98 protein-coding genes, 1 tRNA gene and 1 pseudogene (1 of these 100 running past the window's edge) are annotated in these 115,343 nt (G+C 46.8%); 47 read left to right on the top strand and 53 right to left on the bottom strand.

All coding sequences use genetic code 11. The features are described 5' to 3' along the window. The 5 genes from ABY044_RS01675 to ABY044_RS01655 all read right to left on the bottom strand — a co-directional run. On the bottom strand, positions 1–1,561 hold the 5' portion of the coding sequence (locus tag ABY044_RS01675) for a PAS domain S-box protein (protein WP_373017483.1). It extends 740 nt beyond the left edge of the window; only the first 1,561 of its 2,301 coding nucleotides appear in the window; it begins with the start codon at positions 1,559–1,561; its stop codon lies off the left edge, out of view. A 38-nt stretch (positions 1,562–1,599) separates the two neighbouring features. Then, positions 1,600–2,796 (bottom strand): class I SAM-dependent rRNA methyltransferase, encoded by a 1,197-nt coding sequence (locus ABY044_RS01670; RefSeq protein ID WP_373017724.1) that lies wholly within the window; start codon positions 2,794–2,796, stop codon positions 1,600–1,602. Positions 2,797–2,891: 95 nt separating this feature from the next. Next, complete coding sequence (gene gcvH / locus ABY044_RS01665) at positions 2,892–3,281, bottom strand: glycine cleavage system protein GcvH (RefSeq protein ID WP_373017481.1); 390 nt, start codon at positions 3,279–3,281, stop codon at positions 2,892–2,894. Positions 3,282–3,360: 79 nt separating this feature from the next. After that, on the bottom strand, positions 3,361–5,214 hold the full coding sequence (locus tag ABY044_RS01660) for a diguanylate cyclase (RefSeq protein ID WP_373017479.1): 1,854 nt from the start codon (positions 5,212–5,214) through the stop codon (positions 3,361–3,363). A gap of 171 nt (positions 5,215–5,385) precedes the next feature. Then, a complete protein-coding gene (locus tag ABY044_RS01655) occupies positions 5,386–5,991 on the bottom strand; it encodes a LexA family protein (RefSeq protein ID WP_373017722.1) in 606 nt (201 codons plus the stop codon). Positions 5,992–6,080: 89 nt separating this feature from the next. On the opposite strand from ABY044_RS01655, the gene ABY044_RS01650 reads away from it, so the two are divergent. Then, positions 6,081–7,433 (top strand): Y-family DNA polymerase, encoded by a 1,353-nt coding sequence (locus tag ABY044_RS01650; protein WP_373017477.1) that lies wholly within the window; start codon positions 6,081–6,083, stop codon positions 7,431–7,433. 204 nt (positions 7,434–7,637) lie between these two features. After that, positions 7,638–8,756, top strand: coding sequence for a ferrochelatase (gene hemH, locus ABY044_RS01645; RefSeq protein ID WP_373017475.1), 1,119 nt, complete (start codon positions 7,638–7,640; stop codon positions 8,754–8,756). 58 nt (positions 8,757–8,814) lie between these two features. On the opposite strand, the gene ABY044_RS01640 is transcribed toward hemH, so the two are convergent. The 3 genes from ABY044_RS01640 to ABY044_RS01630 all read right to left on the bottom strand — a co-directional run bounded on the left by ABY044_RS01640 (position 8,815) and on the right by ABY044_RS01630 (position 14,683). Next, positions 8,815–12,807 (bottom strand): EAL domain-containing protein, encoded by a 3,993-nt coding sequence (locus tag ABY044_RS01640; protein WP_373017473.1) that lies wholly within the window; start codon positions 12,805–12,807, stop codon positions 8,815–8,817. Between the two features lie 127 nt (positions 12,808–12,934). Continuing rightward, positions 12,935–13,654, bottom strand: a complete 720-nt coding sequence (gene folM, locus ABY044_RS01635) for a dihydromonapterin reductase (RefSeq protein WP_373017471.1) — start codon at positions 13,652–13,654, stop codon at positions 12,935–12,937. A 42-nt stretch (positions 13,655–13,696) separates the two neighbouring features. After that, positions 13,697–14,683 carry a YbgA family protein gene (locus ABY044_RS01630; RefSeq protein ID WP_373017469.1) on the bottom strand — a complete coding sequence of 329 codons (987 nt, stop codon included), beginning with the start codon at positions 14,681–14,683 and terminating at the stop codon, positions 13,697–13,699. Between the two features lie 121 nt (positions 14,684–14,804). Between ABY044_RS01630 and ABY044_RS01625 the strand changes: the two genes are divergently transcribed. Both ABY044_RS01625 and msrA read left to right on the top strand, forming a co-directional pair. Next, positions 14,805–15,335 carry a peroxiredoxin gene (locus ABY044_RS01625; RefSeq protein WP_373017467.1) on the top strand — a complete coding sequence of 177 codons (531 nt, stop codon included), beginning with the start codon at positions 14,805–14,807 and terminating at the stop codon, positions 15,333–15,335. A 223-nt stretch (positions 15,336–15,558) separates the two neighbouring features. Then, positions 15,559–16,893 carry a peptide-methionine (S)-S-oxide reductase MsrA gene (msrA, locus tag ABY044_RS01620; protein WP_373017465.1) on the top strand — a complete coding sequence of 445 codons (1,335 nt, stop codon included), beginning with the start codon at positions 15,559–15,561 and terminating at the stop codon, positions 16,891–16,893. A gap of 88 nt (positions 16,894–16,981) precedes the next feature. On the opposite strand, the gene ABY044_RS01615 is transcribed toward msrA, so the two are convergent. After that, on the bottom strand, positions 16,982–18,265 hold the full coding sequence (locus ABY044_RS01615; protein WP_373017463.1) for a mechanosensitive ion channel family protein: 1,284 nt from the start codon (positions 18,263–18,265) through the stop codon (positions 16,982–16,984). A 43-nt stretch (positions 18,266–18,308) separates the two neighbouring features. Here ABY044_RS01615 and ABY044_RS01610 point away from each other — a divergent pair, with 43 nt between their 5' ends. Next, positions 18,309–18,845: an ATP-dependent zinc protease gene (locus ABY044_RS01610; protein WP_373017461.1), complete on the top strand. Its 537-nt coding sequence runs from the start codon at positions 18,309–18,311 to the stop codon at positions 18,843–18,845. 6 nt (positions 18,846–18,851) lie between these two features. Here ABY044_RS01610 and ABY044_RS01605 read toward each other — a convergent pair whose 3' ends face one another. From ABY044_RS01605 to ABY044_RS01545, 13 genes are all read right to left on the bottom strand, one after another. Further along, positions 18,852–19,424 (bottom strand): mechanosensitive ion channel domain-containing protein, encoded by a 573-nt coding sequence (locus tag ABY044_RS01605; protein ID WP_373017459.1) that lies wholly within the window; start codon positions 19,422–19,424, stop codon positions 18,852–18,854. Positions 19,425–19,473: 49 nt separating this feature from the next. Next, positions 19,474–22,152, bottom strand: coding sequence for a diguanylate cyclase (locus ABY044_RS01600; RefSeq protein ID WP_373017457.1), 2,679 nt, complete (start codon positions 22,150–22,152; stop codon positions 19,474–19,476). 297 nt (positions 22,153–22,449) lie between these two features. Continuing rightward, on the bottom strand, positions 22,450–23,289 hold the full coding sequence (locus ABY044_RS01595; RefSeq protein ID WP_373017455.1) for a MerR family transcriptional regulator: 840 nt from the start codon (positions 23,287–23,289) through the stop codon (positions 22,450–22,452). Between the two features lie 56 nt (positions 23,290–23,345). Continuing rightward, positions 23,346–24,785: a deoxyribodipyrimidine photo-lyase gene (locus ABY044_RS01590; RefSeq protein ID WP_373017453.1), complete on the bottom strand. Its 1,440-nt coding sequence runs from the start codon at positions 24,783–24,785 to the stop codon at positions 23,346–23,348. A 4-nt stretch (positions 24,786–24,789) separates the two neighbouring features. Further along, the gene (locus ABY044_RS01585; protein WP_373017451.1) at positions 24,790–25,662 is read right to left on the bottom strand and encodes a TIGR01777 family oxidoreductase; all 873 of its coding nucleotides are present in this window, start codon (positions 25,660–25,662) and stop codon (positions 24,790–24,792) included. A gap of 94 nt (positions 25,663–25,756) precedes the next feature. Next, positions 25,757–28,063, bottom strand: a complete 2,307-nt coding sequence (locus tag ABY044_RS01580; protein WP_373017449.1) for an EAL domain-containing protein — start codon at positions 28,061–28,063, stop codon at positions 25,757–25,759. Between the two features lie 27 nt (positions 28,064–28,090). Further along, positions 28,091–31,096: a PAS domain S-box protein gene (locus ABY044_RS01575; RefSeq protein WP_373017447.1), complete on the bottom strand. Its 3,006-nt coding sequence runs from the start codon at positions 31,094–31,096 to the stop codon at positions 28,091–28,093. A 280-nt stretch (positions 31,097–31,376) separates the two neighbouring features. Then, entirely contained in the window at positions 31,377–31,925 is a 549-nt protein-coding gene (locus ABY044_RS01570; RefSeq protein WP_373017445.1) for a hypothetical protein, read from the bottom strand. Positions 31,926–32,183: 258 nt separating this feature from the next. Beyond that, positions 32,184–32,260: transfer RNA gene (locus ABY044_RS01565), tRNA-Arg, on the bottom strand. A 259-nt stretch (positions 32,261–32,519) separates the two neighbouring features. After that, on the bottom strand, positions 32,520–34,022 hold the full coding sequence (locus tag ABY044_RS01560; protein ID WP_373017443.1) for a thymidine phosphorylase family protein: 1,503 nt from the start codon (positions 34,020–34,022) through the stop codon (positions 32,520–32,522). 126 nt (positions 34,023–34,148) lie between these two features. Then, positions 34,149–34,805 carry a DUF2202 domain-containing protein gene (locus tag ABY044_RS01555; protein WP_373017440.1) on the bottom strand — a complete coding sequence of 219 codons (657 nt, stop codon included), beginning with the start codon at positions 34,803–34,805 and terminating at the stop codon, positions 34,149–34,151. 168 nt (positions 34,806–34,973) lie between these two features. Beyond that, positions 34,974–35,453 carry a JDVT-CTERM system glutamic-type intramembrane protease gene (gene mrtJ / locus ABY044_RS01550; RefSeq protein WP_373017438.1) on the bottom strand — a complete coding sequence of 160 codons (480 nt, stop codon included), beginning with the start codon at positions 35,451–35,453 and terminating at the stop codon, positions 34,974–34,976. Positions 35,454–35,580: 127 nt separating this feature from the next. Then, positions 35,581–37,701: a choice-of-anchor O protein gene (locus ABY044_RS01545; protein WP_373017436.1), complete on the bottom strand. Its 2,121-nt coding sequence runs from the start codon at positions 37,699–37,701 to the stop codon at positions 35,581–35,583. 310 nt (positions 37,702–38,011) lie between these two features. Here ABY044_RS01545 and ABY044_RS01540 point away from each other — a divergent pair, with 310 nt between their 5' ends. Further along, positions 38,012–39,154 carry a YeeE/YedE thiosulfate transporter family protein gene (locus ABY044_RS01540; protein ID WP_373017434.1) on the top strand — a complete coding sequence of 381 codons (1,143 nt, stop codon included), beginning with the start codon at positions 38,012–38,014 and terminating at the stop codon, positions 39,152–39,154. 67 nt (positions 39,155–39,221) lie between these two features. Here ABY044_RS01540 and ABY044_RS01535 read toward each other — a convergent pair whose 3' ends face one another. The 4 genes from ABY044_RS01535 to ABY044_RS01520 form a co-directional block, all read right to left on the bottom strand. Then, positions 39,222–39,842 (bottom strand): LemA family protein, encoded by a 621-nt coding sequence (locus ABY044_RS01535; protein ID WP_373017432.1) that lies wholly within the window; start codon positions 39,840–39,842, stop codon positions 39,222–39,224. Positions 39,843–39,936: 94 nt separating this feature from the next. Beyond that, positions 39,937–41,124: an organoarsenical effux MFS transporter ArsJ gene (gene arsJ, locus ABY044_RS01530; protein ID WP_373017430.1), complete on the bottom strand. Its 1,188-nt coding sequence runs from the start codon at positions 41,122–41,124 to the stop codon at positions 39,937–39,939. A gap of 80 nt (positions 41,125–41,204) precedes the next feature. After that, complete coding sequence (locus ABY044_RS01525) at positions 41,205–42,227, bottom strand: ArsJ-associated glyceraldehyde-3-phosphate dehydrogenase (protein WP_373017720.1); 1,023 nt, start codon at positions 42,225–42,227, stop codon at positions 41,205–41,207. A 102-nt stretch (positions 42,228–42,329) separates the two neighbouring features. Continuing rightward, positions 42,330–42,677, bottom strand: a complete 348-nt coding sequence (locus ABY044_RS01520) for an ArsR/SmtB family transcription factor (protein WP_373017428.1) — start codon at positions 42,675–42,677, stop codon at positions 42,330–42,332. Between the two features lie 131 nt (positions 42,678–42,808). Here ABY044_RS01520 and ABY044_RS01515 point away from each other — a divergent pair, with 131 nt between their 5' ends. The 3 genes from ABY044_RS01515 to folE2 all read left to right on the top strand — a co-directional run bounded on the left by ABY044_RS01515 (position 42,809) and on the right by folE2 (position 46,336). Further along, the gene (locus ABY044_RS01515) at positions 42,809–44,161 is read left to right on the top strand and encodes an FAD-dependent oxidoreductase (RefSeq protein WP_373017426.1); all 1,353 of its coding nucleotides are present in this window, start codon (positions 42,809–42,811) and stop codon (positions 44,159–44,161) included. 18 nt (positions 44,162–44,179) lie between these two features. Further along, a complete protein-coding gene (locus ABY044_RS01510) occupies positions 44,180–45,244 on the top strand; it encodes a GTP-binding protein (protein ID WP_373017424.1) in 1,065 nt (354 codons plus the stop codon). Positions 45,245–45,376: 132 nt separating this feature from the next. Next, positions 45,377–46,336 (top strand): GTP cyclohydrolase FolE2, encoded by a 960-nt coding sequence (gene folE2, locus ABY044_RS01505; RefSeq protein ID WP_373017422.1) that lies wholly within the window; start codon positions 45,377–45,379, stop codon positions 46,334–46,336. A gap of 219 nt (positions 46,337–46,555) precedes the next feature. On the opposite strand, the gene ABY044_RS01500 is transcribed toward folE2, so the two are convergent. Together ABY044_RS01500 and ABY044_RS01495 are read right to left on the bottom strand one after the other, a co-directional pair. Further along, a complete protein-coding gene (locus tag ABY044_RS01500) occupies positions 46,556–47,647 on the bottom strand; it encodes an MBL fold metallo-hydrolase (RefSeq protein WP_373017420.1) in 1,092 nt (363 codons plus the stop codon). A gap of 67 nt (positions 47,648–47,714) precedes the next feature. Beyond that, on the bottom strand, positions 47,715–48,818 hold the full coding sequence (locus ABY044_RS01495) for an AI-2E family transporter (RefSeq protein WP_373017418.1): 1,104 nt from the start codon (positions 48,816–48,818) through the stop codon (positions 47,715–47,717). 45 nt (positions 48,819–48,863) lie between these two features. Between ABY044_RS01495 and ppnN the strand changes: the two genes are divergently transcribed. Both ppnN and ABY044_RS01485 read left to right on the top strand, forming a co-directional pair. Then, positions 48,864–50,234, top strand: coding sequence for a nucleotide 5'-monophosphate nucleosidase PpnN (ppnN, locus tag ABY044_RS01490; RefSeq protein WP_373017416.1), 1,371 nt, complete (start codon positions 48,864–48,866; stop codon positions 50,232–50,234). Between the two features lie 21 nt (positions 50,235–50,255). Then, on the top strand, positions 50,256–51,470 hold the full coding sequence (locus ABY044_RS01485; protein WP_373017414.1) for a DEAD/DEAH box helicase: 1,215 nt from the start codon (positions 50,256–50,258) through the stop codon (positions 51,468–51,470). Positions 51,471–51,607: 137 nt separating this feature from the next. Here the strand turns inward: ABY044_RS01485 and ABY044_RS01480 are convergent, their stop codons facing one another. The 4 genes from ABY044_RS01480 to ABY044_RS01465 all read right to left on the bottom strand — a co-directional run bounded on the left by ABY044_RS01480 (position 51,608) and on the right by ABY044_RS01465 (position 56,480). Next, positions 51,608–52,381 carry an EI24 domain-containing protein gene (locus ABY044_RS01480; protein WP_373017412.1) on the bottom strand — a complete coding sequence of 258 codons (774 nt, stop codon included), beginning with the start codon at positions 52,379–52,381 and terminating at the stop codon, positions 51,608–51,610. A 2-nt stretch (positions 52,382–52,383) separates the two neighbouring features. Beyond that, the gene (locus tag ABY044_RS01475; protein ID WP_373017410.1) at positions 52,384–53,754 is read right to left on the bottom strand and encodes an NAD-dependent succinate-semialdehyde dehydrogenase; all 1,371 of its coding nucleotides are present in this window, start codon (positions 53,752–53,754) and stop codon (positions 52,384–52,386) included. A gap of 18 nt (positions 53,755–53,772) precedes the next feature. Then, positions 53,773–54,978 carry an EAL and HDOD domain-containing protein gene (locus ABY044_RS01470; protein WP_373017408.1) on the bottom strand — a complete coding sequence of 402 codons (1,206 nt, stop codon included), beginning with the start codon at positions 54,976–54,978 and terminating at the stop codon, positions 53,773–53,775. Between the two features lie 158 nt (positions 54,979–55,136). Next, positions 55,137–56,480, bottom strand: coding sequence for a dihydroorotase (locus ABY044_RS01465; protein WP_373017406.1), 1,344 nt, complete (start codon positions 56,478–56,480; stop codon positions 55,137–55,139). Between the two features lie 185 nt (positions 56,481–56,665). On the opposite strand from ABY044_RS01465, the gene yidD reads away from it, so the two are divergent. From yidD to ppx, 3 genes are all read left to right on the top strand, one after another. Next, positions 56,666–56,974, top strand: coding sequence for a membrane protein insertion efficiency factor YidD (gene yidD / locus ABY044_RS01460; RefSeq protein ID WP_373017404.1), 309 nt, complete (start codon positions 56,666–56,668; stop codon positions 56,972–56,974). Positions 56,975–57,101: 127 nt separating this feature from the next. Further along, the gene (ppk1, locus tag ABY044_RS01455; protein WP_373017402.1) at positions 57,102–59,222 is read left to right on the top strand and encodes a polyphosphate kinase 1; all 2,121 of its coding nucleotides are present in this window, start codon (positions 57,102–57,104) and stop codon (positions 59,220–59,222) included. Positions 59,223–59,415: 193 nt separating this feature from the next. Then, positions 59,416–60,921, top strand: a complete 1,506-nt coding sequence (gene ppx, locus ABY044_RS01450; protein WP_373017400.1) for an exopolyphosphatase — start codon at positions 59,416–59,418, stop codon at positions 60,919–60,921. A 61-nt stretch (positions 60,922–60,982) separates the two neighbouring features. Here the strand turns inward: ppx and ABY044_RS01445 are convergent, their stop codons facing one another. After that, positions 60,983–62,074 (bottom strand): NADP oxidoreductase, encoded by a 1,092-nt coding sequence (locus ABY044_RS01445; protein WP_373017398.1) that lies wholly within the window; start codon positions 62,072–62,074, stop codon positions 60,983–60,985. Positions 62,075–62,175: 101 nt separating this feature from the next. Then, complete coding sequence (locus tag ABY044_RS01440) at positions 62,176–62,682, bottom strand: hypothetical protein (protein ID WP_373017396.1); 507 nt, start codon at positions 62,680–62,682, stop codon at positions 62,176–62,178. A 151-nt stretch (positions 62,683–62,833) separates the two neighbouring features. On the opposite strand from ABY044_RS01440, the gene nfo reads away from it, so the two are divergent. The 4 genes from nfo to ABY044_RS01420 all read left to right on the top strand — a co-directional run bounded on the left by nfo (position 62,834) and on the right by ABY044_RS01420 (position 65,752). After that, positions 62,834–63,673: a deoxyribonuclease IV gene (nfo, locus tag ABY044_RS01435; RefSeq protein WP_373017394.1), complete on the top strand. Its 840-nt coding sequence runs from the start codon at positions 62,834–62,836 to the stop codon at positions 63,671–63,673. A 113-nt stretch (positions 63,674–63,786) separates the two neighbouring features. Beyond that, a complete protein-coding gene (pyrE, locus tag ABY044_RS01430; protein ID WP_373017392.1) occupies positions 63,787–64,425 on the top strand; it encodes an orotate phosphoribosyltransferase in 639 nt (212 codons plus the stop codon). 39 nt (positions 64,426–64,464) lie between these two features. After that, entirely contained in the window at positions 64,465–64,977 is a 513-nt protein-coding gene (locus tag ABY044_RS01425; RefSeq protein ID WP_373017390.1) for a histidine phosphatase family protein, read from the top strand. 145 nt (positions 64,978–65,122) lie between these two features. Beyond that, positions 65,123–65,752: an OmpA family protein gene (locus tag ABY044_RS01420; protein WP_373017388.1), complete on the top strand. Its 630-nt coding sequence runs from the start codon at positions 65,123–65,125 to the stop codon at positions 65,750–65,752. A 162-nt stretch (positions 65,753–65,914) separates the two neighbouring features. On the opposite strand, the gene ABY044_RS01415 is transcribed toward ABY044_RS01420, so the two are convergent. From ABY044_RS01415 to ABY044_RS01400, 4 genes are all read right to left on the bottom strand, one after another. Next, positions 65,915–66,676 carry a sulfite exporter TauE/SafE family protein gene (locus tag ABY044_RS01415; RefSeq protein WP_373017386.1) on the bottom strand — a complete coding sequence of 254 codons (762 nt, stop codon included), beginning with the start codon at positions 66,674–66,676 and terminating at the stop codon, positions 65,915–65,917. Positions 66,677–66,816: 140 nt separating this feature from the next. Further along, a complete protein-coding gene (locus ABY044_RS01410) occupies positions 66,817–67,626 on the bottom strand; it encodes a mechanosensitive ion channel family protein (protein WP_373017383.1) in 810 nt (269 codons plus the stop codon). 32 nt (positions 67,627–67,658) lie between these two features. After that, positions 67,659–68,555 carry an acetylglutamate kinase gene (gene argB, locus ABY044_RS01405; RefSeq protein ID WP_373017718.1) on the bottom strand — a complete coding sequence of 299 codons (897 nt, stop codon included), beginning with the start codon at positions 68,553–68,555 and terminating at the stop codon, positions 67,659–67,661. Positions 68,556–68,625: 70 nt separating this feature from the next. Further along, positions 68,626–69,111, bottom strand: a complete 486-nt coding sequence (locus ABY044_RS01400) for a YajQ family cyclic di-GMP-binding protein (RefSeq protein ID WP_373017381.1) — start codon at positions 69,109–69,111, stop codon at positions 68,626–68,628. A 168-nt stretch (positions 69,112–69,279) separates the two neighbouring features. On the opposite strand from ABY044_RS01400, the gene ABY044_RS01395 reads away from it, so the two are divergent. Further along, positions 69,280–70,470, top strand: a complete 1,191-nt coding sequence (locus ABY044_RS01395; protein ID WP_373017379.1) for an aminotransferase class I/II-fold pyridoxal phosphate-dependent enzyme — start codon at positions 69,280–69,282, stop codon at positions 70,468–70,470. Between the two features lie 91 nt (positions 70,471–70,561). On the opposite strand, the gene ABY044_RS01390 is transcribed toward ABY044_RS01395, so the two are convergent. Next, the gene (locus tag ABY044_RS01390; RefSeq protein ID WP_373017377.1) at positions 70,562–71,941 is read right to left on the bottom strand and encodes a phosphomannomutase/phosphoglucomutase; all 1,380 of its coding nucleotides are present in this window, start codon (positions 71,939–71,941) and stop codon (positions 70,562–70,564) included. A gap of 311 nt (positions 71,942–72,252) precedes the next feature. Between ABY044_RS01390 and ABY044_RS01385 the strand changes: the two genes are divergently transcribed. Together ABY044_RS01385 and ABY044_RS01380 are read left to right on the top strand one after the other, a co-directional pair. Beyond that, on the top strand, positions 72,253–72,756 hold the full coding sequence (locus ABY044_RS01385) for a molybdopterin-dependent oxidoreductase (protein WP_373017375.1): 504 nt from the start codon (positions 72,253–72,255) through the stop codon (positions 72,754–72,756). Then, positions 72,753–74,684, top strand: a complete 1,932-nt coding sequence (locus ABY044_RS01380; protein ID WP_373017373.1) for a putative bifunctional diguanylate cyclase/phosphodiesterase — start codon at positions 72,753–72,755, stop codon at positions 74,682–74,684. The genes ABY044_RS01385 and ABY044_RS01380 overlap by 4 nt, the downstream gene beginning before the upstream one ends. A gap of 55 nt (positions 74,685–74,739) precedes the next feature. Here the strand turns inward: ABY044_RS01380 and dut are convergent, their stop codons facing one another. Continuing rightward, entirely contained in the window at positions 74,740–75,201 is a 462-nt protein-coding gene (dut, locus tag ABY044_RS01375) for a dUTP diphosphatase (protein WP_373017371.1), read from the bottom strand. A 409-nt stretch (positions 75,202–75,610) separates the two neighbouring features. Here dut and ABY044_RS01370 point away from each other — a divergent pair, with 409 nt between their 5' ends. From ABY044_RS01370 to ABY044_RS01330, 9 genes are all read left to right on the top strand, one after another. Further along, positions 75,611–76,714, top strand: coding sequence for a polyamine ABC transporter substrate-binding protein (locus tag ABY044_RS01370; RefSeq protein WP_373017369.1), 1,104 nt, complete (start codon positions 75,611–75,613; stop codon positions 76,712–76,714). 97 nt (positions 76,715–76,811) lie between these two features. After that, positions 76,812–77,942 carry an ABC transporter ATP-binding protein gene (locus ABY044_RS01365; RefSeq protein ID WP_373017367.1) on the top strand — a complete coding sequence of 377 codons (1,131 nt, stop codon included), beginning with the start codon at positions 76,812–76,814 and terminating at the stop codon, positions 77,940–77,942. A gap of 5 nt (positions 77,943–77,947) precedes the next feature. Continuing rightward, positions 77,948–78,859: an ABC transporter permease subunit gene (locus ABY044_RS01360; RefSeq protein ID WP_373017365.1), complete on the top strand. Its 912-nt coding sequence runs from the start codon at positions 77,948–77,950 to the stop codon at positions 78,857–78,859. Next, a complete protein-coding gene (locus ABY044_RS01355; RefSeq protein WP_373017363.1) occupies positions 78,856–79,689 on the top strand; it encodes an ABC transporter permease subunit in 834 nt (277 codons plus the stop codon). Before ABY044_RS01360 ends, ABY044_RS01355 begins: the two co-directional genes overlap by 4 nt. Positions 79,690–79,853: 164 nt before the next feature. Next, on the top strand, positions 79,854–80,267 hold the full coding sequence (gene arfB / locus ABY044_RS01350) for an alternative ribosome rescue aminoacyl-tRNA hydrolase ArfB (protein WP_373017361.1): 414 nt from the start codon (positions 79,854–79,856) through the stop codon (positions 80,265–80,267). Between the two features lie 27 nt (positions 80,268–80,294). Then, positions 80,295–81,014: a pseudouridine synthase gene (locus ABY044_RS01345; protein WP_373017359.1), complete on the top strand. Its 720-nt coding sequence runs from the start codon at positions 80,295–80,297 to the stop codon at positions 81,012–81,014. Between the two features lie 114 nt (positions 81,015–81,128). Beyond that, complete coding sequence (locus tag ABY044_RS01340) at positions 81,129–81,833, top strand: type 1 glutamine amidotransferase (protein ID WP_373017357.1); 705 nt, start codon at positions 81,129–81,131, stop codon at positions 81,831–81,833. Positions 81,834–81,950: 117 nt separating this feature from the next. Further along, the gene (locus ABY044_RS01335; protein ID WP_373017355.1) at positions 81,951–82,463 is read left to right on the top strand and encodes a DsrE family protein; all 513 of its coding nucleotides are present in this window, start codon (positions 81,951–81,953) and stop codon (positions 82,461–82,463) included. Positions 82,464–82,494: 31 nt separating this feature from the next. Beyond that, the gene (locus ABY044_RS01330; protein ID WP_373017353.1) at positions 82,495–83,151 is read left to right on the top strand and encodes a hemolysin III family protein; all 657 of its coding nucleotides are present in this window, start codon (positions 82,495–82,497) and stop codon (positions 83,149–83,151) included. A gap of 41 nt (positions 83,152–83,192) precedes the next feature. On the opposite strand, the gene ABY044_RS01325 is transcribed toward ABY044_RS01330, so the two are convergent. Beyond that, a complete protein-coding gene (locus tag ABY044_RS01325; RefSeq protein ID WP_373017351.1) occupies positions 83,193–83,417 on the bottom strand; it encodes an SHOCT domain-containing protein in 225 nt (74 codons plus the stop codon). Positions 83,418–83,747: 330 nt separating this feature from the next. Between ABY044_RS01325 and ABY044_RS01320 the strand changes: the two genes are divergently transcribed. Together ABY044_RS01320 and ABY044_RS01315 are read left to right on the top strand one after the other, a co-directional pair. Next, a complete protein-coding gene (locus tag ABY044_RS01320) occupies positions 83,748–84,203 on the top strand; it encodes an RDD family protein (RefSeq protein ID WP_373017349.1) in 456 nt (151 codons plus the stop codon). Between the two features lie 47 nt (positions 84,204–84,250). Then, on the top strand, positions 84,251–84,886 hold the full coding sequence (locus tag ABY044_RS01315; protein ID WP_373017347.1) for a YchE family NAAT transporter: 636 nt from the start codon (positions 84,251–84,253) through the stop codon (positions 84,884–84,886). 63 nt (positions 84,887–84,949) lie between these two features. Here the strand turns inward: ABY044_RS01315 and betT are convergent, their stop codons facing one another. The 3 genes from betT to coaBC form a co-directional block, all read right to left on the bottom strand. Next, positions 84,950–86,932 carry a choline BCCT transporter BetT gene (betT, locus tag ABY044_RS01310; RefSeq protein ID WP_373017345.1) on the bottom strand — a complete coding sequence of 661 codons (1,983 nt, stop codon included), beginning with the start codon at positions 86,930–86,932 and terminating at the stop codon, positions 84,950–84,952. Between the two features lie 99 nt (positions 86,933–87,031). Beyond that, the gene (locus ABY044_RS01305) at positions 87,032–88,153 is read right to left on the bottom strand and encodes a hypothetical protein (protein WP_373017343.1); all 1,122 of its coding nucleotides are present in this window, start codon (positions 88,151–88,153) and stop codon (positions 87,032–87,034) included. 152 nt (positions 88,154–88,305) lie between these two features. Next, positions 88,306–89,520, bottom strand: coding sequence for a bifunctional phosphopantothenoylcysteine decarboxylase/phosphopantothenate--cysteine ligase CoaBC (gene coaBC, locus ABY044_RS01300; protein ID WP_373017716.1), 1,215 nt, complete (start codon positions 89,518–89,520; stop codon positions 88,306–88,308). A 122-nt stretch (positions 89,521–89,642) separates the two neighbouring features. Between coaBC and ABY044_RS01295 the strand changes: the two genes are divergently transcribed. Beyond that, complete coding sequence (locus ABY044_RS01295) at positions 89,643–90,143, top strand: helix-turn-helix transcriptional regulator (protein WP_373017341.1); 501 nt, start codon at positions 89,643–89,645, stop codon at positions 90,141–90,143. A gap of 44 nt (positions 90,144–90,187) precedes the next feature. On the opposite strand, the gene ABY044_RS01290 is transcribed toward ABY044_RS01295, so the two are convergent. Together ABY044_RS01290 and ABY044_RS01285 are read right to left on the bottom strand one after the other, a co-directional pair. Further along, positions 90,188–91,450 (bottom strand): FAD-dependent oxidoreductase, encoded by a 1,263-nt coding sequence (locus ABY044_RS01290; protein WP_373017339.1) that lies wholly within the window; start codon positions 91,448–91,450, stop codon positions 90,188–90,190. 3 nt (positions 91,451–91,453) lie between these two features. After that, a complete protein-coding gene (locus ABY044_RS01285) occupies positions 91,454–92,521 on the bottom strand; it encodes a cytochrome c (RefSeq protein ID WP_373017337.1) in 1,068 nt (355 codons plus the stop codon). A 568-nt stretch (positions 92,522–93,089) separates the two neighbouring features. Between ABY044_RS01285 and ABY044_RS01280 the strand changes: the two genes are divergently transcribed. Next, the gene (locus ABY044_RS01280; RefSeq protein ID WP_373017335.1) at positions 93,090–96,464 is read left to right on the top strand and encodes a mechanosensitive ion channel domain-containing protein; all 3,375 of its coding nucleotides are present in this window, start codon (positions 93,090–93,092) and stop codon (positions 96,462–96,464) included. Here ABY044_RS01280 and ABY044_RS01275 read toward each other — a convergent pair. Further along, entirely contained in the window at positions 96,461–96,847 is a 387-nt protein-coding gene (locus ABY044_RS01275; RefSeq protein WP_373017333.1) for an acyl-CoA thioesterase, read from the bottom strand. The two genes, ABY044_RS01280 and ABY044_RS01275, sit on opposite strands and share 4 nt — an antisense overlap. A gap of 62 nt (positions 96,848–96,909) precedes the next feature. On the opposite strand from ABY044_RS01275, the gene radC reads away from it, so the two are divergent. The 10 genes from radC (at position 96,910) to ABY044_RS01225 (ending at position 105,976) form a co-directional block, all read left to right on the top strand. Beyond that, a complete protein-coding gene (gene radC, locus ABY044_RS01270; RefSeq protein WP_373017331.1) occupies positions 96,910–97,593 on the top strand; it encodes a DNA repair protein RadC in 684 nt (227 codons plus the stop codon). Between the two features lie 174 nt (positions 97,594–97,767). Continuing rightward, the gene (locus tag ABY044_RS01265; RefSeq protein ID WP_373017329.1) at positions 97,768–98,403 is read left to right on the top strand and encodes a DUF1461 domain-containing protein; all 636 of its coding nucleotides are present in this window, start codon (positions 97,768–97,770) and stop codon (positions 98,401–98,403) included. A gap of 380 nt (positions 98,404–98,783) precedes the next feature. Next, entirely contained in the window at positions 98,784–100,664 is a 1,881-nt protein-coding gene (locus ABY044_RS01260) for an alkaline phosphatase PhoX (RefSeq protein ID WP_373017327.1), read from the top strand. A gap of 120 nt (positions 100,665–100,784) precedes the next feature. After that, positions 100,785–102,512 carry a hypothetical protein gene (locus ABY044_RS01255; RefSeq protein ID WP_373017325.1) on the top strand — a complete coding sequence of 576 codons (1,728 nt, stop codon included), beginning with the start codon at positions 100,785–100,787 and terminating at the stop codon, positions 102,510–102,512. A 216-nt stretch (positions 102,513–102,728) separates the two neighbouring features. Continuing rightward, the gene (gene rpmB / locus ABY044_RS01250; RefSeq protein ID WP_028485768.1) at positions 102,729–102,965 is read left to right on the top strand and encodes a 50S ribosomal protein L28; all 237 of its coding nucleotides are present in this window, start codon (positions 102,729–102,731) and stop codon (positions 102,963–102,965) included. A gap of 10 nt (positions 102,966–102,975) precedes the next feature. After that, positions 102,976–103,128 carry a 50S ribosomal protein L33 gene (gene rpmG, locus ABY044_RS01245; protein ID WP_028485767.1) on the top strand — a complete coding sequence of 51 codons (153 nt, stop codon included), beginning with the start codon at positions 102,976–102,978 and terminating at the stop codon, positions 103,126–103,128. Between the two features lie 301 nt (positions 103,129–103,429). Continuing rightward, the gene (locus tag ABY044_RS01240) at positions 103,430–103,777 is read left to right on the top strand and encodes a hypothetical protein (protein WP_373017323.1); all 348 of its coding nucleotides are present in this window, start codon (positions 103,430–103,432) and stop codon (positions 103,775–103,777) included. Further along, entirely contained in the window at positions 103,764–103,943 is a 180-nt protein-coding gene (locus ABY044_RS01235) for a hypothetical protein (RefSeq protein WP_373017321.1), read from the top strand. Before ABY044_RS01240 ends, ABY044_RS01235 begins: the two co-directional genes overlap by 14 nt. Positions 103,944–103,976: 33 nt before the next feature. Then, entirely contained in the window at positions 103,977–104,447 is a 471-nt protein-coding gene (locus tag ABY044_RS01230) for a hypothetical protein (RefSeq protein WP_373017319.1), read from the top strand. Continuing rightward, positions 104,444–105,976, top strand: coding sequence for a dynamin family protein (locus ABY044_RS01225; RefSeq protein WP_373017317.1), 1,533 nt, complete (start codon positions 104,444–104,446; stop codon positions 105,974–105,976). Before ABY044_RS01230 ends, ABY044_RS01225 begins: the two co-directional genes overlap by 4 nt. 181 nt (positions 105,977–106,157) lie before the next feature. On the opposite strand, the gene ABY044_RS01220 is transcribed toward ABY044_RS01225, so the two are convergent. Both ABY044_RS01220 and ABY044_RS01215 read right to left on the bottom strand, forming a co-directional pair. Further along, a complete protein-coding gene (locus ABY044_RS01220) occupies positions 106,158–108,767 on the bottom strand; it encodes a diguanylate cyclase (RefSeq protein WP_373017315.1) in 2,610 nt (869 codons plus the stop codon). A gap of 231 nt (positions 108,768–108,998) precedes the next feature. Continuing rightward, a complete protein-coding gene (locus ABY044_RS01215) occupies positions 108,999–109,184 on the bottom strand; it encodes a hypothetical protein (protein WP_373017313.1) in 186 nt (61 codons plus the stop codon). 169 nt (positions 109,185–109,353) lie between these two features. Here ABY044_RS01215 and mutM point away from each other — a divergent pair, with 169 nt between their 5' ends. Beyond that, a complete protein-coding gene (gene mutM / locus ABY044_RS01210) occupies positions 109,354–110,202 on the top strand; it encodes a bifunctional DNA-formamidopyrimidine glycosylase/DNA-(apurinic or apyrimidinic site) lyase (RefSeq protein ID WP_373017311.1) in 849 nt (282 codons plus the stop codon). A 78-nt stretch (positions 110,203–110,280) separates the two neighbouring features. Here mutM and modC read toward each other — a convergent pair whose 3' ends face one another. The 4 genes from modC to ABY044_RS01190 form a co-directional block, all read right to left on the bottom strand. Further along, positions 110,281–111,369: a molybdenum ABC transporter ATP-binding protein gene (gene modC, locus ABY044_RS01205; RefSeq protein ID WP_373017309.1), complete on the bottom strand. Its 1,089-nt coding sequence runs from the start codon at positions 111,367–111,369 to the stop codon at positions 110,281–110,283. Between the two features lie 3 nt (positions 111,370–111,372). Beyond that, positions 111,373–112,068, bottom strand: coding sequence for a molybdate ABC transporter permease subunit (modB, locus tag ABY044_RS01200; RefSeq protein WP_373017307.1), 696 nt, complete (start codon positions 112,066–112,068; stop codon positions 111,373–111,375). Positions 112,069–112,194: 126 nt separating this feature from the next. Next, entirely contained in the window at positions 112,195–112,956 is a 762-nt protein-coding gene (modA, locus tag ABY044_RS01195) for a molybdate ABC transporter substrate-binding protein (RefSeq protein ID WP_373017305.1), read from the bottom strand. 93 nt (positions 112,957–113,049) lie between these two features. After that, positions 113,050–113,859 carry a TOBE domain-containing protein gene (locus ABY044_RS01190; protein ID WP_373017303.1) on the bottom strand — a complete coding sequence of 270 codons (810 nt, stop codon included), beginning with the start codon at positions 113,857–113,859 and terminating at the stop codon, positions 113,050–113,052. A 134-nt stretch (positions 113,860–113,993) separates the two neighbouring features. Here ABY044_RS01190 and ABY044_RS01185 point away from each other — a divergent pair, with 134 nt between their 5' ends. Further along, positions 113,994–114,938, top strand: coding sequence for an HPP family protein (locus tag ABY044_RS01185; protein ID WP_373017301.1), 945 nt, complete (start codon positions 113,994–113,996; stop codon positions 114,936–114,938). Positions 114,939–115,047: 109 nt separating this feature from the next. Beyond that, positions 115,048–115,343: pseudogene (locus tag ABY044_RS01180) on the top strand (hypothetical protein); the annotation flags it as partial.

Genomic DNA, 115,343 nt, shown 5'->3' with positions numbered 1-115,343 from the left:
CACCGTCCGGCCGATTGTACTTGATTGCATTTGACAAGAAATTAAGCAGCACTTGTTTAACTCGGGTTGAATCGGCATACACATCCTGATTGCAATTTTCCTGCGACACATGACTGACCTGAATCCCGCTACGCTCGGCCATCGGCTGTATCGTCGACAAAGAACTTTCGATAACCGATTTCATATTCACCCGATTCAACGTCAGTGACAAAGACCCCGTTTCAATTTGGGAAAGCTCCAAAACCTGGTTGATCAATTCCAACAAATGTTGTCCGGATTGACGAATATTCTGCAACTGTCGAGCCTGTTTGTCCGTCAGTTCGGAATTTGCCAACAATTCGGAAAATCCTAGCACCGAATTCAGCGGCGTTCTCAATTCATGACTCATACTCGACAAGAATTCCGACTTGGCACGGTTGGCCGATTCCGCTTCCTGCTTGGCTTTTTCCAGTTCGGTTAATTTCTGCTTAAGCGCTTCTTCAACGTCCTTAAGTTCGGTGATATCGATCGCTGAAACCAAAATACCCTTGACGCCCCCTTTCTCGTCAAAAATAGGGAACTTATCGGTTCTCACCCACATCTTTTTATGCAAGGTTTCGAACGGCTCAACAATACCGATTTTAGGCTTTTGACTTTGAATAACTTCCAAATCCGCCTGGTAATAAGATTTTGCGGTATTCGGCCACAGCTCTTCACTACTCTTTCCTTCCATCTCGAAAGAAGGCAGCCCAAACCATTTCGCCGCAGTCGGATTGGCTTTGATAATGTTATTCCGGGTATCCTTATAGAGAATCATCGCCCCGACCGAATCCAGCAGTAACTGCCACTCCAGTTCGCTCGCTTCCGCTTGCAGTTGCGCTTTTTTCAAACCGGTCACATCAGTTCGGATCGAAATAAAATGCTCGATTTCATTATCTTGGTTAAAGATCGGTTGAATCGTTGATTCCACCCAATATAAATCGCCCTGTTTATTGCGGTTACAGATGGTGCCGTGCCATGTCTCACCGTTAACAATCGTGTGCCAGACTTCTTTGAAGAACCCCTTCACCTGAAGGCCGGAATTCAATATCGCATGATCTTCTCCAATCAACTCTTCCAAAGTGTAGCCGGAAATTTCAATGAACTTAGGATTGGCGGAAATGATCGTTCCGTAACGGTCGGTTTTGGACACAATTGCATGATTATTGACCGCAAACATATCTCCCCACGTATTGGTGAGAAAATCACTTGAATAGCGGTCAAGCAACCCGTCGTCTTTGGTTAAATTATCAATCGCCGTACGCAGAATAGGCTTAAGCTGATTGATTGCAACGTCTTCGTTGAAAGCGTCCCCCATAATCAAGGGGTAACATTGTTTAAACGCATCCCGTGCTTCTGCAAAGTGCTGCTGAGCCGCCTCCGGCAATGCTTCAAACAACTCCGAAGCCATTTTCAACTGAGTTCCAAGCGCATTGATCAAACGCGGCTTAGGCGAGTTGAAACAGGCCAACTTATCGCAAATGATGTCGATGGCATAGACTTCATTAGCAATAAAATTGGGAACTTGGTTGCCTGTTTTCATCTGCATTCCTTAACTTGTTTCAACCGTCGGCGATCAATCTACCAACTCTGCGACACTTTGAAGAAAAACGACTTCAAATACTCGGTTTCAGGAATGGCCGGGTGAACCGGATGATCGGGTCCCTGATGCCCTTGGTCAAATAACTGTACCTGACGATCGATATGCCTCGCGGCAGACTGTACCTGAGTCAGAAGATGATCCCTGCTCATGTGATGCGAACAGGAAGCGGAAACCAAAACACCGTCGATTTCCAATAATCGCATCGCGATTTCATTAATGCGTCGATAACCTTCCGCGCCCTGCTTTAAGTCTTTCTTACGTTTTACAAACGCCGGAGGATCGACGATGACCACGTCAAACTTGTCCGCCTCCAAACGCAATGCATTCAGCACGTCGAATGCATTTCCTTGAATAAGGGTCAGCTTGTCGGACACGCCGTTCAAGGCCGCATTACGCTCAACACCGTCCAATGCCGATTCGGAAGCGTCCACACAAGTGACCGACTCGGCTCCGGCTACGGCCGCTTCGATACCCCAACCACCTAAATAACTGAACACGTCCAATACGCGCTTACCCTTCACCAAATCTTGCAGACGTTTACGCGCCATACGATGATCATAGAACCAACCGGTTTTTTGGCCGCCTTCGACCGGAATTACAAATTTGGCACCGTTCTCGACAATCACGATCTCTTCGGGCAAGCTACCTACGGCGACCTCTTCATACAGCGGCAACCCTTCCAGCTCGCGGCTCTTGGTGTCGTTGCGCAACACGACCGCCTGCGGATGATATAAATTCTCCAAGACCTGGACGATATCGTCTTTGACCGCTTCCATACCGGCTGTCGTGATTTGCACCACAAACACATCGCCGAAACGATCGATTACCAAGCCCGGCAAGCCGTCACTTTCGCCGAATACCAGGCGGTAATAAGGCTCGTCAAAATTCAGTTCACGCAAAGACTGGGCAGCCTGTATACGACGTTTTAAGAACTTTGCATTCAATTCGACTTTGGCGCTACGGCTTAATAAGCGCGCACAAATCAAGGTATTCGGATTGACATACCCCATCCCCAAAGGCTTTCCGTTTGCAGCCTCGATGATTACCTGCTGTCCCGCCTCAAAATCTTTCAACGGAGTGACATGGTTATCCACCTCATTGCTGAAAACCCATAAATGGCCTTGTTTGATTCGGCGCTCTTCATTTTTCTTTAATCGTAAACTGGCTAACATTATTTTTATGCAACATCACTTAAAATTTCATGGACTAAAAACACAACATGCACCGCTCGGGTGCATGCTGACATATACGCACTGAACACTTCGCGGTTTTAGGCGTTATCGATCAACTCTTGATATTCGCTATCCGACAACAAATCATCCAACTCACTCGGATCATGAGGGGCAATCTTAAACAACCAACCACCGTCATAAGGTTCGTCATTGATCAATTCCGGTTCGTCTTCCAACGCCTCGTTAATTTCTACAATTTCGCCACTGACGGGAGCGTAAATCTCCGAAGCGGTTTTAACCGACTCCAACGACATGACATCTTCTTCGGCCGATACATCCGTCCCCAATTCCGGAAACGTCACGCTCATCAACTCGCCTAAAGAATCCTGAGCGAAGTCGGTAATCCCGACAACCGCATTTCCGTCTTCGTCTATATATACCCACTCATGGGTTTGGGCATATTTTAAATGGCTTGGTAAAACACTCATTCTCATTCTCCAACAACAACAAATTTATCGCAGAATAATACCATTAATGCGACTGACACAACTTAAAAAGCGGGCATTTTTAAGAATTATGTTCAATTACTTCGGTTACCACTTCCACTCGATTACGCCCATTCTGTTTGGCTTTATACAACGCCTGATCCACTCGTTTCAAAAACGTCTGTTCGCTATCCCAACGCGTCAGCTCGGTCACGCCGAAACTGATCGTAATCTTGGCCGGTACGTCGGATGTCGTTAACGAAGCGATATGCTCTTTCAACCTTTGAGCCAGTTGTTCCGCTTCTTGAGCCCCCGTTTCCGGCAGGATCACCAAAAACTCCTCCCCGCCATAACGGCATAAAATGTCGGTACTACGCAACAACCCCTGAATGGCCGTCGTAACCGCAACCAACACCTTATCCCCCACATCATGCCCGTACACGTCGTTAATGCGTTTGAAATGGTCGATATCGTACATAATCAACGAAACCGCTTTTTGATAACGTCGAGAACGCAAAATCTCCCGTTCCAACGATTGGTTGCAAGCCAAACGGTTTCCCGCTCCCGTCAATTCGTCGGTCACGGCCAACACCCGCAGCTCTTTCTCGTAAGCCTCTACCTGAGTGATATCCTGCATTAATACGTTATACAATTTTCCTTTAACGCCACTCATACGTTTGACCTTCACTAAGAAGGTATGGGGAACACCATTCCGTACAATTTTGACTTTATGCGACTTGTCCGGATGTTTCAAGACATAATCCAGCCAATACAGGCCATTCATTTTCTTATTTAAGAACCCTTCTTCCTCTTCAAACGCATCGCTGATGCAATCATGTTTTTGCAATAAGCTTTCTACACTGTCAAAATCGCTGAAAAAGTCCAGGAAGTGTTGATTAACGTCGACGCCGTGCCGGTCGTTGGCGATATAAATAATGTCCGAAACCGAATCGATAATTTGTCTGAAATATCGTTTTTCGCGATCCGAGTGAGATTTACTGACATAGATCACAAACAACAATAACAGTAATAAAATCCCGCTCAGGCTGATAACCAAATACTTCTGCAATACCCAAACGGCCTGACTGAAATCGATCCGCGCAATATCGGTAAAAGCCAACCAGTAAGCCAGCTCCTCTCCCCGACTGTTTTTAACCGGATAAACCGTCACCACGTAAGGCGGCATTAAGGCATAGTCCCGAATCGACACCATCTGATCCGCACCGGTCTTTTTCAGGAGTTGCAGCAAGTCGGGATCCGCACCGGAATTCGTCACATAATATCCGTCCACAAACTGTCCGGTAATGGCTTTAGTCAGCTGCGGCTGAAAACGTTTATCCGTCAGTAAAATGGATTTAACGCCGTCCTGTTCCTGCAGTCGCTCCACCAAAGGATCGAATTGAGTAATGACCTCCAACAATCCCAACATTTGATTTTTATCGTTAATCACCGGCACCATTGATTTAAACGAAATCGTAAAACGGCCGACACTGATCGTTTGTTTCGGCTTCGGGTCTCGCAACATCGCCGCCATTTCCGGGCGAATAGCCGCTAAATCGTCTCCCGTCTTATCGGTCCAACTTCGATAAATGCTGTGACCTTTTGCGTCGATCAGCTGTACCCAAAAATCTTTAAAGCCGTCATGCTTATTAATTTTCTCCACCAAACCGGTCAATTTTTGGTGTAAAGCGTCATTCGGACGAACAAGCAAAACTTCGATAAACGGATTTTCCGAAAGACTCATTGCCAGCGTCATTGAAGCATGCTGCTGATTGCGGATTAGCGATTGAATTTGTGTATGATTCTGCTGCTGATACTCGACAAAAACCTGATGTTTTAATTTTTGCTCCGCATAGTCGTAAACATACTTGACGACCACCAACGCAAAAACCAGCAAGATCAGCAACACCAATACAGAAGTTAAATACTTCCTCACAAATCCCACCATTTTGTTATGGATAATAGCCACCATTCTGCGCTCAGAAAAAAAAAGATTCAACCCTTAACGCAATCAAATTACTTAATACTTACATTGAATTAAGAATGCTTATAAAGCAAAAATCCCGTTCCCTTAATCTATCGCCGTCGATCCGCCTTAAAGATATGTTCAAAACTGCGAAATCGTCGCCGTTACCACTCCCCATATCACCATATCCGCTTCTTCCCTTACTAAAATCGGAGGATAATTGTCATTCTCCGGCACCAACCAGGTTCCGGTGGATTTCACCGACAGGCGTTTCACCGTCAGTTCACCGTCCAACGCCGCAATCACTATTTTGCCGTCAGAGGGTTGTATGCTGCGATCCACCACCAGAATGTCGCCGTCCTGAATTCCGGCTTTCTGCATCGAATCACCCTCCACCACCAACAAGAAAGTCGCGTCCTTGTTGCGCACCAATTTTTCATTTAAATCCAGCGTAGCTTCGATATAGTCATCCGCCGGGCTGGGAAACCCCGCGACCACCTTATGACTGAACAACGGCAACTCCACATGACTGTCATTGGCGGGCTGATGCACCGAAAACGCCGACTTCTCCAATAAGCCCGTCCAATCCCGAATGCCATTTTCCCGACCTTCCAACCAGCTTTGAATTCGTTCGACCTTCGATTCCGGAACCCGGATTACCTTGGTCGGTTCACCAAACTTACCGCTGCCTTTTTTGCGCCCCGCACCGGTTCGCAAACCGCCATGTCTTTTTTTGTCATCGCCCATATACGCTTCTTTTTGAATACTGTTACAATATTCATAATAGTAATCCATTTCGGACTTTTTTCAAAGCGATCATTTACGGAGTCACACCGATGCCGACCTTTGCCCTGATAGACGGCAACTCTTTTTACGCTTCCTGCCAAATTGCCTTTGAGCCGGGCTTACAGCATCGGCCGGTGGTCGTCCTGTCGAATAACGACGGCTGCATCGTCGCCGCCAACCAATATGCCAAGGAACTGGACCAGAAACTTGTACGACAACTGGGTTCCGGCGGTTATCATGCCGCCCGACCGGACAGCATGATGTTTCAACCCTATTTCAAAGTTGCCAAACTACTGAAACAACACAATACGGCGGTATTCAGCTCCAATTACGAACTCTATGCCGACATGAGCCAACGCATGCACCGCATCATCGGCCAGTTTTCACCGCATCAGGAGATCTATTCCATTGACGAAAGCTTTCTGGAACTCGGCGACCTAAGGATTGAAAATCTCACCGCCTACGCCCAACAAATCAAACAGCGCGTCAAACAGTGGATCGGTATTCCGGTCGCGGTCGGCATCGGTCCGAGCAAAACCTTAGCGAAACTCGCAAACCACTTGGCTAAAAAACAAGCCAACCTAGACGGCGTTCTCGACTTCACCGCCCTCTCTACAAGCACGCAGACGACTTTGTTAAAACAAGTAGAGGTCGGCAAGGTATGGGGCGTAGGCAAAAAATTGAGCCAACAACTGCAAGCCAAACAAATTCACAGTGCCTACGATTTACAGCAGGCTTGTCCGAAGTCGATTCGCAAACAATTTTCCGTTCAAGTCGAACGCATCGTATTGGAATTGAACGGCCAAGCCTGCTTCCGCCTCAATGAAACTCACGCCGACAAACAACAGATCATCTCTTCACGTTCGTTCGGCGAACTGGTAACCCATTACGATTTCATGAAACAGGCCGTCGCCAGCTATGCGGCCACCGCCGCCCAAAAATTGCGTCGACAAAACGGGGTCTGCCAAAAAATCAACGTCTACATCACGACGCCGCGTTTTCAAACCGATCGGCCTCAATATCGCAACGTTTATCAAATCCCGCTGATCTATCCGACCGACAACAGCGTCTTAATCACCAAGGTCGCTATCAAAGCGCTCAACCACATTTGGCGAGAAGGCTTCGCTTACCAAAAAGCCGCCGTCACACTCGCGGAGATTTCAACCAAGGGCGCTCTGCAAACCGATCTGTTCGCACCCGATCCGCGTTACTCGGGCAACCCTAAATCCGACCGGATGATGCAGGTAATGGATCAACTCAACCTCAAGATGGGCAAAGGCACCTTAAGCCTCGCTAACAGCGGCCTGCAACAACAGACCCATTGGAAGATGAACCGCAACCTGATGTCGCCGCGCTACACCACCCGTTGGCAGGAGCTGCTCAGGGTCAAAGCCACTCTTTGACACGACCAAAATGAGCATCGATCCGAATAACGGATTGATGCTCCATTGCAAATCCCAATAACAGTCGACGATACAGGACTCTCATAGCGGGCCGACTTCTTGTATAATTTCATAGCAATGGATCGACTTATCCGATAAAACCATTACATAATTCACGGAAACATAAGCCGCTTAATCGTAAAGTTCGCTAAGGGAGCACACATTTTGCACTATCAAGGAATCTCCGACTACCAACACGGTTCAGAAACCGCGACCGGCATTTTAATTACCAACCTTGGCACTCCCGACGCCCCCACCAAAGAAGCGCTAAAACCTTACTTGAAAGAGTTCCTGATGGATCCGCGCGTGGTCGAACCACCTCCGGCACGCTGGCTTTGGAAATTGATTTTGAATGGCATTATCTTGAATACACGTCCGGCTAAATCGGCCGAAGCCTATGCGACGGTATGGGATTCCGAAGGCCCCGGCGCTCCGTTATTGAATATCAGCCAACGCCAAGTAGACGCGATTGCCGAACAGGTTCGCCCGCACTTTCAAGGTCGCGTCGAATTCGAACTGGGAATGCGTTACGGCAACCCGTCGATTCCGAGCGCCCTGAAAAAGTTGCAAGGCAAAGGCTGCCAGCGACTGTTGGTACTACCTCTCTATCCACAATATGCCGCTGCGACCAGTGCCTCTACTTTCGATGCGGTCACGGCCGAACTGCAGACCTGGCGCTGGATTCCGGAATTGCGTTTCGTCAACAAATACCATCGTCATCCCGGATACATCAAAGCCTTGGCCAACTCGATCCGAGAATATCAGGCAGAACACGGCAAACCACAACTGTTGGTGATGTCTTACCATGGCATCCCGCAACGCTATCTGGACAATGGCGACCCTTATCATTGCGAATGCCACGTCACTTCCCGCTTGGTCGCAGAAGAACTGGGATTGAGCAAAGACGAATACAAGGTCACCTTTCAATCGCGTTTCGGCAAAGAAGAGTGGATCAAACCTTATACCGACGAAACCATGATGGCACTACCGAAAGCGGGGATTAAGGATATTCAAGTCATCTGCCCGGGCTTCTCGGCCGACTGTTTGGAAACCATCGAAGAGATCGGCGAAGAGAACCGCGAATACTTTGAAGAAGCCGGCGGTGAAAAATTCGGCTACATTCCTTGTTTGAACGACCGTTCCGACCATACCGACGCTTTGGCTCAAGTCATATTGCAGCACACGATGGGTTGGTACGAGCGTGACGGCTTTGATGCGGAAGTCGACCGCCAAGAGCGCGAAACCGTTAAACAGAACGCGCAAGCAATGGGCTGCCCTTTCTAACAACACGCCCAATGCCCGGTTAGAGCATATCCAGCCGGGCTTATTTCAGGCAAACCCACTATTCCTGCGACGGTTCGAGATTAAGATACTCCGCCTCAAAAGTCTGCGCATCCACCGGTGGACTCATCAGATAGCCCTGATAAAAATCACACCCTTTCAACCTCAAAAACTCGCGCTGAAACTCGGTTTCCACACCTTCCGCAAGAACGTCCAGATGCAGGTTGTGTCCCATAGAGATAATGGTGTTGACGATCTGCATGCCGGCTTCGTCGTGTGGAATATCGTCTACAAATTGTTTATCGATTTTCAAGACGTCCAAAGGCAACGCTTTCAAATACGCCAAAGAAGAATACCCGGTTCCGAAATCATCGATCGCAATTTTCACTCCAAGCCCGCGCAATTGATCGAATAGAGAAATCGCCCCCTCTCCAATTGTCAACAGGCCGCCTTCGGTAATCTCAAGTTCCAGCATTTCCGCCGGCAATCCGGTATCGGATAAGGCTTTCATCACCGTCGCCAGCATATCCCTGTACACCATTTGTTTGGGCGCGACATTCACCGCGAAGACCAATCCTTCAACGCCCCGGTCATGCCACTGTTTAACCTGCCGACACGTTTCGTTAAGCACCCACTCACCAATATCGGCAATCAAACCGGACTCTTCCGCCACCCCGATGAAATAGGCAGGAGACATTAACCCGAGTTCGGGATGTTGCCACCTCACAAGCGCCTCCGCACCGATGATTTTGCCGCTGAAGACCTCAACCTGAGGCTGATAATAGACTCTTAATTGATTGTTCTTAATGGCGCTTTTCAGCTCGACTTCAATCGTAATACGTTCCTGCGCCTTATAGGTCATTTCCGAACTGAAATATTCAAAGCTACCGCTCTTTTCCTGCTTGGATAAATAAAGTGCACTATCGGCGTGTTGCATCAAGGTATCCGGATCCTGTCCATGATCCGGAAACAGACTGATTCCGATGCTACAGCCCACACTGACCGTCTGCCTTTTCCCCGCCAGAGTAATCGGTTCGGAAATCGCGTCAATCAGTTTTCGGGCTATTCGCGCCGCATCGTCCGCATGACTTAAATCATCCAGCAAGATCGCAAATTCGTCTCCGCCAAAGCGTGCAATAAAATCAGTTTCGCGAATACAGCCGCGCAAGATTTTAGCGACCTCCATCAGCACTTCATCTCCGGCGCCATGCCCGAAACTGTCGTTCACCTCTTTAAAGCGATCCAAATCCAACATTAAAACAGCCAACAAGGTTTCTCTGCGCTTACTGTGCTGAATCGCATAATCCAAGTTCACCATAAACTTTTGGCGGTTTGGCAAAGCGGTCAGAACATCATGAAACGAAATAAAATCCAACTCCGCTTCGGAAGCTTTGACCTTGGAAATATCGGCAAACACACCAATATAATTTTCCACCTCACCTTCATCGTTTCTCAATTCGGTGATCGTCAACCATTCGGGAATAAGTTCACCGCTTTTACTTCGATTCCAAATTTCACCTTGCCAATACCCCTTTTGAACCAACTCGCCCCAAAGCTGCTGATAAAATTCCGGATCGTGCTTACCGGAATGAAGAATTCTAGGCGTATTCCCGATCGCCTCTTCCTCCGTATATCCCAAAATGTCCGTAAAAGCCTTGTTTACGGAGACGATCCGCCTTTGCGGGTCGGTCACCATAATACCTTCACCGGCGTACTCAAACACCTTGGCCGACAGCTTCAAAGTTCTTTCGGTTTTCAGCTTATCGGTAATGTCCAACAACATACAATGCGTGCGCACATGATTATCATGCGTCTGGGAGGTCTGGCCGGTAACTTCAACATCCCTGACCGAACCATCCTTTCTGACAATCTGAAAAGTTTTCTGATGCACTTCACCCAACGCCAGAAAATTAGCGAATTCTTGTTGAAACCCGCCTCTATCGGAAGCAAGCATAAATTCTTCAAAAGATCGATCTTTAACCTTATCCGCTTCTTCAGGGTCAAAACCGAATAAAGATAACCAGGCCTCGTTCATCTCCGCAATCTTGCCGTCTTCGCCAAGCGACTGATAAGCAACCGGTGCCTTGGCAAACAGATGGTGAAAACGCTTTTCACTGACGTTCAGATCATCGTAAGCTCTTTTTAAAAGTACAATTTGGTAAAGCTCCGAACCGAACAATTTAATCGTCTCGACATCAAATTCATCGTAATCCGTCTGCGCATTACCGACCCCGATAATCATTCTCACCAACCCCTGATGGAAGATCGGTACGCTCATGAACCGTTTTAATGTCGAATGCCCTTCCGGCAACCCTGTTTTATTCTCGGCTGCAGCGTAATCATTAATAACGACCGCCTCACCCTTGCGAATGCAGTCCGCCCATATTCCCGCCTTCTCCACCGGATAATGACTGTCGTACATCGCGGTACAATGATTCTTTAGAGTATTACTGCTCCAAGTCACAAACCCGATCGAGTTTTGATCCTCATCCACAAAATGCACAAACCCGATCTGGCTTAACGACAAAGCCTCAATCTGATTCATAGCCATTTCCATTAAGGCCTTTTCATCCAAACTCGGCGCTTTCAATATCAACTCGAATAACGCCTGGGTACGCAGTAAGGTTTTCTGCTGAACTTTTTCATGTTCAAATTGCCGGGTGATGTCCGTGAGCAAGCAGTGAACCCGCTTTTCTTCGGTCACCGAATCTTGTGAAATACTGACTTGAAAACGGGTTAAACGCCGACTGCCGTCTTTACGAATGATTTTTAAATTATGCTCGGCATCCTGAGTTTGCATCAACACCTCGGCACAATCTCCATAGGACGAAGCGTCATTACAATCCATAAAGTCGGTATAGTGCCTACCAATCACCTCTTCACACTCGTACTCAAACAAGTCACACCAAGCATTATTGACATCGACAATATTGCCTTGCTGATTAAGCAGCTGATACGCAACCGGTGCATCCATAAATAAGCTAATGAAATACTTTTGACTCGCTTCTAAAAAATCCTGCCGCTCCTCAATCAATTCCGCTTCGCGCCTAGCCCGCTCAGTCTTTAAAATGCGAATCAGCATGAACCCGATCAAAAGCAGTGCCAACACCCCGATTGCGGCCACCCAAAACAACAACTGATAGAGTGGCTTATACACCTCTTTACGATCGATTTTAGCCACTATAATCCAATCGGTATCGTCAATTTTCTGGTAATTCAAAAAGATCGGTTGTTGTCGATAATCGATGCTTTGGAAAAACCCTTCCTGCATGCCTTTGTCCAGGTGCTCGAAAATCCTTTTCAATGTTCGCTTCGGACGCTCAAGGCGAAGGAACTCCGTAGATTCACCGTTTGTAAACTTAGGCGGGTTCAACACGACCCCGCGATCGCCATCACGGGCGACTAATAAGGTTTCCGCCGTGTCACTCGCGGTTGGCCAATCTTGCATAAAGGGGATTAAAAAACTACGTGGATCGACATGAAGGACCAGCTCCCCAACCAACTCTCCTTGCCCGGAAGATTGATCGATCAGGGGCGCGACGATATCAAGATGAAAATTTTCATCATCAAAAAAGATTTCGGTATGCACTTCTTCAGGATCTTTACCCTCATTACCGGATTTATCGAAATAACCAGCGGTAGGATGAGCGCCATCAATCTTTCCAACTTGAATCAGAAGGTGACCAAAGGCATCGAATAAACTGATTTTGTCGTAATCATGGGCATCGGAGAATGCCTTAAAGCGACTGGAAAGAGCCTTTTCGGCATAACTACCGTGCTGTAAATTTTTTACCTGTTCAACAAATTGTGGTTGATGAGAAAAGGTTCGTGCATCGGCAATCCGTTGATTCAGCCAGGATTGAATGTGCTCGACTTTAAAGTGGGAAACGTCCTTTAACACCGTTTGAGTATTAAGAACAATTTGCTTTGATTGAGAATAATAAAGTCCGAAAAGAATAGCGAACAGCAACAACAACAAACCTACCCAGAGGCCTATAAAAGACAACTTAGAAGGTCCCGATTCAGGACGATTTGAAAATCGCAGCCGTTCCATAACGCCACCACGGAGAGGTTAATTTAAATCGATAGTATCATAATTACCTAGTAATCAATAGGGTTTATACGTATCCTGCAAGGAATATTTATGATACATATATCCTAAAACCATCTTCGTGAAGGCATTAAAGCGGACTTCGACGCCCTCCATCCACCGGAAGGGAAACACCGGTGGTATAGGGACTGTTCATCAAATACTGAACCGCCTGCCAAATCACATCCGGACCGGGTTCGACCCCCAACGAAGAGTGCGCAAGCCGTCGCTGCTTATACGCTTCGCTATCGTCGGAATGGAACAAAATCAATCCGGGCGCAATGTCATTCACTTTAATGTCGGGAGCAAACTTTTGGGCGAAGTTTCGGCCCATCGCCTGTAAAGCCGCTTTGCTCGCCAAGTAGGCGGCATAATCGCCATTGCTATGCGCCGCCGAGCTGTCCGACAAACTGATAATGTCTTTCAACGGACTCCGAGCGCTTTTCAAATAGGGCTGCAAAGCCAAATTCAGGCGGTAAGGTACCTCGACGTGCAATCGAAACATGTCGGCATACAACGACGGTTCTTTTTCAATCATCGCATCGTTGGCCCAGAGCGATGCATTATGAATGACCGCTCTAAGGCTTTTGACTTCCATTTCCATCAACGCCAACAACTCTTCGACGGAACGATCTTCGCTAAAATCGACCTGAATGCCGGTCGCCCCCAGCGATTCAAGTTCGTCAACCGCAGCGTGGCGGGTACGATAGGTGAAAACCACCGGAAACGTTCCTTGTTGCACAAAACGTTTAGCCAAATGCAGACCGATTCTCTGCCCTGCGCCTGAAATAAAAACCGCTTCCTCTAACATCGCTCTCTCTTGATTTGCTTGATTTGATTAAACCGCATGAATTTACCGGTAAGCACTGATACTGGATCGCAATGCCAGCTCCGCCGGATAAGGATGAAAAATAATCTGGGTTTGCAAATATTCCGAACCGTAATGATGGATAAATTGCTGTAAAACCTTAATGACGGCCACTAAAGGAATCAAACCTTCGCGAAACTCCTCCAAAGCATCGTGAAAAAAAACCTTCTCGTCGGCACTGACCTGCTTTTTGAAATAGCCGTACAAATGCTGCAATACATTAATCATCTGACCGCGTTTGGCCTTTTCGGCAATCGCCTGATGAAACAGTTCCGCATACTGCTGAAGTGCCGACGTTAAATTTGCCGAATCGGCTTGTGCGACAATCGGCCCCATCTGTCGATAAATCGCTTCATTTTTAGACATCAACAGATACTTGTGGTCGCGATGAAAACGTTGAAAGTCGGCCACATTCGGTTCCGACTCCAAAAACTCGCGCCAACGCGCCGCCGAAAAGACCTGCATCATAAAGTTCTCCCGCAACCAAGCATCCTGCAAACGCCCCTCTTCTTCAATCGCCAGATAAGGCAATGTCTTCTGCAAGTGTCCGGTAAACAATCCTTGCGTCATCGGGTCGTTGGAACCGAACCATTCGCCCGATTCGCGGTAAACTTTTATTCGCTCCAACCCGCAACTCGGCGAACGCGATTTGACCACGGCTCCGTCAACGTTTCGTTGCGCGATCAAGGCCACACACTTTTCCGCATAATCCTGCAAACCGTCGGTATAGTCCGTGTTGGACTTACTTCCCAATACACGAACTTGCCCTTTCACATCCACCAGTCGAATCGTCTCTCGCGGCGTGCCGATTACGGCGGCTTCCGGACAAAAAGGAACGAAATCTGCATACTTCGCCAGCTGATTTTTGACAAAGTCATCCTGGGCGTGGCCGCCGTTATAACGGCATTCCACTCCCTTCAAGCAATCCGAAACCGCAATCTTTAATCTGGGAAAGTCGTTTACCTGATGCATTTTCATCCCTCTTCATTCCACTTTGACATAAGCCTTCATTCCGCGTAGATTAATATTCAGCTTGAATCATCCGGCCCTAATGTCGTTTTAAATCATTATAGTATCGCTAAAGAAGTATATTATGAAATCGATCTTTTCCACGCTATTCATGCTGCTATTTTCCGCAAACCTCTATGCCGACGATTTACACGTAGGGCAAATGGCACCGGAGTTCTCGCTGACCGACCAGCACCATAAAACCCACCAACTGAAAGACTACCGCGGCAAATGGGTCGTACTCTACTTTTATCCCAAGGACGACACCCCGGGCTGCACCACCGAAGCCTGTAGTTTCCGGGACAACATCAATGCCCTCATCGCCAAACAGGCCGTGATACTGGGCGTCAGTGTCGACGGCATTGAACAGCACCAGGATTTTTCAAACAAATTCCAGTTACCGTTTAGCCTTCTATCCGATCCCGAAGGACAAGTTGCCAGACAATACAACGCCTTGCTTGATTTGAAAATCATTCGTTTCGCTAAGCGTCACAGCTTTATCATCGACCCGCAGGGGCGCATTGCTAAAATCTATCTGGATGTCGACCCGCAGCGTCATGTAGCGGATGTATTAGAAGATTTGACCGAGCTGCAAAACGACGAATCAGCCGAATAGATCGCCCTCCTCCCAGCACCCAAATCCGAGTATTTTGCTTGGTTTTTGGGTAGAATGACGACTTATCTGCAAAATCGATTACGCTTATTTTGAAACAAAAACGCTCTAATCGCGTTCCTATTAACAGTGTCATACAGTTTGTTCGTTTCAAAATTCGACTGAGTTAAGTCGGACGATTTCAGTTCCGTAAAGGTGACACCTCATCAAAATAAGGATTAACGTAATGGATAGTTTCAAAAAATGGTCTAGCCGATTGATTGTGGCAATCTGCCTACCGTTTATTTTCAGCCTGCAAAGTTGCGCCAAGGAGCCAGAAATGTCGACGCCAAACGAAAATGCCGTCACCAACATGCAAACCGACTTCATCGTTCTTGGAATGGGTTGCTTTTGGGGAGCGGAAAAACGCATGTCGGAAATACCCGGCGTAGTGGATGTCGAAAGCGGTTACGCGGGCGGAGATTTTAAAAAAGTCGGTTACTACGACGTATTGGGGCAGGAAAAAGCGCTGCAAATGGGCAAAGCCAAAGAACGTAATCACGCCGAAGTAGTGAAAGTGACCTTCAATCCCCAATTGGTCAGCCTGCAAACCATTCTGATCAAATTTTGGGAAAACCACAATCCGACACAGGGCGACCGTCAAGGCAATGACGTCGGCAGCAACTACCGCAGCGCCATCTATTACCATAACGAAGCCCAGAAAGCCGTCGCCTTACAAACACGCGACGTCTATCAACAGGCCTTAACCAAAGCCGGCTATCCGGCCATCACCACCGAGATCGCCGAACTGCGCAACTACAACTCCGCAGAAGACTACCATCAGGACTACCTGAAAAAGAACCCCAACGGCTACTGCGGTCTTGGTGGTACCGGCGTTGCCTACCCCGGTTCCGAAAACGCGGCCAAACCTCAACATCCTCAACTCAAAGCCGCCGACCTGAATGCCGAACGTCAATTGATTGTGTTTGAAGCCGAAGAGTGTGAATTCTGTAAATTATTCAAACGCGAAGTACTCGACAGCTGGAAATCGGAAGTGCCGATCGTCACCACCTTGAACCCGAATCCGCCTGAAGGTTGGGAGTTACAGAAAACCTTATTCGCCACCCCTACGATCGTGCTGTTTGAAAACGGCAAAGAGAAGTCGCGTTTCACCGGTTACAATGGCGATAAACCGCGTTTCTGGAAATGGTTGGGCTTTCAGTTGTTAACCCCCGATCAACAGCGTATCGCTTTTGAACAAGGGACCGAATACGCCTTTAGCGGTTCGCATCTGGACGAAAAACGTCCGGGAACTTTCGTCGACCCGATTACCGGTGCGGCCCTGTTCCGTAGCGACACCAAATTCGACAGCGGAACCGGTTGGCCGAGTTTCTTCAATCCGGTGGAAGGCGCGATTACCGAACATGAAGACCGTTCGCACGGCATGTTAAGAATCGAAGTGCGCAGCGCCAGTTCCGGCATTCATTTGGGCCATGTCTTCAACGACGGTCCGCCGCCGACATACAAACGCTACTGCATTAACGGTAATGTTTTGAAGTTTGTTCCGGACGAACAAAAATAAACCAACAGGCTGGGTAGAGATGTTTTTTCTACCTAGCCTGTTAAGTTTTAAACTTTAAATGGTAAAAACTAAATACCTAAGCAAGGCATCATCGTTCGTTTAAGATGCGCACTTCTCGCTGCGGGAACGGGATCGAAATCTGATTCTCGTGCAGTGTTTTCCAGATGATCATCAACAGATCCGAACCGACGCGGTTCTTACCATCGTCGATGCCCTCGATCCAATATTCCAACTGAAAGACCACGCCCGAATCGGCGAATTCAACGATTTCGCAATCCGGCAATTCCGGTTCCGTCAAAACTTGCGGATGCTGTTTGACGGCGTTCAGGATCAACTCCGGTATTTTTGGAATATCGGAATCATACGCCACCGAAAACTCCAAGGTATAACGTTGACGCGGGTCGTCATGCGTCCAATTGATAAAGGTACTGGTAATAAACCGTTCGTTGGGAACGACCACAATTTTACCGTCGTACGTTTCCAGCGAAGACGAACGCATCCCCATCTTTTTGAGCACACCGGTCTTGCCATCTTCCAATTCGATGTAGTTTCCGATCGCCATCGACTTGTCGAGCAGAATGATCATGCCCGAAATAAAGTTGGAGGCAATCTGCTGTAACCCGAAACCGATTCCAACCCCCAAGGCACCGCCGAATACCGCCAAAGCGGTCAGATTAATGCCGACCACGTTCAACAGCAACAGGAAGATCACCACAAACAGTGCAATCTCAAACAACTTGGCAAAGACTTCGCGACTGCGAATGTCCAACCCCTGCTTGTTGCGGATGATTTGCTGGCCGTACTGATTGGAAATTCGCCCTAACCAGAACAAAATCGACCCTAACACCAACAGCCTTAGAATCGCATACACCGATAAATTAACGTCGCCTATTTGAAACGCCAGACTTTTCAAATAGGCGACGGTCGCATCCAGCAAACCGAACAGGTACAAGGTCGCCATCGGCAACATCACCCACTTGAGCATCGTTTCAACAAAAAGGTGATTTACATAACGATGAACGCTGAAAAAGAGCGTGATTAACAACACCAATCCGAACGCGAATTTTAAAACCTCAAAATTCAAATCCGACTGTTCGAACAGGGTTCGGGAAAAACCCAGCAATAACAATGTGATAGCCGGCCACAGCCATTCTTTAACCACTTCTAACGGCTGGACGAACCATTTCTCTTCACGTTTGGAACCTTGCAGGATATGATTCAAAAAAGCCTTCATCCGGCCGCTGACATACCAGGCAACCAAAACGACGACGGCAATCGCCAGTAACTGCCAATAAAAATCGGCTTGGCCTGCCTTAGCGACCGCTTCCGATATAAAAGATTGCCATAGTTGTTCAATGCGTTCAAAATTCATACGACTTTGTATTCTCACGTTATAGATAGAGTATTGCCGCTAGATGACAATCCCCAATATAAAATCCAACCTTTTGATTTGGCTTATTTGTCTAATTATTCTGCCAATCCATTCTGCGCTCGCTCAAACCAACGATACGCCACCGGTCGCAGACATCCTCGGTTGGGTTGAACCGGTCTATGTCATGCCACTCAAGCAGAAAATCGAAGCCAAAATAGACAGCGGCGCCGACCACTCTTCATTGCACGCCACCGATATTGAATTAATCGATCGGCAACAAAAAACCTGGGTACGTTTCCGCAGCCTCAACCGGCAAACCGTCACATTGCCATTACTTCGCTACGCATCGATTAAACGCAAAGATTCGACACTGGAAAAAAGACCGGTCGTGCAACTAACGATCTGTCTGAATCGTCGGATACTGAACGTCGAAACCAACTTAGTCGATCGCGGACACTTTAAATATCCGATGCTGATAGGTCGTTCCGCATTGGCGAACGGGGTACTTATAGACCCCAACCGAACCGGTTTAACACAGCCGCAATGCGCCATTAAAACGCCCTCAACCCAAGTTAATTAACGCTTATTAACGGCTTTTAATGCGTTTACTCAGCACGCTGTTTGCTGTGTTTTCGGCCGGTTTATCCTGTTCTTTCGACTGGGTTTTACGCACCGGTTTTTGCAGGATCAAATTATTCGGATAAGCCAATTGATTTCCTTCTTTATCAATCAACAGCACATTGAATAAATTGATTTCGGTAATCACGCCTTTAACACTGTTAACACCGTCGATCACCTCGACTTCGTCACCGATTCTGGCCGGTAAACTGAAGAATACGATAATACTCGCGGTAATATTGCTCAAGATCGACCATTGCGCCACCAGGGCGACACCAATCACCGCCAGAACGGAAGATGCCACAACTAGCAGTGCCTGGTAATCGATCCCCCAGATTACCAATAAAACCACTAGCCAAACCACACTAATCAAGGTTCTGAAATAACGATAGACTTGATAAGCCCGGTCACGCGGCACGCCCTTGACATGCCCCAAGTTGAGAATCAGCTTTTTCACACCCCATCGCGTCAGCATAATCGCAAACGGAATCAACAAACTGATGCCTATCTGAATATAAGGCAGATTGGTCACTGAAATCACACCCACCCCCGAATACTAAAAAAAACGTATGATACGGAAATTAACTCCGTCACTCAACCTCTACTTTCACGGCATTGCGACCATGCTCTTTAACGAAATACAACGCCTGGTCGGCTCTGGAAATAGCCTTTTTAAACTTCTCGTCTTTTTTCACTAAAGTACCGCCGAAACTACAGGTAACAGCCAAATCAGCCATTGAATGCTCCTCGATCCTCTCTCTCAGGTTATTGGCGAATTTCTCCACTGCTTCCTTCGAGTCGGCCGGGAACAGAAGCATAAACTCTTCGCCCCCCCAACGTATCAAACGATCGGAATCGCGAACGTGACCGTGAATCAAATTGACCAGTTCTTTCAACACCTTGTCCCCGCGGTTATGTCCGTAGGTGTCGTTGATATTTTTGAAATGATCGATATCGAACAAAATCAGACCGACATCTTTACCGAAACGTGTCATATCGTGAACCAATTCCTGATAATTCTTCTCCAGGAAATTACGGTTAAACGTACCGGTTAACGGATCATGGGAAGCACGGTACTTCCAGTCGATGTTTTCCTTAACGGTATCGCTAATATCGTTAAAACTGATAATCAAAGAATCCTGGTCGAATGCATTGATGCTGACCGAGAATGCAAAACGGTTCTTATTGATATTTTCCATCAAAACGATACGTTTATTACCCGGCAAGGCATTGATCGCCTCGATCCAATCCGCCTGCCCCGGTTTGATCTTGCTCTGATCGAAAAACTCGTCCTGTTTAATAAAACAATCCATCAGGCTGTTTTTCGCTTCCAGAAAGGACGGTAAATTTTCATAACCAAAGAACTTGAAGAAACTTTGATTGGCAAAGGTCAGTTTATTAGCATTACAGACCACGATGATCTGGCTTTGCGTGTCAATGAACTGCTGGAGTTTGAGCAACGTCAATTTTTCGGAGGTAATATCGGAAATGATTCCTTCGATGACTTGATCGCCATTTTCCAACACCATTCTCTTGCCGTGCTCTTTAACGTAAACGATCTCGCCGGACTGATGTAACAGCCGGTATTCCAACTCATAGGTCTTACCTTGCTCTATCTCGCCGGACTCGACATATTCGATTAAGGCTTGATCGTCCGGATGAATGACACTCGACCAACTCCGTTTACGGTTAAAAATAAAGTCGCTGGCCGGGTAACCGGTGATTTGCTCAACGGCATCGTTCAAATACAGCATTGTCCAGTTTCTATCGACTTGGCAGCGGAAAACGATTTCGGGAATACTTTGCACCAGTGATTGGTACTGCTCTTTAAGCGACTGAATATTATTTTCACTCCACACCCTTTCCGATACATCCATAATCGTTCCGATCGAATGCGTGATTTCGCCGTTTTCGTCCCAATGGTGCACACACTCCTCTTGCACAAAACGAACCTGACCGTCGCTTGTTACAATACGGTGCTCAAGGCTATAAGGCACCTTACGCTCGACCGACTCCATAAACGTCTGATTCAGGATCTCACGGTCTTCGGGGTAAACATATTCCAAAAATGCCTCATAAGTGGCTTCAAATCCCTGGGGCTTAAGTCCGAAAATTCGGTAAACCTCGTCACTCCAATGCAGATGATCTTTTTTCAGGTCGAATGTCCAATAACCTAGATGAGCGACTTGCTGCGCCTTTGTTAACAAAACATTCTGTTGTTCGGTCTGCTGCTGAATTTTTTTCAATTTTTTTTCATTGAATTTGACTTTATAAAACAACCTTAAAAAGATGGCGCCCAACAACAGGCTGGAGAAAATGCCTAAAAACAACTGTCCCCACAACAAGCGATGCTTATAATCATGAGCGGCCATCATCAAATAGGCGACGGTCTGTTTCGAAACCGCGTTTTTAAGCGGTAAAAAGGTTAAAAAATAATCTTCGCCACGATAACGCACCTCATAAGTCGCAGCCCGACTGGAATTGAGAAAATGCTCGATCGGCTTGGTTTCCGTCACTTTTTTAGTCAAGAGATCCACCAGCTCAAGTCCGTCCTTAGGACTAATACTGGTTTCATATAAAAAGTTCGGTGAAAAAGAACTGGGGCGATAATTGGATTGTTCGGAAGCAAATACCTTATTCTCAACCACTGACTTATTTATCATAAAACTTGACTGGCCGTGCAGTTCAGCTTCCAACTCGCTCAAAATGGTTTCCATTGAAATCGACGTCTCAACCGAACCGATGTATTCGGAACCGTAAAACAATGGGAAAACAAAACGGTAACCGTTAAAGATTCGCCCCTCTTCAAAACCGGAAATCTTCTTATGCGTGGCATTCACATAAGCGACCGTGCTTCGCACATTGGTCAGATTATCCCCAAACTTTTTCGGACGATGGAAACGCAAAAAACTGTCGTTGTTTTTCAAATGGAAGTGCAGCTGTTTAATTTTAAAGCTTTCCATCGAACGATAGCTTGCAATCAGGTTGTTATAGAGTTTGTCCCGTAATACCTGTTGTTCTTCCGGCGTGGACGAATACACTTGTGCCAATATTCGGGTATTTTCAGGCTTGTTAATGACATTGCTGTAAAACAGTTCGGCACTTTTTTGAATGCCTTTGACAATCGAGGTATAGGTGACCTCAACCAGATGATTTTCGGCATCGACATGATCGGCATTTCTGGAAACTAGAAAATAGCTAAATAACGAAACGACGCCAACGGAAAATAGTAGATAGACCAGCACATAATTTCGAACTCTTTCCCACATTACCGACTCTCTAAATTTCCCTCTAATATTCCTTATAAATTAACACATCCATGCCATTAATAACCAAGGATTTTATCAGGAATTGATCACGCTCACTTTTTTACCATAAGTAAACAATCCACCACGATAAATATTGTTTCATACAAAAAATCATTCCAAAAACAACGACGCGTCCTAGAATTGAATCCAGAAAATATTCTTCGAGAGAAACAATACGTTAAGTCAAAATGAGAATTCCATAACCATCCGAGACAAAACGAATCTCGATTTAAACACCAAGGGAAGTTAGACAGACATTTAAAACAGATTATTCAAATCATGATATTCGGCATGAAGCGCTTCATCGGTTTTAACCGGACCTTTATCCATAACGAAGCAGTGCAGCTCCAAATTCGGAAATTTTTCAATTTTCTGTGACCATGACTGTTCGTCGAGCACATCGTCAGTATCCACCAACGCCATTCCCTGACAATTCAGTTTGGTCAGCAATTCAAAACTGAAGCGCTCGACCTCTTGGCTATGCAAATGAACGATCGGATAAATCCCCTGTCTGGCTAACCAGATCGCCACCAACAGCAACATAACCTCCATAGGCTGTTCGTTGGCGGGCTGTAACCAGAAACGCCTCATCGCATAAGTCTTCTGTACCCGGGTAAGAAATCTCAATTTTGAATACAGTCGCGGTAACAACATGGCCGTCCAGAACGTTTCCAGTTCGGACGACTCTTGCGACAATTCCAACGTCACCGTGCGGATGGTTTCCAGAGCCAAGTCTTCGGGCAAATCCGAAAATAGAAAATCCAAAGCCTGCTTCAAACCGACCAGATCGTATTCCCTGGCTTTTTGCATCAATAACGAGGAAGCATCATTTTCTTCAACCAATATCAACGCCGACTTGCCGGCCTGTGTTTTTTCCAATAGGTTTTTAACCTGACTGATCGGCACACCTTGCTCGGTCAGCTTGACGGCGGCACCGATCCATTCGATATGCGCCTGAGTGTACAAACGGTGTCCACTCGGAGTACGCACAGGATCGATCAATTTATAACGGCGCTCCCATGCACGTAACGTAATCGAATTAACGCCGGTTATGCGCGAGACTTCTCGAATGGGATATAAGGGTTCATTAGACTTCATAATTTTGCATCACTTTGATTTAAGCGTATCTTAGACAAAAACCCGTACCTTCGCAATTACAGGCCTTTTAATGCCTCAACTCGATCAAGGTGTCTTTGTCGGCTTTCCGCCAGATTCACAACCGGCAAAGGATAAGTCTTCCCCAGTTCAATCCCTTTTTGTACACATTCCGCTTGATGTTCCCAAGGGGCATGAATCGCTTTGGCGGATAAAGCGCTAAGCTCCGGAACCCAGCGTCGAATATAGTCGCCTTCGGCATCGAATTGCTGGCTCTGCCGCAGCGGATTGAATAGCCGGTAATACGGTGCCGCATCCACTCCGCATCCGGCAACCCACTGCCAGCCCATCACGTTATTTGCCGGATCGGCATCAATCAACGTCTCGTCGAACCACGCTTTGCCGATTCGCCAATGCTGGTTCATATTTTTGGTCAGGAACGATGCGACCAACATTCTTACGCGGTTATGCATGATGCCGGTTTCCCATAACTCACGCATTCCTGCATCGATAATCGGAACCCCCGTCATCCCTCGATACCAGGCTTGCGTCGCTTCATTTTCCCCCATCCAAGGCATTTGCACAAAACGTTCTTGAAACGGCTCGGTTTGGGTTTGCGGAAAATGCCACAATAACAAACGGGCAAATTCACGCCACGCCAATTGACGAATCCACGTATAAACCGGTTCGGCTTTCAATTGCCCGCTTTCAAGCAAAGCAAGCAAATAAAAATAGATTGCTCGCCCGGAAATTTCGCCGAAATGCAATGCAGCAGACAAACCGCTGGTGGCATTAAGAGCCGGGAAATCCCGTTCCTCGGCATAATTTTCAAGGCGTTCTTCAATAAACTCATCTAAACACCGCCAAGCCGCCGCTGAACCCGCCTGCCAATGCACCGCCAGTTTCTTGGACCAATCCCGTTCGATTTTTTCAACCAAGTCACGAGGCAGATTCAGCCACACAGAATCTACCGATTCCACCGAGGTTTTACTCAAGTCACCGACATCTGCATCCAACGGTTGCATTTGATCGATTTTAGCCAACATCGCCTTGTAGAAAGGAGTGAACACCACATAAGGAGCATTTTGCTTGTTGAGGATACAGCCGGGTTCAAACCAATATTCCGAAAAGAAAGGCTTTAAGGCCACGCCGGATTTCTGGCAAACCTCCAAAGCCTGCTGCTGCATTGACGCAAAAGGTTCACCCACCTGATGACTGTAATAAATACGGTTAATCTCATGGCGCTCGATCAAAGCATTCAGATTCTGCTGAAAGCCGCCTTCCAACATCAATAATCTGCCGCTTTTTTGAATAATCTGCTGTTGAAAATCTTGCAATGCGTACGCAAGGCGGACACTGTTCGCCTCCCCGATGACCTGTTCGGGATCATGAAAATAAGCCAGAATCACCCGATCGCTGTCGGACAAGGCATGCTGAAGAGCCGGTAGGTGAGTTAGGCGAAACTCGCGCTGAATCCAAACCAAAGTTGTTTTCGGCATTCTCCTATCCACGTTTTAACAGATCGCTTAAAGCCGATTTTGCGTCGGGATAACGAAATTCGAATCCGATTTCGCTAAGTCGTTTAGGAAAGACCGCAATCGAAAGCGTCAACACTTGCGCCCCTTCTCCTAATATATACCTTAACAACCAATCCGGCAGAGACAACCAAAACGGTCGTTTCAGAACTTTTGCCAAAATACGGCCGAATGCGGCATTAGACAACGGTTGGGGAGCAACCAGATTATAAGCTCCTTCCATTTCCGGATGGTCAATCGCAAATACGAATGCATTGACCAAATCATCGATGTGTATCCATGAAAAACTCTGCCTGCCGTCGGCAATCGGTCCGCCCAATCCCAACTTGAAGGCCGGTAACATCTTTGACAAAGCCCCGCCGTTCGTACCCAAGACTACGCCAAAGCGAAAAATCACCGGAGCCGGCTGAAGAGCCTGACTGGCCTCTTCCCAGGCAAGTCCCAACCTTCCCAATGAATTATCACCAATCTGAAAACAAGATTCGTCTAACGGATGACTATAATCCGACTGAGGATATAGACCGACCCCCGATGCAGAAAAAATTCTCTGAGGCGGTTGTTTACAAACCAGAAGAGCCTCCATCAACATTTGATTGGTAAGAATTCGGCTATTCCACACCTGCTGTTTGTGCGCTTTACTCCAGCGTTGTCCAACATTAGCGCCCGCCAACATGATTAATAAATCGCAACCGGAAATCAATTCAGCCAAAGAATCGACAGAACGAAATGCAGTGCGCCCAAACACCTTCACACGATGCCCTAACGTCGTAAGCCGTGAAGAAAGATGCCCACCTATAAAGCCAGTCCCACCCAATATGACAATATCAAGCTTAACATTCATCGCAAATCATCCGTGTACGTAATTGACACAATGATTATACTGTTATTACCACCGAAAAATCTAATTTAATGCCCGTTAATTTCTAAAAAAACCATTAAATATTGACGTGGTAGACATGGTGGAGCAATTGGCGCTTGTCCTCCCCCCAACTGAGAGGAACATCCGATCCGAAATCGTAGCTGAACAAACTCTCAAGCGCTTTTCGCACCGTCGCCCGACTTAAACCTCGATGCTCCCTGTATAGATTCAACATTAGGGTCGTGACCAAAAAGCTTTCGAAACTGATGGTATTCACCAGTTTTTCTTCAAGGTCGCGATGCAACTTGGCGGCAAGCCTAAATGCTTTGGCGGCCTCGAGATTAGACTGATAATCGGGCAAGGGTTCGGTAATTTCCAACTTAAGTTTCGCCTTACGACTTAATAACTGCTTAACCATCCCGGTTCCGACCAACGAAGTGGCATAATAATGAACCTGATCGCTATTCACCTCTTCAATCAACTGTATCAGGGTTTTTGCCGCACCTAAAAACACCACGTTCTTAGGATTCAGGGCTTTAAGCTGAGCAAAGCTTTCTTGCAGATTATCGGAATGGAACAAAATACACTCCGCCCCTCTAATCGTGTGGCAAGCTTCACTCATTCTTCCCGATAAACGACCGTGCGGAATGAAGCAAACCGTCTTACCCTGCCTCTCCCTCAATTCCGTAATGATCGAAGACAATTCATCCCTAAAACCGGGTTTGAAATTATAAACCTGCTTTGCGCTCGTCGTCCTCAGCTCATCGCAACCGTTAAACGGCGCAATAATTGGAATATCCGTATGGCGGGTATGCTTAAGAAACTGTTCGGTTTTGACAATCGGGAAAGTCGGCCCGATGACTGCAATCGTACGATCGCCCAAGCCGTTGAATTGATCTGCAAAAACCTCTAAATCCGACTGATCGTCACTAAATTCCAAGCCAATCTTGGTATTGGGAAATTCCCGCAAGTGCGCCTCAAGCGCAAGCTTTGCACCTATCTTTTGACTTGCTCCTATAAAGGCAAATTTTCCGCTCAATGGCAGAATGTAGGTCAGCAAGGACTCGACCTCGACATTCGGGGGGGAAACAACCATATTTTGAGGCTTTTTTACCGGTACGCTGTCCATCTCTGCACACTGAGGCGCCAAACAGATTTGTTCCGGTTCCGAACTCGCACTGCCTTCCGAACAGATGGTATCGGTTGGAATTTTTTGCAGCTTATCGGCGATAAATGCCTTAAGTTCCACAAAAGGAATGGGCCTTGAGTATAGGAAACCCTGCACAATCTGACAGCCCATGGAACGTAATAATTTTTCCGTCCCGAGATCTTCCACCCCTTCTGCAACGATGTCCAAATCCAATTCACGACACATATTGATCGTGTTTCTAATCAAGACCTTGGATTTATCGTTGTGATTCAAGCCGACCACAAAGGTTCGGTCGATTTTCAATTCGGTTGCCGGAAGACGTTTGATTTGATCCAAAACCGCATTACCGGTTCCGAAATCGTCTATCGAAACCTTAAACCCTCTCAAGCGCAAACGCCCCAATACTTCCAACGCATTCGTATACGACAAAATCTCCTGAGTTTCCGTGACCTCCAGAATGATCTTGCTCGTGGTAATTCCAAAATGCTCGGCCTTTTGCACAATCCAATCTACAAAACCGAGATCCTGAAGATCGTCACTGGATAAGTTGACGGAAAGCGTCAATTTAGAATGCTCTTCCAGCAACATTTTAAAATCGCTAAAGGCCTGATCAACGACCGCTTTAGTCACATCATGAATGACGTGACATTGTTCTGCGACATCAATAAACCGGTCAGGATAAATCAACTCGCCGTCACCGGAAGCAATGCGTACCAATGCTTCCATTCCGATCATACGATGCGAAACCAAATCAACTTGAGGTTGGTAATGCACCACGATACGACTTTGTTCCAAAGCGCTGCGAATCTCCTCTTCGGTTAAACTCGCGGCCTTATTTGGAAGATTATGAGATTCCAACTGCAACGCTTGCGCCTTGCTAATGATTTTTTCAATATCATCAACGCGAAACGGCTTGTTAATATGATCCAAAACTTTTAAACGATGCTCCGTTGCCAACTCTCTAGCACTATTGAGAACCGAATTATCAACCCCGCTCATCAATACGATACAACCGGCATATTGCCAGTCGGACAGTTCGCGCAATACTTCAATGCCGTCTTTTTCCGGCATCATCAGATCCAGAAAAATCAAGTTATATTGATGAATTTCAGCCTCATCCAAATCATTCGGATTCGACAAACTATACGCCTCGACATCCAACAAATCCGCAGTGGACTCGATAACATCGGATACATTCGTATCGTCATCAACAATTAAAATCTTTAGTTCCATATAGTCATTTCTTTATATAACTGAATTTCACGAATCTGACTTAGACTTTGTCATCTCACGCTTTACTAACGCCAGCATCTCGTTTTTGCGATACGGCTTGTTCAACAAAACCAAATCCTGTTTAAAGTGCTGGGTATGCTGCAATGCCTCTTGCGGGAATCCCGAACTGAAGATTACCGACAAACCGGGATAGAGCTCTTGAATCTTCAACGCCAATTGAAAACCGTTTTCGCCCGGCATCACAATATCAGTCACGACCAGATCGAAAGTTTCGTTTTCCAGCACCTCCAGTGCGCTTTCAGCATCCCTCGCCGTAAACACCTCGTAACCGGCACTGCTTAAATACTCCATCGCCAACTTTCTCAAATCCGGCTCGTCATCGACCAACAAAATCTTGCCGGTTCCGCTTAAGTCGTCCAGCGGGACTTTTTTGACGGGTGCATTTAACTTAATGCGACTGTCTTGGGCGTCTTCGGCTTCGTATTTAGGCAACAATATCCTGAAAGTCGTACCAATATCCTTTTCGGAATAAACCTTTAAGAAGCCGTTGGACTGTTTCACAAATCCGAATACCATCGACAGGCCGAGACCGGTTCCTTTATGTTTCGGCTTAGTGGTAAAAAACGGCTCAAACACCCGTTCTAGATTCTCTGCAGAAATTCCGGTTCCTGTATCGGAGAAAGCGATTGAGACATAATCTCCGGGCGGTATTTCGACGCCTAAAAATTCCAAGTTTTCATCTTCGATTGTGGCATTTTCAACCGTAATATAGATATTTCCTCCATTCGGCATGGCATCTTTGGCATTGGTTGCCAAGTTGATCAATGCCGAAGTCAATTCTTCTACGTCCACCACCGTTTTCCATAAGTCGTCATCGATATTGACATGAAGATCCACCATTTTTCCGCTGGCCGATTCGATAATATTCAACTCATCATCAATCAATTCACCCACATCCACCACTTGCGGCGTCAAGGCCTGTTTTCGGGCAAACGCCAGCAATCTCTTGGTTAACTTGCTGGCTTTCAATGCCGCGTTTAAAGAAACATCCAACTTTTCGCGCAGCTTATCAACCGCCTCCGGTTTCTTTTCGATAATGACATTAGCCAAATCCAAATTACCGATAATAGCGGTCAGTAAATTATTGAAGTCGTGCGCAATTCCTCCGGTCAATTGCCCAAGTGCATCCATTTTCTGGCTTTGCTTAAGGTGACCTTCCAGTTTTTTACGGTCACTGATATCCCGCACAATACTGATAACCTCAATATCGCCATTCTGCTTAACCGGACTTAAACTGATTTCGGCATAGAATTTACGACCGCTTTTCGCCTCAGCCAAAATATCCGGACGATCCGACATGGTTTTTTGGGTCGGCGACTTCAGGTATGCTTTTCTTAATCCCTTATGCGAAGCGCTGTACGGATGCGGCACCAAATCCTCAATCGTCGCCTGTAAAAACTCTTCCTGAGTGAATTCAAACATCTCCTGTGCCTTTTTATTGGCCAACAGGATTTCACCCGCGGCATTCGAAACCAGAATGGCATCCGGAGCGGCATCCAACAGGTGACGAACCTTGCGTTCATTTTCAATCACTTTTTCTTGAGCCAACTTTAACGGAGTAAACTCTTTCAAGATAACCGCCACCAAAGGATCATCATCTTCCTCTTCATTCGGAATCAACAAGATTTGGCGATGGAAGTAACGCAACTCGCCTTGATCCGAAAACATCACTTCCGCAATACTATTGTTTGCTTCCTGATTAGCGGACATCCATAATTTCGTCCGGTCTGCATCACTAAATAAACCGACATCTTCCCGTTCGCTCTCCGTCAGCTCCAAACCAAGCAATTCCGTCGCACTCCGGTTTCTATTATGAATTTTTCCGTTTGAATCAATGATCAAAATAATGTCCGGGGCATGCTCAAAGAAAATCTCGATGACGTTTTCCTGATACTTAGCCTTACGAATCAAACTCTGTTTTCTGCGCGCTTCCATTCCGACCATGAACGAAATAAACAAGACCACCGCCAACAATTCGAAAAACAACGTGCGGATTTCCGCGTCGCTAAACAATGTGACCCACCACGGTTCAGGTTCGGGGTGCGAAACCAGAACATGCAAATTAGGTGTACGATTGACCAGCAAACTCATATCATCGACAAGATGAGTCGATTTAAACGGCGTTACATAAGCCACGAAAAGATTTTGACCTGCCTCATGCAACACCCCTTGATAGCGTGCATCGTGCTGTAACACCTTTGCGCTTTCAGGCAAATATGCAAATAAATTATTATTCGGCTGCTCAAGCTGGGACGCCCAAGGAATCTGCCCTTCCGGGGCGATCACCCAATCCAATTTTTCGTCAAGCAACCAAATCTTCTGATCGTGCTCCCGTCGTAACTCGGAAAGCTGCTGCAACATGGAATCCGCCAGGAAGTTAATCACCATTACGCCGATTCGGTTTCCTCCGTTATCGAACACCGGAGTCGACAGACGAATCATCGGCTTTAAAGGCAGTTCTATCTTATGATTTTCGACATTAAGATCCAGGCGTGAGATAGCTATACCATCTCTGGGAAGATCTGCAGCTTCGCTAAAGTAGTAACGGTCCTTTTTGTTTTGCAACTGATTTGCCGGAACCATGACCACTTTATCCTTGAAACGATTGATACGAATACGTTCGTTCCCGTCCATGTCGATCAGGCGCAACTGGTCGATGTTTGGTTGCTTACTTGCAAACTCAAACATAATCGCCTGCAACGTTGCCATGTTAGATTTCTTCAAGTTACCGGAACGGGATAATGTCTTGGGAAGTTCGGATAAAAATCTGAGTTCGGTGACGAGATAAAGAACGCGGTCGTCTAGAATTTTTTGCGCAGCCATCGCCAAACGTTCATTACTCAGGTTGTTTTTCTCTTCCTGAGTCTGGGCGTTGACGTAAAGATACGAACCAAGAAACAACAGCATGATGAACACGCCCGCTGCTAATGTGACAATTGCAAGTGAAATAAAACGGTGTAGGACAAGCTTCATCGCCCACCTCTTCTGGTTTAATATGAATCGATTATCATTAAACCCTACAAAAAATGCAATTAAAAAACCCTTAAAATTCAACGATTAAGCAACTTAATCCCCCTATAAGCCAAACCTTCTTTATCAAATTTAAAACCAGACGGCACTTCAGGAATTCACAATTTTGATTTCAAACCAGGCCGATATCAGCCTGATTGAGCGGGATGACCGATCAATTCGGTAAAAAAGGTTCTGAGGGGGGATAGAGATATTGCCCCTGACGGGGCAAGTAAACCAGGTTTTAGTTCACGACAGGTGCTGCTTTTTTAACAGGCTCTTTGGTCCCGTAGTAAACATAACAGGCATCCTCTTTACCTTCTTTAGGCAAAGGCGTGTCTGAATCGCAAACCGCCTTGGCTTGCATTAATACTGACACGATCGTATGGGCGGAATAGATTTTCCACTCGCCTTCTTCCCTCAACAAAAGCTGAGTAGCCTTGATATTCTTTACTTCGTTGGTTTGAGGTGAACTCAACTCTGCTAAAACCTTAACGACTGCCATGTTCTCACCCGATTCCTCGATGGTGGCGCCCTTGATGGTGACGACGCGGTCTTTGTTCAAAATGGCGGTTTTCATACTGATTACACGTGAAAACTGCTCTTTTGAAAAGGATTCCTTGTCTTTGGACGAGAGCAATTCGTAACTTTCTTCGGGTCTATTATCCAAAAGGTTTTGATAATAAAGTTTGCCGATCTCCATCTGTTTTTTCTGAACATCTGCTTCAGCCGCCGAGCACTCTAAGAAAAAGGTGGCTGAAAACAGCAGTACCAATAAAGATTTAATTTTCAATTTGAACTTCCTTTTGCAATAGGCCGCTAACGGAATTCCGACGGAATTTTTACATCCCGTCCGTATTCTTCAAACCGACTACAACTTAACTATAACGAAACTCTATTTCACCACAATAAACAGAAATTCGCCACTAATTAACAACCCGAAAAGGCATACAAAAGAAAAAGCAATATCGGAAAAGAACGTTTAAACGCAAAGAGAGCGTTTTGAAAAAAAACCAAAACAAACTAGGGGATTGTTTTAAACAAAAGAAAATGGCGCGCCCGAGAAGATTTGAACTCCCGGCCTCTCCCTCCGGAGGGGAGCGCTCTATCCAGCTGAGCTACGGGCGCGTAAGATTGGAAGCCAGTATTATAAAGGAAGAATGAATTTTTAAGCGCGTTTTTTATTAAAAAGCGCTTCACCATAAACACTCCAAAAGTTCATTGAGCATTTCGTAATTCAAAACCTTCCGAACCTTAAAAACACCTGTAACCAACAACATTAAACCAATTTGAAACCGGACAGGATTGCCCGGATTTGAAATCTTAATTGATAAATCAATAAGGTCGAAAAAACCGATTGCCGTTATTCAGAAAAACCAAGAGACATTTACTTAATTAACCTATAGCCGGAATCATGGCTGACGGCTTCTTTTGCGAAATTCAAATCGGATTGAAACTCGGCATAAATAGTGTACAGCGTCTCACCAGCTTCAACTGGATCTCCCATCTTCTTATGCAAGTCGACACCTGCTCCTTTATCAATAGGCGCTCCAGCCAAACTGGCTATGCGGGCTATTTGAAAATTGTCGATGGAAGCTACCTGTCCGGCCTTATCGGCTTTAACCTCAAAACTCAACTGCCCCAGAGGGATAGGACGCTTCCTCTTTCCTTGAGCCTCGACGATCGCCTGAAACTTTTCTAAGGCCCGGCCGGAATCCAAAATATCCCGTGCGATGGCGTATCCCCGGCCACCGCGAACATCGGGATCGAATTCAATAATCCGACCGGCCAGATGCAATGCTTTCTCACGCAACTCTTGTGGCGCCAAAGGATCGTTTTCCAACACTTGAACCACATCGCGCGCTTCCAAAACCGGACCCACGCCGCGACCGATCGGCTGACGGCCGTCGGTAATCACGACTTCAAGCTGCAACCCCAGATTATCGCCGACATACTCGAATAACTTACGCAATTTCATCGCCGTCGCCTGACTACGAATCTTGGCGGTCGGACCGACCGGAATATCGACGAGCAGGTGCGTTGCACCGGCGGCGGATTTTTTAGAAAGAATCGAAGCCACCATTTGCCCCGGTGAATCCATCGACAGCGGACGCTCGACCGAAATTAGAACATCGTCGACCGGCGCCAATTTGGCCGTCCCACCCCAAGCAAGGCAACCTCGTTGGTGACGCACAATCTTTTGCAGCTGACGGGTACTCAACTCGACATGACTGAGCACCTCCATGGTGTCCGCCGTTCCCGCTGGCGAGGTAATTGCACGACTGGACGTTTTAGGCATAAACAGGCCGTGAGCGGCGACAATCGGCACCACCAGCATACTGGTTCGATTGCCCGGTATACCGCCAATACAGTGTTTATCGACCACCAACGGTTCATCCCAATCGATTTTTTCACCGGTTTTCACCATTGCACGGGTCAAATAAAGAACTTCGTCGCGATCCATGCCGCTTTCCGCACAGGCAACCAGATAGGCGGTTATCTCTATTTTTGAATAACGATTGGAGGCGATGTCTTTAATGATATCCAGATACTGTTCGTGACTCAGGGCTTCGCCGGCAATTTTACGATGCACATAAGAGAAAGAGTGCGGTTGAGTTGCCGGGCAAATTCGAACATCCGCCCCCTCCGGCAAACCGAACTGTTCGAATACCTGCTCGCTTAATCCAAGCTGGCCGGGTTCCACAATGGATTCGTCATCTACGACGTTTAGGACCGCTACGACCGAAAGGCCGTCGTCGCTTGCATGAACTTCAATTTTATTCAGTGCCTGAAATCCCTCACTTTGATAGATTTCGCAATTACGATGTAGATACGCGACGTTTTCCTTATAGGTATCGATGGCAATTCTGCGCAGTTTTAAAGTCGCCATAATTTTCTCTAGTGAAATGGTTATTCTTGAATCTTAATTTTCATTTTAACCGACTTTTTCCATTTATCAGACACAAAAAAAGGGGGCTCTAAAGCCCCCCTTTCAACATCATGGCAATAATGTGATTTATTTTAGATTCGACGTTTCCATCGGTGAGTTGATGATGGCATCGAACTCTTCCTGAGAAATAAACTGAGGTTCGTAAGTAAATCCGTTTGACGTCAATACATCCCAGAACGATCTCAAGTGGTTACGCGACCCTTTGGTCAACTCTTCGTACACTCCGACAATGTCGTCATTTCCGTCTATTTTTGAAATCGCTTCGGCAATGTCTTTGATGTCCAATTCTTCAATCATATTTCCGACTTGCAATGCACCTTCAAGGCTTGCCGTTCCCATTTCCACTAAGGCTTCATAAGTTTCCGTGAAATGATAATCGGTGAAAACACCAACCGTATCGTCAATCACAGGATCCGCCAACTGGTATTTTTCAATCAACAATTTAATCGTATCCGTATGAGTCTGTTCTGATTCAGCAACGTTCTTAAAGACACTCAAACCCCATGCATCGTATAAAGTCAGGTAAACGTCGCGAGCTAACTTTTCTTCTTCACGCATGAAGATCAAACCTTGCTCTTCTTCGACAGAAAGCGCTTCCAACGTTACGTCATACACTTCCGCTTCCACCACATCCGTCTCCACCGTGGTGGTATCACTTGCGTTGACACTCATAGCTGCTGCCAACAAACCTAATGCGAAAATATTTTTAATTGAATGCTTCATAATAGTCTTCCTTTTTTGGATTCGGAACCTGTTGATTCCCTCGACGATTTTCATTATATGGAAAACTTTCCCATTTAAAAGGAAAAGTTTTCTATCGTGAAGCATTAACATTCTTTATAGGATATAAGTATATGCTTATATTAGAGTTTTATTATATGTAAGAAATCACTATAAAGAAAACATAAGAAACAAGAAACAGCCGTTATAAAAAGCATGCAGAAACATGCCGGGATAAATCTGCCGATAGCGGTCACGAAACCAGCCGAACACCAATGAAGGCAGAAAAACGGCCAGCGCCCATAATGGAGGATGATATAAAAAATGAACGGCCGTAAATAGTAAACTGACAATCACATTACTGCGACTGATTCCCCACCACGATACGGAAAACCAGACCCGTTGAATCAATTGCCCCTGAATAATTCCTCGAAACAACAGCTCTTCAATAAAAGGCTGCCACACAACCATCAATAACACCCCAGCCCAAGTAAACGACATCGGTGTAAAAACATTCGGAAATGCGATCCAACCGACAGCTAGGGTAATAGGCGCCAAAATCATAGCGATATAAAACGGAACCTGTTTCAGAAACGTCATCGAAAAAATCAAACCCAACTCGACCGCAAATACACGAATGTCTTTCCGCATGCCGGATTCTCCTTTTTCATTAAATGGATTCCCATTATAAAACTTAGAACATAAAAAAAGCGCCGTTAGAATACTCGAACGGCGCTTTTTAACTGTGCGGTTTAAAGCGGACTCTAAACCATTTAACTTAGCTCTGCTTGCTGAATCGACGGAAGCCGAAGAAAGCTAAAGCGGACAAGACAATCGCTGGCAATACCGGATCGAACTTGGCATTTTCAGACAAGCTACAACCACCGCTTGAGCTTGATGTACTACCACCCAACAATCCGTCATACGGATCTATCGCATCGGCCGGGGCATCAACCGTGGTCGCTACAGAAGCCATTGCATTCGTTGTAGTACCGTCAGATTCGTTCCATACCGCATAGAGAGTCAAACCATCCGGAGTCGGACGCAACTGAGACTCATAACGCGAATTACCACTCGGATTCGCTACGCGAACCACTGGTTCGTAAGTTGCACCTTTATCAAACGTACGAGTATAGAAAATATCCAAATCCACCGGATCTTCGATATGCGAGGCCACATTGGTCTGTGTACCCCACGCTACGACAAATGCATCCGGATTGTAGTTATCTTCCACATTGGTCGAAGTCGGCGTTTTCACCAAACGCGGTTCACGCACCGTAATATCGGTTGACGGCAGATTCGACAGGTTTTTCGGCGCACTCCAAGTTCCGGTGGTACCGTCGTAATGACGCATCCAGAAATCATAGTTAACCAATGACGTATAATTCGCCAACGCCCAATCGGTCGTATAACTGTAACCCACATATAAATCGTCCCCGACAATCGCACCGCGGTGTGCCAAAGCGTTCTCGATATTATTGGTCTCGGTCGTATCAGCCAAGTTCGCAGTTGTTGCGGTTGGCGTATTACTGCTCAAGTTGATTGCCGGCGTATTATTCAAGTCTTCAGCCACTGCAAAATCGGATGTTTCACACAACGCATCCACTGCGGGTTGCATATTCGTTGCGGCTACGCCGTTGAACGACAAGCGCGCGACGATATCAGATGGACCGCCTTGGTCGTACTTCCCTTCTTTCCAGAAAATACCCATCTGCAAACCGCTAACCGTACCCGGGGTAGATTGCGGTACAAATCGAACTCGGCGGGCATTTTCCGCAGGGTTTGAAATAATACACCCTACTTGTCCCGCCGCACTGCTCGGATCGGTTGTATAGTTAAAGCTGTGGTAACGAATGAACTTACCGGTATCCAAACCGTCGGAACCTTTGGTCTCTTCATAAGCCACCACGATTTTAGAACCGACAAGCGCTACGTTTGGTCGAGTCGCAGCCGCTTGACCGCCGTCAATGGCGGTATCGTCCACGACCACTCCACTCGAGTTTTTGATGGTATCGTGATTGCCCGATGCCTGTGTCGTTGCATTGTCCGTCAAACGCGCCGGCGTGGTAAAACCGGTTGGTTTCCCTTTTGTCGGATCGGTTGCATTTAATTCATTCGTTGTCGTCGCAAACCAAATATCGGTACCATGCCCCGCCGTCGCACCGGAAGCACCGTCACCGGAACCTTCCGCTTCACCCAACTGCAATCCGAGAGGGTCTTCTTGCCAGTTAATCACGGCTTTACCAACCGAGTTAACCTTACTGGAATCTTGTTTAGCGTCACGCGAACCGTCAGACAATTGTGCAGGTGTACTCCATGAAGCGCCACCGTTACTGGAATAAGAAGCCCATGTACAACTAAACGGAATTTCACGGTTTTCGCGCTCCAAATAGGTAACAGAACGCTGAGCGCCACCCGAACAATATTTATCAGTCCAAGTCAGCATTAAGTTTGCACCACCGTTGGAAATGTTAGGCTTATCCGAATCCCCCCAGAAAGCCGAAGGATCACCGTTATCACCTTGCCAATCGGTTGTCATGCTGCTCAAACCGGCCGTGTTTGAAATATTTACCGGTGCACTCCAGTTCGATTCGACACTACAATCCACCGTTGCACTTGCGCACGTTCGAACGAAAATATCCCTCGCAGCACGCTCCTTATCGCCTTTTACGTCATAGACAATTTTTGCAGAGTCTACCGCCTCACCAAAGACGCTAATCAAGTTACCGTTACCCAAACGAACCAACTTAACTTTGAAAGCATCCCCCAAATCCGGAGATTGCGCATCCGACAGACTAACCGGATCGGTAAAATCCAATTGCGTTGCCGCTGCACTGATCGCAGGAGTCGCCAAACTAGCCGCCATTGCCACCAGTAAATATTTCTTTGTAAACGTCATAACCCTTCCTCTTTATGTAGCCAATACAAATTAGTATTAATCTCAATTGAAGTGTAAATAGATCATAACGAATTACCCATCCCCTTATAGGGTGATTTGCCAAAATGAACTTGATTTAAATCATTTTTTCCAAAAAAACATCAAATATGACAAGAAAATAAATCCTTCCTAATATTAAGTGATTTTATCTATCCTGCCGGCTCATAAATGAAATGCATCATCAATACGCTTATAAATTTTATCTATTTAATTTAATAAAATTATTTTATTACAATTATTCGAAATAAACACGAACCCCAAGAGCTCTTCCATGCAGATCACGTATAAAACAACCGCCCCGGCACTATTGCTTGGCAGTCCTCTTATTTTGCTGCTCATCAATGACTGGCTGCATTTAAACGGATTAAACACGTTCATTCTTGTATTGATCGGCGGGTTGATGGGAGCGGCTTTAAATTATTTCCATTACGGATTCAGCAGTAGCTTTCGATCCCTTATCAATGAGAATAAAACCGCAGGAATGCGAGCGATCATCTGGATGCTAGGCCTGGCCATTTTTCTATTTGCGCCGCTACTCGCAATGGAACAATGGCAACAGCAAAGCTTCAATGGCTTTATTCGCACACTAAGCCTTTCCATCCCTATCGGCGCTTTTTTGTTTGGTATCGGCATGCAGATAGGTTGCGGCTGCACGTCCGGCACGCTTAATCGAGTCGGACAGTTGCAACCCCTATCTTTCACCACCCTGTTTTTTATGGTTGTAGGCGGCACCTTAGCCGCCTACACCTATACCGACTGGCACAATCTTGCGAGCATCGAACCATTTGCTTTCCAGAGACAGTTCGGATGGGTTATGGGGTTATTGATTCAACTGTTGATCCTGCTTACGCTCTATCTGTTACTAAAACGCATTGAACACAAACGACACGGCCAAATTGAAGCGCTCGCAGGAAAAAAAGACAAAATACCGCAATTTCATCCTTTCCTTTTAGCCGGATTGGGGCTGGCATTCTTGAACGCTACGCTGCTGTTTGCTTCGGGGCAGCCTTGGTCTATCAGCTCGATATTCCCTTACTGGGGAAGTCGTTTAATCGACTTGTTTAATCTGCCTCTAGACTGGAGCTTCTGGGATTACAGCATGGAAAACATGACTCGAATGAACCAAGGTATCTTTGAAAATCAAGTGAGCTTAACCACAATGGGGGTCATCCTGGGCGCATTAATGGTCTCCGCCTTTCACCCGAGGTCAAAAGTGCCCATTAGTTCCCGTGCCGTTATGGGAAGCATCATCGGAGGCATAATTATGGGATTTGGTGCCGTCATGGCATCAGGTTGCAATATCGGCGCTTTTTTCAGCGGCATCGCATCCGGCAGCGGACACGGTTGGGTCTGGTTCATATTTGCCCTGTTCGGCAATATGGTCGGTTTACACTTCAGAAAATACCTGACATAAAAAACGGGCCTATTACGATTAGGCCCGTCCCTATCAAACAACATCAGCAGATCGGCTAAACCGTCATCTAATAATTTCCAACACCATGCTTATATTGATCAAAAAGCACGTCCAAATTACGATCATCCAACTCTATGCCGTCCAGCTCTAAGGTATTGTAATTTTGAAACTTGAATAATTTCGCAAACATCCGGTTGGGAAAACTCTGCAATACCGAATCAAAATTCTCAACACTGAAATTATACTGTTTACGACGATCTGAAATGGCCGAATCCAATTGCTTGAATTGCTTAATAATCACGTGAAAGTTTTCATTGGATTCCATTTCCGGGATCAGTTTAGACAATTGCAATAATTTCTCCAAAGCTCCTTGCAAATAGGCTTCCGCTTGAATAAAACTCTCAACATGTTCAAGCCGTCCGGTCGACTCGGATACGACATGACGCGCTTTCGCCAAACGGGTAAACAGCACCTGCTCATAACTCAAATATTTCTGAACAACGACAACCAGCTTGGGAATTTCAACATCGCGTTTTTTTAATAACACGTCCATACGAGAAAAATTTTCATACACCTGGCGTCTCAGTCGCAACAACCTGACATACAAGCTAATGAAATACAGGGATATTAAAAACGCAGCTGCTAGAATCCAGCCGTTCAGCCCCAAGATATTTTCATAATCAAACACGGTTGTCTCCCTCACAATCCACACAAGTACATATTATTACGTAAGTTACAGGGTGATAGCAAGTAGAAATACTTATATTGTGTAAGGAAAATTACTAGATTGATTTTATCGGGGCGATTCTACCGGCCAGAGCACCGGCAACAACAACGAAACCGGCGGCGGCAAAAAGACACGCTTCCATACCGGCCACCTGATAAATATAACCGGACAATAAGGTTCCGGCCAAACGGCCACCGGCATTCGCCATATAGTAAAACCCGACGTCTTTGGAAGTGCCGTCGGCGTCGGCATAAGAAACGATCAGATAAGAATGGACGGCGGAATTCAAAGCAAAGGCCACCGCAAACAATAACAGGCCGACCAACAAAATCCATTCCGGCTCGTAACTCAAAGTCACCCCCATTACGAAAGGAATGGTAGCGAGTGCAAACGCCAATAACATGGCGGTACGGGATGTCGGCGGATGCGGGCTTTTGCTGCCGGTGATTTTGGGCGCGCTGGCCTGAATGAATCCATAACCTATGACCCAGAGAGCGAGATAAGCACCGATTTCGGTCTCTTCCCATCCCAAGACACTAGCCAGATAGACAGGTAACGCCACCACAAACCAGATGTCACGTGCACCGAATAGAAAAAAACGCGCCGCAGACAAGCCGTTGACCGCCGGGCTTTTCGAGAAGATTTCGCTGAATTTAGACTTGTTTTTGGCTTTACCGAGATCGCTCTCAAGAAACACCAGGGAGACAACCAATGCCAGCACAAGCAGGGCTGACAGAATGTACAAAGCGTTTTCGAAACCGACTGCAGACAACAAGAATGCGCCCAGAAAAAATCCTACGCCTTTCAATGCGTTCTTGGAACCGGTCAACAACGCCACCCAGCGATAGAGTTTACCCTCGGCATCCGAAGCCAGACTCTTGATACTGCTCTTGGCACTCATCTTATTGAGGTCTTTGGCGATACCGGACAGAGCCTGGGCGATCATCACATAAGCGACCGTCAACCACTCCGGATTGACCGTCAGCATCAACAAAGCGCCGATCTGCAAAGCAAGGCCGACATCCATGGTAAGCTTGAGCCCCATCCTTGCACCGACCCATCCGCCGATCAAATTAGTGACGATGCCGAAAAACTCGTAAAGAACGAACAACATGGCAATTTCAAACGGACTAAACCCTTGCTGGTAGAAAAACAACAATACCAACATTCGTAAAGCGCCATCCGTGAGTGTAAAGGCCCAATAATTAGCCGTCACAATACTGTATTGCTGAATTGCATTCATCGATTAGCGTCCATAAAAGCCGAGAGAGCGACTTATTTGCTTAGAAATTTCGTCAAAACGCCCTAGTATAAGAAAACGTTTTACGCCACTATATCGCGATTCAATTTACCGACCTTTAACGCCAATTCCATCATTCGCGCTACATAACCGATTTCATTGTCATACCAAGCCAAGACTTTCAACTGTGTGCCGTCAACCACCATCGTAGACAGGGCATCAATCACGGCAGAACAAGTTTCACCTTCATAATCCACCGAAACCAAAGGGCGTTCTTCATATCCGAGAATATCCTTAAGATAGGTTTCGGAAGCGGTTTTAAACAATTCGTTCACCTCTTCGGCGCTGGTTTTGCGTTCCATTTCCAACACCAAATCCGTCAAAGACGCATTCATCAGCGGTACCCGCACCGCCAATCCGTTCAAACGACCGTTCAATTCAGGGAAAATCGTACCGATTGCCTTAGCGGAACCGGTCGAGGTGGGAATCAGCGACTCGAAACTGGCGCGTGCACGACGTAAATCTTTATGACCGTGATCCACCACCTTTTGAGTATTGGTACGATCGTGCAATGTGGTGATCATGCCATGCTTGATACCGATCTGCTCTTGCAGCACTTTAATAACCGGTGCGATACAGTTGGTGGTACAGGAAGCCGAAGTAATGATCGGATCTTCTCCCGCAACAAATACATCGTCATTGATTCCCATAACGATGTTCTTGATTCCGCCGCTCATCGGAGCCGCTACAATGACCTGCTTCACCCCTTGTTCCAAATAAGGCTGCAAACTTTCTTCAGTACGGAACTTACCCGTCGCCTCAATGACGATGTCGACGCCTAAACCTGCCCAATCGGTATCGGCAATCTGCGCATTTTGCGAATAACCGATCACCTGATCGTTGATCATAATTTGATCGGCATATTCGACGGCCTGATGATGCCAACGTCCATGAGCCGAATCGAAGTTCAACAAGTGAGCCGACCCGTACGCGTCCGTAGCAATCTCGTTGATGTGCACAAACTCGATTCCCGGCCAATCGTAAGCGACACGCAGAGCCAAACGCCCCATTCTTCCAAACCCGTTGATAGCGACTTTAATCATAATGTTTTTCTCTTAGTTACATTGAGATTCAGATATATTTGTTAAAGCATATATTTGAAATTATAGGCCCCTATCCAAAAAGCCAAATGAAGAAAATGTGACAATTTAAGCGGAAACACACAAAACACATCCAATTTTGTCAAAATCCGCTTTCAATTGAGGTTCACTCAAAGAACCACGCTTGAATTCAGCCAATACCGAGCGATACATCGTCGGCATCTGAGCATGCAAAGAATAGTGCATCCACACCCCCTCACGACGCGCCTGAACCAACTCTGCTTTACGCAAATAAGCCAAATGACGTGAAATCACACTCTGAGGTATATCCAGAGCCTCGATCAATGCACACACACAGATTTCAGCATCCGAGTGTAATAATAAGTTAAGAATTCGCAAACGTACGGGTTCGGATAACGCTTTAAAAAATTGAGCACTCTGCTGTAGTTCTGACATAAGCTTAAAACGCTTTCTCGCTAAAATTAAAAAGAATACACCGCAAACTAAATGAGTTTACTGAATAAAAATCAAATAATTTTATATAATACCCCAATTAAATAACCATACTAGTAGGTAGAGTTTCGTAGATGAAAAATCGAGTATTTGACGTTGTCATTGTAGGGGGAGGAATCTCCGGCTGTGCCCTGACCTATATTTTATCTAAATACAGCGACGTCAAATCGATTGCCGTTCTGGAAAAATACGGTTCTTTGGCTCCGCTTAACTCCAATGCGCGAAGCAACAGTCAAACCTTGCACTGCGGCGATATCGAAACCAACTACACTCTTGAGAAAGCGGTCATCGTCAAACGTCAGGCAAACATGCTGGTACGTTATGCCGATCAGGTCGAAAAGAACGATTTCATCTACAAGTTCCCGAAAATGATTCTGGCCGTCGGCGAAGAAGAGTGCGAGCGCCTGGAAGAGCGTCACCATAAATTTGCAGAAGCTTTCCCTTACATGGAATTATGGGATGCCGAGCGAATTGCCGAAGTCGAACCGAGTGTGGCATTGATTAACGGCAAACCTCGCCCGGAAAAAATTCTGGCGTCCGGCTGTACCGACGAATATTCGGCCGTTAACTACGGTAACCTATCGAAATCGTTCATCAACAGTGCACGCAAAAGTAACAAAGAAATTAATGTCTCTTTGGGCACTCAAGTCGAAAAAATTCAGCGTTTCGACGATCACTACGAACTGACCACTCCGCAAGGCACCTTCCTGGCGCATTTCGTTGTCGTATCCGCCGGTGCCCACAGCCTGCTGTTGGCAAACCAATTAGGTCACGGCCTGGACATGTCGATCTTGCCGATGGCAGGAAGCTTTTACTACGTTCCTAAAATGCTTAACGGAAAAGTCTACACCATGCAAAACGACAAGCTACCGTTTGCCGCCCTGCACGGTGACCCTGACTTGGTCGAACTGGAAAAAACCCGTTTGGGACCGACGGCATTGGTACTTCCGAAACTGGAACGCTATACCGGTGGAACCTATTGGGATTTCTGGAAGAGCCTGAAACTCGATTTCAAAGTATTGAAAGTCTTCTGGGATTTGATGAAAGACAGCACCATCCGCAACTATATTTTCCGAAACTTTGCGTTTGAAATTCCATGGCTGCGTCGCAAGCTGTTTGCCAAAGACGCCCAGAAAATCATTCCGGGACTAAAGGCAGAAGATTTGGAATATGCTTCCGGCATTGGCGGGTTACGCCCTCAGGTGATCGACAAAACCACCATGCAACTCAAACTGGGTGAAGCCAGCATCGTACCGGAAAACGAAAACCTGATCTTCAATATGACGCCTTCGCCGGGGGCCACCACCTGTCTTGGTAACGCTTACCGCGACGCCCAAATTATTGCCGAACGTCTTGGCATTGATTTGGACAAGGAAAAATTGGTCGAAGAGCTGTTGGACGGCGAAGATTTACTGTTCTTTAAATAACCTCCGGTTACGTCCGACATGCACTCCGGTTCCCTTCCCGTTCATCTGGTCACAGGCCTGTTGGGAAGCGGCAAAACCACTACGCTAAAACACCTGATTCAGCAAAAACCCGTCAATGAACGTTGGGGAATTCTAATCAACGAATTTGGCGACATCGACATCGATGCCGCCACACTTGACGGCTCGCTCAATCAACCGCAAACGGAACACATTCAAATCAGCCGGGTATCCGGCGGCTGTGTATGCTGTACAGCGCAATTCGGATTGGTACAAGCCATTAACGAACTCTTACAGCACCCTCTTGACCGTCTCTGGATTGAACCGACCGGCTTGGGCCATCCTGCAAAAATTATCGATACCCTCAAACAAACCGGCTTCGCCCGTCCGTTAGCATTACAAGCGATCAACTGCGTCATCACCCCGCAACAACTGACACCACAGCGTTGGCAAAAATCAGCCGTAATGCGCGACCTGGTCAACCTGGCCGACATCATACTGCTTAATAAAACCGACTTAGCTTCGCCTCAAGAGCTTGCTGAAAGTACCGAACTACTTGAAAACCTCTTCCCGGTCAAAACGGCAATTTTTCCGACACGGCATGGAAAAATCGATTTTGAATCGTTGAATCGAACTCACCAAAGCCAGCCTTTCACGCTGATTGAGGGATTAAACGAACATCAAGACCAACTGCAAGCCACGTCGCAAAATTTTTCAAGCCAAATTCCTAAAGTACAGGTCAGCAAATTCTCAAGCGACAACCTTGACGGCCGCCTTCGCGCCATTGGCTGGGTATTTGAGCCTGACGTACAATTCAACCGGGTACAATTAAAGGCTTTTTTTGAATGGCTCTCTCCATTTTTAAGCCGTGCAAAAGGACTGTTAAAAACCGGTAACGAATGGCAACTGGTGAACTGGAGCGATTCAGGGTTGACGTTTTCCGATATTGCCTGGCGCCAGGATAGTCGTCTGGAGCTATTATTTGCAACCGAACTTCCTTTAAAGGAATCGCTCGATTCGCATATTCCCACCAATCTTAAGGACATTGAAATTCAATTACTTAGCTGCATCAACCAACCTAAATAATATTCATTTTTATTTCTGTCCAAGCCCAAAATTTGCTAGAATTGCTCTTTTCATTTTGGTAAGCGGCATTAACCCGCCCAGCCATCCAGAGTACATCTTTAAAATACTCTCTTAAAAGTCGAAGGAAATTGCATGACCAAGAACATGCCCGATATCGCATGCCAACCACATTTCGGCCCGACAGGAAAACTGAACTGGGTAGGAATGAGTGGAATCGAACTCCCCATTTTAGTCAAACAGGCTCAGTCCGACGGTTCGGAATCGGTTGACGTACGCCTATCTTCTCAAACGCAAGCTTATGTAAACTTAGGTGATCCGGAAAGCAAAGGCATCCACATGTCTCGCCTTTATCTATTACTGGATCAAATGGCAACGCAGCAAGCACTGACACCAAAAGTTGTCAAAGCCATTCTGCAAGCCTTTATCGAGTCACACCAGACGTTAAGCACCAATGCATTTGTCGAATTCAAGTTTGACTACTATGAGCGCCGTAACTCGCTAAAGAGTGACAATAGCGGCTGGAAACACTACCCGACGACTCTGCGCGGTGAACTGCGCGACGGTCAATTCGAATGTGAACTGTCGATTGAAATCCCGTATTCTTCAACCTGCCCATGCTCTGCCGCCCTGTCTCGCCAGTTGATTCAGGAGGCGTTTGAAGCCCAGTTCGCAGGACAGGATCTGGATTACAAAACCGTATTGGATTGGTTAGGTACACCGGAAGGGATCAATGCCACACCGCATAGCCAGCGTTCTTACGCACAGGTCAAAGTCAAAGTTCAAGAAAGCGACCACTTGGAGATTTCCACGCTGATCAATCAGATCGAAGACGCCGTACAGACTCCGGTACAAGCAGCGGTAAAACGCGAAGACGAACAGGAATTTGCGCGTTTGAACGCAAGCAACCTGATGTTCTGTGAAGATGCCGGTCGCCGTGTGCAAAACACACTGGAGCAGTGTGACTACATCGACTACTGGGTACGCGTGAACCATCTGGAAAGCCTACATCCGCACGATGCTGTCGCCATCGTCACCAAAGGCATCGAGAATGGTTACATCGACGACCCTAATCTGATGGACCCGATAAAGTAACTTCTCACCGTTCTTTCATAACAAAGCCCGCAATAGCGGGCTTTGTTGTTTTTATAAAAAATCCAAGCAAAGAAATCGAAACGAATATCTCAAAACGGCATAAAACCTAGTTTCAATTTGGGAGATGATTTTGAGGGATTTCCAGGCAAACAAGCGCGAAGTTTAGTAACACTAAATGAGCGCCTGTTTAAGAACGAAATCACCAAAATCAGCCCCAAATCAGAAGTCGCCGCCGGTGATTTCTTTGTATATATGCCGAGCGTTATTCTTGGCTGCCTGATCAAATACAGGACGATCTTTATACATCGATTGATCAACCTTGAGTGCATCTTCCATATTACCGCCGTCATCCACGACTTTCTGGATCGCTTTATGCATGTACACCAGATAATCATAGGTTTGACGCTTAATCGTCTGCATATCGGTCGGCGTGCCGTGTCCGGGAATCACGATGGTATCCATCGGAATCTGATCGAGCATGTTTTTAAAAGACCCTTCCCAGGCGAACGAATCGGTATAACTGAAAAATACCGGCATACGTTCGTTGAAACCCAAATCCCCGGTCAAAAGCACCTTACGTGAAGGAATGTAAGCGCTCGTCGAAGCCGGTGTATGGCCCGGTCCGAAATCTTTCAATAACACGAATTCACCGCCACCGACATCAATCTTCAACTCACCATCGAATGTCGTGAACTTATCCGCCACATTTCTGGCCGATGCAGTAATTTCTTTTCCGACGCGCGTACCCCATTCCTCTTTGATAAAAGAAAATGCCTCGTTGAACTGGTCGTTAGCCATCGTACTTGAATACAAGTTCTTAACGCCGACATCCACCCAGTAACTCGAGCCCAAATAAGCGTGCCCCTGGTTGTTTTCGACCGCCACCCATTTCACCGGTTTATCGGTAACCTGCTTGATTTGTTTGTGCAGACTATACGCAAGAGCCGGATTCGCGCCCGCATTGAAAACAAATACGCCGTCGTTGAAAACGATGAATGAAAGGTTGTTATTAAGTCCGTAGTTGGACGGGTTATGCCAAATCATGCTGCCAACTACGGTATAAACACCGTCCGTCACCTTCACGGCTTTGGGAATCGGGAGCGCCTGACCGATATAGCCCGCCCTCTTCTCGGTACTGATAACGTCTTTGGCGTAAGCGTCCACCGAATCTTCAAGGGTCACACTATAGGAACCCAGCTCCTTGGCGTACCGCTCAAAACCTGCAACATAGGGATCTTCTTCTGCAAAAGCCCCGTTCATCGAACCGAAAAAAACCGACGACATTGCCAGTATTAAGACTCGTCTCTTCATCACTTACCCCCATTTAAGTCCATGATTGCCAAACCATCATAACACTTAAATTCAGTAGGGATTATTACTATGTTCTATCGAGCAAATTAGAATTTTTATGCTCGTAAACATCGAAGATCGTAATTGCCATCGCCGCCATGACCGGACCGAAAAACAACCCGATCACACCGAAATGAATCAATCCGGCAAAAGTCGATAAAACCGTCAATAAGGTATGGTTTGCAACCGCTAAGTCTGCGCCGGCTTTTCCCAAAGAACGGGTGATTTTGTTAATCATAACCGGACGCATGATGTTATCGATCACAAACCCGGTAACCACGACACCCCAGAAAGCGATAACGGCCGCACTAATGTAATCGCCTTGTGCAATCAGAAAGAGCATGACGGGAATCCAGACCAACGCCGCGCCTACCACCGGAATAAACGATGCCACTGCAATCGCCATTCCGATAAACATACCGGGAAGTCCCAATAACCAAGCGACAATTGCAAATGAAAGCCCCTGCATTAATGCAATTCCCAAGACCGACAGTGTTAATACCGTCGATAAACTGGCGAAACGATCCATCACCATCTGGTCGTAATGATTTTCAAGAGGCGACAGAATTTTAAGATGATGTGCGATTTTATGACCGTCACGATAGAAGAAAAACAGGGCGAACACCGACAAACCGATAAAGGTCACGAATGAAGAAGTGCTGCCGACAATCCCTTCCAACAGAAACAGCGTGATCTTCTGGGCAAAGGAGATGATCTTTTCCGAATTGTTCTTCAACTGCTCCAAGGCACTGAGTTGTGCCTCGTTGCTCAACGGCAAATAACTCAATAAGGTCTGATTCAATTTCGCCAGGCTTTCCGCATCCTGCTGCGAAAACCAGGCTTGGGCGCTGCCGTACAAATTCCCCACCTGCAAACTGACTTCCACCAACAAATAGGTTACAGGCGCAATAACCCCAACAAACACCAGCAAACTCATTGCTGTAGCGGCCATGGTCTCCGAGCCATTCATGCGCGACAGTATCCGGCTATAGAACCCGTAACTTGCGGTCGCCAATATCATCGCAAAAAACAATGCCTCTAAAAAAGGTGAAAACAACCACAGCAAGCCAAACAGCGCCAACAACAGTAAAATGAGTAAAAAGCCTTCCTCATAGGGAGCATTTGAACGCATAATAGACCTCAGAAAGTATTCGCGAAAAATAAAGAGTACCCTACCATGAACCAAAAAATTGAAAAAGTGATAATTCGCCCGGAAGGCTCTCTACAGATACTCTCCTATCAAGAAGCCGAACAGCTCAGCGACATGAGTGCCGGAGGCCTGAACGACCTGCTTCGCCAATGCGCTTTGGCGGTTCTCAACACCGGCTCCAAAGAAGACAGCGGCTTGGCATTGTTGGAAGCTTACCCGGATTTCGAAATCGAGGTCGCGGTCAAAGGCCGTGGGGTACAACTCATCATTACGCATCCGCCGCAGCATGCATTTGTCGATGGAGAGATGATTGCCGGTCTCAAAGAGCATCTCTATGCCGTACTGCGCGACCTGGTCTACGCCCGTAACGAAATTCTGGAATCGGGACAGTACGACCTGAACGACAGCTTGGGCATCACCAATGCCATATTCCATATCGCACGTAATGCCCGACTATTACACCCGGGCGCCATTCCAAACGTCATCGTCTGTTGGGGCGGACACTCCATTTCAAGGGAAGAATACGACTACTCAAAGCATCAGGGATATGAACTCGGTCTGCGCAGCCTAGATATCTGCACGGGTTGCGGTCCGGGCGCAATGAAAGGCCCGATGAAGGGCGCCGTACTCGGACACGGCAAACAACGTTACGCCAAGGGACGCTACATCGGCATCAGCGAACCGGGCATTATCGCCGCCGAAGCGCCGAACGCTATCGTCAACGAACTGTGCATTCTGCCGGACATCGAAAAACGTCTGGAAGCGTTCGTACGCATCGGCCACGGCATCATCGTTTTCCCGGGCGGCGTCGGTACGATGGAAGAGATTCTTTATCTCATCAGCATTCTGCTGCATCCCAAGAACAAAGAAATGCCGTTTCCGTTGGTGCTAACCGGACCGGAAAGCAGCCGTGGTTACTTCGACAGCATCCGAGAATTTATATCGATCACGCTGGGCGAACCGGCGCTGACACTTTTGAACATTGTCATCGACAATACCAACCTGGTCGCGCAACAAATGAAACAGGCCATGCAAAAAGTGCGGGAAGATAGAAAAGAAACCAGCGACGCCTACTACTACAACTGGCGTCTGCACATTGAACTCGACCAACAGCAACCGTTCATTCCGACTCACGCCAACATGGCGAACCTAAACCTGCATAAAGACCAACCGATACATTTGTTAGCCAGCCAATTGCGCAAAGCGTTTTCGGGGATCGTCGCCGGTAACGTCAAGGCGGACGGCATCCGAGAGATCGAATTCCACGGACCTTTCGAACTCAATGGCGATCCGGAAATCATGCAGGCAATGGACACGCTCTTACAGAGTTTTGTTGAACAAAAACGCATGAAAATCGACGCAAGCACGTATAATCCCTGCTATAAGATTATTCGTTGATTAAACCATTCTGAGATTCGCATGACATTTGAAGATTTCGACCTAGATGAAGCACTCTTAAGTGCCGTTAACAAGCAGGCTTTCCACAAACCGACTCCGGTTCAGGCAGAAGTGATTCCAGCCATGTTGGAACGCCACGATGTCTTGGCCGGTGCCGCAACCGGAACCGGTAAAACGGCTGCATTCGTGTTACCTCTATTGCAATACCTGCTGGACGAACCCAAACACGTTCGTCATCCCCGCGCCCTGCTACTTGCACCGACACGGGAACTGGCGTTCCAAATCCACAAGGTTATCAAACAGCTCGGAACTTTCTGCGAATTCAAAACCGCTATCATCACCGGCGGTTTCGACAAGAAAAATCAGTTTAAAACGCTGGCCGAACCGTTCGACATTCTGGTTTCGACCCCAGGTCGCTTAACCTATCTAATGGGCGAAGGCGCGGTCAATCTGTCCGAAATCGAAATGGTCATCATCGACGAAGCCGATCGTATGCTCGACATGGGGCAAGGTAAAGACGTGCTTGCTTTGCTTGACGCCATTCCCGGAGATTTCCAAGCTGGTCTGTTCTCTGCCACTTTAGCAGGAAGCGGCGTGCGTAAATTCGCCGAAGACATTCTCGACGAACCGGTCACCATCCAGATTGAAGCGCCTAACCAAAAGTCCGAACAAATCCAACAAGTGGTTTACTTGGCAAACGACAAAGCCCACAAACAGGCATTGCTTGAAAACATTCTAAATGACGCTTCGTGCCAAAGTGCGATTGTCTTTTGTAATAAGAAAGAACGTGCAATTGAAGTGACCGACTGGTTACAGTCGCGCAACATTTCCGCCCAGGTTTTACACGGCGACTTCATCCAAGCGGTGCGCATGGAAAAGATGCACAAATTCAAAACCGGTAAAATCCGGGTATTGGTCGCTACCGATGTTGCGGCTCGTGGTTTGGATCTACTGAACGTTACCCACGTCATCAACTACGACATGCCTTTCCGCGGAGACATTTACATTCACCGCATCGGCCGTACCGGACGTGCCCAACAGGTCGGTATCGCCGTTAACTTGGTAGAGCGTCACGACATCGAACACCTGCAACGTATCGAGTACCACCTTCAACAGAGTCTGCCGGTTGCAAAAATCGAAGGTCTTGAAGCTAACTTCAAACTTAAAGACGTCCTGAAAAAAGCGTCTACCAAAAAGAAGAAGAAAACAGCCGCCAAGAAAAAAAGCAAAAAATAGAACGCACTGAGCCGAACAGATTCGTTCGGCTTATGGAACTTTTCTAATTTCTTTACCAACCTCAAAGACATAAAAAAAGCGGTGAATCTAATAGATAACCGCTTTCTTCTTTTCTCAATCTACTTAATATTCTTGACTCAGACTTCGTCTTGCCTCGGCATAGTCGACAGCACATCCAGGTAGTAATGCGCCATCGCAATAACCGCCAGAACCGGTGCAAACAAACTCAATACCGGCAACAGACTCAAAGCGAAAAAACCGCCTAAAGTTAACGTAGACGTCCAATTACCGAGCGGCTTGACCTCATTGAAAATTTTCTCCGGCAAGATCACCTGCCCGACATCCAACACCACCGAATAACGGAAGAACAGGAATCCAAGCAGCCAAAACCAAAGAATATTGATTAATGGAATGAACAGCATCGGAACGGTCACCAAAAACAGCAGCAACATCAACAACCCAAACTTCAAGAGCTTCCATAGCATGCCTGACATGGTGCCATGTCCCTCGTAATGGGTGTGCGGGTAATGCTTATCATGAACCGCTTTCACCAGACTGTCGGTCATAAAACCGGTGATCACCATTGCAAACAAAAGAATTAGGTAACTGCCTAGAAGCACGCCCAGTACACCGGCGATTACCGTAATCACAAACCCCAGAATCCACAGCAGCATCCCGCCAATCAACGGGATCGCACCGATTGTCTGTTCGGCGGACGTGGTCCAACTGTTGAAGTCCTGAACCATCGGACTCTGGGTGACGAAGTCGCTCATCATGAAGAATCCGAAAATACCGTATCCCATCAGAGACACCAATACGATCGCAGCTCCGAAAGGAATAAACAGGCGCCACAGAATCGCCGGCTCTTTCAAATCCGCCAGCGTTTTCCAAAACAGGTCGAAAGTTGTCATGACTACTTGATCCAGATGGATTTAATGTTAGTGAACTCGCGGATACCGTACACCGACAGCTCACGGCCGTAACCGGAGTTCTTGACACCGCCGAACGGCAATCTCGGATCGGAGAAGGTCGTGCTGTTGATATAGGTCGCGCCCGATTCCATACCACGCGCCATGGTCTCGGCCGTGGCAAGATCATCGCTCCAGATCGAACCGCCCAAGCCGAAATCGACCGAATTGGCAATGCCCAATGCATGAGCCGGTTCGCTGGCCTTCAGTACAATAGCCACAGGACCGAAAAATTCTTCGTTATAAGCCGGCATGTTACTGGTGACATCGGTCAGGATGGTCGGAGCATAATAACAGCCGGGACGATCCAATTGATAACCGCCAGTGACGATTTTCGCCCCTAGCTCGACCGAACGCATGACTTGATCGTGCAGCTCGTCCAAAAGATCCTGGCGTGCCATCGGTGCCAGTGTGGTTTCCGAATCCATCGGATCGCCGGCCACGAAATGCGATTCGATTGCCTGCTTGAACTGTTCAATGAAATCGTTTGCGATGAACTGATCGACAATGAAACGTTTCGCAGCGATGCAGCTCTGCCCCATATTCCCGAAACGCCCTTTGATCGCCCCCTCGATGGCCGCTTGCATATTAGCGTTGTCCAATACGATGAACGCATCCGAACCGCCCAATTCCAATACCGTCTTCTTCAATTCCGAACCGGCAATGCTCGCGACCTGACGGCCTGCCGGTTCGCTACCGGTCAAAGCGACGCCGCGAACGGCCGGATGGCGAATCACGCTTTCGACCTGCGAAGCTGAAATCATCAAAGTGGTCATACTGTATTCAGGGAAACCGGCCTTGCGGAAAACTTCCTCGATCGCCAAGGCGCACTGTGGTACGTTTGAAGCGTGTTTCAACAAGACAACATTACCTGCGACCAAGGCCGGTGCAGCCTGACGGAACAACTGCCAGAAAGGGTAGTTCCAAGGCATCACGGCCAAAATCACACCTAACGGCAGGTAAGCGACATAACTTTTGCTGGCATCGGTTTCGACCATTTCATCGGCCAGAAATGCCGGACCGTTTTCGGCGTAAAACTCGCACACCCAAGCCGACTTTTCAATTTCCGCTTCCGCTTCCGCAAACGTCTTACCCATTTCCAAGGTAATCAATTCGGCCAACAGATCACTGTCGTCACGCAACACATCGGCAACCCGTCGCATCAATGCACAGCGGTCTTCAATCGGCGTCAATTTTGACCAATCCGGAAACTGATACCCGGCCTGCGTCACCACTTCGTCCAGAGTTTCCTGATCCCAGACGTCAAATTCCGCTAATAATTCACCCGTCGCTGGGTTGATCGACTGCATCGCCATGTGTACTCCTAAAATCGTTTACGCTGTAACCGCCTGCTGAGCCCAAGCTGCAGCGGAAAGAAAATTATTACTGATTTGTGCAATGCCCAAACCTTCGAATTCAAGATCTTTCGCTTCATCCGGACGGTTTTGCATGACATTCAAAATATCCAGCACATGCCCCATCGGGCCGCTGTGATTGACTAAAGCGTCACTCAATTCAAGGCTTAGCGGCAAAGCTTCGACCACCTCGTTGATTGGCGTTTTAAAATAAGCATCCAGGTTAGAAAGCAAACCGACAAGGAAGAAACTGTCTTTATCGTGGGGCTTTCCACTCTGACTAGACATCAACTCGCAGAACTTGGCGTTCAATAAAGAAGTTGTCAACAACTCCTGGGGAACGTCTTCCAAACTCGATAACATCAATAAATTGACCCAAAACTTCAATCGCTTTAGACCCATATATTTCAAACCGTCGGCAATATTTTCAACACGTACCGGAATGTCGTTGGCCGGATGGTTAATCGCCATCAGCAGCTTGTGGCTCAACCCGACATCCTGGGAAATAATCGAAGTTAATTCCGCAAAATCGGTTTCGGCAGAGTTAACTTTGGCCATTAGCTGCAAAAGGCTCATCGGGTTACCGGATAACTTTCGTCCGTTAACGACCGTCGGATTAGTGAAAAAGTAACCCTGAAAATAATCGAATCCAAGCTGCTTTAAATGATTAAACTCATCCTCGTTCTCTACCGCCTCGGCAATCACTTTAATACCGCGCTCGTGAAGATGTTCGACCATCTCTTTTAGCTGAATTTCACTAAAATTCCGTACTTGAAACTTTGCGTAGCCGGTTATAGTTGATAACTTTTCGCAAGCCCCGTCCGCCGAATATTCGTCAAGCAGAAAATGATAGCCTTTCATCTTCAGCTCTTTAAGGTTTCTAAGAACGTCGACCTTGTCCAAAATATCGGTTGTTACCTCAAGCACCACCAAGTGATCGGAACTAAATTTATCGATACGATCCAGTGAAAGCATACTGGCAGGTAGGTGCAGCATAGAGGGATAACTTCCGACAATGGCTTGAAAGCCGATATTATTCTCGGTTTCATCGATCAACTCTTCCGTGGCTAACAAGGAATGGACATTGGGATTCATTCCTTGATGAAACCGCAGCTCATAAGCGTACAACTTCATATCACCATCCAAAATGGGCTGGCGACCGATATAAACCTCAGAATTGTGCATATGTTTTTTTACCTTGACTGTGGCTCGATAAATTACTTAAACCTTACGACGTTTCCTACGTACATTCAAGCAATATCGAGACTTGAAACTCTAGCAACCCTGCCCTTATTTTCGACATCCTGTCTTTTTTTAATTTACGTTTTAATTTACGATCAAAATTAACGGTTGAACAATAAACGCTGTCCCGGCGTAAATTCGGAGAATTCACCCTTATAATATTTCAGCTCACCCGAAACGATTGTCCCGATGACGGTCGACTTGAAGGTATGCCCTTCCCACGGCGACCACTGACACTTGTATAAGATATGCTCTTTGTCGTCGGTATGGGGTTTATTCATATCCACCAACACCAAATCCGCCCAGTAGCCTTCGCGAATAAAGCCGCGGTCTTCAATTTGATAACGGATCGCCACATTATGCGCTGTTTTTTGAACCACGGTATACAGGTCAAATACCCCTTCGTGCACCATGTCCAACAGAGCCGATAACGACTGCTGAACCTGAGGCAACCCGGAAGGCGCGGTAAAGTATTTATTGTGTTTTTCCGCATCGGTATGAGGCGCATGGTCGGTAGCGATGATATCGATACGCCCGTCACGAACAGCTTGGCGAATAGCATCGCGATCCGATTGCTTTTTGATTGCCGGATTACACTTAATATATGCCCCTTTGGTTGCATAATCTTCATCCGTAAACCACAGATGATGCACACACGCTTCCGCTGTAATCTTCTTACCCTCAACCGGGCCCGGCTCGAACAGTTCCATCTCTTCGGCAGTGGTCAAATGCAGAATGTGCAAATCCGCACCGGTTTCTTTCGCCAAATCCACGGCAAAAGAAGACGATTTGTAACAAGCCTCGCGACAACGGATATCGGGGTGCGCTTCCATCGGCACATCTTCACCGTACTGTTCACGATATTTGGCTTCTTGCGCCTGAATCATCGGCGTGTCTTCACAGTGCGTGGTAATCAGTGTCGGACTATAAGTGAAAATTTCGCGCAACGCCTGTTCGCGATCCACCAACATATTTCCGGTCGACGCGCCCATGAACACTTTTACACCGCAAACATTACGCGGATTTACTTTTTTCAGCTCTTCGATGTTGTCGTTGGTCGCGCCAAAATAAAACGAATAATTAACCCAAGACTTCTGTGCTCCAATCTGATACTTTGCTTCCAGATTCTCGATGGTCGTGGTCGTCGGCTTGACGTTCGGCATATCCATAAATGCGGTCGTTCCACCTGCCAGAGCCGCTTTAGATTCGGTTGCGATATCCCCCTTGCTCGTCAATCCGGGATCCCTAAAATGCACTTGATCGTCAATCATACCCGGCAACAAGGTCAGACCCCGGGCATCGATCACTTCGTCGACCTCCGCTTCGATTTTGTCTGCAATCTTAGCGATACGACCGTCTTGAACCAGAACGTCCGCAACCCAGCTCTTACCTTCATTAACAAGGGTGGCCTGAGAGATCAACATGCTTTTTAGGGGTTCATTCATCACAACACTCTTCCTTTTTGGCCGTTTATAAGCCACGTTAAGCTCAAATATTGACTGCTATTTTATCCTGAAACCCTCTCCACGGGTGGGTCTTTTTTTACAAATAGCCCAGGGACACGGGTAAAATAAAACACTCTTTTTTATCTTCAACCGTTCAAGGCCAAATTATGAATCCGATCAAGTGGTTGCTTATTGGCATCGTGCGCTTCTATCAGTTATTTATCAGCCCCATACTCGGACCGCGCTGCCGCTTTTATCCCACTTGTTCCAGCTACACCATCGAAGCCATTCAAAAACACGGTGTACTCTGCGGGAGCTGGCTTGCCGTTAAGCGCATCGGCCGATGTCATCCCGCCAATCCAGGCGGCGTCGACCCGGTTCCAACTTGCGGATGCCATTCAAAATCGGACTGCCGGGAACAACCTGACGATAATGAAGAAAGCGTTGAAACCGCTACTAAAGAGTCTAAAGATCGGAGGGAATCGCCGCCATGAAATTCCCACTTCAATTTCATGGCGCTGTCATATTTTTCGGGCAAAATAGTCTACAATAATCAGACTCATTTTCGAAAGCGCCATTAATACTCTCGAATACTCAGTTCAACATAACAAAGGTAAGGCCATGCAAACAGACAACGAGACGATTACGACTGAAACTTTCCCTCGCTACATTAACCGCGAACGCAGTCTTTTAGAATTCAATCGTCGTGTCCTGGCCCAAGCCAAAAATCCTGAGATTCCATTATTGGAGCGCCTGAAGTATCTCTGCATTTCCAGCAGCAACATGGATGAATTCTTTGAAGTTAGATTAGCAAGCCTTTATGAACTGCGCTGCGAACCTAACGCCCGTACCCGTCCGGATGACATGGTGCCTCAAGAAGCGATCGACATGCTGGGTGAAGTGGCGCATGAAATCGTAGAAGATCAATATCACACCCTAAACAATGTTTTAATTCCCGACCTGGAAAAAGAAAACATTCGTTTTCTACGCCGCAATCACTGGAGTGATCAACACAAAGAGTGGATTCGTAATTACTTCATCGATTCTTTACACCCGGTTCTCAGCCCGATGGGACTTGATCCGTCTCATCCGTTTCCGAAAATTCTTAACAAGAGTTTAAACTTCATCGTCTCCTTGGAAGGCAAAGATGCTTTTGGCCGCTCTAACGGTCTGGCGGTCGTGCAAGTACCGCGTTCGCTACCTCGCCTAATTAAATTACCGAGTGAAGCGACTGACGGCGAAAACGATTTTGTCTTCCTCTCTTCGGTTTTGCATGCCAATGTTTCCACGCTGTTCCCGGGCATGACGGTTACCGGCTGTTACCAATTTCGCGTAACCCGCAACACCAACCTGTTTATCGACGAAGAAGAAGTCGAAGACATTATGCGTGCACTTAAAGGCGAACTGTCGGGCCGTCAATACGGCGGTGCGATTCGTTTGGAAGTAGCGGACAACTGTCCGAAACACATGGTCGATTACCTTCTGGATCAATTCAACCTAAACGAAGATGCACTCTATCAGGTCAACGGCCCGGTCAACCTTCACCGCTTGAATGCCGTACCGGATTTAGTCAACCGCGCCGACCTGCTGTTTCCTCCGTATACGCCGAAACAGATCAACAAACCAAAGCCGAACAAAACCTTCCGTCTGTTCCAGCGCAAAAAGGAAAGCGAAAGCCTGTTTGACCGTATTAAACGTAAAGACCTGCTGCTTCACCACCCTTATGACGCCTTCACACCGGTGATCGATTTTTTGCAGCAGGCAGCAGTGGATCCGGATGTCCTTGCAATTCGCATGACGTTATATCGAACCGGTGAAAACTCGGCCATCATTGACGCATTGGAAAAAGCCGCCCGCAACGGTAAGGAAGTCACCGCGGTAATCGAACTACGCGCCCGTTTCGACGAAGACACCAACATCCTGCAAGCCACTCGTTTGCAAGATGCCGGCGTGCATGTCGTATATGGCGTCGTCGGTTATAAAACCCACGCCAAGATGGTTTTGATCGTTCGCCGTGAAAACGACAAATTGCGCCATTACACCCACTTGGGAACCGGTAACTATCACCACATCACTACCCGTTTCTACACCGATTTCGGCTTATTTACCGCCAACCCGGCGATCGGACGCGATGCCTCCAAAATCTTCCAACAGCTTACCAGCCTGGGAGAAAGTAAAGGCCTGGAAGTCTTGCTGCAATCACCTTTCACCCTGCAAACCGGAATGATCGAGCGCATACAACGCGAGGCTGAACATGCTCGCCAAGGCAAATCGGCACGTATCATTGCCAAAATGAACGGTTTGCAGGAACAAGGCATCATTGACGCCTTGTATGAAGCCTCTCAAGCGGGTGTTAAAATCGACCTCATCATCCGAGGCATGTGCAGCCTTCGTCCAGGCATTCCGGGATTATCCGAAAACATTAAAGTCACCAGCATCGTTGGCCGTTTTTTGGAACACCATCGCGTCTATTATTTTGAGAACAATAGCGCACAACCGGAACTATACTGTTCGAGCGCCGACTGGATGGGACGAAATCTATTCTCGCGCGTAGAAACCTGCTTTCCGATTTTGGATCAAAATTGTTTTCAACAAGTCTATACAGAAGGCTTGGCCATCTACCTGGAAGACAACGTCAATGCTTGGATATTGCAACCGGACGGCACCTACATCCAGCGTACGCCAAACGGATCACCTGCCTTTAGTGCGCAACAGGCTCTAATAGAAAAATATAGCAGTTGAGTCCCCGCGCCCCTTTCCGCCAGGAAGTTTAAAACCGTTTTATCGCCCGTCACCTTAAAAAAAGAGTAAACTATCAGCACTTTTTGAGGGTGATGCGGGCGCTCAACACGCCAAGACAACCCGATGTTTGAAGATTTTAATGTGGCGACCTGCCCCTCGGGACGGTTATCCACCCTAAGTTTGCAGTACAAAAATGACAGACAACGAAAAAGACAACGATCTCTACGCCGCAATTGACTTAGGCTCTAACAGCTTTCACATGATCATTGCCCGTGAAGCACACGGTCAGATGCAGGTGATCGACAAGCACAAGGAAATGGTACGTTTACGGGCCGGCCTTGAGAGCGACGGCAAGCTCAGCGAAAAAGCCTTTAACAAGGCAATTGCCTGTCTGGAACGTTTCGGTCAACGAATCAACAACATCCCCCCTCAAAATGTCCGCGCCGTTGGCACCAACACGCTGCGTAACGCCCGCAATAGCCGAGAGTTCCTAAAACAGGCCAGTAAAGCGTTAGGACACAATATTCAGATCATTGCAGGACAGGAAGAAGCCCGTCTGATCTATCTCGGAGTCGCGCACGGCCTGCCCAACAATGACGAGCAACGCCTGGTCATGGATATCGGCGGCGGTAGTACCGAATACATTATCGGCAAACGCTTTACCCATAGCCACCTGACAAGCACCGAAATGGGTTGCGTCAGCATTACTCAAACGCATTTCCCCAATAACGAAATCACCGAAAGCAATATGAACTTGGCGATTTCCGCCTGCCGTTTAACCTTGCGCCCGCATCGTGCCAAACTGAAAAAACTTGGTTGGGATACGGCCATCGGCGCCTCCGGTTCGATTAAGTCCATCGGTCAAATCCTTGAGTCGAACCATTGGAGCGAAGGCGGCATCACTCTTAGCGGAATGTATCGCTTGCGTGATGCGCTTATTGAAGCCAAAAGTGCCGACACCTTAACGTTGGAAGGTCTTAAAGACGAGCGACGTCCGGTTCTGGCCGGGGGCCTGGCCGTGCTGATCGCGACATTTGAAGAACTCAACATCCAGCAAATGCAGGTCTCCTCCAATGCTTTGCGTGAAGGCCTTGTGTTTGACACGCTAGGCCGTTTGTTTGCAGAAGATGCCCGCGAGCTGAGCGTCGCCGCCATGCAAAAATGGATGCGTGTCGATGCCCAACAAGCCGAGCATGTCTCAAAAACCGCCATGGCGCTCTTCAAGCAGGCGCATAACATCTGGCAACTACGCAATACCGAATACAACTTCAAAAAACTATTGGACTGGGCGGCTAAATTACACGAATGCGGTATCGCCATCAGTTACAAACGTTACCGTCATCACAGTGCTTACCTGATCGCACAAGCGGAAATGGCCGGATTCGACCAACAAGAAAAACAGATGCTCAGCGTCATGGTACTGAACCATAGAGGCAAGTTCATCTCGGAAGCCTACGACGAAATCGATATCGAGCCGCAAAAGCTATTGTATTTGACCGTATTATTGAGATTAGCGGTTAGAATCCATCGCGGTCGCGACTTTGAAATCATCAAGCCGATTTTGTATATCGAAAATAACACAGAGTTACATCTTGAGTTTGAAGATCAGTGGCTGGAACAACATCCTTTGACGCGTCTAGATCTGGAAATAGAAGCCAAACGATTGGATGCGGCCGGTTTCAAATTGACGTTTGAATAATAAACGCTGAAGTCGCAGTTCAACTTCACTGCGACATTTCACCCTGTAACGGCAACAAGCCTTAATAGACATCCATCTGCAAGCGTTTGCTTTTACGCCATGTCTGCCACATCTGCTGCGCGGCATCGCGATCGATTCCGGCAAAGGTCTCGATGATCTTCGTCCAGGTATCGGTCACATCTTTCGCCATCCCGTGCTGACTGCCACAGATATAAATATGCCCGCCTTTCTGCATCAAATCCCACAGAACTTCACGTTGCTCCCAAATGCGATCTTGAACATAGTACTTCTGTTGCTGGTCTCTTGAAAACGCAGTAAACAATGCCAGCTTGTCCTGTGCCTGCCACGCCGTCAAAGCATCTTCAAACAAAAACGAACAGGCTTGATGGGTTTCGCCGAAAAATAGAAAATTGTCACCCTTGGCATCGCTCGCAGCACGATGTTGCATGAACCCGATAAACGGTGCGATCCCCGTGCCCGCACCGATCATCACGATCGGTATATCCGATTCTTCCGGCAACTGGAAAGTCGGCGTCGGCTTGAACTCCGCTTCGACCTCGACACCGGCCGATAAACGGCTGATTGCGTAACTGGCAACACCGAGATGAACCCTGGATGAAACGTGTTCGTTGACATAGCTGACGAGCTTAACCACCAAGTGGACCTCATTGCCCACCGCTTCCATCGCCGATGCGATGGAATAATAACGCGGGCCCAAAGGCGACAACAGATTTAGAAATTCAATCCCCAACGATCCGAGACTTGGAAATGCATCCAACAAGTCCAGAATATCGCGTCCGTAAGCGAAGTCCATCATCGCCTGACGATCCGCCCAATCCCCCAATTGATATTGGCGCTGCAACTTATTTAAAATGGCGGGATTCAACTGGGAAATTTCTAAATGTTTGTGTAACGCTTCTCGTGCACTGACGCTCCCCACCCTTCTCAGTTCGATAGACTCGTCACCCGTCAAGCCCAAACATTCAAGCAATGGCTCTACCCATTCCATCTGATTGGCCGCCTGAATCGTCAACCAGTCTCCCGGCTGATACTCCAATCGCTCTCCCGGCTCCGGAATTAACACTATATGATAGATTGCCTTGTCTTCACAAAGCGGAGTTAAATTCTGATTACTTTTAACAATAAGACGCATGAAAAAGGCTCACCCAAGTTTGCTTAAGTGAGCCCATTTTAGCATGCAAAAACAGGAAGACAGGCCTGTTCGATTTAAGGCCCGAAAAAGTTTTGTCCGTCTTAACGGATTTGTTCGATTAACACAGTCATCCACGGTGCCGTCGCCAAAATTGTGACAGCCGACATCAATCCGGCTACCAATCCGATTCCGATTTGCGGAATGATATTATTCTGCTTAATCTCAATGTTGGACATTTGACGCTCGACCGACGAAAAAATATCGACCTGTTTCTTCAACAAACCGTTCAACGTTCTGATCTGCTTGAACAACAATTGCTGTTCTTTTTCGACCATACTGCGAGACTTATTAGACTGCTCTTCCAAAGCACGCATCTGCTGCGCCATCTGGCCGATTGAGGCATCCATCTGCGCCACCAGATTCTTGATTGCGGTCTTATCTTCATTCAACCACTCAAAATCCGGAGTCACCATATCCGACATATCCATATCGCTATGCAAATCTTTCTTGCTCTGCGACAGATTATTGTTGCGTTGACGGCGCATCGCCTGCTCCAACAACACGCTTTTTGACCCTAAAGGCTCGACTTTTCTCAAATCAATCGCCATACTTTTCTTCCTTGTGCCATATCCCACGGTTCACATACCGAGGTGTCAATAATTTGTCTACTTGAGATTAGATATCTTTCTAATTACCAAGGCATACGCAGGGAGTGTGCCAACTTTTAACACACTGAACATAAATTCACGGGAAATGTTTATGAAATACATCGGAGCACACGTATCCGCAGCCGGTGGCGTTGAAAACGCACCGATTCGTGCGCATGAAATCGGGGCAACCGCTTTTGCTTTATTTACCAAGAACCAACGTCAATGGGTCGCAAAGCCATTAAGCGAACAAAGCATCGAACTTTTCAAAGCCAATTGCGAACGTTACGGTTACAGTTCAAAACAGATTCTTCCACACGACAGTTATTTGATTAACCTTGGCCATCCAGACATCGATAAACGTCAAAAATCATTAGACGCGTTCATCGACGAATTACAGCGCTGCCAACAACTCGGCATCACCCTGCTGAATTTCCATCCAGGAAGCCATTTACGCGAAATCTCCGAACAACAGTGCATGGATTACATCGCAGAATCGATCAACTTTGCCCTGGATCAAACCCAGGGCGTCACCGCCGTGATTGAAAACACCGCAGGGCAAGGCTCCAATTTAGGTTACAAACACGAGCAGCTTGCTTATCTGATCGACAAAGTCGAAGACAAAACCCGTGTCGGCGTCTGCTTCGACACCTGCCACGCCTATGCGGCCGGTTATGACCTCAAAAACGATTACGAAGGCGTAATGCAGGATTTTGAAAACGTTGTCGGCTTTGAATACCTCAAAGGCATGCATATCAACGATTCAAAAGCCAAGCTTGGGCAGAAACTCGATCGCCACCATAGCCTAGGTGCCGGGGAAATCGGCTGGGAAGCATTTAAAAACATCATGCAGGATCCTCGTATCGACGAAATCCCCATGACCTTGGAAACCATCGATCCGGATATCTGGTCGGAAGAGATTCGTACCTTAAAGTCTTTTACCGAAGCATAAAAGTCAACGAACAAAACCGTTTTTATTTCGTCACAACATCCGGCAAAAAGCTTGCGAGTGAGAAAATGCATAGAGTAAGATAAGCAAACCTTTTAAAAAAGAATCTCTTTTCAATGAATAAAAATCAGTTTATCGAATTTGTCATGCAAGCCGGTGTTTTAAAACTAGGCGAATTCACCCTTAAATCCGGTCGAAAAAGTCCCTATTTCTTCAATGCAGGCCTGTTCAATACCGGCGGCCAGTTAGCTACTCTTGCCAAAGGTTACGCCGATGCGTTAGCCGAATCCGGCATTTCATTCGATGTTCTGTTCGGACCAGCCTACAAAGGTATTCCCCTGGCGGCAACCACCAGCGTCGCCTTGGCGCTAAACCACAATATAGACAAAGCTTACGCGTTTAACCGCAAAGAAGCTAAGGATCACGGCGAAGGCGGCAACATTGTCGGCCATCCGCTTGAAGGTGACGTATTGATCATTGACGACGTCATCACCGCAGGTACAGCAATCCGCGAAGCGATCGACATCATCGCCGCTAACGGCGCTAAACCGGCCGGTATTTTAATTGCTCTGGATCGCATGGAAAAAGGGCAAGGCGAACTTTCCGCAATTCAAGAAGTGGAGGCCGAATTCGGCATTCCGGTAGTCAGCATCATCAGTTTAAACGACATTATCGATTACCTGAATACCAAACCGGAAATGCAGCATTATCTGGATGCCATGGTCGAGTACCGTAAGCAATACGGCATTGGCTGAGCGATTTTGAACCACTTCAACAACATAGAAGATAGCTAAATGTCCAATCGACTCCGTGAACTCATTCTTCTTCGTCATGCAAAATCTGACTGGAAAGATGAAAGCCTGCGAGATATCGATCGCCCACTTTCCAACAAAGGCAAAAAAAATGCCTCTAAAGTTGGAAAATGGCTGCAACAGGAAAAAATTATTCCCGATCTTATTTTGACCTCTCCGGCCGTGAGGGCGCAACAGACGCTTAAACGCATTTGCATGGAATGCGGCTCGGAAACACAAATTATCGACGAACTCTACCTAGCTGACCTCGAAACATTAAAAACCATCCTCGCCCAGGCTCCCAATGTTGAAAGATTAATGATCATTGGCCACAACCCCGGGCTTGAACGACTGTTTAATTTCCTGAATAGTGCCACTCAAGAATCCGAAACCCACTTATTTCCTACCGCCAGCATGGCACATTTCATATTACCGGACGACTGGAATCAACTTTCTTCCGGTGACGGCAAACTTTTGCGATTCATTCGCCCTAAAGAAATCAATATTACGGAATAAAATTACTTATTCTCCTTAAATAAACTATCGAAATTCGCCTGTAAATAGGTAAAAAAACCTACTAACTCTATTTTAAAAATGTTATATTTTGACTGAGAGGAAGTAGATTTTTCCCAACTCTAAAAATATTTAAGGAAATAAAACTATGAAAACGAAGTTACTCCCATTAGTCGCCATTATTTCAATGGCAGCATTTGCACCGGCTCACGCCGATGTCATCGCGAGTGAAGGTACAACAGCTTATGCCGTTGATTCAGACGGCAATGTGGTTCGTGACAATTTTGGTGGTTGCGTACGTTCAATTGATTGGACAAAAGAAACGGCCATTGCGAAATGTGAAGGTTGGGAAGAGCCAAAACCAGCTCCTGCACCAGCTCCTGTCGTTGCACCGGCTCCAGAGCCAAAACCAGCACCTGTCGTTGAAAAAGTTAAAGAAGATGCTCCGGCTGCATTCCGCGGATTCTTTGAAAACAACAAGTCTGAATTGAAACCGGCGGCGAAAGAAGAGCTGGATATTTATGCTGACTACATGACTCGTCATCCAGAAACAAAAATCAAAGTAACCGGTCACACTGACTCGGCAGGTACTAAGGCTTATAACCAAGGACTATCTGAACGACGTGCGGCTGCAGTAAAAACCTACCTAGAAAGCAAAGAAATCGATGGTGCTCGTATTGAAACTGCAGGTATGGGTGAAACTAGCCCGGTAGCGACTAACTCAACCAAAGAAGGTCGTGCACAAAACCGTCGTGTTGAAATTGAAGTCATCAAATAAGCGTTTAAACAAACTTATTTAACTTCAAATTTCATTTGAAAAAAATGGCAGTCAGATTATCTGAACTGCCATTTTTTTTGACTGCTACTTATCAAGTAATGTGCTCAATCAAGCCTCACAATTTTCAACAAATCCCTCTTTAAGAAATCCTCAAAAATACATTTACACAAAGGCTTTCGCAATCAAAGAAACGCCCACCAGTACGGTAATCATTTCAAAGCTGCGTTTCACCAATCGATTGCCTTTTACGATCGAAAGATGGGCACCAAGGTAACCGCCAATCAAAGAACCTAAAATTAACGCCGGCAACCAATCCCACTGAATATTCCCTAAAATCCCTAACGTCAATGCCCCGGATCCATTCCAAAAAATCCCGACCAGTATCAACGTATAACCCACTGCGGTTTTATAATCCAATCCAAACCAACGCACCAGCCACAATGTCACAAACAGGCCGGTTCCGGAAGTCAATGAGCCGTTTAAAGCGCCGATAAAAAATAGTACTAAACCGCCGATAACCAGTCCGCTTACGTTTCTATTCTTCAACTCAACACTTTGCCCTAATTCCGGTTTAAACCAGGAATAAAGACCCAAACCCAGCGTCAACAAACCCAAAAGAAACTGGGAAAGCTGATCGTCGACTTGAAGAATAATGCTAGCCCCCAACACCACACCGGGAAGACCGGTTGCCAAAATGTAAGCCGAAAATCGCCAGTTAAACGTTGAAGACTTTAGATGTCGAACCGTCGCTCCCAAACCTAAAAACACACTCGCCACCTTATGCGTGGCCAACGCTGTGCCAAACGGCAGGCCCAAGAACAACAAAGCGGGCAGTTGCAGCAACCCCGCTCCGCCACCGGCCAAAGCCGAGAAGAGATTTGCTATCAACGATACAACGAACAGCACCAACTGGTCTAACAACATCTATCCAATTCCAAGTTTCCCATTTCACCCCACCACGTTTTCTCTCGGAGGGTTTGATGTGTGTAGTTATAAAAATAAAAAAGCCCCAAATTATGGGGCTTCTTTAGCATAGATTAAAACGAATATAATCGCTATATGATTTAATCCTGTTTATGCAAATGAACGTCCATTTGCGGATAAGGAATCGAAATTCCTTCTTCGTCAAAGGTCAATTTCACTTTTTCGTTCATATCCCAAAGTACCGCCCAGTAATCACCGGATTTAACCCATGGACGAACCACAAAGTTCACACTGCTGTCGCCTAATTCCGATAATGCGATCACAGGTTCTGGATCTTTAAGAATACGCTCGTCTTCGGAAACCAACTTTTCCAAAATCGCTTTGGCTTTACGAATGTCGTCATCGTAACCAATCCCAAAAACCATATCCACGCGACGTGTATCACGGGCAGAGAAATTGGTGATCGGGCCGGAATAAATTGCACCATTCGGTACGATGATCTCTTTATTATCACCGGTACGCATAGTCGTGCTAAAAATCTGCATGGCTTCAACCACACCCGTCACACCGCCTGCATCGATAAAATCACCGCTCTTAAAAGGCTTGAAGACTAAAATCATCACTCCAGCGGCGAAATTTTGCATCGAACCCTGCAACGCCAAACCAATTGCCAAACCGGCCGCACCGATCAACGCCACCAATGAGGTCGTATCCACACCCAATTGATCTAATGACGCCACAATAACAAACAATAACAAAACCGCGTTGATAATCGAAGCGACGAAATTAATCAACATGGTATCCATCGTACCCGTTCTGCCCAGTAATTTTCTGATCAGCTTGACGATGAACTTAACAACGATGCGACCCACGACGAAAATCAATAAAGCCAAAGCGATCTTAATTCCCCATGGAATCGCGTAATCGTTAATCATGACTTCAATATCCATATATTCTTCTCCTTTGAGAGCATTGCATTTTTTTATTCCGCAGTGATCAGGGTTCCGACGCCTTCGTCGGTAAAGACTTCCAACATCACCGCATGCTCGACTCGTCCATCGATTATATGCGAGGATTTAACGCCGTTTTGCACCGCATCCAAAGCACACTGAATCTTAGGTAACATGCCTCCGTAAATAGTACCATTACTTATTAATTCGTCCACCTTTTTCGCCGTCAATCCGGTCAATAATTGCCCTTCCTTATCCAGCAAACCTGCGGTATTGGTCAACAGCATCAATTTTTCCGCTTTCAGAGCTTCCGCCACCTTACCGGCGACCAAATCTGCGTTGATGTTGTAAGAATGGCCGTCCTTACCAACACCGACCGGTGCGATAACCGGAATAAAGTCTCCCTGAATCAACATATCCAGTACGGCGGTATTAATTTTTTCCACTTCGCCCACATGCCCCAAATCAATGATTTCAGGTGCGTTCAACTCCGGTGCGTTCAACTCCATGTGCATTTTTTTAGCACAGATCAAATTACCGTCTTTACCGGTCAACCCTACCGAGTTCCCGCCGTGACGATGGATCAGATTAACAATCTCCTTATTAACTAATCCGCCCAGAACCATTTCGACAATATCCATGGTTTCGGTATCAGTCACACGCATTCCTTGAATGAACTCCGATTCCTTTCCGACACGCTTCAGCAAATCTCCGATTTGCGGCCCGCCGCCATGCACCACGACCGGATTAATCCCGACCAGTTTCATCAGTACGATGTCGCGAGCAAACCCTTCTTTCAGCTTTTCGTCGATCATCGCGTTTCCGCCGTATTTGACCACAATCGTCTTACCGGAAAAGCGTTGAATATACGGCAAAGCTTCCGCCAAGACCGAAGCGATGTTTTGAGCTTGTTCTTTATTTAGGTTCATGGTGTTTTGCACTCTCATGGGCTTAATTCTTTTCTAATGTGGAATGAAAATCCGGGATTGACTAAACGGATCAGTCTCTAAAGTTGTTAAATTGCAAAGGCAGTTCCAAATCTTCCATACCGCGTAATAACTGCATTACCTGCTGTAAATCATCGCGTTTCTTACCGGTAACGCGAATACTGTCGCCCTGGTTGGCCGCCTGCACTTTAATCTTGGAATCTTTGATCGCTTTGATGATTTTCTTTGCCAAAGGCGCGTCCAAACCTTCTTTCATTTCTATGACTTGAACGGCGGTCTTTAACTGAATATTAGGATCCTTAACTTCCATACATTTAACGTCGATTCCACGGCGGTTCGCTTTCTGCACCAAAATATCGAACATCTGATTCAACTGGAAATCGGATTCGGTCTTCATGGTCACGGTCGTACCCTTCTGCTCGAAACTACTATCCGTGCCTTTAAAATCATAGCGTGTAGTCACTTCTTTATTCGCTTGATCCACTGCGTTGGTCAATTCATGTTTATCCAGTTCGGAAACAATATCAAATGAAGGCATGTTCTCTCCTAATATGGCCACAATTCTAACCGGGCCTTTTAAAAATCAAAGCGTTATTTTATCACTTGTTTGTAGCCAGGTCTGCATCCTACTCAGTCGATGTTTGGCTTGAATGATGAGCGGGACTATAATGACAGACTTTTCATTCAATCTAAAAGCCGTTTTGTCATGCCAAAAACCTCATTTCAAGCTCCCGTTTCACAAGTCGCCCAAGCGATCGAACCTTTCAGGGTCATGAAGATTCTGGGCGAAGCCAAAGCGCTTGAAGCTCAAGGCAAAGACATTATCCACATGGAAATCGGCGAACCGGATTTCCCTTCGCTGGACTGCGTTCATCAAGCGGCTTACGATGCGATGCAGCAGGGGCTCACCCACTACACACCGACCTTAGGACTGCCTGTATTAAGACAAAAACTGGCGAAATTCTATGAGTGTTTTTACCGCGCACAGGTCGATTCCGAACGCATCATCATTACACCCGGTTCCTCCAGCGCTTTGCAGCTGGTACTCACCGCCATCCTTAATCCGGGCGACAGGGTTCTAATGAGCGATCCGGCCTATCCGTGCAACCGCCAGTTTGTCAATCTACTGTATGGCAAATTGGTCAATGTACCCGTCGATCATCATAGTAACTACCAACTTACTTTGGAAAAACTGCAACAACACTGGCAAGAAGGCATCAAACTGGTCATGGTCGCCTCTCCCGCCAATCCCACAGGAACGGTGATCGAACAATCCGAACTGCTGGCGATGGCACAATTTCTGGCGGAAAAAAATGCATACTTACTGGTAGACGAAATTTATCAAGGTTTGGTGTATGACCGACCGGCGGAAAGCATTCTCGCCCACGACAACTTGCCGGAGAACGTGATTGTCATCAACTCTTTTTCTAAATTTTTCGGCATGACGGGTTGGCGTTTGGGATGGTGCGTAGCGCCGAAGTCGCTAATGCCGATTCTTGACCGGCTCGGCCAAAACCTATTTCTGGCCGCGCCGACGCCCGCTCAGTACGGTGCACTGAGAGTATTGGACGACGATGCGCTTGAGCAACTGGAACAGCGTCGACATATTTTCGAACAACGCCGCAATGTACTGTTTAACGCGATGCAACAGGCCGGATTCAAACTCAAAACTTTACCGCAAGGCGCTTTCTATCTTTATTGGGATGTCTCGGAATGGACCGAAGATTCCGAAGCCTTTGCCGCCGAGTTGCTGCAACAAACCGGCGTAGCCCTTACGCCCGGAACCGATTTCGGCAACTATCAGGCTAAACAGCATCTACGCTTGGCTTACACGACTGACGAAGCTCAACTGTTAAAGGCGGTGGAGAAGATTGCAAGCTTTATTCAAACCCGCTAAAAAAATTTTCAACTTCCAAAAACCAAATAGGCTTGGTCAAAAAAATTTCAACCAAGCCTATTCGCTGTTCACACACCTTTTCGAGCTCTATTTAGAACGGCAGATCCAAAGTCGGATCAACCTGATGAATCAATGCCTTGAATTCGGCTTGAATACGAGCCAACGCTTCCGGGGTTTCGCCCTCAAAACGCATCACCAAAACCGGCGTGGTATTGGAAGGACGCACTAACCCCCAACCGTCGGCAAAGTCTGCACGGATACCGTCCAAATCAAAAATCTTCGCTTCTGGAAAATGGGCGATTTTCTTGAACTTTTCCATAAAAACATAATGCTCGCCTTCACCGAATTCCACATCCATTTCCGGCGTATTGTACGCGTCCGGCAGAGCGGCAAACAAAGTACTGGCTGACTGAGGCTGTCCGGCCACGATCTCCAGCATTCTGGCGGCACCATAAATACCGTCGTCGAATCCGAACCAGCGCTCTTTAAAAAAGATATGCCCGGAAACCTCCCCAGCCAACGCCGCACCGGTCTCTTTCAACTTAGCTTTCATAAACGAGTGCCCGGTTTTCCACATCGTCGCCTTGCCGCCATCGGCTTCAATCTCTTTTGGCAACAAAGAAGTACACTTGATGTCGAAGAGGATCTCTGCACCCGGTTGACGACTGAGCACATCGCGGGCATACAGCATCATCTGACGGTCGGCATAAAGCACCTGACCTTGATCGTCGACCACTCCGCAGCGATCGCCGTCACCGTCGAATGCCAAACCGATATCGGCCCCGATCTCTTTGACCTTGGAGATCAAATCGACCAGATTTTTAGGCTTGGCCGGATCGGGATGATGATTCGGAAAGGTTCCGTCAACGTCACAAAACAACTCGGTGACCTCGCAGCCTAAATCACGAATGATCTGCGGCGCATATTCACCCGCCACACCGTTTCCGGCATCGACCACCACTTTCAACGGCCGTTTCAACTTGATCTCATTCACGATGGCATCATGATACGCCTGAGAAATATCCAACTCCGAAAAGCCACCTGAACCGCTGGTAAAATCATCGTTTTGAATGCGTTTTAATAAGGTTTGAATCCACTCGCCCGACAAGGTCGTACCATCCACAACCATCTTAATGCCGTTGTAATTCGGAGGATTATGCGAACCGGTGATCGCAGCACAAGAATTAACACCGTCCAACGTCGCTGCCGCAAAATAAACCATCGGCGTAGTGACTTCGCCGAGATAAATCACATCCACGCCGGCAGCTTGCAAACCTTTAGCTAATCGTTCGATAAAGCGTGGTCCGGACAACCGGCCGTCGCGCCCGATCACAATCTTGCTTTGACCGGAATCAATCACTTCCGATCCAAGAGCTCGGCCGATCAGCTCAACCGTCTCCTCAGTCAACGCTTGATCCACTACCCCGCGAATATCGTATGCACGAAAAATACTTTCGACTACATGTGCCATATCAATTCAAATCCATTCAAAATTATTGCCCTACATTGTAAGGCAGTTTTTAGATATTTGGGGGCTTTTTAAACATTCCCACAGCCGGGAAGACGCCGTTAAGATATTGATTTCAGGTCATGAATTTATGTCGACATTAAAGACCGTACAAGTTACCCACAAGCCGACGTAAAAATAGTCATAAAAAATAAATGAAATCACGCCTGTTTTTTTCTTATCATAAGAGCATAGTGACATCGTACGTAAAACGAGCAATAAACCGACTCTAACGACATAGTTCAAAACGTACAAGGCACATCAAGGAGAAGAGCATGATTCGATTAACTCGTATTCTAAGCACCATCTTATTTATGTGCCTATTTGGCTATGCTTTTTCGGTCAACGCCCAAGATAGCGACGGCGATAAAATGATTCGACTTTCGGGTCTGTTACAAGAGAATGCTCCCAAACACCTGACCGTAAAAAAATTAGAGGCGGATTTCACCCTTAAAGAGTTACGCTTTTACAATCCCTGGGAGAAAAGCACAGACAATTATAGCGGTATATTTTTGGAGGACTTGGTGGCAAAATACGCCCTTCCCGAAACCCAATCGATCCATTTCAAATCGATCGACGATTATGAAACCGACATCGAAAAATCCGACTGGACAAAATTTCGCATATTGCTGGTCACTAGAAAGAACGGGCAATACGTCCCAGTCAGCGACAAAGGACCCATACGCATCGTTTTCCCGGATTACACCCCCAACAGTAAAGATTTTGAAATGGATCTTTATAAATGGATTTGGATGATCAACCGAATCGAGTTTAAATGAACGTGTTAAAAAAACTGCAACTCCCCCTCATTATCGTAACGGTACTGGCAACGGCGATCGCCTACTATTATTACTCGATCAGAGGACTGCCCGAGAAGATCGCGCAATCGACCGGAACCGTCATGAACGTCGACAGCATCCGCTTCACCTTCAAAGTCAGTTTAATGGCTGAAAAAGGCTATTCGAGTTATCTCGAAGCGCTTCGTCTACAAAGTGAAGACGAACTCGATAATGCGATCAACTACTTTGAAGCCTCGATCGGTTTTTTAAAAACCCGCTACACAATCGACCAAAAATTCGTCGACGACGTGCAACCCGAACTGGAAAAAGCGATTTCCCTGATCCAAACGTATCGTCTTAACATGCCCCATAGCCAAATCATCGAACTCAACGAGCTGGTCACGGACATTTATCTGGATTCGGAAAACCGGGAACGCGAAGCTTGGCATAAAACCCGTGAAAACTACATTGAGTTCCGCACTCAAGAATACAAAAGCTTCAGGCTCTATCAAGTCATTGCAATCGTATTCTTACTGTTACTCAGCTTAAGCTTCTGGCTATACTGGCGACAACGCAAACTGCTTAAACTCAACAAGCTCCACGAAGCCGAACTGCTCTCTCTTGCGTTTTACGATCCCCTAACCGGCATCCCTAACCGAAAAAACATCGAAAGCCTACTCGAAAAGCAGTTAGTGCGAGCGCAGCGCCACCACTCATCCTTTTTTATCGCCCTGATCGATCTCGACGATTTCAAAAACGTCAACGACCTGTTAGGACACGAAGCCGGCGATCAATTATTGATCGAATATACAAAACGCTTGACCGGAGTCATCCGCGAAGAAGACATCATGGGGCGCTTGGGCGGAGACGAATTTTTGTTGGTGTTTGACGAATTCACCCAACATGAGGAACTAAACCGGATTCTTGAGCGCATCACCCGTGCCTTTAGCCTTCCCATACAGATCAACTACACCGAGTTTTATGTCACTTTCAGCATGGGAATCGCTCAATATCCGAAAGACGCCCAAGGAAAGTCGGCGATTCAGAGTTTGGTTAAAAGTGCCGATATCGCTATGTATCACGCTAAACAACAAGGTAAAAACCAATTCAGTTTCTACGACGAACAATTAGGCGAAATGATTCAGCTTGAGCACGAAATGGATATTGAAATCAAACGCGCTCTGGAAAATGATGAATTCGAACTCTACTACCAGCCGCAGATTGATGCCAACACCCTAGAAGTTATCGGCGCCGAAGCCTTGGTACGTTGGAACCATCCAACCAGAAACCTGATCATGCCGAACGAATTCATCGACTACATCGAAAAAGGCTATCACACAACCGCATTCGGAGAATGGGTCATAAATCAGGCGGTACAACAACAAAAAACTTGGCAACAACAAGGATTGAACATCAAAGTGGCGATCAACCTTTCGGTTAAACACATCGCCTCACCCGACTTCCGTGAGAACCTAACCCGGTTGATTCGCCAACTGGACGCCGACCTGTCTCACCTTGTCTTTGAAATTACCGAATACGAACTCATCGCATATCAAAGCACGCCGATTGAAGATTTAAAGAAACTCGCCGACGCCGGTTTCGTATTCCATTTGGACGATTTCGGAACCGGTTATTCATCGATCAGCTACCTCAGTCAACTGCCGATTCAGTCGATCAAGATCGATAAAAGTTTCATCGACTACATTCAGGCCGACAACCAGCAAAAGCGCATGGTCGAAGCGATTATCCACATAGCCGAAGCCTTGAACATCAAGATCATTGCCGAAGGCGTGGAAACCGAATATCAGGTCAACTATCTGCAACAACAACACTGTCACGCGTTCCAGGGCTACTTCTTCTCCAGGCCCCTGACCGTCGAGGCTTTCAACGACTATTTAAACGCTCGCAAACAAAACCGTATCGCATAAAAAAACCGGCAATATAGCCGGATTTTTTATGCATGAAAATCGATATTTCAACAGATCATTTCGTGCCGGTATGCCCGAAACCGCCCTCTCCGCGTTCCGTCGCATCGCCGAACTCTTCAACCTGAGTAAACACCGGTTGAATCACGGGAACAATCACCATCTGTGCAATGCGCTCGCCAACTTCGACCTTATAAGCCGTATTACTGCGGTTCCAACAAGACACCATCAAAGGCCCTTGATAATCGGAATCGATCAACCCGACCAAGTTACCCAACACAATCCCGTGCTTATGACCCAGTCCGGAACGCGGCAATAACATCGCCGCCAACCCCGGATCATCCAAGTGAATCGCCATACCGGTCGGAATCAATACCGTCTGTCCCGGTTCGATCGTCATGTCTTCGTCAATACAAGCGCGCAGATCCAAACCGGCCGAGCCTGCCGTGCCGTAATGCGGCATTTCAATCTCTTTGCCTAAACGTGGGTCTAAAATTTTGTATTGGACTTGCATGGTCATCGCGTTTTTCCTTTGCTCTTGATACTATTAACTGACTTTAACCGACGACGTAGACCGGTTAAACAAAATTAAAACTATTCTACACCAAAATACGATTTCGGCAGTCCGTGTCGGCGCAATCCGCTCATGAATCGACACAGACATACGATAAAAAAATCATGCAATTTACCACTGATTTTCAACTGCGTCTTGGCGTACACTTACCGAATCCCGAGTGCATTAATCCGCCTTCGTCAAATCAAAGGATTGGGCATTGTTGAAGCGTGGTAAAAAACCATAAAAAATATCTTTAGTTTTACAAAAAAATTCGATACAGTTCGCTTGTTATCCGGACTTCCCGATATCAAACAACAACCACTTGATACTGGAGCTTTTCCAGTTATTTTTTCTTCTTTCGGAGAATATGCAAATGAAACACTGGCTTTTACCATTTAACGCATTTATTACCGCCTTCATGCTTGGCTTCAGCTTTTCAGCTCAAGCTCAAGAAGAACTTCATGTATATAACTGGTCCGACTACATCACAGACGAAACTCTGGCCAATTTTGAAGCTAAAACCGGTATCAAAGTGGTCTACGATGTTTACGATTCCAACGAAGTCCTGGAAGCCAAACTATTGGCAGGTAAAAGCGGTTACGACCTGATTTTTCCGACCGCCCGCCCTTTTGTCGAGCGCCACATCAAAGCCGGTCTGTACCAAAAACTGGATAAAGCCGAATTGAGCAATTACGCCAATCTGGATCCTGACATCATGAAATCGTTGGCGGACATCGATCCGGGCAACGCTTATGCGGTGCCTTATATGTGGGGAACCACCGGAATCGGTATCAATGTCAAAAAAGTCAAAGCGATTCTCGGAGACGATTTTCCGTTAGACAACTGGCGCCTATTATTTGATCCGGCAGTGGTTTCTAAACTGGCTACCTGCGGCGTTTCTTTAATGGATGACGTAACCGAAGTCTTCGCTGCCGCTCACGCCTATAAGGGCGAGTCACCAAACGACTTCAGCAAACAGTCAATCAAAAATGCCGTCAATACCGTAATGGCCGTACGTCCTAACATCCGTTATTTCCACTCGTCGCAATACATTAACGATTTGGCTAACGGTGACTTGTGTGTCGCTCAAGGCTACTCGGGAGACATTCTGCAAGCCAGAGACCGTGCCGACGAAGCTAAAAACGGTGTCGAAATCGCTTATTTGGTTCCTGCCGAAGGTGCGGTTGTATGGACAGACGTTATGGTGATTCCGGCCGACGCGCCAAATCCGAAAGCCGCTCATACGTTCATTAACTACCTGTTAGACCCTAAGGTGATTGCGCCTATTTCCAATTACGTCGCTTATGCGAATGCCAATAGCAAAGCCACTGCTTTATTGGATGAAGAGGTTCGTAACGATCCGGGCATTTACCCGCCGCAAACTACGCGTGATCATTTCATGGTATTGAACACCCCGACAGACAAGCAGACCAGAGAGATGAACCGTGCTTGGACACGCGTCAAAACCGGTCAATAACCCGCTTTGATCAACCCGCCTTAGAGATTTAATTGAACCTCTCGGCGGGTTTTTAATAACCACTTCAATTTTCATTTTTTTCATCCAAGGTATGTCCATGCAGGATCACAACAAGCCGTTTGCCGAAGTCGACGCTTCCGAAAATGAGCCGATTATTCAGATTGACAAGGTCACCAAAACCTACGGTGATTTATACGCCGTTGACGACGTCAGTCTGAAAATCTATCCGGGCGAGTTCTTTTCGTTACTCGGCGCATCCGGTTGCGGGAAAAGTACCCTGCTGAGATTACTGGCCGGTTTTGACTTACCGACCTCGGGTCGTATCTATCTTGACGGTCAGGATGTCACCCATCTACCGCCTTACCAACGCCCGTTGAATATCATGCTGCAATCCTATGCGCTGTTCCCGCACATGAGTGTGGAAGACAACATCGCCTTCGGCTTAAAGCAAGAAAACATGCCTAAGTCGGAACGCATCGAGCGCGTGCGCGAGATGATGCACCTGGTACAGATTGATAACCTCGCAAAACGCAAACCGCACCAACTATCCGGCGGACAAAAACAGCGCGTCGCTTTGGCTCGTTCACTGGCGAAGCACCCTAAAATTCTGCTACTGGACGAACCTCTGGGGGCTTTGGATAAAAAACTACGTGAACAGACCCAGTTCGAGCTCGTGAACATTCAAGAACGATTAGGAATTACGTTCATTGTCGTCACTCACGATCAGGAAGAGGCCATGACCATGTCGTCGCGTATCGCCTTGATGCGCGACGGCCGTGTCATGCAGGTCGACACACCGCGAAGAATGTACGAATACCCGTCATCCCGCTATGCCGCCGACTTCATCGGTCTGATCAATCTTTTCAACGGTACCGTCACTTCACAGCACGACGACCAAGTGTTGATTGAATCCGAAGAAGCCGGCGGGCAACTGTTGGTACGCCACTCCCAACCGTTGGTGGCCGGAATGGCGGTCACAGTCGCAGTTCGTCCCGAAAAACTACAGGTCATCTCCTGTACAAACGAACAACCTAATCAGATTAGAGGCGTTATCAAAGAGATCGCCTATTTGGGCGATGTCTCGATTTACCATGCCGATTTACCGACGGGAAAACGCATCCAATTCACTCAGTCAAACGTACAAGCACTGGCAGAACAGCCTTTAAGCTGGGATGAATCGGTTTGCCTGTCGTGGCACGCCAACTCCTGTAGCCTGTTAGTGGAGTGACAAGGATGCAATTGACTCAGTGGTTCCGCCAGCGTAACTGGGGTAAAGTCGGCATTATCGGCTTACCTTGGTTCTGGTTGGCGCTGTTTTTCCTACTGCCGTTCTTATTCATCCTCAAGATCAGTCTTTCGGAAGGCGCCTTGATGCAGCCCCCTTATTTACCGTTTATTCGTACGGTCGAAGACGGGGTAGTGACGCTGGTCGTCAATTTCAGCAACTATCTATTGCTGTTTGAAGATCCGCTTTACCTCAACGCCATCAAGAATTCGATTACTGTCGCTACAATTTCCACGCTGTTAACCCTTATAGTCGGTTACCCGATGGCCTACGCCATCGCCAAAGCACCTCAGCACTGGCGTTTGCCTCTGCTGATGCTGATTATTTTACCGTTCTGGACTTCGTTCCTAATCCGGGTCTATGCATGGATCGGCATCCTGAAAAACAACGGACTGTTTAATAACGCTTTGATGTGGCTGGGGATCATCGACCAACCTTTGGAAATCCTGTATACACCGATCGCCATCTATATCGGCATCATCTACTCTTACCTGCCGTTTGTGATCTTGCCGCTATACGCCACACTGATCCGCATGGACAACTCACTGCTTGAAGCCGCAGCCGACCTGGGATGCAAGCCTTGGAAACAGTTCGTCACCATTACCCTGCCGCTGTCGATGCCGGGCATTATCGCCGGCGCCATGCTGGTTTTCATTCCCGTGATGGGCGAATTCGTCATTCCCGACCTGCTCGGCGGCCCCAACACTTTGATGATCGGCAAACTCATGTGGACAGAATTCTTCAGCAACAAAGACTGGCCGGTCGCTTCCGCTTTGGCGGCGGTACTGCTGCTGGTATTGATCGTTCCGTTTATTTTGTGGCAATACTATGAACGACGTCAGGAGGAAAAACAGCAATGATAAAAAGTCGTTTTCCTCTCTTAATGACACTGCTGGTCTTCGGTTATGCGTTTCTGTACGGACCGATTATCAGCCTGATCATCTACTCCTTTAACGAAAGTCGTCTGGTCACCGTCTGGGGCGGCTGGAGCACCAAATGGTACGGCGAATTGTTGCACAACCAACAAATTCTGGATGCCGCTTGGCTAAGTATCAAAATCGCCGCAATCAGCGCCAGCTTCGCAGTCGTACTGGGAACTTTGGCCGCTCTGGCACTGGTACGTTTTCGCCGTTTTCGCGGACGAAACCTTTTAGAAATCATGGTCGCCGCTCCCTTGGTCATGCCGGAAGTGATTATCGGTCTTTCACTGCTACTGCTGTTTGTCGCAATGAGCGAATGGCTTGGCTGGCCGGAAGGCCGCGGACAAACCACCATTATTCTGGCTCACATGACCTTTTCGATGGCTTATGTTACCGTCGTGGTTCGCTCGCGTATCGCGCATTTAGACCGTAGTTTGGAAGAAGCCGCGATGGACTTGGGCGCCCGCCCGGTCAAAGTGTTTTTAACCATCACGCTGCCCATCATCGCCCCCGCATTGATGGCTGGCTGGCTATTGGCTTTTACCCTATCGCTTGACGATCTGGTCGTCGCCAGTTTCGTTTCCGGTCCCGGTTCCACAACCTTGCCGATGGTGGTTTATTCCAGCGTGCGTTTAGGGGTCAGCCCACAAATCAATGCTCTGGCTACCCTAATCGTCTTATTAGTCAGCCTGGCCGTCGCCATCGCCGGTTATGTCATGTATCGCCAGGAAAAGATCCGGCGCACCGAAATGCATCCGGAAAACAGTTAATTATCCGATCTGCTCCTGCCTAGATAAAACCGCCGCTTATAAATTATTTGCCAAGCCGAACAAACCGTTTGGCTTGGAGTTTGAATCGCTACCGCGCTTAATGGGATAATGAACATTTACACACCCAATAATTTATTCGCGGCGAACGCAAAAGGCGGACTGTTTTGCTCATTATCTCTAGCAACGTTTCCATTCCGGACAATGAAATCGAACTGACCGCAATCCGTTCGCAAGGCGCCGGTGGACAGAATGTGAATAAAGTCGCTTCCGCTATCCATTTACGTTTTGATATCAATGCTTCTTCGTTACCGGATTTCTATAAACAACGCCTGCTGAACCTGAAAGATTCCCGCATTACCAAAGACGGCATCATCGTCATTAAAGCCCAGCAATTCCGCACTCAAGACGCGAATCGAGAAGACGCCTTGCAACGCCTGCAAACCCTCATCAAAAGCGTATCGGTGGTACATAAAGTGAGACACGCAACCAAGCCGACACGAAACTCTCAAAAGAGACGCATGGACAGCAAAACCAAACGCGGCCAAATCAAAGCCCTGCGTAGCAAGGTATTGGATTAATGCCTTTGAATCGGGAAGATTGAATATATGGCAGGGCAACGTATGCGGCTGGATCGTTTTATCAGCGCGCAATTTAATATTAACCGCCGCGACGTCAAACTGATGCTGGCGCAAAATAGAATTTGGGTGGACAATTTAGCGGCAAACGACGTCCAGCAACTGGTCGACGAGTTTTCGCATATCCGCGTTGACGATCAGGTGATACAAGCAAAAACACCCCGTTACCTGATGCTTCACAAACCCGTCGGCGTGGTCAGTGCCACCAAAGACGAACAGCATCCGACCATCCTCGATTTAATCCCGCCCGACGAGCGGGAAGGATTGCACATGGTCGGCCGACTGGATCGATACACCTCCGGCTTGATGTTGCTGACCAACGACGGGCGCTGGTCGACCCTATTAGCTTCGCCCGAAAGCAAGGTGCCCAAAACCTATCACGTCACACTTGGAAATCCGCTTAGCGCTGACTATATTGACGCCTTCGAGGAAGGCATGTATTTCGCCTATGAAAACATCACCACCCGACCTGCTCAGTTACAAATCCTTTCGGATTACGAAGCGTTAGTCACGCTACACGAAGGCAAATACCATCAAATCAAACGCATGTTCGGCCGCTTCCGTAACCCGGTCGTCAAACTACACCGCCAATCCGTCGGCAACCTTTCTCTCGACCCTCAACTCACGCCCGGTCAATCCCGCACTCTCAGCAAGGAAGAAGTACAAAACATTACCAACCTAGCAGGGTAATTCCCTTAGATTGCAACTCAAAACCATCGGTTTGCTCTTCCAAAGAGCCAGTGTATTATTTACAATAAATAAACTTTTATTCCCTAAAAGAACACTTATAACGAAGGATAATTCATGCGCGCGCATTTTATACAGCACGATCCACTTGAGGACTTGGCCGGAATCGAACCATGGTTGGTTTCTGCGGGTTACGATATTACCAATACACGTATATTTGAATCAGACGATTCGGTTGAATTACCGAACATTGACGAGATCGACCTTTTAATTTTGATGGGTGGGCCGATGAGCGTCAACGACGAAGAAACACTCGCTTGGCTTGCCCCTGAAAAAGAGTGGCTGAGACGCTACATTCAAGCCGGTAAACCGGTTTTAGGTATTTGTTTGGGGTCGCAATTGATCGTCAGTGCCATGGGCGCAAACGTCTACCCGGGCGAACATAAAGAGATTGGATGGTTCCCGGTACATTCGGTTATCAGCACCGATGAAACACTTTTCAAACTCCCGGATTCCACCGATGTGTTCCACTGGCACGGCGAAACCTTTGACCTTCCGGAAGGCGCCACTTTGCTGGCCAGCAGCGAAGCTTGTAAAAACCAGGCCTTCCAATTAGGCGATTCGGCGATCGGACTGCAGTTCCACATTGAAACCACACCGGAATCGGCCAAAATGCTGGCAACACAGTACCGAGAAGATTTAATTCCCGCCAAATACATTCAGTCGGAACAGGCTATTCTTGAGGCGTCCGAAGAAAAATATCAGAAAAATCAGCAACTCATGTCGGAAATACTCGCATTTTTGACTGGAACAAATCGATAATAACCGCTACACTTTAGCTTTAACCATTAAGCGAATGCTTAATGGTTATCGGAAATTTCTGTAAACACTCACCTTTGCCTGCCCATCATTTGGCAGACATCCATAAGGAGAATGCTCATGTTTAACAGGTTTCAAGCGCTTAAGTGGATAGTGGCATTCGCCATTTTATTATCAATCTCCGAAACGGCTTACGCAGCACCCGACATCATCAAGGTGCAACAAAAGCATGACATCAAAGTCGTTTACGACATCAATCAAAACGATACAGAAGCCGGCATAGGTAAAGCTCTGTTTTACGCCAGAGGTCTGATTGAAGCCTATAAAAAGCAGAACGTCCCTTTAAACCAAGTACATATCAGTCTGGTCGTGCATGGCGCAGCCGGATTTTGGCTACTCAAGGATGAGGGTTACCAAAACGCCACCGGCAATCCGTTTGACGTCAACCCCAATACCAAAGTTGTCAAAGAGCTGATCGATAACGGCGTCAGTGTGGAGCTTTGCCATGTCACCATGAAAGCGCACCACTGGAATGCCAACGAAATCTTGCCCGGCGTGAAGATTGTTTTCGATGCTTATACCCGTATGATCGATTTACAAATGCAGGGATACGCTTACATCAAGTTCGTCTGACTTGATTATTGAACACACTAAAGGAACGAAGATGGCAAGTATCGCCCTAGACAAAGGCCGCCCGCAATCCAGAAACGAGGAAATGGCAAACAGCTTGAGTCACGGACTCGGAGTAGTCGCCGCCATCGTGGGAACGCCGATTCTGATTATCCATGCCGCAAATTCCGACGACATCGGCTATCTGGTCGGTGTCAGCATTTTTTGCGCAACCCTGATTCTGCTGTATCTAAGTTCGACACTCTACCACGCCATGCCTCCGGGAAGAGCCAAACGAATTTTTCAGGCGATCGACCATTCACTCATTTTTCTGTTGATTGCCGGAACCTATACTCCCTTTACGCTCGGCGTCCTAAACGGCGCATGGGGATGGTCTATTTTTGGGGTCGTCTGGGGACTCGCCCTATTCGGCATCTTGCTAAGGCTATTCGACAAGGCGCATCGCCCGATTTTTTACAATATGCTGTATTTAATGATGGGTTGGGTGATGATCGTTGCGTTCGAACCTTTGATCGACAAGGTGGCTACGGAAGGCCTGATCTGGCTGCTGGCAGGTGGTTTATCTTATACCTTAGGCATTATCTTCTACATCACCGACTCCCGTCTGCCCTACGGCCACCTGATATGGCACCTGTTTGTTTTGGGCGGAAGTGTCAGCCATTATCTAGCAGTATATTGGTATGCCGTCTAGGGGGAATTAATAAATAACTCCCCCTATCGATTGACCTTAATTCAAGATTCCAGAGTCTTTTTCATGCTCTCATAGGTCTCTTGATCGATTTCACCTTTTGCATAACGTTTTTTCAAAATATCCAACGGCGTTTCAGGTGAGACAGAATTGTTGTTTAAAGGCAATATCATCTTTACCAGTATGATTATCACCACCAGTAAAACAATCCAAAATAACCACATACCCAAACCGCCTCCCCATGGCATATCCGAATACCAATAATGCATATTATGCTCCTTTGAGGCTCGTGTTTAAAAGCGAATCAACATAATCCGATTGTTCAACACCTCAAAACCTAACTTACTGTATTTACAATTAATTTACCAGACATTCCAATTTTATTCGCATGTGAGACATAACATGGACATCGTTTTTTGAAAACTTAACACTCCCCACTTTCGCCAGTTTACCGAACTATCCTTTGACTCGAAAATTCGCTTAGATTAGGATGGCTGATATTCATAAAACATAAGTGAATCGTTTCCAAAGTCACGCTCAACACAGTTAAGCCACATTTCTAAACTCGTTACTCAATTCAATATCTCTAAGGAGTGATTATGAATAATGTGCAATATGCAGGTTTTTGGATTAGAACAGGAGCAGCACTGATTGATTCAATTCTAATTATCATCATTATTTTCCCACTGCTCAGCCTGATTTACGGGGAAGCCTACTGGAGCGGCGAAGCGTATTTCTTCGGCTTCTGGGATTTGATGCTTAATTACATTTTACCGGCCATTGCGATCATCCTATTTTGGAAATACAAATCCGCTACCCCCGGAAAAATGGCGTTAAACTTAAAAATAGTCGATGCAAAAACAGGCAGACAACCCACTACCGGACAGCTTATCGGACGCTACCTAGCTTATTACATTTCGATTATCCCTTTCTTTCTAGGCATTATCTGGGTTGGTATTGACCGTCGAAAACAAGGTTGGCATGATAAGCTGGCAGGTACGGTGGTCATTCGCTCAACCGTACCCGAACCGGTAAAATTCGAGTCTGAGGACTGAATTCGAACTGCCGCCTCCATTAAACATCTAACTAAGAAGACTCCACCATGCTGGATTACGCTGAATACTTTAAAATTTTTATCGGATTACTCGCGATCATCAATCCGGTCGGCGCCATTCCTCTGTTTATCAGTATGACCGCGGACGAAACCGTTAAAGAACGCAGAGTGACCATCAATCTGGTTGCCATCGGAGTCATCAGCATCTTGTTGGTTTCATTGTTTTTCGGTGAAGCGCTCTTGAAATTCTTCGGCATCACCATCGATTCCTTCCGGGTCGGCGGCGGAATCTTGATTTTATTGATGGCCATATCCATGTTGCACGGTAAAACCAGTCCGGCCAGACAAACCAAAGAAGAAGCGTACGAATCGGAGCAAAAAGAATCCGTAGCGATTGTGCCGCTTGCCATGCCGTTGCTGGCCGGACCGGGAGCAATCAGTACCGTGATTTTAGCCGCGCACAAATCCAGTTCGGTCAGCCATTATATGGTCATAGCTTTCGGCATCGTACTCTTAGGAATCATTGTCTGGGCTTTGCTGCGTTTATCGCCCTGGATCACCAACCACTCCAGCACGACCGGCATCAATATTTTCACCCGTATCATGGGATTGATATTGGCGGCCATCGCCGTTGAATTTATCGCCAACGGAATGCGCGGCCTCTTCCCGATCTTGGCGCAATAACGTTTGACCTAACCAAAAACGCCCGCAGATTAGCGGGCGTTTGTTTTACAGCCGACTTACGGCTTATCGTAGTACGTGCAGGAAATGCATGTGCTTATGATAATGGTCGATGATGTCATTGATGATGGCGGTCTTTGACCAACCCATCACATCATAGTCCTGCCCGCCTTCGGCTAAATGGATTTCGGCACGGTAATAGTGTGCACTTTCGTCCATCTGGTCGGACGCTTCTTCAACCTGTGTAAATTCCGGACGCAAATGAGAGCGGCTACGAATTTCATATACAAAATCGATCTCTTCGCCATGATGGACAATCAGACGCACACGGTCTCGATCAAGTTCATTTTCAACCTTAACCTCCAGATCCTGTGCCTCCAACTCTTCGGCCACCTCTTTACAAGCCGGCTTGGCAATGGTTTGAATATAGCGACGAACGGCCGAACGACTCGGGTAATCGACAATATTATGTAAACGCTCTTTCCAACTGGAATCGCTGTTGCCGCTTGGCACCGGGGAAACGTTGGCTTGCAAACTATCCCGCTTAGCGATATCGACACGAAGTGCTTTAATCAAACCGTAAGTGGACATCAGCAGTACAATCGAAAACGGCATGGCACTGGCAATCGTCATGGTTTGCAAAGCCCCCAACCCGCCGGCCAACAACAAAATCACCGCAATCAAACCAACTCCGACAACCCAGTACATACGCTGCCATAACGGCGTATCGTCACGCCCGTTGGAACACAACATATTTACCACCATAGCACCGGAATCCGCCGAAGTAACAAAGAAAATCACCACCATGACAATGGCAATAAACGACAGCACTTCGCCGTATGGAAATTGATTCAAAAATACGAATAAAGCAATCGCGACGTCATTGGAAACGGCCTCGCCAAGACTGGTCAAACCATCATTCAGAATCATATCGATCGCTGAATTTCCGAAAAAAGTAAACCACATCATACTGAATCCCACCGGTACGAACAGCACGCCGGTAACAAATTGACGAATGCTTCGGCCGCGGGAAACACGGGCAATGAACAAGCCGACAAACGGTGCCCAAGCCAGCCACCAAGCCCAGTAGAAAATGGTCCAACCACCGATCCAATCGGTTTTCTCATATGCATAAAGGTTGAAAGTGACTCGAACAATGTCCGACAGGTAGGAACCGGCATTCTGAATCAAGGTTTGTAACAAAAAGACCGTCGACCCTAAAAACAGAACCAGTAGCATCAAAACAACGGCCAAACTCATATTCAATTCGGACAGACGTCGAATTCCTTTATCCAAACCGGTTGCAACCGAAACCGCGGCTAACGCGGTGACCGCGGCAATCAACAGCGACTGGGAAAGCGTATCGACCGGCACACCGAATAGATAGTTTAAACCGGTGTTCATTTGTAAAACCCCATAACCCAAAGACGTGGCGATACCGAAAACGGTTCCGATAACGGCAAATACATCCACGGCATGCCCGATTGGCCCGTAAATTTTTTCACCGATTAACGGATATAAAGCGGAACGCAAGGTCAACGGCAAACCGTGACGATAACTGAAAAATGCCAGAATCAATGCGACGATCGCATAAATCGCCCAGGCGTGCAGTCCCCAATGGAAAAAAGTGATTCGCATGGCTTCACGCGCCGCTTCAACCGTACCGCCTTCTACAACGGGAGGCGCCAAAAAGTGCATTACCGGTTCGGCCACCCCGAAAAACATCAAACCAATCCCCATTCCGGCTGAAAACAACATGGAAAACCAGGTTATATTGGAATAATCCAGCGATGCATGATCCGGTCCCAGTTTGATTTCTCCATAACGGGAAAGCCCTAAAAACGCTACCGTAATCATAATGATGGCAACGGTCAGGATGTAAAACCACCCTCCGTTATCAACCAAAACGCTTTGTAAACTGCTAAACGCCGATTCGGCATGTTCGGGCAGTAAAGCGGTATAAATCAACAACAAAACAATAATGCCGGAAGCAGTATAGAACACCGGCGGATTCAAGCGCGCAGCTTCATTTTTTTTGACAGTACTCATCGGTAAACACCTTTGATTTTTTTGGAGTGAGCGGAAGGTTAAACCCTGACCCGCTCAGGATTGACAGCCAAGTTTTGGCTTAAGAAATAAGCATAGAGCTTAGTAGTACCAATCTACGGACAGGTAGAAGGCGTTGAATTCGTAGTCCTCACTCACTGCGTCACCGTAGCGGTCGATATAACCGTTCTGCGTCAGATATTCGGCATAGATCCAACCCGGTCCATAGTCGTAACGAATGCCGGGAGCGTAGGCGGCAATCGTACCGTTGTCGTTACCTTTGGTATTGGAATCCGCCCAAGTAGCATCCAGATAGTAAGTCCAATCTCCTGAACTGCGACCGATTTCAACCGCATAGCGCATGGTTTCGTATTTACTGGCGATGCCATCCGAAGCAACCAAATCGCCCGGCATTGTGCGTCGAGTCTGAGCCACTTCAGCGTTCACAAATGTCGGTCCAAACTGACCTTTATAGTAAACCGCGGCGGCAGAATGGCTGCCGTCGGATTCATGACGGCTATTGAGTTTTGTTGTCGGGTCGGAACGTTCTGCGGTCAGATCTTCCAATTGACCGGATTGCAATGACATACCCACGATGTGATTCGGTACGACCGCCATATTCACATCGGCGACGAAAGTACCGACTTTCCGGTAGGTTTCAGAAGACCCCCAATGCTTATTATCGTCATTGGTATCGGTACTGGTCGCCCACCAGTCGTCCTGAAAGTAATAAGCCAGGTTATAGTTCAACTTGCCTTTACGCGCCTCAAGCTTCAGACCGACGTCCATCTGATCGCCGTACCCGCCCAGAAACATATCGCCCGGCCAAAAGTTGGTTGTTTTCCAACCGAAAGGCACCTGACTCTTACCGACGATTAACTTGTAATCGTTTTCAAAATCAAACCCGATCCATGCCTTATGCAGCGAAACTTCGTCGCCGGTCGAGTTATTCAGCGTATCGGTAAACGATCCCGGTCCGACACGCAATTCGGCCGAATAAGACCAATTACCCTGTCCTTTTTCGGCGGCACCGTCGGCATACAAAATCACGGCACCATACCCAAAGTCGCCATTAGCCGTATAGTCATTACCGGGAATATTATCGTTCTCGTTGGCATAGTTATACCAAGCACCCAACGTCAGTTGGTTTGATGCCATAACATATGAAGAAAAAGACGCCGATAAAGCGCCTAATAAAACTGTAGAAATTCTGAATGAATTCATTGAAATGTACCCGCCCTAATTTTGGTTACTTTTTTCACCATAACAAATCAAGACAGGCGTTTCAAACCCCATTTCAAGGGATTTTTGAAGATTTCGGCCCTTAAAAACGGCCACACCCCGCATCAGCACTGAGCCGGAGCAAATTGTAAAAGTTACGTATATTTTTTACTAATCGCCTTCAATAATGAAAACGCTTGCTGAAATTTGGAAGAAATAGGCAATGTTTGCTGATCCTGATCCGTGATAATCGTTAACGAATTATCGTCGCGTTCAAACCCTTGATTTTCTCCGACCTGATTCGCACAAATCATATCCAATCGCTTACTCTTCAATTTACTGCGGGCATAATCGAGAACGTTTTCGGTTTCGGCAGCGAAACCGACCACAAACGGCTTATTATCTTGCTGAGCAACCCAAGCGATAATGTCCGGATTTTTAACCAATTCAATGGTCATCCGTTCACTGTCCGTTTGCTTTTTGATCTTCTGATCCTGGAGGTGCTCAGGCCTGAAATCCGCTACCGCGGCGGCACCGATAAAACAATCTGCCATTGCATACTGTTTTTGCACCGCATCGAACATCTGACGAGCGGAACGTACATCAATGCGCTCGACATTTTTCGGCGTCGGCAAATTGACCGGTCCGGCAACCAAAATGACCTTAGCATCCGCCTCAGCAGCGGTTTGTGCAATCGCAAACCCCATTTTCCCGGAACTTCGATTGCCGATAAAACGAACCGGATCAATGTCTTCGTAAGTAGGCCCGGCAGTAATCAATAACGACTTGCCTTTCCAAAATGCCTTCAATTCCGCATGTTCACGTTCGGTTTGTTTCCACTGCTTTTGAAACGCTTCAACCGCTTCAAAAATGGCTTGCGGTTCCGGCATTCTGCCTTCACCGACTTCTCCGCAAGCCTGTTCACCGGAAGCCGGTTGTAAAACGGTCAACCCACGCTGTTTCAATACGGCCACATTTTCTTGGGTTGCCTCATTGGCCCACATCAAGCGATTCATGGCCGGAGCCAGCATAATCGGCCGGTCGGTCGCCAAACACAATGTAGTCAGCAAATCGTCCGCACGGCCCATGCGCAATTTAGCCAGCGTTTCGGCACTGGCGGGCGCAATCAGAATTTGATCCGCCCAACGTGCCAATTCGATATGCCCCATTCCCGCTTCCTGATTGGCATCGAACAAACTGTCGCGCACCGGATTACCTGACAAAGCTTGAAAAGACAACGGTTGAATGAATTCTTGGGCACCTGAGGTCATCACCACCTGTACTTGATGCCCGGCTTTGACAAAGAGGCGGGTCAACTCTAAAGATTTATAAGCAGCGATACCGCCGGTTACGCCAAGCAGAATTTTCATGTTAGATTCATCTTCAATCATTAAACTGCTCTAATGATACCTATTTTTAACGCTTATTGACGGATTTTAAGCCTCAAGGCTTTCACCCCCAAATAGGCGACTTACCCAAGGAAGAAATACAAATGAGTCCTTTAAAGTTTAGCCTCATCACTTATAGCTTGATTTTTATCGTCTCATTTTTGGACGTGTTACTGGACTGGCAAGGCATGGGAAAAATAAACGCCCATACCTATGTCGAAATCCTGCTCGGACTCCTTGCTTTAGCAGGATTTGCCCTGATGATGTATTGGAACATTCAGCAAACGCGAAAAATTAAAGCGATGCACGAGAAACTTTCCAATACGGAAAAACAGCTCAGCGACTCCCAGCAGCAGGCGCAAAAATTGATGGGGGAATTTTCTAAAATTATTCAAACTCAATTTGATGAGTGGCACCTGACGAAAAGCGAAAAGGAAGTCGGGCTGTTGCTATTGAAAGGACTGACTCTGGAAGAGATTTCCAGTGTACGCGAAACGCGCGAAAAAACCGTACGCCAACAAGCTTCCAATCTATACAAAAAAGCCGGCATCTCGGGCCGGCATGAGTTAGTGGCTTATTTTTTTGAGGATTTGTTGGTTTATTAACCGCTTTGTTAGCCGGTTAATGACAAATCCCTATTCTACGTGCCTTAGGAGAAGGTATCGGCAAACAAGTTGCCCGACCAATTAAACATCTGTGTATAGTTTTCGGTACTCGGTGCTCCGGCAGCCGGATAACCGGCATCCGGTACCAACTGCATCGCCTGAGTCGTTGCATTGTATTCATAGACCGCGGTCAACCAAGATGCGTGAGTAGACGAAACCGGGCTGTAACAGGCCGTATTGGTTTTCGGTGCGGTATTCAATGCGACATTGTTCAGAGAACGTAATACGGCATCGGCACAGATTTTAGCCTGAGAATTCCCCATATGTCCGGATTTAGGCTGACCGGTTGCTTGCGAATCTCCGATAATGTGAATATTCTGCGCGAGTGTCGATTCATAACTCAGTGGATTGACCGGTGCCCAATTTCCGGAATTCAATCCGGCATCAAACACGATCTTGGCCGCTTTCTGGTTAGGAATCACATTCAACACATCCGCACCTAAAGTCTGTTCCGCCCCGCCGTTTTCAGTGAATGTAATGCTGCGCGCATCCGAATCCACGCTGGCGATCGCAATATTTGGACGATAGGTAACTCCGTACTCGGTAAACTTCGCACCAAACGTATCCGCCTCCACGGTAATCGCGGCATTGGCATCCAAGACCGTTACCTGACAATTGACCAACCCTTTGGTATTTTTCAAGTAATCGGCTACCACGCAGGCACGCTCATAAGGCCCTGGAGGGCAACGGTAAGGCGATGCCGGAACGGTCATCACAAAATGATCCCCGTCAACCATGGCGTCAATTTGATCCTTCAATAAATTGGTTTGCGCTCCCGCCTTCCATGCATGCGGAACCTTCTCGAAATCAAGGCCCGGAATATCGACAAAATCCATTCCGCCAGCCAAAATCAAGCGATCGTAATTCAACGTCGCACCGCTGTGCAAAGTAATGACCTGATTAGCCTTATCCACCGAATTCAAGCTGTCGTGAACCATATTGATACCGTACACGGTACTGTGGTTGACATAGTTAAAACTCAAATCCGAGGTGGTTTTCTGATGATTCAACACCAAGTTACTTAAGATCGGAGAGACATAAGTGGTATTGGATTCCACCAACGTCACTTCAACGCTGGTACCACCCCACATCTTCAGATACTTCGCCGCTGTGGCACCGGCAAAACCACCGCCGACAACGACTACATGAGGTAAAGTAGCGGCTTTCAATAAACCTGGCATCAATGCAGTCGCCGAGCCCAGACCCAATGCTTTCAATAACGTTCTACGCGATACAGTTTTACTCATGACTTAATCCTCCTCACTCTCGCTGCCCGGCTGCGTTGCAAACCATTCAGCCAAAGCTTGAATTTCGGCATCCGTGTATCCGTGGGCTTGAGCCTGCATAATTGGAGCTTCCTCTCCAGCCTTAATTTCCAACATTTCCGCTACCAGTTCGCTAGCCGACTCACCCGCCAAGCTATCCCAACTATTAACCGAATAACCGTTGGTACCATGACACTGGGCACACTGCGATGCAAGTAATCGACCAACCGACGCGGTATAAGCGCTTACCGGTGTATAAACCGTCGTACTTGTGCTGGTTTCGTTGTCATCTTCATGATCACTGTCTTCCGAATCCGGAATACCGTCATTGTCATCGTCATTATCGACATCGTCGGTCAAACCGTCATTGTCGTCATCGCGATCGTACAGATCGTCGATGCCATCGCCGTCGTGATCCAGATTATCAACTTCATCGACATCTAAAGTTCCGTTGTTATCGTCGTCCAAATCTTCAAGATTGTATTCACCATCACCGTCGTCGTCTTCATAGACATTAGGAATACCGTCACCGTCGTCATCCATTGCGTCGAACGACAAATCAAGAATGGCAACACCTTCCGGAATGTCGGGCGTAATCGTTAAAGGTGTATCGACAACCCCGTCACCGTTCGTATCGATAATATTGGCAATGTTCAATTCTAACGGCACGTAACCCAATTCAAACGCGGTCTGCGTGTTGATCACGCTACTTGTCACCGTACCCGCTTCGATTTTAATCGGCGTAATAATACGGTTAGCGGCATCGTTTTCATTCGTCGTCATCACCAAATGGCAATCAACTCCGGAAGGAACCGTCAAACTAAACGGATGCTGACTGGTGCCGTTATCGGTTGAATTAACCGTGTAATAACTTCCGTCGGCACAAAACGCTTCTATTTTGGTGCCCGGAACCGTTCCGCTGATGACCGCACTACTGGTTGTCGCATCAACCGTACCGGTTGTACCGGACGAAGACGAACCACCCCCGCAGGAAGCCAGCAATATAGCGGCTGACAGCCCCGACAATAAAAATGGAACCTTTTGATATCTCATAGGTCGCTCCTAACATAGTGATTGGACATGGCCAGGCCAGAAAAAACTGTTTTGACACCGACTGGCTCAATAACCACATACTAACTAAGAGAATTATGAAAGACCAGTGGGCAAATGTCTCATAGGACAAATGTCGCGTAATTAATCCATTGTTATATAAGGTTTTTTATACAAATTAAGCTTTTATGACAGACAGAAAAAGTTACTAACAACAAAGGGGCACCCTCTTCATTTTGAGTTCGCCCAATTCGGTAATCTGCTCAATGAATAGACAAAAAATTTTCCGTATTAAATAACAGGTTCGCCACAGGACATTACCTCACTCATTCAAGCCACAAATATCGGCTAACAAATAGCACCATATATACGGAAGAAGAAGACAAAATTCTTTCCTTTCATTCACGGTTTCGGTTACGCTTTCACCTAATAAACCCACTTTCAATATTGATTTGCCAAAATCCACTTTCGAGTTAAATTCACTATGAGCCCTGTTAAAACGATTTTGCTTCTCATAACGACCTGGTTTCTTTTTTCGGTAGCTCCGGTCTCGGCAGCACAGGAATCACCAGTGCTGAATGTTCCGGTTCAAGTAACACCCGCGGATTTAGAGCAGCTTGACCAAGAAATCAATCTCGCCGACACCCTCAATGAAGAAGACAAAAAGAACCTGTCGCTACAAGTCGACAAAGCAAACAACTGGCAAATAGAAACGCAAACCTATCAACATGAACTGGCGTTATTAGAGCAGCAAATCGCTAAATCCGCTGCCAGGATAACCGAATTAAAAACACTTCAAAAACAGCAGGAAGAGCGATTAAAAAGCGCCGAATCCCCCTCCAAAAAAATATTGTCGAAAGAAGCTCTAAACAAGGCTCTAAACAAAGCCGAGACAGACTTGCAGCAGTCCAACCAGAACTATTTGAACTGGGATCAGATGCTGGGACAGTACTTGGCATTGGCCACTGACGGCATCGGCATTAAAACCGAAATCGAAAAAAACCTGACTCTATTAAAAGAGAGTATCAAATTAGAAACGGCGGGTGCCGGTACGGATATCAAAAGCCGCGTTCATCTCGTCATGCTTAAATCTCGACAGCAAATGCTAGAGGCAAATCTCAAGCTCCTCGACTATAAAATGGATCATTTAGGCCAATTGACCGAACTGGCCCAAACAGAACGTGACTACTGGACGGTCAACAAAAAACTGCTGGCACAACAAACCAATCAACTGCAAACCCAACTGCAAAGCTACAAAACGACTCAGGCGGAAGAAGACTTAAAAGCCGCTATGCAGGGGCAATTAGCACCCAACCATCCGCTCTACCCTCTGCAAAGCAAAATCATCCAAATCCAGCAGGATAAAGCCGCGTTGGTGCGCCAGGAAAAAGCCGTAAACCAAAAAATCAACGTCACAACGGAAGCCATCAATACACTCAAGGCGCACTTTGCCCGAGATAAACAGATTGTCGAACTAGAGGGATCGCGTGAAATCGTTTCCCAAGTATTGCACAAAAGACTGGAAACCATCTCGGCCATCAATATCAGTTCAAGCCAAACACTTAAAATCAAAGACCAGTTGAATAAAGCGGTACTGGCTCAATTGTTACTTAATGACAAATTGCGTGAAACCGAAAGCCAGGTACATTTAAAACTGATCGAATTATGGCAAGATCAAAACCAAAACAAGCTATCAGCAGCCGAAAGGGAGACTCTGGAAAACCAGGCCAATCAATTATACGAACAATACATTCAGGCAGCCAAAGAACTTCAAAGCCTGTACCCCGACTTCATCAGTAACCTATCGGAACTGAATTCGGTTTATGGCCAACAACAAGAAGAAATTAAAACCTACACCCGCTTCCTCAACGATCACCTTCTATGGCTGCCGAGCATCGGCATGAGCAGCTTACTTTCCTGGGATGCTTTTTTGGGAAGTATTAAATGGTTTTTTTCGTTTACCAACTATCAAGCGGTACTGACGGATTTGGCCGGGCTTTATGAAAATGAAAAGCCACTCCTAACGCTATGGTTTCTTGTCATCGGTTTACTGCTCCTGGCACGCAAACGTTTCATTCGCGGACTCGCCAAAACATCGAATCAGGTCATTTCGGTCAGAACGGATTCATTTTTATACACCCTGCAAGCTTTCGGCTACACATTCGGGCTTGCCCTGTTGATTCCGTTCAGCCTGCTTGGACTGGGGGCACTGCTTGAACATATGGCCAATCCCGCACAGTATACCCAAGGTATCGCCAAAGGCCTGATCGACGCCGGTATTCTAGTATTCGTTCTCAGAGGCCTCTACCAAATCTGCCGTCCCGACGGCATTGCAGAACGCCATTTCCGTTGGCATAAAAGCGTTCGCGACACCTTAAGCAAAGAACTGCAATGGGCGACACCGGTTGCGGCGATTTTAGTCATGTTTATCGACATCAACTCCTATACCGACAGCCCGGACGATCAACAAATGATCGGCCGCATCGGATTTGTGCTTCTCATGATCACGTCCGCCGTACTGATTTACCGCTTGTGGTCATCCCGCAGCCACATCATGCAAAGCTTCGCTAAACGCAACCAACCGCGCAAATGGCAACAACTGCATTTCATCTGGTTTCCATTATTAATGGGCATTCCGCTATTTCTGATTTGGCTGTCGCTGTACGGTTACTATTACTCTTCACTGGTCATTTCAGAGAGAATCAACTGGACGCTGGCGTGGATATTGATGGTATACCTATTCAGAGAGTTACTGTTACGCAGCTTGTATTTATCGGAACGAAAAATCCGATACGCCGAACGCCTGCAAAAACTCCAGGCGCAACATAACGAACAAAGTGGAATCACGGAAGAAGACACCTCCTCCGCCGAGCAGCCTCTTAACGAAGAAGCCGATCTGGATTACGACAAACTCAGCAAACAAGTTCGCCAAGCCTTAAACCTGGGGTACTTACTGGCTTTACTCTTTGGGATCTGGCTATTATGGAGCGACGTCCTACTTGCTTTGAACTTGATCAACGACAGCACCTTGTCGCTGACAAAATCGCAAATGATCGACGGCGTAGTGCAACAGGTGCCGTTAACTTTGGGCGACTTGGTATTGGGCGTGGCCCTCGGAGCCATGACCTTACTGCTCTCCAAAGATTTGCCCGGGCTGCTTGAATTCACCCTGCTGAAACATCTACCGATCAGTAATGCGGCTCGTTACGCCATTAGCTCGTTGACCCAATACATCATCGCCATCATCGGCTTTGTCGTGATATTCCGCGCCCTCGGAATTGAATGGTCCAATATCCAATGGCTGGTAGCCGCATTATCAGTCGGGCTCGGATTCGGTCTACAGGAAATTGTCGCCAACTTTGTCAGCGGTATCATCTTATTATTTGAACAGCCGATGCGAGTCGGCGATATCGTGACGGTTGACGGCGTCTCAGGAAAGGTTTCGAAAATCCGCATCCGCGCAACCACCATCATTAACTGGGATCGTCAAGAACTGGTGATTCCGAACAAACAAATCATCACCGGACAGTTCATCAACTGGTCGTTGACCGACCAAGTCATTCGCGTCAAAATCGATGTCGGCATCGCTTACGGTAGCGATGTCACCCAAGCGCTGAAATTAATCAAAGAAGCCGCAACCGAGCACCCCTCCGTTCTTAACGATCCGGAGCCGTCGGTGATCTTCGACAGTTTCGGCGACAATGCCCTGCAACTGTCGTTACGGGTTTTTGTAGACGATCTGGACAACTTCCTGATGATTCGATCGCAACTGAACTCGATGATCAACGATAAACTCAACCAGGCCGGTATCGTCATCGCCTTCCCGCAACGCGACGTACATCTCGACACGTCGCAACCGCTGGAAATCCGTCTCAGCAAAGCCTCCGGCAAGCCCGCAAGGGACATCGATTCCGGAGCGCCCGAAGGGCATTCCGAAAAAAATTAAACCAGCAGGTCGTCCAATTCCGTCGAAGCCATAGGTCGACCCTTGGCATTGACGGCGACCCCGATGGTTCGTGCGGAAACCATTACGGTGTCATTTTCGTTATGATGAATATTCTGAATAAACGCATATTGAATACGAGAGACCTTTTCCACTTCTACCGTCACGTAAAAATCGTCTTTAGGTCGTAACGGACGCTTAAAATCCATTTCGACGCGCGTAACCATCAAGTTAACGTCCATCTCCGCCAGGGCCGAGAAATCGACGCCTTTAGATAATAAAAATTCATGACGCGCATGTTCGAAGTAATTCTGGTACACGCTATTATTGACCACTCTCTGTACATCACACTCGTAATCTCTGACCCGCATTGGATATTTAAACATTGACCTAACTCTCCGCCACTTTTAAGATGCGATTATCTTAATCTAAAACGTTGGCAAGCTCTATGGCAATCAGCGACTGGCATGAACACGACCGCCCACGAGAAAAACTACTGCATTTCGGGCCGGCTGCATTATCCGATGCCGAACTCCTGGCGATTTTTCTGCGCGTGGGAGTCAAAGGTCAAAGCGCGGTAGAGCTTGCGCAAAACTTACTGAATCATTTCGGCAACCTGCATGCCCTACTAAACTCCAACGAAAACGAATTCTGTGAAGCAAAAGGGTTAGGCCAAGCCAAATTCGTTCAACTCAAAGCGATATTGGAAATGTCACGCCGACACTTTGAATCGGGATTGAAAAAAGGCGACGCTTTTACCGATCCCGAAGCCGTCGCCAACTACCTGATCCATTCAATCGGATTTCAACAACGCGAACAGTTCGGCGTTTTACTTCTCGATCAACAGCATCACTTAATCGCTTTTGAAGTGTTATTCAAAGGTAGCCTAACCCAAGCCGGCGTCCATCCTCGCGAAGTCCTTAAAACCGTATTGGATCAACATGCGACCGCGGTAATCCTCACCCACAACCATCCTTCGGGCAATCCGAACCCTAGCCGCACGGATCTTGAATTGACCCGAACCCTAAGTGACGCTTTGACATTGATAGAGGTCCGATGTCTGGACCACATCATACTCGGTGATTTTGGCCGCTGGCACTCGATGGCACAACACAACCAAATGCCCGTCTAGGATTTACGGAATCAAAAGAGGCCATAAAACATCATGCAATCCCGTCATCGCAATCTATTTCGCAAGCAAGCCAGCCTCTTCAACCTCAATTCAAATGGCCCTTTAACATATTTACGTTCTTTCCTATGGGTTTGGCTAACGTTTATTTTGACGCTCTATGCAAGCTGGATGATAATGACGAAAGCCGATTTTCTATACGGTGTTTGGTACGATTATGCCGGCATTGGCGAACACATTGATCAATATGCGCCGCAAAATCGTTTCCGTCACCATTTTGAAACCACGGACGACAAAACCAGAAAACAATTATTCGCAGGCATTGTCGAAGCAATTCACAATCACGGGCAAGGCCTGAAAGAACTCAGCTATCCTCACCCAACCCAACCCGTTCAAATTCCGTTATTACATAAAGCCGAAATCGAACATTTAACCGACGTCGCCTTGCTGATCGACTTTCTCAAACAACTTGGCTGGGCACTGTTAATACTGTGGGCGGCGCTGACGACATATCTTTTAATGATGAAACAATCCTTTCCGACCACAAAGGCCGTCTGGGGCAACATTGCCATCGGACTGCTTCTGCTGGCGGGAACCCTTGCCGTATTCGGTGCCAAAAAGGTTTTTTACCAATTGCACATTTGGGTATTTCCCGCCGAACACCACTGGTTCTTTTATTATCAAGACTCTTTGATGAGCACGATGATGAAAGCCCCGGATCTTTTTGCCTATATTTCAGCCAGCTTACTTTTAGTCGGGCTGATTTTATTTTTCCTGGTAATTAAATTATTTAACCGTCATAAAACTCTTTAAAAGGCCATTTCGCCACGAATTATTTCATCTATTTGTCATACAAAAATCCGTTTACCTTGACCCGACCAACACTTCGCCCCTCCCGACCACAATACACATACGCACATAAAATACAGACCAAATTATGCCTTTCGGCACTCAACCATTGGAAATTTTTTTACATCTGCATTTGAATTAAATGAGATTGATTGACAGACGTTTTTCTCCTCCCGTACTTAAAAGAAATAACCACTAAAAAACCAAGGTAAAGTTTGTCAAATTGACGTCAAATTGACGTAACCAAACTGACAATAGAATTAAATTTACCTGTAATAAAGTTTCTTTATGATTTGCCTACCAATTCAACTCTTGGCTAATTCAACATTAAGGAAGACTTTAAGATGAAACTTAAAACTTTAAACATTGCAATGTCTGCGGCCTTAGCCGCTGCCGCATTAAACTTAGCCGGCTGTGCCGGTGAAGACGGTTCTACTGGTGCAGATGGTCAAATCTACGCTACACAACTAGACTTTACTGAAGTAACACCAGCTATTACCGAAGCTGAAAAAAACACTATCCGCACTTCTACCGAAGTCACTATTGCGGGTGAGAGCCAGTCTATTTCTTACACCACATTGATGAAAACCGGTGATGTTGATAACGGCGAAACTTTCGGTATTGTTAAAGATTACCTAGACCAAGTTGCTAAAGCAGCTGATAACTCTGATTACCTATGTAACGGTACTGATGAAGGTGTCGGTTCAGGTCTAGACCACGTTTCATTGCTACAAAAAAATGGTAAAACCTACATGGTTTCACAATTTGAGTGTGCGCCAGGTGCTATGTACATGAACGAAGTCACTCAGGATGCAACGACTGGTGCTTTGTCTGCTACGCCTAATACTTTACAATTTGTTAGCCAAAAATCTGGTTTCGGTGGCTGGGTTCACTGTGCAGGTATGGCTTCTCCTTGGCAGTCACATATCGGTTCTGAAGAATATGAACCAGATGCAAGAGCGAACGTAACTACCTCAGGTTACCCTCTATCAACTATCGATTCTTATTGGGGTGGTGATGCAACTAAATACAGCCCTTACTACTATGGTTGGACGCCTGAAGTTAAAATCGACGCAGACGGCAATCCTGAATTCACCAAGCATTATTCAATGGGCCGTTTCGCGCACGAGCTAGCTTATGTAATGCCTGACGAAAAAACAGTTTACCTAACAGATGACGGTAACAACGGTACGTTGTTCATGTTTGTAGCGGATACAGCTCAAGACCTTTCTGCCGGTACTCTATACGCGGCTAAATGGCACCAGGTTTCTGCAGATAACGCAGGTTCTGCAACGCTAAGTTGGATCAGCCTAGGTCATGCAAGCAATGCTGACATCGAAGCTTTGTTAAACAAAGACAACAACATGAATACGGCAACAGATGCTATCACGTTTGCTGAAATCTTCGACACAGAAGCTCCTAATGTTGACGGTACTTGTCCTACGCCTGGTGACGGTCTAACTACAGGCTTCAAAAACGTGAACACGGCTGCGGGCAATGAGTGTTTGAAACTTAAAGATGTGAACGGTGATACTGCTGTTAACGATTCAGATATCGCTTTGGCTGGTCGTCTAGAATCACGTCGTATGGGTGCTATCCTTGGTGCAACGTCTGAATTCAGCAAAAAAGAAGGTGTAACTTTCAATGCAAAAGACAATCAACTTTATGTTGTTATGTCTAGAATTTACCGTGGTATGACGGCTGGTTCTTCGTATGACCTTGGTGGTAACGATGATATCCAATTGTCTGAAAACACTTGTGGTGCCGTTTACGCACTAGATGTCGCGTATAACGAAACAGTTGGATCTAACTATGTTGCTTACAGCATGAAAGGTTTGATCGCCGGTATCCCTACTACCTACACTGGCACTGCGCTTGAAGGTAACACTTGTGATGTATCTTCACTTGCTGAACCTGACAATGCGACTTTCCTAGAAGGAACTAACACACTTGTTATCGGTGAAGATACTTCTAAGCATCCTAACGATATGGTTTGGTCTTACGATCTAAACACAGGCAAGCTGCAGCGTATTGCAACTGGACCTTATGGTTCTGAAATGACTAACTCTTACTGGTACAAAGATATCAATGGTTTTGGTTATCTAACAAACACTGCACAGCACCCATTCGGTGAAGTTTCAGGCTCTTATGTTCGCCCAGCTGGCGTTGAAGTTAAGTCTGAAGTTGGTGTAGTTGGACCATTTGATTTCAGCAAATTGAAGTAATCACTGGTTCTGTGAACTAAAAAAGGCGCCTTGTGCGCCTTTTTTTAAATCGTATTTTTAAGTTAACGAATTGACTCAGTGAGTTAATTTAAAAGTATTATGAATATGTAGGGTTTTTAAATGAAAAAAATGTATCTATTTTCCGGATTGGCATTGGCGACTGTTTTAGCGACAACGTCCTGCCAAAGTGAGAACAAAAGTTCTAAAGATACTTCAACCAATGAAGATTCAATCAAGAATGTAGCGACTGAAAATGATTTGGGAATCAGCCTGAAATCGAATGAGATTAAACACAACCCTTATGCTTACATTCCAAGCCAATGCTATACGAAGACCAAGATCGACGACAAAGTAAACAACCCTTGCTTTAGTTGCCATACCGTTGGACAGGAACCTAATTATATTGATGACAGTGAGTTTCAATTGATTGCGGACTTTAGGTCAACCACTCGCAAAAACCCTTGGACAAACCTATTTAAAGATCAATCCGAAGCGGTTGGTAAAATCTCCGATGATGCAATTTCACAATATGTGAATCAAACGAACTATTTCACCGAGGAAGGCAAAATTGAATTGGCGGAACGCCTACACGATTTACCGAAAGAGTGGGATTTTGACGGCAACGGGATATGGGATGGCTATACTCCGGATTGCTACTATAACTTTGACAATGAAGGCTATGATCGCGACCCATCCGGAAAAGACACCGGTTGGAGAGCTTTTTCTTATTCGCCTTTCCTAGGAACCTTTTGGCCTACCAACGGCAGTACGGACGATGTATTAATCCGTCTTCCTGAAGCGATGCGTCAAGACCAGCAAGGTAATTACAGTCGAGCGGTTTATCACCTGAACCTATCCATCGTATCGGCAATGATCCAGCGTAAAAATATTGTCATTCCTGAAACGGATGAAAAACTCTACGGTGTCGACTTAAATAAAAATGGTCAGTTGGATATGGCGACCGAGATAGTGTATGACTGGGCGCCTTTACAAAAGCGTTATATGCACTATGTCGGCAAGGCAAAAACTTTGCAGGATGAAGCAAAGTTACACCTGGCTGCCGGGCTTTACCCTGAAGGCACCGAATTTTTACACTCAGTACGCTACTTAGCTTTAGATGAAAAGGGACAAGTGACTTTATCGCCTAGGCTGAAAGAATTGCGCTATGGTAAGAAGCAGTTTTGGAATACTTACTTCCAGCTAAAAAATGCCACCTTATCGGAAATCAAAGAAGTCCATGATTTCCCCGATCGCTTGAGAAAGATTAAAGGCGATGCGGAAATCGGTCTTTCTAATGGCGTTGGCTGGGTCTACCAAGGCTTCATTGAAAATGCCGAAGGGAAGCTTCGTCCACAAAATTATGAAGAGACGCTTAATTGTATTGGCTGTCACTCAGGTATTGGCATCACTGTCGATTCCAGTTTCGCTTTCCAGCGTAAATTAGATACCACTCATTATCAGCAAGGCTGGTATCACTGGACGCAGAAAGGTTTAGCGGGGCTTAAAGAGCCGAAATTCAAAGATGGCGCTTACCAATACACCGAATATTTATTGAATAACAACTCTGCCAACGAATTCCGTAACAACGATGAAGTCATAGCAAAATTCTGGTCGAGCGACGGCGCTATCAAACAAGAGGAAATAGACAAACTCCACGAAGATATCGGCGAACTATTACTCCCATCGGCTGAACGTGCAATGCTACTCAATAAAGCCTATAAAGTGATCGTAGACGAACAGAGTTATATTTATGGCCGCGATGCGCACGTCAAACCGATAACAACCAGCTGGGATATCGTACCGGAAGGCGAAATGACAGGCGTCAAGGAGCCCGTCATTCATAACTAAGCCGTCTTTCGAAATCACGCTTAAAATTCAACGCGATAGGGCTTGCAATTCGACAAGGATTCATGCATAATCCCGCTTTCTTATTTTTCGCTGTTTGAGTCAGCGCTAAGTATAGAAATATTCGAATATTTTTATTTACAAAAAACGAAGGTTTGGAAGGCGTCACCAAATAGGTGGAAGCCCTTTCAAAGCTCCAACATTTAGAGGGATTGTGAAATGTCTAGAGTATGCCAAGTGACAGGAAAACGTCCTGCGGTCGGTAACAATGTTTCTCACTCTCACCGTAAAACACGTCGTCGCTTCTTGCCAAACTTGCAAACGCATCGTTTTTGGTCTGAAGCTGAGAGCCGTTTTGTAAAACTACGCGTATCTACATCAGGTATGCGTATTATCGACAAAAACGGTATTGACTCTGTGATCGCGGAAATGCGTTCACGTGGTGAGAAGGTCTAAGGAGACTGCCATGCGCGATAAGATTAAACTACAGTCAACTGAGTCTGCTTATTTTTATACTACGGATAAAAACAAGAAGAACATGGCTGGTAAATTTGAAATCAAGAAATACGATCCAGTCGTTCGTAAACACGTCTTGTTCAAAGAAGCAAAAATCAAATAAACTTTATCCAAGTTTGGCTGATCAAACCCGATTCAAAAGATCGGGTTTTTTTATGCCCGGATCCCCACCAAAATTCTCTTCACGCCCTTAAACTCACCTCTTCCAGAAAAAGTATCAACTCGACAATTCTATCGAACCTACCCCCTCCTTCTTCGTCAATTTTCAACCCTACGCCTTACTCCATCGCTTCCAAATCAAAAAAACCACACTATTTGATAATTTAAAACATTCAAAATGAGTTAATCGCCATTAACAATCCTTCCTTATCCACCGCTCAATTTGATGGTGTGATTGTCAAAAAATGGTCGAAGCAGGCGATACCGTTCAGGTTGGACAGCCTTTAATCACCTTTGCCAAAAGCAATCATTTAAGCATTGCCGTCAATGTTCCGGTCAATTTAATGATGGGCATCAGCAAAGGTGATATTTTCGACGCTCGATTAGCAAACAAAATGCCGATTAAAGTGGGAGTTGCCCAGATATTCCCGGCAGCCAACAATCAACAACATACGGTTACCGTAAAATTCGACCTGCCGATCGGCACGCCCGCAGCGCCAGGCATGTACCGCCGATGTTTCGGTACTCAACGCATCTTCTCAACAGCAATCCTTCCCGATCGTGCCTGCCTCGGCGATTGTGCAGCGAGGTAGCCTACCTTGCATTTATACGGTCGATCCAAAATCCCAACAAGTTGATTTAAATATTGATACCCAGAAAGATATCGCCGACCTATTAAAGGCGATGACTCACGGGATTCGCAAATGGGAGCGTGTACTCTATCCGATGATGATCGCTTTCATACTGCTGGCCGTGTAAGGATTCTATCTAATTCTGAATATCTCCAAAGACATGAACAATGTCTCTCGTAATATGAGCCAGATTTCGGATAACATGTTAACTATGACCCGAGCCGTCGCCACCATGACCAACACCATGAATCAAAAAATGAACTGTATTGAAGCGCGCTTGATTTCAATGGACTCTCATATGACCAATATCAATGGGCACCTCAACAGCATGAACGGGGAGTTTATCAAAGCGAACAAGGCCATGAACGACATCAACAAAAACCTGACCGATATGAATCAGACACTACACGGAATTCATGAAGCGGTGTACTTTATGGGGTATTCGACCAACAATATGAGCGCCAATTTATCGGAATTAAACGGCAACATCTCTGCCCCTATGAGCAGTATCAATTCGTTCATGCCGTGGTCCGCCATGCCTTCAAACAATCGACAACAATATGCGCCGGCGCCGCCATACGTCATTCCGCCAGCAAACCAAATGCGCATCAATGAGGGGAACAACAAATGAAACCGCAAGATCGATATAAAAAGCTTGAGCAGCATCTGAGTGAAGAAAACCCATTGCTCCTGAACGTAATCAAAAACTATAAAGAACTCGATATCATTGGCTATAAAGCCGGGCTACTGACGAAGGATGAAACCTATGCATCGCAAATTTCCTGGTGGCCGCTCATTTCCATTCTCGGAACGTTTTCGGCCGGAAAATCCTCATTTATCAATCAATACACAAATAACAATGTACAAACTTCCGGCAATCAAGCGGTCGACGAAAAGTTCACTGTAATTTGTTTCGGGAACGGTGATGAAGTGCATACCCTGCCAGGACTCGCATTGGATGCCGATCCGCGCTTTCCTTTTTTTGGTATTGCCGAAGAAATCGACAAGGTTGATCAAGGCGAAGGCAATAAAATCGATCATTACTTGCAACTAAAAACCGTACCGGAAGAGATTCTAAAAGGAAAAATCCTTATCGATTCACCCGGCTTCGATGCAGATGCCCAGCGTGATTCAACCTTAAAACTCACCGACCACATTATCGACATGTCGGATCTGGTACTGGTCTTTTTCGATGCGCGACACCCCGAACCGGGTGCCATGCGAGACACCTTGCATCATCTGGTCAAAACACACCTTAACCGGAAAGATGGCGACAAAATCCTCTACATCCTTAACCAGATTGATACGGCGGCGCAAGAAGACAACCCCGAAGAAGTCATTAGCGCCTGGCAGCGCGCTTTATCGCAACAGGGTTTAATCAGCGGTAACTTCTATACAATCTACAACGAAAAATTAGCGGTTCCGATTGCGGATAGCAGCTTGGCGGAACGTTTCAAACGCAAAAAAGACATGGACTTAGAACGGATTCTCGACCGTATGAATAAAGTCAGTATCGAGCGTGCCTACCGTATAACCCACATGGCGGAAACCCTTGCGAACGAAATCCGCGATCAAAAAATTCCTCAAATCGAAACCGCCATCAAACGTTGGCGAAAAAAAGTGATATTGACCGATATCATTATCATCGGTGCATTCCTGTTTGGATTGGATTGGCTCTACTGGTCAAATCATGACAACTTAACCTCATTCAATGAATGGTTGAGCAACGACTGGCAGCACGGAGCAATCATCAGCGGAATCCTATTAGCCATCGTGTTCGGCATTCACTACTTTTTACGCAATAAGTTCTGCCATTACGATGCCCGTAAACTTGAAACCGAACAGCCCGATATCGCCAATGCTTTGCGCTACAACAACCGCTTTTGGCGCGGCATGTTCAGTCAACACGTCAGGGGCTGGGGAAGACGTAACCAAAAACGACTGGTATCCATTGTGCAATCCAGCAAACAAGCCATACAAAGCCTGACCGACCAATTTGCAAATCCGTCCGGCCAAAGTATAAGTCACTCTTCAAATAAGACGGAGATCTCTCAGGAGCCAGATGAAAATCAGGAAACCCCGGAAGAAGATATTGAAAACCTTTCCAAGGCCGAAGCAAAAGTATTCGAACAAATTGATAACAGCGGAAGCAACCGCTAACTGAATCGCGACAACACAACGTTTTGCATTGCGGAAATTGCTGAAACTGTCGGCGCAGTTCAGCAATGCAGAACCCAACGACCGGAAATTAAGCCACGGCAACTCCGGTTCCTTTAGCTTAATCCAGACCTTTAACTTAACACCTCCTCAAATCCCCTAAAAAATTGGGTAAAGGAGACCTCTAATCTTTTTGTTCTACAACCACCCGGTTTCGGCCTTGTGACTTGGCTTCATAAAGCAACTTATCCACTTTATTTAAAACCGTAGAACTATCGGTCAACTCCTGACTTTCGATAAAAATCGCACCGATCGATATCGTGACCACTCGGTAAGGAGACGCCGGGTTTTCTATCGACAACGCGGCAACCTCGTCACAGATTTTTTGTAAATGCGTCTGAAGCAGTGAATAGGATTCAAGATAGGCCACCGCCATGAATTCCTCGCCGCCAACACGGAAAACGAAATCATCTCCACGTGAAAAGGAATCCTTAATCACGGATGTAACTTCTTTTAAGACTTCATCGCCCCGTTGGTGCCCGAAAGCATCGTTGATTGACTTAAAATAATCGATATCGAACATCACTAACGACAAGGGCATTTTCTCGCGCCGAGCTCGAGTCAACTCTCTCTCTAGAATTTGATTAAAATAACGCCGGTTATACAATCCGGTCAAATCATCGACAATCGACAACTGTTCGATACGTTTCTTGTCGGTGATATTAATTCGGGTTGCCATGACCCGCTTCACGTTTCCAAATATGTCTTTAATCGGCGTCAACGTTAAATCCACCCAGTAAGCCCCTCCTAAACGAGTACGCCCTTGCATCTCACCCTTCCACTCTTTGCCTTTCAACAACAGCTGAAAAATCCTATTCTTAGCTTCATCGGACATAGAATCTCGAGCTAGATTCAAATAACTCATACCGACCAACTCTTCCCGTGAATAACCACTTAACTTTGCAAAAGAGTCGCTCGAATAAATAATCTTTTTAGTCTTAATGTCGATTTCTGTCGCAAAAGACAATTCATGGATCTGGTGGATATACTCTTTCTGTCGTCTTTTCTGATACGCGTAAAACAAGACTAAAGAGATTAGAATCACAAACACCACTAACAACGGAATCCCGATTTCCATCATCTGCCGAGAATCCATTTTCTTCACCACTTCCAACTTGATCCAATGATCAAAAATTGCGCGGCGCTCTTGTTCGGTCACCGAATCGAGGGCTTTTTGAATAATACTGAATAATAACGGATTGTCTTTTCTAACTCCCATCGCCAATTCAAAACGCTGATCGAATTGACCGACAATTCTCATACCTTCAAAACCGTATTTTCGAATTGCATAATTGATTGCGGCAAGATTTCCCGTATAGGCAATCACGCGACCATCCATCACGGCATCGAGGCCTTCCTTAACCGAATCCACCAATAAAACATGGATTTTAGGGTAATTTTTTTGCAAATACTCCTGACTCCAATATCCCTTAACCACGGCCACCGACAAGCCATTCAATTGCGAGTATTCATCAATAAAAGTCATCCCGTTCTTTGCCGCTAAAACCATCGGAAACGACAAAAAGGGCTTTGTGAAATTCATATAAGCTTGGCGATCTTCGGTCGGAACAGCACAAGCGTACATATCCAATTCCCCACGTTGAGCCATATCCACGACTTCCGACCAGGATTTATCCGTTACAGGTTCAAACTTCAAACCGAACTTCTTTTCGAATAACTTCAAATACTCTGCTGCAATTCCTCGATTTACGCCTTGATCGTCAATAAATTCAAAGGGTTCCCAATGCGTGTCGTTCGCGAGTTTAATGACGGGATGGTGCGATAAATATTCGATTTCCTCCGAGGTCAAGGTTGCTCGATTCGGATCGAATAAAAAATGGTTGATATCAATGTTATCAAACTGCTCTTGCGTGATTAAGCCTGCTTCTTTAGCACCCACAGCCGTGGCCAACAACTTTGCAGTCTCGACCTTTCCAATCGGCGTATCACCGGACTTCACATACCGGGTCGTCGCCTTCGCTTCGGCCAATAAAGCTTCTCTGGACTTAAGAACCGGATAATTCGCCATGATGTAATCCACCACCTCCGCCTGATGATCAAGCGCGTATTTCCATCCTTTGATCGTTGCCTGTTTAAACTTTTCCACTACGGCCGGCTGTAGCTGTGCTTTGCTTTGCGAGGTAATCAAAAAGTCCCCGTAACTCTGAACGCCATAAGTTTTGGGATCCAAAATGTAATATGGAATGTTCAACTGTTCCAAACGGTAAGGTTCATTCGTGAAATAAGCGGCATAAAGATCGACTTTATGAGTAATAAAGTCATTAAGATCGCCCGATGACTTCAAAATTTCTATCGGCGTCGATACCAACGACTTCGCTTTATCAACTAAACCGTTAATCTGCAAATTGCCATAATGCATTATCCGTTTACCGGACAATTCCGACAGGTCCGTGATTGGAAAATGTGACAGCAATACCATTGGAGAAAACTGAAATGAGGCCATCACCAAGCTAATCGGCTCTCCCTTGGCATAATCGACAACCAATGTCCCGTAGCCCACGGCAAAGTCCGCACGTCCGGAGACCACTTCCTCGACCACATTGATTCCCGGATGCCATCCCTCAATCGTGACATCTAAACCGGCTTCCTTGTAATATCCTTGCTTAAGGGCGGCATAATACCCTGCAAACTGAAATTGATGATTCCAGTTTACTTGCAAGCTAATGGGTTGTAATGATTGAGAATCTTCTTCTGCGACAGCAAATTTTGGCATTACCAAACAACAAGCTAGAAAAGCCCAAAATAAGAAAGGGAAAGAGGAATGGAACCGGAAATATTTCATCATCGCTTATAAAACAGGTATAGATAAGAAACCATACAATAAAAGTCACAAAGAGGGAATGGATTTTTTATCTTTCACAGATGCGAAACATTATGTGCTTTCAATAAAACATGTACTTAAATTATTGGAACGTTAAATAAACAAGATTTTTAAAGGTTGCCGTCAATCCTCTTTTACCCTCATGGCGGGCGGGATGCGTTCCGACGCGCTCGGCGGTTTATTTTCCTGAAGACCGCGCAACTCTGAAAACGCCTCGTCAACGGACTTAAAGCTGGCCAAAATTTCTCCACCTTTGCTGATTAGAAAATAATCGCCGTCATACTCCAGATCGTATTGAGAGGTTTTCATTGCACCCCCTTCGGGCTTGGACTGCTTAATTCATTGACAATCTGTCATCAAAAATCCGTCATCGAAAAACGCAAACCCATTAAAGTCATTTTTTTGGCTTGATCCAGTGAAATTTTCATTACAATAAGCCACTTAACCAAACTTACTTAATACCGACCTAGAAATATCCATGCCAGAACTACCCGAAGTCGAAACCACCCGAAGAGGCATTGAGCCTAAAATTGACCGCCAAACCATCACCAAAGTCGTGATACGCAACCCTAATCTGCGTTGGCCGGTAGATGCAACGCTCCCGCATAAATTAACCGGTTTGTCTATTCTGGAAGTAGGACGTCGCGGTAAATACCTGCTATTAAAAACCGAAAAAGGCACTCTTTTGGTTCATTTAGGCATGTCCGGCAACCTGCGGGTATTGCCTGTCGGCACCCAGACTCAAAAACACGACCATGTCGATATCGAATTTGATAACGGATTTTTATTACGCTTGAATGATCCCCGTCGCTTTGGCGCAGTGCTCTGGCACGATCCAAAGGATGGAGAACTAGACGCCCACGAACGCCTTGCCTCTCTTGGGCCGGAACCACTTTCAAACGAGTTCAACGGTACTTACCTGTACCATCAATCACGCAACCGAAAAGTGGCGGTGAAAAGTTTTATTATGAACAGTCATATCGTTGTTGGTGCGGGCAATATCTACGCTAACGAATCTCTGTTTCTGTCAAAAATTCACCCTCAAACGCCGGCGCAGCAGTTGACTAAAGCCCAGTGCGAAACGTTGGCGAACCATATTAAATCGGTATTGACCGCCGCTATCGAACAAGGCGGCACCACCCTCAAAGACTTTTTGAATGCAGATGGTAAGCCGGGGTACTTCGTGCAAAAACTCAATGTTTATGGCAGAGACAAGCAGGCTTGTCCGGTTTGCGGCACACCAATCGAACGAATCGTTTTAAACCAACGCGCCAGTTACTTCTGTCCAAAATGCCAGCCCCTCAAGCGACGCCAATCTAAAAAATAAATATCGATCTCTCCTCTTGCCCAAATAATCCGGGCGGTTTAGCCAATCAAGCTTCAACGGAAACCGGCGGGAATCCTATTATTCGGCGAGAACCACCGATTTGATCAGAACAAACAACTCTAAACCGACATGCAAATCCAAACGTTGCGTCGATTGTGCGGTCACTTCGGCAAACAATTTTTGTCCGTCCCTCAATTGTACGCGCACCAATACACGATGCTCGCCTTCGGGGATCAATTCGACTATCCTCGCCGGCAAATGATTCACAATACTCAACGATTGCGGATCCGAAAGCGCCAAGCTCACATCCCGCGCCAAAACCCGTACCCGCACCATCGACTTATTAATATCGTGCGTGTCCGACAACCATAAAGTGTCCTCCCCCAAACCGACCGGACGTAACCCCGATTCGATAGGCAGAACCTTGCCTTCCAAAACCGTCACCGCGCCCTGCTCGTCGAACAATGGAGAATCGACTCTGGACAAGGCCTGTTGCAATGACTCAATCGACTCGATGCGCCCATCTTTCATGAACACGATACGATCGGCTAAGCGTTCGACTTCTGACGGTGCGTGGGTGATATAGAGCACTGGAATCCGATAGGCTTCGACAACCTCTTCAATCAGGGTCAGCATCTCCGCTTTGGCGCGCCAATCCAATGCCGACAACGGTTCGTCCATACATAGGATTTCCGGACGGCTCAGCAGTGCTCTCGCAATCGCCACACGCTGACGCTCTCCCCCGGACAAAAACGTCACGGTTCGATCCAGTTTATCTGCGATACCGACGCGACTGACGATTTCGTTGAAATCATCGGCCGACAATTTATCCACGCTCTTAGGCAAACGCTTCATTCCGTAATTCAAATTCTGGCGCACCGTCATATGCGGAAACAACGCCGCATCCTGAAATACGAAACCGATATTACGTGCTTGCGGCACTAGACGACGATTGTCTTCCTGCCACGCTTTGCCGTTCACCGTTAAGCTTCCCCGGGTGCGTTTGTCCAAACCGCTGATTGCGCGCAGCAATGTACTTTTACCGCTACCCGAACGTCCGAACAGCACGGTCACCCCTTCCAAATCCAAACTGAAATGTCCGCTATCGAGTTCGAACTCGCCCAGTTTCAGCGTCAAATTTCCCTGCATCATCGGCTTGCTTTGCATCTCTTAACCCACCTTCACGCCAAAACGGCGATTGAGGCCGTAAACCAACATCAAAACCAGTAACGCAAAAACCAACATCATCGCCGACAGAATATGCGCCTGATCGTATTCCAGACTTTCGACATGATCGAAAATATCGATCGAAACCATGCGGGTTTCACCCGGAATGTTACCGCCCACCATCAATACCACGCCGAATTCGCCGACGGTATGAGCAAACGTCAGAGTCGCCGCCACTAAAAATCCACGATGCGACAACGGCACGACAATCGAAAAGAAACGATCCAATGCCCCGGCACGCAAAGTAGCGGCGGCATCCAACAGGCGTTGAGGAATCGCCTCAAACGCATGCATCAACGGCTGGACGGCAAACGGCAGCGAATAAAAGACGGAACCGATCACCAGACCGGTCTTACTGAAAGTCAATTGTCCTTCAAAGCCGAAAAAGCGCAAAAATTCGGTCACCGGCCCGGTCGGATTGAAAACGATCAACAGGTAAAAGCCGAGTACCGTCGGCGGCAACACCAACGGCAAAGCCACCAATGCTTCCAGAAGCACCTTATTGGAAGAACGCATCTGAGCCATCCTCCACGCTAAGGGCGTTCCCACCACCAGCAACACCAAGGTGGTGATTAAAGCCACCTCCAAGGTTAACCAGATAGGGTCTAAATTGATTTCGGTTCCGAAAATTTCTAGCATCGACTCTTCCTAAGACTGCGATTCAGCCCGCGTTTCAATAACGGATACGCCAAGCTTTCAAACAAAAAACGACCAAACCGGTCGTTTTTACACCACAATCATACACAATTAATTTAATAGCGAATTTTAACTGACGTTGTATCCAAATTTCTTGATAATCGCAATCGCCTTCGGGGTTTTAATAAACTTCATAAACGCTTGAACGGCGACATTGTCTTTACCGCGTTTGGTAATGATGGCACCTTGGTTAATAGGTTTGTAATCGGCTTGCGGAACCACCCAATACTCGCCTTTTTGATAAACCGGACTTTGCGGATCGACCACTTGAGACATGGCGACAAAACCGATTTCCGCATTATGGGTCGCAACGTACTGAAACGCATGCGCGATACTCTCGCCGTTGACCAGTTTGGACTTCACGCCGTCATACAAGCCTTTACTCTTCAAATAGGCCACGGCACGTTCACCGTAAGGCGCCGTTTTCGGGTTAGCCACGGCCAAATGTTTGAACTCGGCCGCTTTTAAAACTTCCAACGGCTGCTCCTTCACCGGATAGTCGGCGCTGTACAGTACGATCTGCCCTTGCGCATAAACAAAATAGGACTCCGCCAATCCGATACCATCCTCGATCGTCTTCTTAGGTCGGCGCTCGTCGGCACCAAAGAAAGCATCGAACGGCGCACCGTTTTTAATTTGCGCATACAACTTACCGGTCGGACCGAACGAAAACTTAACCTGGTGTCCGGTCTCTTTCTCAAATGCCTTCCCCACCTCTTCAATGGTTTTAGTAAAGTTGGCGGCCACCGCGATCTTGGCCGTTTCTGCAATCGCCTGCGAAGTCACCAACAAACCACCCGCCAACATCAACGCTCTAAAGACATTTTTCATATTTCTTTCTCCATTCAACTTTATTAAACGCCATCGCATATGAACTTACATACATATCGATGGCCAAAAAATTTTTGCCCGCAGGCAAATCACTTAATCCGCAACAGCCAACAATACATGACTGGCCTTGAACAACGCACAGCAGCGACTGCCGGTTTCAAGTTTCAGATTTTCCAGACTCTGGTTGGTGACAATCGCCGAAACCTGCTGACCGCCTTCCATCTCAATCGTAACGTCGCTGTTGACGGCACCTTTTTCAACCGCACTGACCCGCCCGCAAAACTGATTACGCGCACTGGTCTTGAATCCGCCTTCCAACTCTTCGGTCAAGATAACCCAGCTCGCTTTTACCAACGCATACGCATCGGAACCCACTTCCAACCCCAAGCGCTCGACGCTTTCCGGGGTAATCTGCGCCACCACGTCCATGTCTCCGCCGATCGACAAAACCACTTCGCTGTTGACCGCCCCCTTGGTAATCGAAGTGACGCTGCCGTGAAACAAATTACGTGCACTGGTTTTCATCGAAATCTTCCTCATAATTTCCAACTGACTCAAGACGCCCGGGGAGAGCGTTTCCAGCTCCCGCATCCAATGCTGCATCTGTTCGTTAAACAGCAAATAGGCACTCACCAAGGCTTCGCCCGCTTCGGTCAGCACCATGCCGCCTCCGCCGCTACCGCCTTTTTGCGCTCGAACCAATTCTTCACCCGCTGCCAGATTCATCGCCTCTATCGCCTGCCATGCGCCTTTATAGCTCATGCCACACGCTTTTGCCGCCGCCGAAAGCGATCCTAAAGTAGCGATCTTGCTCAACAATAACAAACGGCGTTGACCGGAACGGGTCTGCTTACTGCCCATCAAAAAAGACTGCACAAGTTGTTCGGGATGCGAGTGTGTCAAATCAATATTACCTTAAGTACATAACGATTGAATTATAACGAGGCTTAAACTGAAGTCAATAGTGATTGTTTAACCTTACATAACATGGTATTTTCAGAAAATCGAAACCAAGCCTCAAACAAAGCCCTCATGCCATGAAATGGATTAACACCGCTAAACAGTTTTTAGGAATCAATCCCAGCCCGGTCAGCCACAGCGAAAAGATCATTTCCGCCGTCGGCGGCTTTATCGCTTTATTTGTGATTCTGACCATCACCCAGACATTTCTCGGTTTATCCGAAAGTTGGGGCATTATCGCTTCCATGGGGGCTTCCGCCGTCTTGCTGTTTGTCGTTCCCAAGGGACCGCTTTCCCAACCCTGGTCACTATTGGGCGGCCATGTATTATCGGCTATCGTCGGTGTCAGCTGCGCTTTATGGATTGACGACCCTCTAATCGCGGCTGCCTGCGCCGTCGGCTTGAGTATTGCAGTAATGTATTATCTGAACTGCGTCCATCCGCCCGGCGGCGCAACCGCTTTATACGCCGTCATCGGCGGCGAAAACATTCACGCTATGGGTTACGAATTCGTGATCACACCGGTTTTACTCGACGCTCTCGCCATTCTCGGCATTGCCATCCTCTTCAACTCTCTGTTCTACTGGCGTCGTTATCCGGCATTTTTACAACAGAGACAACAGCAAGTCCCCACGCCCAAAATAGAGCACGAAAGCATTTCCCACGAAGACTTTCTGCAAGCCTTGAAACAAGTGGACTCTTTTGTAGACGTTAACGAACACGACCTGAGACGCATCTTCGACCTCGCCAATCTAAGCGCTTCAAAAGCGCATTTACTCAGTGACGATATCGAGCTGGGCGCCTTCTACAGCAACGGTCAGCTGGGGAAAGACTGGAGCGTACGCCGAATTATCGACGAGTCCGTCAGCGACGATCCAGCCAAAGATTTTGTTATTTTCAAACAGGTTGCCGGTCAGGAAGCCAAACGCAGCGACTGCATGACACGAAGCGAATTTGCCCGCTGGGCCAAATACCGGGTAATGGAAGAAAACGGCAGTTGGAAGCGCTACTCGCCGGAATAACTTAATAGCACGGTCACACCCTGAATCGAGCGTGACGAAAAGCTGAAGATCACAACCATCATCTTAAGAATGTATTGTGGGGCTATTTAAAAGACAGTATGATTTGAGCATGAAAATGACAAAACTGACATACGCACTGGCCGGCCTGCTGGTTCTTTTCAGCCTCAACGGTTGCGAAAAGTCGACGCCTGAAAACATAACCCAATGGCCGCTGATGAAAGAGTGCGACCTGCATCACCAGACCTGTGTTGCAACCGTCGGCGATGCCCAAGTCAGTCTGAAAATCAGCCCGCATCCGATTCCCATCGCTAAACCTCTAGGAATCGAAGTCAGCCTAAAAAACCTGGCCGCTCATAAAATCGAATTGGATATTTCGGGTGTGAATATGTATATGGGGTATAACCG

It is taken from the genome of Thiomicrorhabdus sp., assembly GCF_041583835.1.
Lineage (GTDB): Bacteria > Pseudomonadota > Gammaproteobacteria > Thiomicrospirales > Thiomicrospiraceae > Thiomicrorhabdus.
This window is presented reverse-complemented; position numbering and strand designations above follow the sequence as displayed.

What these genes read in the sequence shown, in the direction of transcription:
- ABY044_RS01580 (WP_373017449.1), bottom strand. Translation starts at nt 28,063, where the DNA reads ATGGAACTAAAGATTTTAATTGTTGATGACGATACGAATGTATCCGAT.
- folM (WP_373017471.1), bottom strand. Translation starts at nt 13,654, where the DNA reads ATGTTAGAGGAAGCGGTTTTTATTTCAGGCGCAGGGCAGAGAATCGGT.
- ABY044_RS01215 (WP_373017313.1), bottom strand. Translation starts at nt 109,184, where the DNA reads ATGAAAACCTCTCAATACGATCTGGAGTATGACGGCGATTATTTTCTA.
- ppk1 (WP_373017402.1), top strand. Translation starts at nt 57,102, where the DNA reads ATGCAAACAGACAACGAGACGATTACGACTGAAACTTTCCCTCGCTAC.
- dut (WP_373017371.1), bottom strand. Translation starts at nt 75,201, where the DNA reads ATGACCATGCAAGTCCAATACAAAATTTTAGACCCACGTTTAGGCAAA.
- betT (WP_373017345.1), bottom strand. Translation starts at nt 86,932, where the DNA reads ATGAGTACTGTCAAAAAAAATGAAGCTGCGCGCTTGAATCCGCCGGTG.
- ABY044_RS01595 (WP_373017455.1), bottom strand. Translation starts at nt 23,289, where the DNA reads ATGAAGTCTAATGAACCCTTATATCCCATTCGAGAAGTCTCGCGCATA.
- ABY044_RS01260 (WP_373017327.1), top strand. Translation starts at nt 98,784, where the DNA reads ATGAAACTTAAAACTTTAAACATTGCAATGTCTGCGGCCTTAGCCGCT.
- ABY044_RS01640 (WP_373017473.1), bottom strand. Translation starts at nt 12,807, where the DNA reads ATGGAACGGCTGCGATTTTCAAATCGTCCTGAATCGGGACCTTCTAAG.
- ABY044_RS01625 (WP_373017467.1), top strand. Translation starts at nt 14,805, where the DNA reads ATGAAATCGATCTTTTCCACGCTATTCATGCTGCTATTTTCCGCAAAC.
- radC (WP_373017331.1), top strand. Translation starts at nt 96,910, where the DNA reads ATGGCAATCAGCGACTGGCATGAACACGACCGCCCACGAGAAAAACTA.
- ABY044_RS01500 (WP_373017420.1), bottom strand. Translation starts at nt 47,647, where the DNA reads ATGAAGAGACGAGTCTTAATACTGGCAATGTCGTCGGTTTTTTTCGGT.
- ABY044_RS01390 (WP_373017377.1), bottom strand. Translation starts at nt 71,941, where the DNA reads ATGGCACATGTAGTCGAAAGTATTTTTCGTGCATACGATATTCGCGGG.
- rpmG (WP_028485767.1), top strand. Translation starts at nt 102,976, where the DNA reads ATGCGCGATAAGATTAAACTACAGTCAACTGAGTCTGCTTATTTTTAT.
- ABY044_RS01220 (WP_373017315.1), bottom strand. Translation starts at nt 108,767, where the DNA reads ATGCCAAAATTTGCTGTCGCAGAAGAAGATTCTCAATCATTACAACCC.
- ABY044_RS01255 (WP_373017325.1), top strand. Translation starts at nt 100,785, where the DNA reads ATGAAAAAAATGTATCTATTTTCCGGATTGGCATTGGCGACTGTTTTA.
- ABY044_RS01440 (WP_373017396.1), bottom strand. Translation starts at nt 62,682, where the DNA reads ATGGCGATTGATTTGAGAAAAGTCGAGCCTTTAGGGTCAAAAAGCGTG.
- coaBC (WP_373017716.1), bottom strand. Translation starts at nt 89,520, where the DNA reads ATGAAAATTCTGCTTGGCGTAACCGGCGGTATCGCTGCTTATAAATCT.
- folE2 (WP_373017422.1), top strand. Translation starts at nt 45,377, where the DNA reads ATGACCAAGAACATGCCCGATATCGCATGCCAACCACATTTCGGCCCG.
- ABY044_RS01655 (WP_373017722.1), bottom strand. Translation starts at nt 5,991, where the DNA reads ATGGGCGATGACAAAAAAAGACATGGCGGTTTGCGAACCGGTGCGGGG.
- ABY044_RS01400 (WP_373017381.1), bottom strand. Translation starts at nt 69,111, where the DNA reads ATGCCTTCATTTGATATTGTTTCCGAACTGGATAAACATGAATTGACC.
- ABY044_RS01615 (WP_373017463.1), bottom strand. Translation starts at nt 18,265, where the DNA reads ATGAATTTTGAACGCATTGAACAACTATGGCAATCTTTTATATCGGAA.
- ABY044_RS01610 (WP_373017461.1), top strand. Translation starts at nt 18,309, where the DNA reads ATGACAATCCCCAATATAAAATCCAACCTTTTGATTTGGCTTATTTGT.
- ABY044_RS01590 (WP_373017453.1), bottom strand. Translation starts at nt 24,785, where the DNA reads ATGCCGAAAACAACTTTGGTTTGGATTCAGCGCGAGTTTCGCCTAACT.
- ABY044_RS01265 (WP_373017329.1), top strand. Translation starts at nt 97,768, where the DNA reads ATGACGAAAGCCGATTTTCTATACGGTGTTTGGTACGATTATGCCGGC.
- ABY044_RS01410 (WP_373017383.1), bottom strand. Translation starts at nt 67,626, where the DNA reads ATGGATATTGAAGTCATGATTAACGATTACGCGATTCCATGGGGAATT.
- ABY044_RS01540 (WP_373017434.1), top strand. Translation starts at nt 38,012, where the DNA reads ATGCAGATCACGTATAAAACAACCGCCCCGGCACTATTGCTTGGCAGT.
- mutM (WP_373017311.1), top strand. Translation starts at nt 109,354, where the DNA reads ATGCCAGAACTACCCGAAGTCGAAACCACCCGAAGAGGCATTGAGCCT.
- gcvH (WP_373017481.1), bottom strand. Translation starts at nt 3,281, where the DNA reads ATGAGTGTTTTACCAAGCCATTTAAAATATGCCCAAACCCATGAGTGG.
- ABY044_RS01285 (WP_373017337.1), bottom strand. Translation starts at nt 92,521, where the DNA reads ATGAGATATCAAAAGGTTCCATTTTTATTGTCGGGGCTGTCAGCCGCT.
- ABY044_RS01475 (WP_373017410.1), bottom strand. Translation starts at nt 53,754, where the DNA reads ATGGCGATGCAGTCGATCAACCCAGCGACGGGTGAATTATTAGCGGAA.
- ABY044_RS01420 (WP_373017388.1), top strand. Translation starts at nt 65,123, where the DNA reads ATGAAAACGAAGTTACTCCCATTAGTCGCCATTATTTCAATGGCAGCA.
- ABY044_RS01560 (WP_373017443.1), bottom strand. Translation starts at nt 34,022, where the DNA reads ATGGCGACTTTAAAACTGCGCAGAATTGCCATCGATACCTATAAGGAA.
- ABY044_RS01315 (WP_373017347.1), top strand. Translation starts at nt 84,251, where the DNA reads ATGCTGGATTACGCTGAATACTTTAAAATTTTTATCGGATTACTCGCG.
- ABY044_RS01230 (WP_373017319.1), top strand. Translation starts at nt 103,977, where the DNA reads ATGAACAATGTCTCTCGTAATATGAGCCAGATTTCGGATAACATGTTA.
- ABY044_RS01465 (WP_373017406.1), bottom strand. Translation starts at nt 56,480, where the DNA reads ATGAATGAACCCCTAAAAAGCATGTTGATCTCTCAGGCCACCCTTGTT.
- ABY044_RS01305 (WP_373017343.1), bottom strand. Translation starts at nt 88,153, where the DNA reads ATGAATTCATTCAGAATTTCTACAGTTTTATTAGGCGCTTTATCGGCG.
- ABY044_RS01425 (WP_373017390.1), top strand. Translation starts at nt 64,465, where the DNA reads ATGTCCAATCGACTCCGTGAACTCATTCTTCTTCGTCATGCAAAATCT.
- modC (WP_373017309.1), bottom strand. Translation starts at nt 111,369, where the DNA reads ATGCAAAGCAAGCCGATGATGCAGGGAAATTTGACGCTGAAACTGGGC.
- ABY044_RS01225 (WP_373017317.1), top strand. Translation starts at nt 104,444, where the DNA reads ATGAAACCGCAAGATCGATATAAAAAGCTTGAGCAGCATCTGAGTGAA.
- ABY044_RS01320 (WP_373017349.1), top strand. Translation starts at nt 83,748, where the DNA reads ATGAATAATGTGCAATATGCAGGTTTTTGGATTAGAACAGGAGCAGCA.
- rpmB (WP_028485768.1), top strand. Translation starts at nt 102,729, where the DNA reads ATGTCTAGAGTATGCCAAGTGACAGGAAAACGTCCTGCGGTCGGTAAC.
- ABY044_RS01510 (WP_373017424.1), top strand. Translation starts at nt 44,180, where the DNA reads ATGCACTCCGGTTCCCTTCCCGTTCATCTGGTCACAGGCCTGTTGGGA.
- ABY044_RS01585 (WP_373017451.1), bottom strand. Translation starts at nt 25,662, where the DNA reads ATGAATGTTAAGCTTGATATTGTCATATTGGGTGGGACTGGCTTTATA.
- arsJ (WP_373017430.1), bottom strand. Translation starts at nt 41,124, where the DNA reads ATGAATGCAATTCAGCAATACAGTATTGTGACGGCTAATTATTGGGCC.
- ABY044_RS01330 (WP_373017353.1), top strand. Translation starts at nt 82,495, where the DNA reads ATGGCAAGTATCGCCCTAGACAAAGGCCGCCCGCAATCCAGAAACGAG.
- modB (WP_373017307.1), bottom strand. Translation starts at nt 112,068, where the DNA reads ATGCTAGAAATTTTCGGAACCGAAATCAATTTAGACCCTATCTGGTTA.
- modA (WP_373017305.1), bottom strand. Translation starts at nt 112,956, where the DNA reads ATGAAAAATGTCTTTAGAGCGTTGATGTTGGCGGGTGGTTTGTTGGTG.
- ABY044_RS01395 (WP_373017379.1), top strand. Translation starts at nt 69,280, where the DNA reads ATGCCAAAAACCTCATTTCAAGCTCCCGTTTCACAAGTCGCCCAAGCG.
- ABY044_RS01355 (WP_373017363.1), top strand. Translation starts at nt 78,856, where the DNA reads ATGATAAAAAGTCGTTTTCCTCTCTTAATGACACTGCTGGTCTTCGGT.
- ABY044_RS01520 (WP_373017428.1), bottom strand. Translation starts at nt 42,677, where the DNA reads ATGTCAGAACTACAGCAGAGTGCTCAATTTTTTAAAGCGTTATCCGAA.
- mrtJ (WP_373017438.1), bottom strand. Translation starts at nt 35,453, where the DNA reads ATGCGGAAAGACATTCGTGTATTTGCGGTCGAGTTGGGTTTGATTTTT.
- msrA (WP_373017465.1), top strand. Translation starts at nt 15,559, where the DNA reads ATGGATAGTTTCAAAAAATGGTCTAGCCGATTGATTGTGGCAATCTGC.
- argB (WP_373017718.1), bottom strand. Translation starts at nt 68,555, where the DNA reads ATGAACCTAAATAAAGAACAAGCTCAAAACATCGCTTCGGTCTTGGCG.
- ABY044_RS01495 (WP_373017418.1), bottom strand. Translation starts at nt 48,818, where the DNA reads ATGCGTTCAAATGCTCCCTATGAGGAAGGCTTTTTACTCATTTTACTG.
- ABY044_RS01445 (WP_373017398.1), bottom strand. Translation starts at nt 62,074, where the DNA reads ATGCGTCTTATTGTTAAAAGTAATCAGAATTTAACTCCGCTTTGTGAA.
- ABY044_RS01275 (WP_373017333.1), bottom strand. Translation starts at nt 96,847, where the DNA reads ATGTTTAAATATCCAATGCGGGTCAGAGATTACGAGTGTGATGTACAG.
- ABY044_RS01365 (WP_373017367.1), top strand. Translation starts at nt 76,812, where the DNA reads ATGCAGGATCACAACAAGCCGTTTGCCGAAGTCGACGCTTCCGAAAAT.
- ABY044_RS01340 (WP_373017357.1), top strand. Translation starts at nt 81,129, where the DNA reads ATGCGCGCGCATTTTATACAGCACGATCCACTTGAGGACTTGGCCGGA.
- ABY044_RS01480 (WP_373017412.1), bottom strand. Translation starts at nt 52,381, where the DNA reads ATGACAACTTTCGACCTGTTTTGGAAAACGCTGGCGGATTTGAAAGAG.
- ABY044_RS01600 (WP_373017457.1), bottom strand. Translation starts at nt 22,152, where the DNA reads ATGTGGGAAAGAGTTCGAAATTATGTGCTGGTCTATCTACTATTTTCC.
- ABY044_RS01360 (WP_373017365.1), top strand. Translation starts at nt 77,948, where the DNA reads ATGCAATTGACTCAGTGGTTCCGCCAGCGTAACTGGGGTAAAGTCGGC.
- ABY044_RS01545 (WP_373017436.1), bottom strand. Translation starts at nt 37,701, where the DNA reads ATGACGTTTACAAAGAAATATTTACTGGTGGCAATGGCGGCTAGTTTG.
- ABY044_RS01240 (WP_373017323.1), top strand. Translation starts at nt 103,430, where the DNA reads ATGGTCGAAGCAGGCGATACCGTTCAGGTTGGACAGCCTTTAATCACC.
- ABY044_RS01515 (WP_373017426.1), top strand. Translation starts at nt 42,809, where the DNA reads ATGAAAAATCGAGTATTTGACGTTGTCATTGTAGGGGGAGGAATCTCC.
- ABY044_RS01575 (WP_373017447.1), bottom strand. Translation starts at nt 31,096, where the DNA reads ATGAAGCTTGTCCTACACCGTTTTATTTCACTTGCAATTGTCACATTA.
- ABY044_RS01345 (WP_373017359.1), top strand. Translation starts at nt 80,295, where the DNA reads ATGGCAGGGCAACGTATGCGGCTGGATCGTTTTATCAGCGCGCAATTT.
- pyrE (WP_373017392.1), top strand. Translation starts at nt 63,787, where the DNA reads ATGAATAAAAATCAGTTTATCGAATTTGTCATGCAAGCCGGTGTTTTA.
- nfo (WP_373017394.1), top strand. Translation starts at nt 62,834, where the DNA reads ATGAAATACATCGGAGCACACGTATCCGCAGCCGGTGGCGTTGAAAAC.
- ABY044_RS01385 (WP_373017375.1), top strand. Translation starts at nt 72,253, where the DNA reads ATGATTCGATTAACTCGTATTCTAAGCACCATCTTATTTATGTGCCTA.
- ABY044_RS01630 (WP_373017469.1), bottom strand. Translation starts at nt 14,683, where the DNA reads ATGCATCAGGTAAACGACTTTCCCAGATTAAAGATTGCGGTTTCGGAT.
- ABY044_RS01485 (WP_373017414.1), top strand. Translation starts at nt 50,256, where the DNA reads ATGACATTTGAAGATTTCGACCTAGATGAAGCACTCTTAAGTGCCGTT.
- ppnN (WP_373017416.1), top strand. Translation starts at nt 48,864, where the DNA reads ATGAACCAAAAAATTGAAAAAGTGATAATTCGCCCGGAAGGCTCTCTA.
- ABY044_RS01325 (WP_373017351.1), bottom strand. Translation starts at nt 83,417, where the DNA reads ATGCATTATTGGTATTCGGATATGCCATGGGGAGGCGGTTTGGGTATG.
- ABY044_RS01380 (WP_373017373.1), top strand. Translation starts at nt 72,753, where the DNA reads ATGAACGTGTTAAAAAAACTGCAACTCCCCCTCATTATCGTAACGGTA.
- ABY044_RS01335 (WP_373017355.1), top strand. Translation starts at nt 81,951, where the DNA reads ATGTTTAACAGGTTTCAAGCGCTTAAGTGGATAGTGGCATTCGCCATT.
- ppx (WP_373017400.1), top strand. Translation starts at nt 59,416, where the DNA reads ATGACAGACAACGAAAAAGACAACGATCTCTACGCCGCAATTGACTTA.
- ABY044_RS01650 (WP_373017477.1), top strand. Translation starts at nt 6,081, where the DNA reads ATGCCGACCTTTGCCCTGATAGACGGCAACTCTTTTTACGCTTCCTGC.
- ABY044_RS01470 (WP_373017408.1), bottom strand. Translation starts at nt 54,978, where the DNA reads ATGCACAATTCTGAGGTTTATATCGGTCGCCAGCCCATTTTGGATGGT.
- ABY044_RS01295 (WP_373017341.1), top strand. Translation starts at nt 89,643, where the DNA reads ATGAGTCCTTTAAAGTTTAGCCTCATCACTTATAGCTTGATTTTTATC.
- ABY044_RS01555 (WP_373017440.1), bottom strand. Translation starts at nt 34,805, where the DNA reads ATGAAGCATTCAATTAAAAATATTTTCGCATTAGGTTTGTTGGCAGCA.
- ABY044_RS01185 (WP_373017301.1), top strand. Translation starts at nt 113,994, where the DNA reads ATGAAATGGATTAACACCGCTAAACAGTTTTTAGGAATCAATCCCAGC.
- ABY044_RS01290 (WP_373017339.1), bottom strand. Translation starts at nt 91,450, where the DNA reads ATGAGTAAAACTGTATCGCGTAGAACGTTATTGAAAGCATTGGGTCTG.
- ABY044_RS01370 (WP_373017369.1), top strand. Translation starts at nt 75,611, where the DNA reads ATGAAACACTGGCTTTTACCATTTAACGCATTTATTACCGCCTTCATG.
- ABY044_RS01415 (WP_373017386.1), bottom strand. Translation starts at nt 66,676, where the DNA reads ATGTTGTTAGACCAGTTGGTGCTGTTCGTTGTATCGTTGATAGCAAAT.